Genomic DNA, 114,567 nt, shown 5'->3' on the forward strand with positions numbered 1-114,567 from the left:
GCGCGTGGCGGAATGCTCGGACTTCATCGACCAGCGCGGAAACGACGTCAGCCATGATTCATCCTTTCGTTCGAGTGTGACGATGCCGCGTCGCGGCGAACCGGGGCCGAACGGCCGGTGCAGCACCGCACGCCCCCATCGATCAGTACGTCAAACCATGTGCTTCGAACGCGGCATCCCGCCGCGACGACGCGTCAGGTGAACACCCAGATGACCCGCGTGGGCTGGTCAGTCAGGTTCGCGTAGCGGAACCGCTTGTGCGCGGGCAGCTGGAACGCATCGTTCGGGCCGAGCGTGACGGGCGTGTCGTCGCCGTCGAGCCAGATCGTCAGTTCGCCTTCGAGCACGAAGCCGCCCTGCTCGTCGCTGTCGTCGACGGGCCGGTCGCCGCTGCTCGCGCCCGGCGCGAGATGGCTCTCGAGGACCGAGAAGCGCGCGCGCATGCTCGGCGACACGAGGATGTCCGTGATGCCCGCCGCGTAATACACGGTGCGGCGCTCGCCGGGCCGCGTGACCCACGGCACGGAGCGCGGCTTGTCCAGGCTGTAGAAGTACGTGGTCGGCACGCCGAGCGCCTCGCCGATCGCCGTCAGGTCCGCGACGGTCGGACGCGACAGCCCCCGCTCGACCTGCGACAGAAAGCCGACCGAGCGGCCGATCCGGTCGGCCAGCTCGTTCAGCGTGACCTTGCGGTGCTTGCGCAGATCGCGGATCAGGATCGCCAGGCTTTCGATTTCTTCCTGTTCGTTCATCGTGTGTTCCGGAGAAAGTCAGACGGTGTCGCGCAGCCGGTACCAGGCCTTGCCGATCGCCTCCAGCGGCGCGGCGAACCGGCCGCCGCCGGGAAAGCGCGGGTTGCGGACGCGCTGGTACAGCGCGAGGAGCCGGTCGTCGCCGAGCACCGCGTCGGCGACGGCGCGCGCGCCCGCGAGCGTCGGCAGCACGCCGTGGCCGGAAAAGCCCTGCAGCCAGTAGCGCTGCCCGCAACGGCCGAGGTCCGGCGTGCGCCGCATGCTGATGTCGATGTGGCCGCCCCATGCGAAGTCGAGCGGCACGCCGCGCAGCTGCGGAAACACGCGTTCGAGGTGCGGCCGCGTCGCCGCCGCGATGTCCGCGGGGATGCCGCCGAGATACGTGCAGCCGCCGCCGAACAGCAGGCGCCCGTCGGGGCTCAGGCGGAAGTAGTCGGGCACGAACTGGTTGTCGATCACGCAGTTGTCGCGCGGCAGCAGCGAGCGCGCGAGCTCGGGATCGAGCGGCGCGGTCGCGACCTGGTAGGTGCCGACCGGCAGCAGCCGGCGCGACAGTCCGGGATCGAGCCGGTCGACGTACGCGTTGCACGCGAGCACCAGCACGTCCGCGCGCGCTTCGCCGGCGGCGGTGCGCGCGACGTAGCCGCCGCCCGTCTCGCTCAGGTCGAGCACGCGGCTCTGCTCGAAGATGCGGCCGCCCGCGCGCTCGATCGTCTGCGCGAGACCGAGCGCGAGTTTCAGCGGATTCAGGTGCCCGGCCTCGGGATCGTAGAGCGCCGCGAGATAGCGCGCGCTGCCGATCCATTCGGGCATCTCGGCGTGCGGAATCACGCGCAGCCGATCGTAGCCCCAGCGCTCGGCCGCTTCGTCGCGCGCCTGCGCGAGCATCGCGACGCGGCGCGGCCGCACCGCCGCCCACAGGCTGCCCGGCCGGTAGTCGATGTCGAAGCCGTGGCGCGCCGGCAGGTCGCGCACCTCGGCCGCGGCCCAGCGCATGCTGTCCCACAGCGCGCGTGCGCCGTCGCGGCCGAGCGCCGCCTCGAGCGGCGGCATGTCGCACGACCAGCCGAGCAGCGCCTGCCCGCCGTTGCGCCCCGACGCCGCCCACGCGACCCGGCTCGCTTCGAGCATCACGACGCGCTTGCCCGCGAGTGCGAGGCGCAGCGCCGTGTGCAGCCCGCTGAAGCCGGCGCCGACGACCAGCACGTCGGCGTCGACACGCGACTCCAGCGCCGGGCGAACCGGGATCGGCGCCGGGTGCGTGCCGGCGTAGTAGCTTGCGACGTGGCGGTCCGACTGCAGGAACATGCGCGCTCCCATGAAATTTCTGACGGGAAATTTCATGAAAAACTAGCATGACAATTTCACGTGGGCAAGCGTGCGTTTGTTGTACCCCCTTGCACCGTGGCGGCCGTACACATATTCATGCGTGACGGCGCACCCTCGCTAGCTCACGCATTCAGGCACCACCGGGCCGTTGCTGCCCGTGTAGACAAATCCGTCCGATATCCATTGATTCGAGTCGAGTCGATACCAAAGCCGTGTGACGCCCCAGTTGCCATCCACCGGATCACCGTACTTGTAGCAAGCGAGCTGCACGGTGCGACCGTTCTCGACCGAACCGACGATCGCCGCCGACAAAGAAGGCGCGCTGCGCAGGTTCGCCTGACTCGGCGCCTGAACACGCGCACTGACGGGCGGTGACGGGTCGACCGGACCGCCGGAATCTTCGCCCCCGTAGTTGACCAGCCATGCCTGCGGAGAGACGCGCCGCTGATTGCGAACCGCGTATCCGGCGTACGGTTCGGCGCCCGCGAAAAATTGCCAGCCGCCGATCGTCATCCCGTTGATCGGAATGTCGTTGCCGTCCTTGCTCAGCGAGAAGTGAACATGCGGCCCCGTCGTTTGTCCGCCGCACGGCAGCCCGTTTCCGACGCTGCCGAGATAATCGCCCTGACGGACCCGCGTGCCGCTATTGAGCGACGTCAACTGGACCATGTGGTAATAGGTCGTCGCATAGCCGTTGTCGTGAACCAGCTTGACGATCGCACTGCCGTTTCGCTCGCAGCTCTTGTAAAGATAGCCGTCCCGAGCCGCCAGCACGCGACCGTTGCCGCCCGAGAAATCCAGGGAGTTATACGGCCTGCTTTGTCCGGACCAGCCGTGGGCTCCGCCCGTCCAATACCATCCGGCATTCAGTTGCCACGGCAGCGCAAGGCCCGGTTGCGGCAATGCCGCCGACCGTGGTGCAAACGAGCGTCTTACCGCCAGGTTTTTCCGTTCCTCGGCGGCGAGCAGCGTTGACGGCGCCGAGTTGAGTAATTCTCCAAACTGGCTGCCGCCCTCGACGCCTGCGATCCATCGGCCATTCACGTTGCGCGCAAGGAACAGCTTCGTGACGGGATCGACGGATTCGTCTTCGCGCAGGATTTGGGTAGCAGCGCCCAATACCCACCCGGAAGTTTCATCCGTTTTCAATGCCTCGACCAGGTTGCCGCCCGACTGGGCCGGCAGCGCCGACTTTCCGCTCGATCGAGATTCGAGCGCCTGCTCGATCGAGCGTTGCAACGACGCCTCGATGGGCGCCGCATGGACGATGTTGACGAGGCTGGCTGCGACGAGCGGAATTCCGATGAGGCATTTGATCGATTTCGATGCATGACGGCCGGCGAAATTACGCATATGCAAATTCCCCATATCGATGAGCTTCAGATAATCAACAAATTGAAATAAATTTCAGATCGATTCTCTATTGGCAATTCTCTTTTTTGCCACGCACAGCACCACCAGCCCGACTCTAACAAAATTCATACAAAAGATCATTTTGGAATTTTCCGGAAAACTACCTCATTGCAATTCCATATTTACGGAACAATTCACAAATGCTTTTTCCATTCATCTTTCTTGAATCGGATCGCACCGGGGATCATGGACGCCGGCTGGTTCAACGCAACCATCCGACGCAGGCCCCCTTGTTGCAGAGACGAAACGTCTTTCCTGCAGATCGCCGCGCAATCGATCACGGATGAAACATTTTCTGCCGGCCAGCTTTCATTACGTAACGTTACGTCAACGGAATAAAGGGTCTCCGGCCATTGGCACATAGTTCGCTTTCCAGATCAAACGGATGCGGGCGCAAGCATGGCGGCCATCCTCGCCTGCATGCGCAATCGGTCCGTAGTCGTCCGCTCCCGTCCATGTCCGTCAGGCCCGATGGCAAGACCTGACCTGCACGGAAGCGCTCGGGTTCGAACGCCCAGGCGTTCGCGGCAACGGCCCGGCTCGACAGCCGGCCCGTCCGCGCCGCCCATCTGATCATTTCTGAAACGCGCCGCATGACACCGGCAGCGTTGGGAGGACACCATGCAAACCCTTGGACCGAAACGGCCGTCACGCTGGCCGGGCGTCGTGCTCTGCGGCGTTTTCTCGGGGCTGGTCGCGGCAGCCGCGCTCGCGCCGCCGAACGCCTGCGCGGACGGCAAGCCTCCACCGCACGGTCACGGCCAGCTTCCTTCGGCCAAGGAAGGCTGGGGCAAGCCGACCTATCCGCCTTCGGGCCCGCATCCGGACGACACGGTCAACAAGTCGACCGCGAAGAATCGGACTTCGAATCAATAACGACAGACGCCACACCTTTCTCGATTGTCGGGGGACTCGTCCGAACCTTCGGACACGACGCGTGAGGTTTGACATGAGCGTTTTGCGAACCCTAACCAGCCGGTTCGGGATGCTGTCGCGCTGTGCGGCCGCGGCAGGACTTCTTGCGGCAGCCGGCGTCTGCCATGCAGTGCCGAGCGATGCCCAGATCGACCTGAAGATCCTGATCGTCGCGAGCCAGCAGGCCGGCAGCTCCCCCGAACTGGCCGCTGCCCAGTCGATCCTCGATCGCGTGGGCATCCCGTACACGGTCTACTCGTACGACACCAACAACCCGACCCTGCCGTCGCTGGAAAACGGCGACCACGCGCTGTACCAGGGCATCATCATGCCGATCAGCGACTACCGCTACATGAACCCGTTCGCCGGCGGCGCGCTCGCGCAGACGCTCGCGCGCTACCAGTTCAAGTACAACGTGCGGCTCGCGAGCTTCTACACGTGGCCGGGCGACAGCGGCTGCCTGCAGTACGTCAACTACCAGGACACGACCGCGACGCCGCTGGCGTCGACGCTCACATCGACGGGGCAGAGCCTGTTCCCGTACATGAACGCGGGCACGTCCTCGAGCAACCCGCTGACGATCGCGAACGCATGGACGTATTTCGCGTCGCCGGCCAGCCCGCTGCCGACCGGCACGACCGTCACGCCGATCGTGCAGGCCACCGCCCCGGGCAGCACGACCTACCCGATCGGCGCGACCTGCCTGTTCGCGAACACGACGCCGTTGACCGGCGACAGCGCGTCGCGCGAGACGATGTCGCTGATGTTCGACAACAGCCAGTACCTGACGCACTCGATCACACTGTCCTACGGGATCGCGAACTGGCTCACGCGCGGCCTGTTCCTCGGCAGCCGTCACGCGTACATCGATCCGCAGGTCGACGACAACGGCATTCCCGATGAAATCTTCCCGTACGCGCAGTCCGATTACACCGGCCTGTGGTACGACGTGAGGACCGGCGCCACGACCAGCACGACCCCGCCCGGCCAGTGCCCGCTCGGCTCGACGAACCCGTTGACCGGCCTCACCGCATGCGAATACCGGACCACCGGCGCGGACTTCGGCAACGCCGTGACCTGGCAGTCGCTCGTGAACCTGACGACGCCGAACGCGTCCGCGGTCAAGCTCACGCTTGCGTTCAACGGCGAAGGCTACAGCACGGCGTATGGCGGCCAGGGCCCCTACCCGCCGAGCGGCATCGATTCGCTGTCGCTGCAGACGGCCTTGCAGCAGGGCAGTTTCAAGTGGATCAGTCACACCTACGACCATGAACTGCTGGATCCGCCGTTTACGACGACCGCTGCGCAAGTGCAGTCCGAGATGCAGAGCAACGTGAAGGTCGCGAACAAGTTCAGGTTCACGAACTTCAGCAAATGGACGCTCGTCACGCCGGAAATCTCGGGGCTGTACAACCCGACGACGCTCGGCGCGCTCGTCGCGTTCGGCACGCAGGTGCTCGTGTCCGACAGCTCGAAGCCGACGCCGCCCGTCGGCACGGCCGGCTGCCCGACCAACAACAACGGCGTGGCGTGGTCGCTGCCCGCGTTCAACGCGGGCAAGTACAACTGCGTGAACCAGGGCATCTTCGAAGTGCCGCGCTACGCGACCGCACTGTTCTACAACGTGTCGCAGCCGGCGGAATGGGTCGCCGAATACAACTACTTCTATGGCGCGAACGGGATCGACCCGACCCGCTGGGGCTATGACCTGACCTACGCACAGGTGCTCGACAAGGTGTCCGACCAGCTCGTCGTCTACCTGCTCACGTTCGACAACCGGCCGATGATGTTCCACCAGTCGAACCTGCGTGCGTACAGCGGCACGAGCACGCTGCTGGGCGACCTGCTGAGCGCGACGCTCAAGAAGTACAACACGTACTACAAGAACCTGCCGATTCAGAGTCCTTACCTGTTGACAATCGGCACGCTCGCAAATCAGCGGATGGTGTACAACTCGTCGAACGTCGCGGCGACGCTCACGCCCGGCAAGTCGATCGTCGTCAGCGCGTCGCGCTCCGACGGGCGGTCGGTTGCCGTGCCGGTGACGGGCGTCACGTTCGGCACGTCGACCGAAACCTACGGCGGGCAGAGGATTTCCAACCTCACGCTGCTGCCGGCAACCGCCTATACGACGCAGATCACGCCCGCGCCGGCGTGGCAGTAATCCGCCGTCCCTGCGAACGCGCTGCGCAGGATGAACGCCCGCCGCAAGGCGGGCGTTTTGCTTGTGCTTGCTATCGGCTCGATCGCGCGACGTGAAGCGTGCCCGCCGCCTCCGTCAGATGATCGATGAACGCCCGCACCGTTGCCGGCAGGTGCCTGCGCTGCGGATAGGCCGCGTAGAGCTCCAGCGGCGCGGCCGGCTTGTCGAGCGCGATCGGCACCAGTTCGCCGCGCTCGATCAGGCCGCGACACGCGGCCTCGACGACGATCGCAAAGCCGACGCCGCGCAGCGCGGCCGCCACCGCAAGCGTGCCGCTGTCGACACGCAGCCGCTCCTGCACACGCACGGTGATCACGCGCCCGCCCGCGCCGAGGAAACGCCATGGCCTGCCGTCCAGCGCACCGACCGTCGTGATGCACGGCAACGCCTCGAGCGACTCGATGCGTTCCGGACGGCCATGCGCATCGATCACCGACGGCGCCGCGACGACCACGCTCGGCCAGCTCAGCATCGGCTTCACGACGCACGAACTGTCCGGCAGCGCCCCGCGCCCGATGATGACCGCCAGATCGAGATCCTCGAGCCCCGTCTCGAGCCCGGCGAGGCTCGTCGAGCAGCGCAGGTCCACGGCCGGATGGCGGCACGCGAAATCGGCCACGGCCGCGCCGAATAGCTGCGGGCCGACCTCGCTCGGCAGGCTCACGCGCAGCCGGCCCTGCAGGCGCGTCTGCCCGGACGCAAGTTCGTCGAGGGTGTCGTCGAGCGCATCGAACATCGGCCTGCATCGCTCGAACAGCAGCCGGCCCGCGTCGGTCAACGTCAGGCGGCGCGCATGCCGCTCGATCAGGCGCGTCTGCAGGCTCGCCTCCAGTTGCGCGACATGCCGGCTCACGTTGGACGTCGGGATCTGCAATTCCCGCCCGGCCGCGGTGAAGCTACCTTTCGCGGCCACCGTCGCAAAGACCCGAACCGCATTGAGATTCAACCGCGCCATTCCAGCGTTCTCCTTTTGATCATCGCGTGTTTCATTTCAGCGACTAGGCGGCGCGCCCCGCGTGAGGCGACCATCGCGGCTTTGCGTACGAGAAAGCACGAGAGAAGCCCATGGCCGCACCGAATCCGTCAACCGGACAGCACCGTCCGCCCCCTTCCGCACGCGGCATCGCCGTCGTCGTCGCGGCGATCCAGTTCACCAACGCGCTCGAATACATGGCCGTCAGCCCGCTGTTCCGGCGGATGGCGCCCGACTTCGGCGTACCCGACTCATACGCAGGCTATGTCACGGGCGTCTATACGCTGACGGCGATCCTGTCGGGGCTCGCCGCGTATTTCCGGATGAACCGCCATGATCCGCGACGCACGCTGCTCGTCACGCTGGCGACGCTCGCCGTGACGACGCTCGCCATCGCCGAAACGCACAGCTTCGCATGGCTGCTCGTGCTGCGCGCGCTGGCCGGCATCGCCGGCGGCATCACGATGGGCTGCGCGTTCGGCGTGCTGCTGGCCTGCGCGTCCGCCGCCGAGCGGCCGCGCCTGCTCGCGACGGTCGTCGCGTCGTTTTCGCTCGTCAGCATCATCGGCATCCCGATGGTGCTGCAGGCGGCCGAACGGGCCGGCTGGCCGGCGGCGTTCCGGCTGATCGCCGCCTGCTGCGCCGGCTGTGCGCTCGTCGCGGCGACGAGGATACCCGCGATCGCGCCGCCGGCCGGCCGGCCGCGCACGCTCGACCTCGACGCCGGGACGATCCTGCATGCCGCCGCGAACGCCGTCTCGCAATTGCCGTCGCTGCTGATCGTGCCCGTGCTGGCGCCGCTGCTCGCGCTGCTGTCCGCCGATCCGGGCAGCCTGCCGCGGCTCTTCTTCGCGGGCGGCGTCGCCGGCTTCGTCGCATCGCATGCGGCCGGGCGCCTCGCGCGCCGGCTCGGCGAACGGCGGCTCGCGTGGCTCGCAACGGCCGCTATCGCGATCGACATCGTGCTGCTGATGTGTCACGCGGTCGGCGCAGAGGGCTTCATGATCGCGTTCATGGCATCGACCTACGTGCGCCTCGTCGCGACGTCGAGCGTGAGCGCGGCCTTTCCCGCGCCGGAGCGCCGCGCCGGGTTCAGCGCGCTGCAAACGGCGGCGACCCATCTCGGCACGACCGTTGCGTTCGCGCTGAGTGCGTGGCTGCTCGGCGGCCAGACGGTCACGCTCGCCGGCATCGCGCCGCTGCTGTGGGCGAGCCTGATCGGCGCGCTGGCATTGCCGGTCTATCTCCGGCTGCTGCGTGGCGGACGCGCATGAGAGCGCACGGCAACGGCACTCGCGGTGATGCACTGCGGCATCGCCGATGCGGAAACCGGCTTCCCATGCCTGGGGCTCGAACACCCCGCCCCGCTTCGTGACTGTGTCTTTCCCGCCGCCGAATCGAGGTCGATAATGGGGAAGTTCCCGACCCGAGAGGAGCGCAGCCATGACCGAACATGCTTCGTCACCCGGCGATCCCGATCTCGCTCAAGGCGTGCCGCTGGCCGATATTCCGGACGGCGGCATGGTGGCAGGCCACGTCGGCGATGAGCCGGTCCTGCTCGTGCACCGCGCAGGCACGTGCCTTGCAGTCGGCGCGACCTGCACGCATTACGGCGCACCGCTCGCCGACGGCCTGCTGGTCGGCGACACGCTCCGCTGCCCGTGGCATCACGCGTGCTTCAGCGTCCGCACCGGCGAGGTGCTCGGCGCGCCGGCGCTGACCGACCTGACGTGCTGGCGCGTCGAGCAGCAGGACGGCAAGGTCTTCGTGCGCGACGCGCTGCCGGCCGCGCAGGCGCCGATTCCATCCGCGGCGTCGGCCGCGGCGCACCCCGAATCGGTGGTGATCGTCGGCGGCGGCGCGGCCGGCAACGCGGCGGCCAGCACGTTGCGGCGGCAAGGGTATCAGGGCCCCATTACGCTGCTGAGCGCCGATCGCGCGTTGCCGTACGACCGCCCGAACCTGTCGAAAGACTATCTCGCCGGCACCGCGCAGCCCGACTGGCTGCCGCTGCATCCTCCGACGTTCTACGCGGATCACGACATCTCGATGCACTGCGGCATGCGCGCGGTCAGTCTCGAGCCCGCCCGAAAAACCCTCTCCTTGTCGGACGGCAGTCAGATCGAGTACGGCGCGTTGCTGCTCGCCACCGGCGCCGAACCGGTGCACCTCACGGTCCCCGGCGCCACGCTGGCGCACGTCGCGGTGCTCCGCACGCTGGCCGACTGCAATGCGCTGATCGCGCAGGCTGGCGCTGCACGCCGATGCGTGGTGGTGGGCGCGAGCTTCATCGGGCTCGAAGTCGCGGCCGCGCTGCGCACGCGCGGGCTCGACGTGCACGTGGTCGCCCCCGAAGCGCGCCCGATGGAGCGAGTGCTCGGCGCGGCGCTCGGCGACATGGTCAAGGCGCTGCATGAAGCGCACGGCGTCGTGTTTCATCTGGGGGCCACGGTCGCCGCGATCGAAGTGGATCGCGTGACCTTGTCGACCGGCGTCACGCTGCCCGCCGACCTGGTCGTGACGGGAATCGGCGTGCGCCCCGACCTCACGCTCGCGCAGGAGGCGGGCCTCGCGACGGATCGCGGCGTGACGGTCGACGAATTCCTCCAGACGAGCGCGCCGGGCATCTACGCGGCGGGCGACATCGCCCGCTGGCCGGACCCGCGCACCGGCGAGCGCATCCGCGTCGAACACTGGGTGGTCGCCGAGCGCCAGGGCGCGGCGGCCGCGCGCAACATCCTCGGCGAGCGGCAGCGCTTCGCGGCGGTGCCGTTCTTCTGGAGCCAGCACTACGACGTCGCGATCAACTACGTCGGCCACGCGGCGCAATGGGATCGCGTCGACGTCGACGGCGATCCGGCCGCGCACGACTGCACGGTCACCTACTGGCGCGGCGGCAAGCAGCTTGCGGTTGCCACCGTCGGGCGCGACGGTGCAAGCCTCGAAGCGGAATCCGCGTTCGAGCAGGCGACGCCGGCATGATCGCGATACGAACCACAGGAGGACGCTCACGATGGCGACGACGTTCAAGCTGGGGGACCGGGTCCGCTGGAATTCCGAGGCCGGTCACGTGACGGGCAGGATCATCGCGATCCATACGCAGGATTTCGATTACAAGGGGCATCGGCATCATGCGTCGCCGGACGATCCGCAATACGAAATAAAGAGCGACCGGACCGATCACGTCGCCGCGCATCGGGGCCGCGCGCTCACGCTCGTCGCCGGCGAGGACGACGCATGAAGCTCCCGTTCTTCACGGTCGGCCATTCCGACCGCTCGCTCGAAGCCTTCATCGGCCTGCTGAACGACGCCGACGTCGCGCTGCTCGCGGACGTCAGGAAGATGCCGAGGTCGCGCACCAATCCGCAGTTCAACGAAGCGACGCTGCCGGTCGCGCTGGCGCCGTTCGACATCGCCTATGAGCACGTCGCCGCGCTCGGCGGCCTGCGCGGCCCGTCGCGGGCCGTGCCGGACGACGTCAACGGCTTCTGGACCAACGACAGCTTCCATCGCTACGCCGATTACGCGCTGTCCGCGGCATTTCGCGTGGGCCTCGATCACCTGGTCGAACAGGGGCGTCGGCGGCGCTGCGCCGTCATGTGCGCGGAAGCCGTGTGGTGGCGCTGTCATCGGCGCATCGTCGCCGACTACCTGATCGCGCGCGGCGAGACGGTCTTCCACATCATCGGGCCGAACCGCATCGAGCCCGCGCGCCTCACGCCGGGCGCCGCCGTTCAACCGGACGGAACGATCGTCTATCCGCGCACCGAGGCCAACGCCGATGCCGACATCGAAGCGCCGGACGCGGGTTCGCGCCGAACCGAGTGAACCCGGCGCGCGTCCGGCCGCCACGGCCGGGCCTTCCGGCGTCCGCGATCCTGCATTACCATCTCGCGTCCGCCTCGCCCGGCCCCGCATCTCGCGTCCGACACCCAGGCCAACCTTCCGCTCCCGCACCGATGCTCACGCTCGTCATCCTCGCCGGCCTCTGGGCCGGCCTGCAGAACTCCCTCGCCGGCGGCGGCTCGTTCGTCACGCTGCCCGCGCTGATCGTGTCGGGCCTGTCGCCGCTGTCCGCGAACATCACGTCGACGGTCGCGCTCTTTCCCGCGCAGGTGACGACCGGCTGGGCCAGCCGCCATCATGTGCGCGGCGCGGGCCAGTTGCCGTTTCGCGCGCTATTTCTGATCAGCATCGTCGGCGGCGCGCTCGGCGGCCTGCTGCTGCTGAAGACGCCGTCGTCGATCTTCTCGCGGCTCGTGCCGTGGCTCGTGCTGTTCGCGACGGCCGTGTTCACCTGGGGCAGCTTCCTGCGCAAGCCGAGCGAGGAGACGGTCCATCTCGGCCCCGTCACGACCGCCGTCGCGCAGTTCGCGATCGCGATCTACGGCGGCTACTTCGGCGGGGGTATCGGCTTCCTGATGATGGCGGCGCTGACGATGGCGGGCCTGTCGCCGCGTCACGCGGCCTCGACGAAGAACGCGCTCGCGGGCGTGATGAACGCGTCGGCGGTCGTGCTGTTCCTGACCTCGCCGCACCTGCACTGGCCTGCCGCGCTCGCGCTCGGCGGCGGCGCCGTCGTCGGCGGGCTGTGCGGGTCGTGGGCGCTGCACCGCGTCAACGAGCGGGTGCTGCGGATCGGCATCGTGTGCATCGGCATCGCGCTGACCATCGGGCTGTTCGTCAGGCCGCTGTGACGGCCGCCGGCGCGTATGCCGACACCCCGCCCGTTCAGCCGAACGGCCGCACGCCGATCAGCCAGCCGTGCAGGAACAGCGCGAACACGGCCCAGGCCACGAGCCCGACGGCAATGGTGACCACGTTGCGCGACGTGTTGCCCGCCGGATAGCGCACGCCGTCGCGGCGATCGCGCGCACGCGATGCGAGGAAGTCGACCAGCGACCACGCGAAGAACGCGCCGAACAGCACGACCGCGTGCAGCGTGCCGTTCGCGAGCAGGTGCGCGACGGCCCACACCATCACGCCGGCCAGCATCGGGTGCCCGACGAGCCCCTTGATGCGGTTGCCCGGCACGTACGCCGCCGCGATCAGCACGAACGCGAGTGCGGTCAGCACGCCGGTCAGGTGCCGCACGCCGACCGGCGGCGCCCACAGGAAGCTGGCGTCGGCGCGCGCGAGCCCGTAGCCCCAGACGATCAGCACGAAGCCGACGATCGACGCGATCGCATAGCCTCCTTTCCAGCCTCTTTCGCCGAGCCGCGCGATCGTCGCGGACCGCCAGCCGTCCGCGACGATGCGGATCGAATGCACACCAAGAAAGATCACCAAACCAAGAATCAGGACGAGCATCGGCTGTCTCCGTCTGGACGTGAGTGGGGAAGCGTGCGCCAGGACAAACGCGCCGATCATAAACGCCGGGCCGGCCGTTGTGAAGCGTGCGCGCTGCGGCAAGCGAACGCACTAAACAAAGCGCAGTAAAACTACCGCGCGCGCGACGCCGCCGCGCCCCGCTTCGTCTTGCGCTTCGACGGCCCCGCCAGCAACGCGGCCCGATACGCACCGCGGCACCAGTCGAACAGCGCACCCGCATCCTCGAGCACGTCGGCCGGAGTCTCGTAATAACCCTCGAGATTGACGGTGCGCGTGCGTCCCGAATAGGAAAACGGCCCCATCCCGGCCGCGACGAAGGCGGGCCGGCTCACGTCGTCGACGCGCAGGAACAGCGACCCGCGCGACATGAACCCGAACATCACGCCGTCGATCCGCAACGCCGCGCCGCTGAAGAATCGCGCGACCTCGACCGTGCCGAGCGCCCCGAGCTGATAGGCGATCTCCTCGCCGTGCGCCTTTTCCGCCTGCCAGCTCACGCGCGCTCCGTGCAGCGCCGCGTCCACGCGTCGAGGTCCGCGTCGGCGAACCCGACCGCCGCCGCGCCGTCGCGAATCTGCCGCCACGTCGCGCGATCGACCGGAATGCCGTCGGCGCCGCGCGCGGCGCGGCTCGCCTCTTCCGGTTCGCCGGGCATCCGCACCGGCTCTCCGCCCGCCTGCGGCGACGCCTTCGCCCACGCGACGAACGCGTCGGCCTCGCGCTCGGCGTCGGCCGCATCGAACGCGTTCGGATCGATCAGCACCGACAGCATGCCGTTGACGATCGCGCTCGTCTTCTGCAGCGTGCCGTCGTGCGTCGTATGCCCGCCGACGAGCGCGCCGCCGAAGATCTCGCACATCGCCGCGAGCGCATAGCCCTTGTGCAGGCCGAACGGCAGCAGCGCGCCGAACGGCTGCTCGTGCATCACGGCCGGATCGTCGGTCGGCCGGCCGCGATGGTCGATCAGCGACCCGGCGGGCACGCGCTTGCGCTGGTTGTAGGCAACGCGCGTCTTGCCGTACGCAATCGCGCTCGTCGCGAAATCGAGCACGAGCGGCGGCTTGCCGGTGCGCGGATACGCCGCGCAGAACGGATTCGTGCCGAAGCGCGGATCGGCGCCATGCAGCGGCGCGACCAGCAGGTCGCCCGGCACGTTGACGAAGTGGAACGACACGAGGCCCGAGCGCGCGCACTGCTCGGCCCAGTGGCCGATGCGGCCGAGATGATGGACGTCGCGCAGGCCGACCGCGCAGATGCCCATCCGCCGCGCGCGCTCGATCCCTTCGACCATCGCTTCGAACGCGATCACCTGGCCGAAGCCGCGTCCGCCGTCGATCGTCAGCACCGCGCCCGCGTCGCGGACGATCGCCGCATGGCGATTCAACTGCAGTTGCCCTTCGCGCCACGACGCGACGTAGTTCGGGATCATGCCGACCCCGTGCGAATCGTGGCCCGCGAGGTTCGCGCCGACCAGATGATCGGCAACGAGACGCGCCTCGCGCTCGCTGCTGCCCGCCCGTTCCCAGATCGCGGCAACGAACGCGTGCAGTGGTTCGGCGCGCACGCGCAGCAGGTCGGTTGCGGACGGCAGCGGCTCGGTCATCGGTGCGTCTCCTCGTGGTGGGTGCAAGCGGCCGGCGCTCAGCGCGCGGTGGCGATCACGTCGGCCACCGCCGCGGTCAGCTTCTTCGCGTACGGCACGTGCAGGAACTCGTTCGGGCCGTGCGCGTTCGACTTCGGCCCGAGCACGCCGCACACCATGAACTGCGCGGCCGGGAAACCTTCCTGCAGCACGTTCATCAGCGGGATCGTGCCGCCGAGGCCCATGTACGCGCAGTCCGCGCCGAAGTGGCGACGCGACGCGGCGTCGAGCGACGCCGCCAGCCACGGCGCGACGTCGGGCGCCGCCCAGCCGGTCGCCGCGCCCGCGTCGGGCTTGAACGTGACCTTCGCGTTGTACGGCGGGTCGACTTCGAGCAGCTCCTTCAGCTGCTGCACGGCCTGCGCGGCATCGACGAGCGGCGGCAGGCGCAGCGACAGCTTGAACGCGGTGCGCGGGCGCAGCACGTTGCCCGCGTCGGCGAGCGGCGGCATGCCCGCCGCGCCCGTCACCGACAGCGACGGCCGCCACGTCGAGTTGAGCAGCGCCTCGCGCGGATCGGTCGTGGTCGGCAGCACCGGCTTGCCGTCCGCGCCGCACGCCCACGGCAGCCCCTTCCACACCGTGTCGCCGAGAATCGCGGCGGTTGCCTCCGCTTCGCGCAGGCGGCTCGCCGGAATCTCGCAATGGAACGCGCCCGGCAGCAGGTTGCCGTTCTTCGCGTCCTCGAGCCGTTCGAACAGCTGGCGCATCACGCGGAAGCTCGACGGCGCGATGCCGCCGAACACGCCCGAATGCACGCCCTCTTCGAGCACCTCGACCTGCAGGTCGCCGGACACGAGCCCGCGCAGCGACGTCGTGAGCCACATCTGGTCGTAGTTGCCGGCGCCGGAATCGAGGCACACGACGAGCGACACCTGGCCGAGCCGGTCGCGCAGCGCGTCGACGTACGGCAGCAGGTCGTAGCTGCCCGACTCCTCGCAGGTCTCGATCAGGCCGACGCAGCGCGGCCGCTCGACGCCCTGCTCGTCGAGCGCGCCGAGCGCCGCGAGGCTCGCGTAGATCGCATAGCCGTCGTCCGCGCCGCCGCGGCCGTACAGCTTGCCGTTCTCGAACTTCGGCGTCCACGGGCCGAGATCCGCGCGCCAGCCGTCGAATTCGGGCTGCTTGTCGAGGTGGCCGTACAGCAGGATCGTGTCGGTGCTGCCCGAGCGCGTCGCGGGCGTCTCGAAGAAAATTACCGGCGTGCGGCCGGGCAGGCGCACGATCTCGAGCTTCAGGCCCTTGACCGGCTGGCGCTCGGCCCATTGCGCGGCATCGGTGACGACGCGCTCGAGATAGCCGCGCTTCTCCCAGTCGGGATCGAACGCGGGACTCTTCGCGGGAATCGCGATGTAGTCGGTCAGCGCATGGAGAATTTCATCGTTCCACTTGCGCTCGATGAAGGTGACGAGCTTGTCATGGTCGAGGACGGGGGTAGTGTCGACGGAGGTCATGGCGGGTGCCTGGATCGGGCTGACGAAAACCCAGATGATACGCCGATGACCTCCCGCCCGCGCCCCTTTCAGCCCCCTTTCCGCGCCACTCAGCCGGCCTGCGGAAACGTTGCCCGAAGCCCCGCCGCGCAGGCCAGCGCATCGTCCCACAGGCGGCGCGTCAGCACGCCCGCGTCCTCGTCGCGGGCGAGCACCGCGGCCTCGCCCGCCCACAGCACCGAGAAATCGTCGCGGCCCTGCCGCTCGAACGCCTGGCGCAGCGGATCGACGGCGGCCGTCGCGAGCGGAAACGCAGGCGCGAGCGCGCTCATCGGCCCCTGCTCGCGCATGAAGCGGGTCAGCAGGCCGCGCGCGGGGCGGCCCGTATACAGGTTGGTCAAGCGCGTGCCGTCGTCGCGTGCTGCGCGCACCGCCGCGCGATGCTGCACCGAGCGGCCGGCCTGCGCCGTCAGCAGGTAGCCGGTGCCGATCTGCACCGCGCGCGCGCCGAGCGCGAACGCGGCCGCGATGCCGCGGCCGTCGGCGACCGCGCCCGCCGCGATCACCGGCGCGCGCACCGCATCGACGATCTGCGGCAGCAACGCGAACAGGCCCGGCTGCGCGTGGATGTCATCGGTCAGGAACATCCCGCGATGGCCGCCCGCCTCGGCGCCTTGCGCGATGATCGCGTCGACGCCGCGCGCGTCGAGCCAGCGCGCTTCCTCGACGGTGGTTGCGGACGAAACGACCCGCGCGCCCGTGCGCCGCACCCGCTCGAGCAGTGCCGCCTCCGGCAGGCCGAAATGGAAGCTCACGACGGCCGGCCGCAAGTCCTCGACGACCGCGCACATCGCATCGTCGAACGGCGCGCGCCCCGGCCCGCCCTTCCCGGTCGGCGGATCGACTCCGGCCTCGGCGTAGTAGCCCGCGAGCGCCGCGCGCCAGCGCGCATCCACCGCGTCATCCGGCGCGGGCGGCGTATGGCAGAAGAAATTGACGTTGAACGGCGCCGGCGTACGCGCGCGGATCGCCGCGATCTCGTCGCGCAGCTGCTGCGGGCCGAGCGCCGCGCAGGCCAGCGAGCCGAGCCCGCCCGCTTCGCAGACGGCGATCGCGAGCGGGCTGAAGGAACCGACCATCGGCGCCTGAACCAGCGGCAAGCGCGAAGGCAGCGGGGAAGGCAGCGCGGCGCCGAGCGCCGTGCGCGTGTCGTGGCCGGGAGCAGCGGAATCGACGATGTTCATGGGTGAAATCGGAATCGCGGTCAAGGAGCGCACGATGATACGCCGGGGGCCAAATCGGCGCTGGCGGGTTTGCGCAGCCCGCAAAGCCGGCGCGGCACCCCGGGAAATTCAGATTTCGTTGAGATTTCTTGCGGCTCGTTTATCCGGCGACTGCTCCCGTTGCACCGCATGTTTCGGAACGAACCCGCTCATGGCGATTGAAAAGACTCTCGGAAAACTGGCACCGCTCGTGCTGGGTCAGCCGGCTTCGGACCGGCGACTTCATCGGCATCTACGCGAAGGCGGACGGCCTCGACGTCACGCACGTCGGCTTCTTCGTCGAAACGCGCGACGGGCCGATGCTGCGCAATGCGTCGTCGAAGAAAGCCAACATGAAAGTCGTCGATTCGCCGTTTCTCGAATACGTGAAGAACACGCCGGGCATCGTGGTGCTGCGACCGCGCGCGTGAGCGACGGCGTCAGCGCGCCGTCACGCCACGATCCATGCTGCGCCGGTACGCGGCGGGACTCGTCGCCGCGATGCGCCGGAAATGCCGGCGCAGCGACTCCTCCGACCCGAAGCCCGCGCGCGCCGCGACCTGCGCGAGCGGCAGCGCCGGATTGGCTTCGAGCAGATCCTTCGCGACGTTCACGCGCTCGCGGACCAGCCACGCGACCGGCGACATTCCGGTCGCGTCGGCGAACTGCCGCTGCAGCGTGCGCGGGCTCATCGCGGCCTGCGCGGCGAGCGACGCGAGCGTATGCGGCTCGGCCGCGTGCGCGCGCATCCAGTCGATCAGCCTGGCGAGCCGGTCGCTGCCGCCCGGCGCCACCGGACGCGGCACGAACTGCGCCTGCCCGCCGTCGCGATGCGGCGGCAGCACGAGGCGCTGCGCGACGCGATTGGCGATCGCGCCGCCGTGATCGCGGCGCACGAGATGCAGCAGCATGTCGAGCCCCGCCGCCGAGCCAGCCGACGTGATGACCTGCCCTTCGTCGACGTACAGCGCGTCCGGATTCACGCGCAACGCCGGATAGCGCGCCTGCAGGCGCTCCGCGTAGCGCCAGTGAGTCGTTGCGGTCAGGCCGTCGAGCACGCCCGCCGCGGCCAGCACGAACACGCCGGAACAGATCGAGCAGAGGCGCGCGCCGCGCCGGTGCGCGGCGCGCAGTTTCTTCAGCAGCGGTTCGGGCGGCAGTTCGTCCGGATCGCGCCAGCCGGGAATCACGATCGTGTCCGCGCGGTCGAGCATCGCGAGCCGGTACGGCGCGGCGACCGTGATGCCGCCGGCCGCGCGCACGGGGCCCGGCTCGCTCGCGCACACCGCGAAGCGATACCAGTCGACGCCCAGCTCCGGGCGTTCGAGCGCGAACAGTTCGACCACGCAGCCGAATTCGAAGGTGCAGAGGCGATCGTAGGCGAGCGCGACGACGAGATGGTTTTGCATGGCGCGATGTTACTGGAACTTGTCGATCGCGCCACTGCCGCGCGATGCGCCGAACCGCGATACTGGCCTCATGTTCATCGCGCATCGCCACCCGGAGAAACCTCGCATGTCCTACGTCACCGACATCCCCGCCGCCGACAGTCCCGCCGCCCTCGCGCATTTCGAAGCGTCGCTGCGCTTCGAGACCGATTGCTGGGACGTTCACGACGCGCTCGCGTCCGGCGCGCCCGATTTCGTGCTGCTCGACGTCCGCGGCCCGGACCTGTTCGCCGCCGGCCACGTGCCCGGCGCCCGCAACCTGCCGCATCGCAAGATCGTCGCGGGCAAGCTCGCCGACTACCCGGCCAATACGCTGTTCGTCGTCTACTGCGCCGGGCCGCACTGCAACGGCGCCGCCCGCGCCGCGATCCGCCTCGCGCGGCTCGGCCGGCCGGTCAAGCTGATGATCGGCGGCGTCACCGGCTGGCGCGACGAAGGTTTCGCGTTGCGTAACGAAGCCGCCCCGGCGGACCGGCCGGCCGCCTGATCGAATCCAAAAACGCAACAATCAATTGTCTGCACGTCAACGGGAAAAGCGCGACAATCGGTCCCATTGCAATCCGGATGGAGCAGCAACATGCAGACCGAAGTCCTGATTCAAGCCGCCGGCTCAGTCGCCGCGATCGCGCTCTACTTCCTGCCGGCGATCATCGCCGACCGGCGCCGCCGCCACGACAAGCTGACGGTCGCGCTGTTCAACGCGCTGTTCGCGTGGACCGGCATCGGCTGGCTGATGACCCTGTACTGGGCCTGCCAGCCGAATCCGCGAGCCGACGTCGCGCAGACGATCCTCGCCCGGCGCCGCGGCATCAGCATGCGCACCTTCTCGACCGGCCTCGTCGAGCGCGTGCAGCGCCGCGTCGCCGCCCAGGAGGAATGGGCGCAGAAGCAGGGCTGCCGCTGAACCCTGTCCCCCTTCGCTTCCTCATCGCGCCGGCTCGAACATCGGCATCCTGACGTTGGTCGAGTCCCGGTAGCGCCAGCCCGGCGCGTCACCCGGCGGCAACCCGCCGCCGCGCAACAGCGCCCCGACCGCCCCCACCGTCACCGCCCGCGCGATCCGCTCGCCGGGACAGCCGTGCGGCCCCGCGCCGAAGCCGAACGCGGGCCCCGGCGGCCGGCCCGGCACGAAACGGTGCGGATCGCGCTGCGCGGCCGGATCGCGGTTCGCCGCCGCGAGCACGACCAGGATCGCGTCGCCCGCGTCGACGGTCACGCCGTCCAGCGTCGTGCGCGCCGCAACGAAGCGGCGCGTGTTCTGCACCGGCGCGTCGAAGCGCGCGACTTCCGCGACGAACGTGTCGAGCGTCGCGTCGTCCGCCGCGCGAGGTTCGCCGGCGGGACGCCTGGCCGGATCGAGCCACGCGACCACCGTATTGCCGAGCCACGCGGCCGTCGCCTCGCACGTCTGCGACAGCAGCCCGACCAGATTCGCAATCAGCGCGCCGCTCGCGTGCCAGCCGGCCTCGTGTGCCGCGCATTGCACCGCCGCGACCAAGCTGCCGTCGTCCGCGCGCGTCGCGGCGACGATTTCCGTCATCCGGTCGAGCAGCCGCCCGGCCGCGGCGCTGGCACCGGCCAGTTGCGCCGCCGTCGACAGCGGCGACAGCGCGGCGACGAAGTCGGTCACCCACGCGGCAACGTCGTCGAGCCGCGCGTCGTCGAAACCGAGCAGCCCGGCCACCGCGCAGACCGGCACCGTCATGCACCACGCATTCAGCGCATCGGGCGCCGCGTGCGCCGGCAAGCGCTGCGCGGCGAGCGCGGCCGTGCGGCGGCGCAACGCGAGCGCGTCGACCGACGCGAGCGCCGCCTGCATCGCCCGTTTCGGTGCGTCGTGCCGCAGCGCGCCGTCGTTCATGCGGATCAGCTGGCCGAACAGCTCGCCCGCCGTCGTGCCGCGCAACGCGGGCGGCACCGGCGCGGCGAGCGGCCGGACCCGGCACGCGGGATGGCCGAGCACGGCGCTCACGGTCGCGGCGCGGCTCGCCACCCACAGGCCGAGCGTGGCGTCGAACGCGAGCGGCGGCCCGTCGACGAGCGCCGCATAGTACGGGTAAGGATCGCGGTGCGTGACCGCGGCAATCGGATCGGTCGGGTTCATGCACGCAGTATCGGCCCGGCCGCGCACCGCATGTTTCCGGCCGGCGTGAAACGTCGATGCAGCCGGCGACGCCCCCTCGCCGGCCCGCCGACGGTGCGCGTTACGCGGCGGACCGGTAGCGCTGCGCCTGCATCCGCACGCGCACCCGGCCGGCCGAAATCGCGCGCGGCTCCGGCACGACCGTCTCGTGATGGAACATCTCCTGCCGGAAGTGCCCGCTGTCGTCGAACCACTGGCAAATCAGCCAGTCGGCGTCGTCAAACACGACCGGGCCCGCATAGATCACCGTCATGCGCGGCCCGCCGGTTTTCAACGTCACGACATCGCCGACGCGAAACCGGGTACGGTGCATATCTCGGATCGTCATGGCTCTCTCAGAAAATTTATATATTCATTATCCGGCACACTTCCGCCGGTATTTTTACGTCGCCATGAAGACTATCAATCACAATAAAAACCGGCAACTGCCGCGTGCGAAAAAAACACAAAATGCATCCCGCAAACGCCCGCCGGACGGTCGATTTCCCGGAATGATCGGCGAGAATTTACAGCATCTTCTTATAAAAAGTGAGCAAAAAGACAGGGGGCCAGAATTTCGGCGCCCCCGGTTCGCGAGCGGTTATTTAATCGAAAGCCGAAGCGATTGATTAGCGTCAATCTGAATTTCGGATGGAAACGATCCCATGCTTTATTTCGACGTCAGTTTTCGAACGAAAGCGGCAGATTATTCTCCGCGGCGAACCAGCGATCGAGCTGGCGCGACGGAATCGCCGCATTCGCGAACGAAAACGTGCCGTCCCGCATCATTTCCGTCGCGCCGCGCAGGAAGGCGCCGAGCGCGGCCCGCGCCAGCGCGCTGCCCACGCTCACGCGCTTCACGCCGAGCGCCGCGAGCGCATCGACGCTGAGCGACACGCCCTGCAGCCCCATCACGACGTTGACCGGCGCGTTGACCGCGCGCGTGAGCTCGGCAATCTCGTCGGGATCGGTCAGGCCCGGCGCGTACAGCACGTCGGCGCCCGCGTCGCGATAGGCGACGAGGCGCGCGATCGTGTCGGCGAGGTCGCGCCGGCCGTGCAGGTAGTTTTCGCAACGCGCGGTCAGCGTGAACGGGAACGGCAGCGCGCGCGCCGCGGCGACCGCCGCCGCGATGCGCTCGACCGCCGCGTCATGCGGATAGATCGGCGCGTCGGGACGGCCCGTCGCGTCCTCGATCGAGCCGCCGACCGCACCTGCCCCGGCGGCGAGCCGGATCGTCTCGGCGACCGTGTCCGGCGCGTCGCCGAAGCCGTTTTCGAGGTCGGCGCTCACCGGCAAGCCGCCTGCCGCGACGATCTCGGCGATGTGCGCCAGCATCGCGTCGCGGCCGACCGCGTTGTCCGGCAGGCCGCGCGCATAGGCATAACCGGCGCTCGTCGTGGCCAGCGCGTGGAAGCCGGCCATCGCGAGCAGGCGCGCGGTGCCGGCATCCCACGGATTCGGCAGGATGAACGCGCCGGGTTGCGCATGCAGCGCGCGGAATGCGTGCGCGTGGCGGGACTGAAGGTCGGGATGGGTCATCGCGGGCTCCGTCGGAATGGGGAAGCCCCAGCATACGCGCGCGGCGTGCGGCGACGATACGGCGTGCGCTGAAATGTGGGTGCGCGAAGCGGACGGGACGGCCGCGCTTCGCGATCCATCGGAATCAGACCACGTAGGCGCCCTTCGCGTGCAGTTCGGCTTCGGCGCGCTCGAGCGCGGCGATCGCGTCGCCGCCTTCGAGCGCCAGCAGCTGCGCGACGAGCGCTTCGGCGAGCGCATGCGCGGCGACGAGCGACGGGAAGAACGACGGGCTGTCGTGCGTGAAGATCAGCTGCGCATCGGCATGCAGCGCGATCGGCGACACCGCGCTGTCGGTGATCGCGACGATCCGGCTGCCCTGTGCCCTCGCGGCCTGCGCGACGCGCGTCGCCTCCGCCGAGTACGGCGCGAAGCTGACGATCACGGTCGCGCTGTGCTTCGCGATCGAGCGCAGTTCCATTTCGAGCGAGCCGGCGACGCCGGCGAGCAGCGACACGGTCGGCCGGAACAGCCGGTAGCCGTATACGAGCCCGAACGCGACCGGATAGCACGAGCGGAATCCCGCGACGTGCACGTGCGACGCCTTGCGGATCAGCTTCGCGGCCTCGGCGAGCGCCTGCGCGTTCTGCGCGGCGGTCGCGGCGAGGTTGTGCTGCTGCGCGGCGAGCAGGTCGTGTGCGAGCGACGCCTTCGCGTCGGGCCGCACGAGCGAGCGCGCGCGCTGCGTCAGCGGCTCGGGGCGCGTGCGCACGCGCGCGACGCACAGGTCGCGCAACTCGTTCCAGCCGGGAAAACCGAATTGCTGCGCGAGCCGCACGAGCGACGCGGGCTGCACCTGCGCGCGCTGCGCGACCTTGCGCATCGACGACACGGCGACTTCGTCGGGATGATCGAGCAGAAATGCCGCGCCCGCCTGGAATTGCGGGCTCAGCTCGGAAAATTGCGCCCGGATCCGGGACGCGAGTTCGTCGAAATTGGCGGCCATCTTGGTGAGAACGGGAACCGGTCGCTCATGGTATCACCGGCCCCGCACGCGCCCGTCAGCGCACCACGTCGATCTTGTCGGCGTCGACCTTCACGCGGCCCGACCACTTGCGCTCGAATTCGCCGGTCAGCTTCACTTCGCTCTTGTCGCTGACGGGCTGGCCGCCGGCCCACAGCTTGTCGTCGATCTCGACGCGGATCGTGCCGGTCGCATCGGCGAACTCGTAGTCCTCGCCGCCGACGTGCTTGACGATGCGGCCCTGCAGCTGCACGTGCTGATCGTCCTTGCCGTTCGCGAGCAGCTCCTTCACGGTAGTGGTCGTCAGTGTCGACGGCCCCGTGTATTGCGCGTACACGGCGGCCGGCAGCGCGGCGAGCGCGATCGTCAGGATTCTGGCCAGTTGCTTCATGATGTCGTTCCTTTTGTTGGCGTGACGCCGCGCTCCCGATGAACGCGACGCCCGCAGATTACGGAACGTAAGATTAAGCAAAGCTGAAGGCCACGAACGCGTGGCGCAGCGTCGCATTGGACGAGTACGAATCTCTGTGGCCGCGCGCGTCGGCATGGAGACCGATCGCTGACGGCACGTTGCCCGAAGATGTTCGCCCCGGGATAATGTCCCGACCTGATTGAAGCGCGCCGCCGCATTGCGTGACATGACCGACACCCTATCCGCCGGCCCTTGGGGCGACGATTATCGAAGCTGGCTGACCGACCTCAAGCAGCGCGTGGAGCACGCACGGCAACGCGCTGCCGCCAGCGCGAACCGCGAGCTCGTCACGCTGTACTGGCAGATCGGTCGCGACATCCTGGAACGGCAGCAGCTGCAGGGATGGGGCGCGAAAGTGATCGACCAGCTCGCGCGCGACTTGAAGGACGCCTTTCCCGACATGCGCGGATTTTCGCCGCGCAACCTTAAATACATGCGGGCGCTCGCGCAGGCGTGGCCGGCGCCGGAATTTGTGCAACAGGCCGTTGCACAATTGCCCTGGTCCCATGTCGTGACCTTGCTCGACAAGCTCAAGGACCCGACCACGCGCGATTGGTACGCCGGCAAATCCCTCGAACACGGCTGGTCGCGCAACGTGCTGGCGATGCAGATCGACACGCAGGCGCATACCCGCGCCGGCAGCGCGGTGACCAACTTCGACGCACGCCTGCCGCCGCCGCAATCCGATCTGGCGCGCGAAGCCCTGAAAGACCCGTACGTCTTCGACTTTCTCGGCCTCACCGAGGACGCGCAGGAACGCGACATCGAACAGGCGCTCACCCGGCATATCACGCGATTCCTGCTCGAGCTCGGCGCCGGGTTTGCGTTCGTCGGCCGCCAGTACCGGCTCGAGGTCGGCGGCGATGAATTCTTCATCCGATTTGCTCCGAGAAACCCCGTCGTTTGGGACGGGGAGCGAAAGGAGCGCGGCCGAGTGGCCGCTTTTCCCAGGCTTGATGCACACGCGAGCCTATGACATGGTGTGAGGCATGGACATCAAGCGTGCCTACCGATTCCGGTTCTACCCGACGCCCGAGCAAGCAGTGATGCTTGCCCGGACGTTCGGGTGCGCGCGCTTTGTGTATAACCACATGCTGCGGATGCGCACCGATGCGTGGCACCAACGTCAGGAACGTGTTGGCTATCACGAAACCTCCGCCTCGCTCACCGCGCTGAAGCAAACGCCCGAACATGGCTGGCTGAACGAAGTCAGCTCAGTGCCGCTCCAGCAGGCGTTGCGCCATTTGCAGACGGCGTTCGCGAACTTCTTCGCCAAGCGCGCCAAGCTTTCGACGCGTTTGATCAACGAAAACCAAGTGATCGCGATCGAAAGCCTTGCCGTCAGCCACATGCTGAAGAATCGAAAGCTCGCGAAATCGATCAGCGATGCCGGCTGGTCGGAATTCGTGCGGCAGCTGACGTACAAGGCCAAGTGGTACGGCCGCACGTTGATCGGCATCGATCGCTGGTATCCATCGAGCAAGCGATGCGCCGATTGCGGGCATACCGTCGCCAGCCTGCCGTTGAAGGTGCGCGCATGGGCCTGTCCAGGATGCGGAATGACCCACGACCGCGACATCAACGCCGCGCGTAACGTTTTGGCCGCCGGACTGGCGGTGTCAGCCCATGGAGAAAGCGTAATACCCATGTCTCTTTGAGGCGATGTCGGGTTGCATTCGGAGAAGTGGGAATCGCCTTCCTTTAGGGAGGAGAGCAGTCAACGACCTGCTGTTCTATCACCTGAAGCTGCGCTGCTACGTCGTGGTCGAACACAAGGCGACGCCCTTTCGGCCCGACTATGCCGGCCAGCTCAACTTCTATCTGTCCGCGGTCGATGCCCAGTTGAGGGCGCCGCAAGATCAGCCGACGATCGGCCTGCTGCTTTGCCGGGAAAAGAATCGCCTCGTCGCCGAATATGCGCTGCGCGGCATGGCCAATCCGATGGGCGTCGCCGAATATCAACTCCTCCGACAAATCCCGGCATCGCTCGAATCGGGCTTGCCGTCGATCGACCGAATCGAGGCCGAACTGGGCCCGGATCTGCCGGCCGCCGAATGACGTTGCACCCCGCTTAAGCTCCCCCTAAGCCGCGCGCGCTTATCATGGGCGCATCGGGCGCGGCCTTGCGCCCTCACGGAGAGACACGAACCCATGCGCGTACTGCTCGTCGAAGACGATCCGCTGATCGGCAGCGGGCTCGAACACGGTCTGAAGCAGGAAGGCTTCGCGGTCGACTGGGTGAAGGACGGCGACGCCGCGTCGCTCGCGCTGCGCACCACCGGCTACGGCCTGCTGCTGCTCGACCTCGGCCTGCCCAACCGCGACGGCCTGTCGGTGCTCGCCGCGCTGCGCCGCCGCGACGAGAACCTGCCGGCGATCGTCATCACCGCGCGCGACGGCCTGTCCGACCGCATCGCCGGACTCGACTGCGGCGCCGACGATTACCTCGTGAAGCCGTTCGCGCTCGAGGAACTGCTCGCGCGCATCCGCGCGGTCAACCGGCGTCACGCCGGGCGCGCGCAGACCACGCTCGCGGTCGGCCCGCTGCGGCTCGATCCCGTCAAGCACCTCGTCTGGCTCGACGACGCCGAAGTGACGCTGTCGCCGAAGGAATTCGTGCTGCTGCACGAGCTGATGCGCGAGCCGGGCGCGGTGATTTCCCGCGAGCAGTTCGAGGAGCGCCTGTACAGCTGGGGCGAGGAAATCGAAAGCAACGCGGTGCAGGTGCATATCCACAACCTGCGCAAGAAGCTCGGTCACGACATGATCCGCACGGTGCGCGGCGTCGGCTACCGGATCGGTGACGCGGCATGACGAGCCTGCGGCGCGCGCTCATGCGCTGGCGCGGCGCATCGCTGCGGCGGCGACTGCTGTTCTGGCTGCTGCCCGCCGCGTGCGTGATCGGCCTGCTCGCGAGCGCGGGCACCTACTGGGGCGCGCTGCGCGAACTCGACGACCTGCTCGACGACCAGATGCGCAGCATGACGAAACAAATCGTCGTCGGTCCGAACGGCGAGCTGTCGTTCAGCAGCGACGCCCGCGGCAAGCACCGCTTCAAGGTCGACGATCCCGACGCGGTGCTGCTGCAGGTGTGGCGCAACGGCACGCTCGTCTATTCGACCGACCGCGATCTGACGCTGCCGCCGCCGGCGCAGGCCGGCATCGCCAGCGTCGACGTCGGCGGCCAGTCGTGGCGCACCTACGTGACCGAACGCGGCGGCACGACGATTCGCGTCGCGCAGGCGCGCCATGCGCGCTGGGAAGCGATCGCCGGCATCGCCGTGCATCTGCTGTGGCCGGTGCTGTCGATGCTGCCCGTGCTGGCGATCGGGCTGTGGTTCGGCATCGGGGCGGGGCTGCGACCGCTGCGCCTGATCGCCGCCGGCCTCAAGCGCCGCAATGCCAACAATCTCGAACCGGTGGACGTCGCGTCGATGCCGAACGAGGTGCGTCCGCTCGCCGAAGCGATCAACGACCTGCTCGCCCGCCTCGACCGCTCGTTCACGCTGCAGCGGCATTTCATCGCCGACGCCGCGCACGAGCTGCGCACGCCGATCATGGGCCTGTCGATCCAGTCGCAGCTGCTGCGGCGCGCGGCGACGCCCGATGAACGCGAGCGCATCCTCGCGCAGATCCATGCCGGGACGACGCGGCTCGGCCATCTCGCCGAACAGCTGCTCACGCTCGCGCGCATCGAGCCGGACGCGCAGACGGCCGCGTTCGCGCCGGTCGATCTCGCCGCGCTGTGCCGCGCGGTGGTCGCGGATCGCGCGCGCGTCGCCGACGCGCATCGCGTCGACCTCGGCGCGATCGGCGCGTCGCCCGTCACGGTCGCCGGCAACGCCGATACCTTGCGCGTGCTGCTGAACAATCTCGTCGACAACGCGATCCGCTATGCGGGCGACGGCGCCTGCATCGACGTGAGCGCGCGCGTCGACGGCGCGACGCCCGTGCTCGAAGTGTCGGACGACGGCCCCGGCATTCCGGAAGCGGAGCGCGCGGAAGTGTGGGAGCGGTTCTATCGCGGCGCCGGCGCGCAGGCGGCGACGTCGTCGGGCAGCGGGCTCGGCCTGTCGATCGTCAAGCGGATCGCCGAGCAGCATCGCGCGACGGTCACGCTCGGCACGAGCGCGGGCGGACGCGGGCTCACCGTTACGGTGCGCTTCAATGCACCAGCCTGAAGCCGTCGCGATGCCCGGCTTGTCCACAGATTTTGTTGGCAAGCTTGTGGATATCCTGCGCATCACCGCGCTAAGCCCTTGATCCGACGGGCTTTGGCATGCGTGATGCAGGGCGGGCGCGCGGCAGCGGCGCACCGCGTGCGATTGTTTCGCGACGTGAACCACGGCGCGTCGGCGATGTACCAGTGGATGCCGCGTCGGGTAATTTGCCTTGACCTCGTATCAGTGATATCCGGGTTGGCTCAACCAGCTGACGAACCAGTAGATCAGCGTTGCATCGAGTGCGAGCACGCTCGCGGTTACGATGAAGACGAGATCCAGCGATACGTTCAATGACTGGGCCGGCTTGAACGCATATTTGTCGTCCGGCGAGATCGGGCAGGCATCCACGACGTGCTGCGGCCAGCGCGGCAAGCGGCGCGTCACGTGCATGATGAACCAGCGCAACAGGCTGCCGGGAACCGTCAGCGGTGCGAGGAAAATTGCCGGACCAAGCATCGGGCCGGCCCAGAACCAGCACAGCTGCGCCCCCATACGGAACGATTCCCGCTTGCGCTCGATCGGCAGCAGGATTTCCGGTTCCGGCAGCGCATCCGGGCCTTCTTCCATATAGCGGCGGTAGTACTCCCACTGTCCACGCATGCCCTCGTCGGTTGGCCATATCACACCCAAACGGAAGTAGTCGTAGCTGCCATCGGGACATCGCACATAGCCGTGCATCGCACCCGCAGCGAAACTGCGTTGCAAGGCACCTCCACCTCTCATGCCGAAGGTGATATCGCGCCAGCGATAGCTGCTTACCCCTCCTGCACCGTTACGGCGAAACACATGAACCATCTTGTTCTTGCGATCCAGACGAACAGGGTAATGAGTGAAACCGGTAAAGACATTAAATGCCACACACCCAAACCAAATTACATGCAGCATACCCAACGCAATTACGAAGATCGTGGCAAGAAGCCCCCCAACGTACACATCATCTGGCCATGGATCCGAAAAAAATATCCATGCAATTCTAGCCACACCATATGGAAAAGCTAACAATAAAAAAGTCAAAATTACCTCAAAAGGCCCGACTTTTTGATACGACCAGTCAACAACATCCATATAGGCTTCGTTGAACTCGATGACGCCACCGAGGGTGCAAGGCTCGTTAGATGAGCATTGCCTCTGATCAAGCCGAGTTTTCTTGAACTGCTCGCTTGGCGTCCACGCCGGCTCGCGCATATAACGCCCTGACATCACCAAGTCGGAATTGCGCGTCAGCAACCATGTCATCCACGAGTTCATCCAATCAATGCCTTATCAAAGTTATCGAGTTCCTCAGCCTCGTTTTTATAATTATTCTCCTTACCCCACAGACATTGCCTCACCCAATCCATTGTCGGCGGATCCTTTTCCACTTCGATGATAATGCTTGCAACAAAAATGACCGCAGTAAGCCAAAAGATGATAGGACTGAATCCGGTAACAACCCGCCAAATAATGAGACGGACACCGATAGCAGCGGTGTAGCCACCTACAGCAAATTCTGAACCGGAATTAATCGCATAAAGAACCAACATGCCCGGCTGTTTCCGCTTTTCAGATTCAATTGCATTTTGCAAATCGATCAGCCCGAGAATGATCGTTCCCACACCCACCGCCACCCCTCCCAACCCCTCCCAAATCATGAATCCCCGCTCACCCAACCTCGCACTCAGCCACGGGCTCAACAATGGAATCCGTCTCTCCTTGGCCTCCTTGACCGCCTTGGCCCCCACTCGCACCAATTCGAGCAAACTCCCCGCCCCTGCGCTATACAACGCGGCGATCTTCATGACGGCACGAGTCTGAAGATGTTTCATCGATGCGTCGGCGCTGCCAGCCTGCTGCAGCCCCAAACAGGACAACAACAAACCGACTCCGGCGAGACTTCCCGGACGGGTCGCAAACTCAACGGTCCTGGCCAGCGTGCTTTTCCTGAACTCCTCGACCGTGACGACCTTCAACGTCTTCCCCAGCGCATCGCCGCGCTGCGCAGGCGGCACGCGTTGGTTTGCCAGATCACGCTGCGCCTGTTCATCGAACACGACAGTCCAGAACTGGATCTTCTCGTCCAGCGCAACCCCTTCAATCCCGAACGTCCGCAATTGATCCTTGAGCGAATACTGAAGATTCCCCAGCGAAATGCCGCGTTTCTTTTGCGATGCCTGGATCACCTCCATCACGCTCATGAAGAAATCACGCCGCGTGCCGACCACCTGCACCCAGCGCACCGGATGACCCGCACGCATGCCGAGCGTGGCCAGCAAGGCCGTGCCCGCTTTGCCGCCTTTCGTCAGGCGCGTCATCGGAAGCACACCCAGCTCCTGGAGCAGCGCGGGCAACACATCGACGCTCTCGATTGCATTCGCCCTCGTGCCGGGTGCGCTCAGCGCCGCGCCCCGCGCCTTGATCTTCTCGACGGCGGTGCTGTAGACGACGGAGAGATTGATCCAGTTGTCGACGTTCGTGAAAGGCGAGTCGGCGCTACCGGACACGCTGTCCACAGCCTGCAACAACGGCTGATGATTCAGAAGCTTGGCACGCCAGATCGGACTCCTGTCGATCGGCTGTTCGTACCAGTCGCTATAAACCTGCATGCAGGCGCCAAGCCCGCCGGTTCCCCTCATGCAGGACAGCGCCACGCCCGAAAACGCGACACCGCTGTTGATGTCATGCATGTCAAAATGATGATCGAACACCGCATGCAGCTTCGCGCTGCGCAGCCACGCTGCATGCGCGTTGGCGAGCGGCGCGGTGTACTCGGCGTCGTACAATGCCGAAGCGGCTTCATAGCGCTTTTCGAAGGCTTCCCGCTGCGCGGGATCGAACAGCTTCGCATAAGCGCCCCATCGCTTCTTGCGCGCCATGTCGAGATCGGCCTGACTGACCTTTTCATCGAGAATCGGCTGCGCGAGCTTGCGATAGTCGGGCGAGCTCAAAGCCACGTTATAGACGCGCCGCCCATCGCCGCCGTCGAGCCATTCGATGTTCTCGTGCGCCGCCCTGGCATCGCCATAGACGCTGGCTTCCGCTTCGCGTTCGACACGCTGCTTGAGCACGTCCAAGGCCGAACTCAACGCGGATTTGCGACGCCACGTCTCGCCGGGATGCAAAGGGTCCTTCGCATCGTTCTGCGACATGAAGCTGTACCAGCGTTTGTCGATATAAGCCGAAATTTCCTGCAGGATCGCAACAGGATCGTCCAGCACTACGACGAGCCCCTTGTCTTTCAGGAGCCGCTGCGATTCGGCTTTCAGGGCATGCGCCCGGGGTATCTGAAGCCCGTCATGACGCAAGCCCGGAAAAGGACTCCAGAAGAACAGGCGCCGGCAATCGTCGCCGGACATCGCGTAGTCGGCGACGACAGCATCGACGTTCGTCATGGCACTGGCATGGGCCGGCACCTTGGCCGGCTGATTGTCGTTGTACCAGCCCCCTACATCGATGCAGCGCATGTGATGCCGGCGAACGCTTTCCGACTCGTTGTCCTTGCGCACGGCAGCCGTCCACCATGCGTCGGAAAAGCCGAACCACACCTTCCCGGCCGTCTTAGGATCAAGAATGGCGAGCAACGACGCATTGGCCACCTTCTGCATGTTTCTCGCGCAGGCCGCATGAAATGGCCACGCCTGCGGCGGCATGTAGCCGTCCAGCGATACCGACGTCAGACGCCCTTCGTTATCGGCCGCGTAGGCTTCCCACGATTTGCTCACCTCGTAATAGACGTACACGTACCCACCCCGCAGACTGCGCACGGTGTAATGAGCTTCGGTGGTCTTGCCCAGCGGAATCGCTGGCGTCGGATCGCCAACGGTCGCAGCAGCCTTCGGAGCGGCCTTTCCAGCCGGCGGCTTGCCCGGCCTCGCCATGAAGGTCTTTTCCGGCGCAATGCCGTACCGCGTCAGCAGTATCGGCAAACCTTGCTTCTCACAATACGGGCACGGAGGAAGGGTCATGGATGTGAACGTGGTCGATTCAGGTTGGGAGTGAGGACATGTCCGCGGCGGCGACATCCGCCAGGGCGGCTTGACTTGCAATCGTCATGAGCACGGCCTTGCCCGTAGACGATGCAGTGATCGCAGGTTCGGGGGAGAAGATAGCCGCAGAAAAGCAGACTTGAGAAGTGACCGCCGCAGCGATTGAAGTGAATTGTTGCGTTCAGGTGAAAACGTAACAATCGTTCACGATCGTTCTTTTTTTGAGATGTTCGGCGTGCTACATGAGGCGATCTGCTGATTCCCAGGTTAACCACAGCTTTTGTTGGCAGCTTTGTGGATATCCTGCGCAAATATGCGCTAAGCCATTGATCGCACGGCGAATTGCGACGCATGCCAACGATGCGGCACGAGCACGCGCCGACGCGGCTTGACGCCCATGTACACGGCGCGTCGACATCACGCATGCCATGCACGCCCTGCCAATCTGCCGGTGGCGCACTGCACATGCAACGGTCCGCGATACAACGACGATTGACTCATCCGAGGAGGAAAGCCATGCATCATTTCAGCGCGCTGAAGTTGCTCGTCGCACTCGTCGTCTTCATCGTCTGTATCTATCCGTATGTCCGCATCGTCCGGCGCACCGGCCACTCGGGCTGGTGAGTGCTGACGATGATCGTGCCGATCCTGAACTTCGTCATGCTTTGGGTGTTCGCGTTCGCGCGCTCGCCGGCCGTCGACGATCAGCGGAGCAGCTGACCGTCGACGTATCGCGAAGCGGCCGGTCGCTTCACACGATCGCGTGCGGCCCGACTTTTCCCCAGATTTTGTTGGCAACGATGTGGATAGCCTGCGCATACCGCGATCAAGCGCTTGATCCGAAAGGCTTTCGTTGCATCGCTACGAAAGAGGCACGGGACGCGATGCGCAGGCGCGTGTATTTATCCACAGATTGTGTTGGCAAGCATGTGGATAGCCTGCGCATACTCCGATCAAGCATTTGATCCGAAAGGCTTTCCTTGCGTTGTCGCGAATGAGGCATTCGGCACACCGATGCGACGCGATACGCTGCCGATCCACGCGACGCCCCCCCGTCGCCGGCACGCGCACGCCGGACGTATTTGTCCACAGATTGTGTTGGCAAGCTTGTGGACAGCCTGCGCATACCCCGATCAAGCGCTTGATCCGAAAGACTTTCCTCGCGCGGTCGCGAATGAGGCACGTGGCGCATCGACGCGATGCGCTCGCCGCCCGTTCACACGACATGCCACGCACGCGGGCCTGAGCCGGCCGCTTGTCCACAGATTTTGTTGGCAAGCGTGTGGATATCCTGAGCATGCGTGACGCAAGTGGTTGATCTCACAACACTTCGGCACGCGCGCCACGCATGCGGCACGGCCTCGCCCCGCGTCGCGCTTCGCTCAACCGAGCGCCGCGATCGCAATGCGCGTCGCCGCCGCGATCACGTCGTCCTTCCTCTTCGCATCGGCGCGCGCCTGCGTGTAGTACACGGTCAGCACGATCGGCCCGCGTGCGGGCGGCCAGAGCACGCCGATGTCGTTGATCGTCCCGTAGTCGCCGGTGCCGGTCTTGTCGCCGACCTGCCATCCCGTCGGCACGCCCGCGCGAATCCGCTTGTCGCCCGTCTTGTTGCCGCGCAGCCATTGCGCGTACTGCGCACGGTGCGGTGCGGGCAACGCATCGCCGAGCGCCAGTGCGCGCAGGCTCGCCGCCATCGCGGCGGGCGTCGTCGTATCGCGCGTATCGCCCGGCAGCGCGGTATTCAGTTCGGGTTCCCAACGGTCGAGCCGGAACGTATCGTCGCCGATCGAGCGTGCGAACGCGGTCACCGCCGCCGGCCCGCCGAGCAGCTTCATCAGCAGGTTCGCGGCCGCATTGTCGCTGTACTGGGCCGTCGCCTCGCACAGCTCGCCGACCGTCATGCCCGTGTCCACGTGCTTCTCCGTCACCGGCGACCACTCCAGGAGATCAGCCTGCCGGTACGTCACGCGCTGCGTGAACAACGCCGGACGCGCGACGGACTCCGCCAGCACCGCCGCAATCAGGATGGCCTTGAACGTGCTGCAGAACGGAAACCTCTCGTCGGCGCGATGCTGCACGCGCCGGCCGGTCGCGGTATCGAGCGCGTGCACGCCGAGGCGGCCGCCCGCGGCGCGTTCGAGTTCCGCGAGCGAGGTCGCCGACCCCACGGAGGAAGCATTGGCCCGCGGCGACGCGCACGCGCTCAGGGTCAGCGCGAGCGGCGCCGTCGCGGCGGCCAGCAGCAGGGTTCGACGTTGCGATGAGTAGGTCATGTCGTTTGTCTCGTGGTGGATGGGATCAGGATGCCGGCCCGGCGAGACGAAATATCCCGGCTTTACGTTTGCCTGACAAGCAACGATAATTGAGCACTGACAAAAGAATTTCTTATGACCAAGCTCCGCCCTCACCTTCCATTGAATGCGTTGCGCGCATTCGAATCGTCGGCGCGCCACCTGAACTTCACGCGCGCCGGCCTCGAGCTGAGCGTGACCCAGGCCGCGGTCAGCCAGCAGGTTCGCGCGCTCGAGGAGCGGCTCGGCTGCACGCTGTTCACGCGCCTGCCGCGCGGGCTCGGGCTCACCGACGAGGGGCGCGCGCTGCTGCCCGTGCTGAGCGACGCGTTCAGCCGCATCGAGACGGTGCTCAAGCAGTTCGACGGCGGGCGCTTCCACGAGGTGCTGTCGATCGGGGTCGTCGGCACGTTTGCCCTAGGCTGGCTAATGCCGCGACTGAAGCGATTCGGCGACGTCCACCCGTTCGTCCAACTGCGGCTGCGGACCAACAACAATGTCGTCGACTTGGCGGCCGAGGGGCTCGATTTCGCGATCCGCTTCGGCGTCGGCAACTGGCCGGCAACGCGCAATGAACGACTGCTCGATGCGCCGCTCACCGCGCTGTGCACGCCGGAGATCGCCGCGCGCGTCGCGCAGCCCGACGATCTCGCGAACGAAACGCAGCTGCGCTCGTACCGCACCGACGAATGGCTCGGCTGGTTCGAGGCCGCGCAGCTCGAACCGTGGCCGGTCAACGGCCCCGTGTTCGACTCGTCGCGGCTGATGGTCGAGGCGGCGATGCAGGGCGCGGGCGTCGCGCTCGCGCCGGCCTGCATGTTCACGCGCGAACTGCAGCTCGGCCTGCTCGCGCGGCCGTTCGACATCGACGTGCAGGCGGGCGGCTACTGGCTCACGTCGCTGAAATCGAAGCCGCTCACGCCGGCGATGACGCTGTTTCGCGACTGGATCGCGAGCGAAGCGGCCGGCGCGGTGCCGGTCGAGTGATCGCGCGGCGGCGCCCGCTTGTCCACAGTTTGTGTTGGCAAGGATGTGGATATCCTGGGCACCCGACCCCTAACCCATTGATCCCGCACGATTTCCGGCCGCGATGCACGGATCGGGCAGCTCGCCCCGCGCGGCGCCGCGACGAATGCGCAGCGACCCCGCATTGCCAACCTCGGCGATGCAATTACCCGCAACTTGTCCACAGATTTTGTTGGCAAGCCTGTGGATATCCTGCTGACGCGGCGCGTAAGCATTTGACGCAACAGGGAATTCGATCCGACACCACCCGTGCGGCAAGCACGAGGCACGCATGACCGGATCGCCGCGCGCCGCGCCGGCGGCACGTGCGTTCTCCACAGATTTTGTTGGCAAGCTTGTGGATATCCTGCGCATGCGCCCCCTAACTCATTGAGCGCACGGCATTTTGTGTCGCGCGTGCACGATTGTGCAGCGCGGCGGGCAGCCGCATGGAAGCGCGGCGGCGCGAGCGCGCCGCCGCGGATGGGCTCAGTGCTTGTCGAGCGAGCCGCGCAGGTCGCGCGCCTTGTCGCGCAGCGCCTCATAGCCGGAGCGCGCATGCTCGGGCAGGTCCGGGTCGCCGATCAGCGCGCCCAGGGTTTCGATCAAGCTGAAGAGAATGCCTTTTGCCGCGCCGACGGCAATGCTCTGCGATTCGATCGACTCGTGCAGGTGGTTGACCGCCGCTTCGAGATGCTCGAGCTTCTGCTCGCTGTCGTCGGGCCGCTTGTCGGTCGTCATCGTGTGCCTCCGGGAATGTTCGAGGGTCATGTCGCGATTCTATGCCGCTGCGCGCGAACGTGCCGCGACATCGCGCAACGTTCGCGCGCAGCGGCCGGCCTTTCCCTTACAACACCGCGACGACCTTCACGCGCCCCGGCTCCGCCGCCGCGACCACCTGGCCGTCGACGCGCCGGAACGTCAGCGACACGCTGTCGTCGCCGACCCGCAGATCGTCGATCCGCAGCCAGTCGACACCTTCCGGCAGCGCCGGCCGCTCGACCCGCACTTCGTGCCGCGCGGCGTCGACGCTGACGCCGAGGCACGCCTGCAGCATCATGAACGGCGCGCCGGCGGCCCACGCCTGCGGCAGGCACGCGACCGGATACGCGGTCGGCGGCTCGCCGCGCCGGCGCGGGAACCCGCAGAACAGTTCCGGCAGCCGCATCTCGAAGCTGACCGCCGCCTCGAACAGCGAGCGCAGCAGGTTCAGCACGGCGGCCTTGTCGCCGTAGCGCGCGAGCCCGCGCGCGGCGAGCGCATTGTCGTGCGGCCACACCGAGCCGTTGTGATACGCCATCGGATTGAAGCGCGGCTGGCCGGCCGCCAGCGTACGCACGCCCCAGCCGGTCTGGAACAGCGTCGAGCCGAGCGCGTCCGCGACCGCCGCGCCGCGCGCCGGGTCCGGCAGGCCGAACGCGAGCAGATGCCCGGCGTTCGACGCGAGCACGCGGCACAGCTCGCCGTGACCGTCGAGCGCGATCCCGTAGAAATTCGCGTCGGGCATCCAGAACAGCGCCTCGACCTGCTCGCGCAGCGTCCTCGCGCGCAGCGCATAGCGCGTCGCGTCGGCCGCATGGCCGCGCCGCTGCGAGCACGCCGACATCGCGTCGAACGCCGCGCACGCATACGCCTGCACTTCGACGAGCGCGATCGGCCCGTCGGGAAAGCGCCCGTCCGCATGGAACACCGAATCGTGGCTGTCCTTCCAGCCCTGGTTCGCGAGCCCGCGCTCCGACGTGCGCTGGTAATCGAGGAGTCCATAAGGATTGCGGTCGCACTTGTCGCTCACCCACTGGATCGCGCGTTCGAGCGCGGGCCACAGTTCGTCGATCAGCGCGTCGTCGCCGGTGTGCTCGACATATGCGCCCGCCAGCACGACGAACAGCGGCGTCGTGTCGACGCCGCCGTAGTACAGCGCGAACGGCACCTCGCCCGTCGCCGCCATCTCGCTCTTGCGGAACTCGTGCATGATCTTGCCCGGCTCGGCGTCGCGGAACGCCGACGTCTCGCGCGCCTGATGCGCGGCAAGAAAACGCAGCACGCCGCGCGCGAGCGACGGCTGCAGCCACAGCATCTGCAGCGACGTGATCACAGCGTCGCGGCCGAACGGCGTCGAGAACCACGGAATGCCGGCATACGGATACGGGCCGGTGTCGAGCTGCGTCGTCAGCAGCCCGAGATCCGCGAGCGAGCGGTCGAGCCACGCGTTGAACAGCGGGTTGCCGGTGCGCACGCGGGCCATCGTCGCGCGCCGCGCGCGCATCGCGCGGTGCACCGCGACGAGCGCGGTGCGCAACGCCGCGCGGCCGCACCCGGGCGTCTCGCCGCGCGCCGCGCCGACCGTCGCCTCGACGGTCAGGTAGATCGACACGCACGCCTGCGCGGCAATCGTCAGCCGGTAATCGGCGCGGTCGACCGACAGCGCGTCGGGTGCCGGCGAGAAGTTGACCGTCACCGCGCGCTCGACGCGATCGAGCCCGTCGTAGCGCAGCCGCACCGCGCCCGCGTCGATGCGCGGCTGCGCGATCGTGCCGCGGCGCGCGCGGTGCGTGCCGCGCACCTCGAACATGTCCTTGAAGTCGGCGGCGAACGACAGCGACAGCGGCACCTCGGCCTCGCTCGCGCCGTAATTCGTCAGCGTCAGCGCTTCGTACAGCACGTTGTTCGCGAGCACGCGCATCCGCTCGATGTGGATCACCCCTTCGGGCGTCTCGCGGCCGCCGAGCGGCGGCAGCGGCCGGTTCGTCAGGTGCGCGGTGAACGATGCGTTGTCGGCGCTGGTCGCGCCCGACAGCAGCGACGGCGCGCGCCCGCCGAAGGTCAGCCGCCATTTCGACAGCACGCGCATGTCGTCGACGAACAGGCCGTCGTCGTGCCCGCTGACGTCGCCGAGCGCGTCGCTGACCACGAACGCGTCGCCGGCCTTCAGCACGTACTGGTTGTTGCGCGCGTCCGCCTGCGGGTCAGCCTCGGGCGCGATGAATGCGGGCCCCGACGCCTGGGTCGGGGGCACAGGCGCGACTTGCGGCGCGCGCGTCGTTGTCTCGTCGGCGTGATTCGGCATCGATGCTCCTGTGTTGGGCGGCACGCGCAGCGCGCGTCGCTCGTTCCGCACAGGATAGGCCAGATTGCGCCGCGTTCGCAGCGACGCACGAACCGCGGCCCCGCACGGCGTCGATGCCGCGCGGGGCCGCTCGCCTGCGATGCCGCGCCGGGCGCGGGTCAGCGCAGGGTCAGAACTTCCACAGGATATTGCCGAGCACCGCGTTGTCGCGCACGCCGCTGCCGAACTGGCCGCTGTACGACACGCCGAGCGTCAGGTTCTTCGTGACGCTCGCATCGACCCCGAGCTCAAGCACCGCGCTGTCGCGCGCGATCGGCACGCCCGCGACCTGGAACGACGTGCTGCCGGCCGCGAAAGCGAACGTCGACGTCGGCCGCACGTTGCCGAACGCGTGCCGCCAGCCGGCCGTCGTGTGCGCGGTCAGCGTGCCCTTCGCGAGCACGCCGAGCTCCGTCGCTGCGCGCACGCCGAGCGTCGAGAAGCCGACGTGGCTCGTGTCCGCGTCGGTGCGCAGCGCGGCCGCGCCGCCGCTTTCCGTGTAGGCGTTGGTATGCAGGCGCACGTAAGCGAGCCCCGCGAACGGCTCGAGCGCGAAGCGCCCGACCGGGATCGCGTAGCCGACCTCGCCGAACACCTGCGCGGTGTTCGCGTCGTACTTGGCCGAGTTGCTGTCGCTGAAGCCCGTGTACGACGGATGACGGTCGGCGTTGATCCGGTGCCACGTATAGGCCGCGCCGCCGCGCACGCCGAGCGCGTCGAATTGCGCGCCGCCGTACAGCACGACCGAGTAGCTGTTCAGCGACGCCGACGCAGCCTGGTCGTTGTCGAGCGAGCCGTGCGTGACGCTGGCCGCGAGGCCGACGCGCGTGCGGTCGTCGAGCGCCATGTCCGCGCCGGCGATGAAGCCCGTCATGCTGCGGTTGATCGTCGCCGCGTTGCCGTCGCCGGCGAGCCGGCTGCGGCCGCCGAAGCCCTGCCCCCACACGACCGGCCGATACGGCACGTTGCTGACGCAGCCGGCATGCGAGCCGAGCCGCCGCTCGGGCGGCAGCGCGTTGTCGCGCGCCGCGGCGGCGCCCGTGTCGTCGCACAGCGCCGAGCCGCCCGACGACAGCGCCGCGAGCGGTCCCGAGCCCGCCGCGAGCCCCTGGCGCACGCGGTCCGACACCGCATCGCGCACATAGCGGCTGTCGGTCATCAGCATGCTCTTCGCGCTCGCGTAGAACTCGCCGTCGAGTTGCCGGAACGCAGTGCGCGCGGTGGGCGCGTCCGCGACGAGCACCGAGTCGTACACCGGATTGCCGTCCTTCAGCGAGCCGATCGCCTGGGCGACCGCCACCTCGTTCGGCGTGGTCGCGACCGACGTGAACGACGTGCCGTTCGTCGACAGCTGCAGGTACACGTGACTCGCGTCATAGCTGAGCGTCGGCGTCACGAACGCATAGGTCGAGCTCACGCCCGCGAACTGCCCCTGGACGCCGCCGCCCGCGCTCATGATCGTGTACTGCTGGTTCGCCTGGTACGACGCCTGGCTCGCGATCACCTGCACGTTGCCGCCGTTCAGCGTCGCGCTGCCCGTCGCCGCGATGCTGCCGCTCTGCTGCGGCGTCGTGGCGACCTGCATCGTCGAGCCCGGCTGGAATGTCACGTTGCCCGCGACGTTCAGCGCCTGCCCCGGCTGCAACAGCGACGCGGTGCCGCCGCTCACGACGACGAGGCCGCCGATCGTGCCGGTGCCCGTCACCGTCCCGCCGCCCTGCACGGTCACGGTCGAGGCGGCCAGCGAGCCGTTGACGGCCAGCGTGCCGGCTCCGACCGTCGTGGGCCCGGACAGCGTGCTCGTGCCGGTGAGCGTCAGTTGGCCGCTGCCCGCCTGCGTGAGCGAGCCGGTGCCGGAAAGGATGCTGGCGACCGTCACGTTGCCGGACTGGTTGAAGACGAGCGCGCCGTTGTTGGCGATGTCGCCGGCGACGCTGCCCGACGTGCCGCCGTTGCCGAGCTGCAGCGTGCCGCCGGCCGCGATCGTGGTGCCGCCCGTATACGTGTTGCTGCCGGTCAGCACCTGCGTGCCGCTCGCCACCGTGACGCCGCCCGCGCCGGCGATCGTGCCGCCGAACGCGGCGCCGTTGCCGTTCAGCGCCAGCGCGTTGGCGCCCAGATTCACGTTGGCGCCGGCCACGCCGGACAGCGCGCCGATCGTCTGCGCACCCGTCGCGCCGCTCACGTCGAAGGTCGCGCCCGTGCCGGCGAGGTTCACCGCGCCCGTCGATGCCAGGCTGCCGCCCTCGCCGAGCGCGAGCGTGCCGGCGTTGATCGTCGTGCCGCCCGTGTAGTTGTTCGCGCCCGTCAGCGTCGTCGTCGCCGCACCGTTCTTGACGAGACCGCCTCCGCCGGAAATCGTGCCGCTCAGCGCGAGGGCGTTGCTGCCGCCGAGCGCCAGCGACGCACCGGTGCCGAGGTTGACCGCATTGCCGAGCGTCATGCTCGTGGTCGTATCGAGCGCCGCCGCCCCGCCGACGTTCACCGCGCCGTTGCTGAGCGCCGCGGCGTTGCCGAGCACCACGGTGCCGCTGTTCAGGTTCGTGCCGCCCGTGTACACGTTCGCGCCGGTCAGCGTCTGCGTGCCGGTGCCGGCCAGCGTCAGGCTGCCGGCGCCGCTGATCGTGCCGCCGAAGGTGCCGCTGGCAGTCCCGCCCAGCGTCAGCGCGTTGCCGCCCAGATTGACGGTCGTCCCCGCGACGCCCGACAGCGCGCCGAGCGACTGCGCGCCCGTCGCGCCGCTCAGGTTGAGCGCCGCGCCCGCGCTGGCAAGGTTCACCGCGCTGGTCGACGCGAAACTGCCGCCGTCGCCGAGCGCCAGCGTGCCGGCGTTGATCGTCGTGGTGCCCGTGTAGGTGTTCGCACCATTCAGCGTCGTCGTCGCCGGGCCGTTCTTCACGAGACCGCCCCCGCCGGAAATCGGGCCGCTCAGCCCGAGGGCATTGCTGCCGCCGAGCGTCAGCGCCGCGCCGGTGCCGAGGTTGACCGCGTTGGTGAGCGACAGGCTCGCGTTCGTGTCGAGCGTCGCGGCGCCGCCGACGTTCAGCGCGCCGGAGCCGAGCGCCGCGTTGTTGCCGAGTATCAGGGTGCCGCTGTTCAGGTTCGTGCCGCCCGTGTAGTTGCTCGCGCCGTTCAGCGTCTGCGTGCCGGCGCCGGTCAGCGCCAGCGTCAGGCCGCCGGTGCCGCCGATCGCGCCGTTGTACGTCGCGCTGCCGTTGCCGCCCAGCGTCAGCGTGCTGCCGCCGAGGTTGACGTTCGTGCCGGCCGCGCCCGTCAACGCGCCGATCGTCTGCGCGCCGCCTGCGGCGATGTCGAAGACGGCGCCCGCGTTCGCCAGGTTCACCGTGCCGGCCGCCGACAGGCTGCCGCCCGCGCCGATCGCCAGCGTGCCGGCGTTGATCGTCGTGCCGCCCGTGTAGCTGTTCGTGCCGGTCAGCGTCACCGTCTCCGCGCCGTTCTTCACGAGCGCGCCCCCGCCGGTGATGTCCCCGCTCAGCCCGAGGGCGTTGCTGCCGCCGAGCGTCAGCGTCTTGCCCGTCAAGAGGTTGACGGCGTTGGCGACCGTCAGGTTCGAGGTCGTATCGAGCGTCGCCGTGCCGCCGACGGTCAGCGTGCCGGTGCCGAGCGCCTGGCCGTTGCCGAGCACCAGGCTGCCGGCGTTCAGCGTCGTGCCGCCCGCGAAGTTGTTCGCGCCGGACAGCGTCACCGCCGCCGTGCCGTTCTTCACGAGACCGCCCCCGCCGGAGATCGTGCCGCTCAGGCCGAGATCGGTGCTGCCGGCGAGCGTCAGCGTCGTGCTCGTGGCGATGTTGATGTCGTTCGAGAGCGACACGTTGGTGGTCGCGTCGAGCGACGACGAGCCGCTGACGTTCACCGCGCCGGTGCCGAGCGACCCGCTGCTGCCGACGACGAGGTTGCCGCCGCTCAGGTTCGTGCCGCCCGAGTACACGTTCGTGCCGGTCAGCGTCTGCGTGCCGGGGCCCGAGAGCGTGATGCCGCCCGTGCCGCTGATCGTGCCGGCGTACGTCGCGTTGACAGCGCCGCCGAGCGTCAGCGTATTGCCGCCGAGGACCACGTTCGTGCCGGCCGCGCCCGCCAGCGCGCCGATCGTCCGCGCGCCCGATGCGGCGCTCACGTCGAACGTCGCGCCCGCGCCGGTCAGGTTGACCGTGCCCGTCTCCGCCAGGGTGCCGGCGCCGCTCAGCGCGAGCGTGCCGGCGTTGATCGTCGTGTCGCCCGTGTACGTGTTCACGCCGCTCAGCGTCGTCCTCCCCGCGCCGTTCTTCACGAGGCCGCCGTTGCCGTTGATCGCGCCGGCCAGCCCGAGATCGTTGCTGCCGCCGATCGTCAGCGTCGAGCTGTTGGCGAGATTGATTACGTTGCCGAGCGTCACGTTCGTGCTCGAGTCGAGTGACGCCGGCGCATTCACGTTCACCGCGCCGGCGCCGAGCGCCGTATTGTTGCCGACCACCAGTCCGCCGCCGTTCAGGTTCGTGCCGCCGGTGTAGTTGTTCGCGCCCGTCAGCGTCAGTATGCCGCCGTCGTTCTTCGTCAGCGCGCCGCCGCCCGACACCGTGCCCGACAGCGTGAGCCCGGTCGAGCCCTGCACCGTCAGCCCGCCCCCGCTGAGCGTCATGTTATTGGCGACGTTGAGCCCCGCCGTGCCGGCCTGCAGCGCGCCGCCGGTAGCCGTGATGGTGCCGGTGCCGAGCGACGCGTTGTCGTTGATGATCGCGACGCCGCCCCCCAGCGTCGCGTCCTGCGCGGTGGACGGGCCGTTGATCGTCCAGTTGCCCGACTGGACGTCCAGGTGATTGAAGTTGATGTAGTTGTTGACCGCGATCGTGCCGTTCGCCGACGTCCCCTGCTGCAGGTTGAGCGTGTTGTTGCCGCCCGCGCCGCCGTCGACGATGCCCGTCTGCGCGACGTTGAGCGTGTTCGGGCCGACCGTGATGTTGAACGCGCCGCCGGTGCCGCCCGCCGTGTTGACCGACGAGCCCGTCACCGCGTTGAACGTGTTGTTGCTGTTCGCGCCCATCGACACGCCGCCGTTGATCGTGCCCGAGTTGGTAAACGTATTGCCCTGCCCGGGCGTGCCGTTCGAGCCGAACGACACGCGGCCGTTGATCGTGCCGCTGTTCGTCATCTGGACCTGGCCGCCGCCGTACGCGGCAACCACGGGCGCATCCGCGCCGGACAGTGTCGCGCCGACCAACGGGTTCGAGCCGATCGTGCCGGTGTTCGTGATGTGCGACGTGCCGCCGGTGCCGTTCTGGACCGACAGCGCCATGCCCGTCACGCCGCTGATCGCCACCCCGGTCGAGCCGTTCATCGTGCCGTTGTTGGTCACGTAGGTCGTGCTCGCCGACGCGTTGCCGACCACCGCGCCGCTCGACAGCACGCCGAGCCCCGAGCCGAGCGCCGACGGGTCGATCGTGCCGTTGTTGGTCAGCGTGGTGTTGTTGCCGGTCAGCGACATCGCGGTGCCGCCGACGCCGAGCAGCACGCCGACGCTCGCGCCGGGGTTGACGGTCGCGTTGATGTTGTTCGCGCTGTTCGCATAGCTCGGTGCGAGCGGGTTGGCGACGCCCGAGCAGGTCACGGTCGTGCCTGCCGTGGAACAGGTCGCATACGCCGGAATGATGCCCGCGCCCATGAGCGCGAGGCCGACGCCCGTCGGCAGCAGGAATCGCGGAAACGGCTCTCTGGTTTTTCTCGAACGCACGCTGCTCATGCTTTCTCTCCCTCAGTCGGAAACGGACGGCAAGAAACGATCGACGGCGCGAAACGAAAACTGCGGGCCACTGCGGTAACCGAAAAACACGGACGAACGAGGCCCTTCCGATGCTCCGGAGCGGAGTCGGATTCATTCAGGTTGCAGTGCGGAAAATCAGCCCGTAAACGCGAGAAGCGGTGTTAGCCGAATGACATGATGGTGGCCCTCTGGCAGCGACGTTCTGGTTGATTTGATGACTGCCTGCTAATTGTCAGACAAGGTATATCAAAGAGGCCAGATTTGCCAAACGATATGTCGTTATCGGTGTGGAAATTAGAATACGTCGGTATTTTCCCGCACGGGACTTCCCCGTACCGAAAGGCCTGGCGTGGCGCAGCACTCCGGCTTGAACGAAAAACGGAAGAATTTAAAAACTCAATTGATTGAACGATTTTCTGAATTCTTGCAGCGCAAGAAATCAATGCCCGTCCAATTATTAAATACCTCCATAATAAACATCCGGATGCACCGCATCAAAATCGATTACATCCATTCAATTTGATCCGGATCATTTCTGCTTTCGATTCGCTTGAATCGGATGGCATGGAATCTGCTGTCGCGACGGCCGACACGGATTCGGGAAGCGGCGGGAAGCCGAAGGATGAGAGATGGAGATCGCCGGCCGACGCCGGCGGCGCGAGCACCGGAAGCCGGGCCGCGCGGAAAGAAAGAAAGGAAGGAAGCGGAACGCGCCGCGCGTCAGGCGGCGGCGCGCATCGGCACGCGGCCCATCGCCGCCGCCGCGCCGCGGACCGCGCAGGTCAGCGGATCGTCGGCGACCCGCACCGCGAGCCCGGTCTCGTCGCGCAGCCGCTTGCCGAGGTTCGCGAGCAGCGAGCCGCCGCCCGTCAGCACGATGCCGCAGTCCGCGATGTCGGTGACGAGCTCGGGCGGCGCGTTCTCGAGCGTGCGCTTGACCGCGCTCACCACCGCGTTCAGCGGCGCGGCGAGCGCATCGGCGACGTCGTGGTTGCTGAGCTCGATCGTGCGCGGCAGGCCGTCGACGGCGCTGCGCCCCACCACCCGCATCGTTTCGCGCGGCACGCCGGCGCTCGCGGTGCCGATCGTCTTCTTCACGTGCTCGGCGGTCTGCTCGCCGAGCTGCACGCCGTACAGCGCGCGGACATGACTGATGATCGCCGCGTCGAACTGCTCGCCCCCGATGCGGATCGCCTCGCGATAGACGACGCCGCCCAGCGCCACCACCGCGACCTCCGTCGTGCCGCCGCCGATGTCGACGACGAGCGAGCCGATCGCGTCGGTCACCGGCAGGCCCGCGCCGAACGCGGCGGCGAGCGCCTCGTCGACCAGCGTGACGCTCGCGGCGCCCGCCGCGAGCGCCGCCTCGGACAACGCATGCCGCTCGACGGCCGTCGCGCTCGACGGCACGCACAGCGCGACCTCGACGCGCCGGCCGAACCGCGAGCGCGTGCGCGACATGTCGATGAAGTGGCGGATCATCTGCTCGGCTGCGTGCGCGTCGGCGATCACGCCGTGCTGCAGCGGCCGCACCGCCTCGAGATGGATGGGCTCGCGGCCGAGCAGCGCCTTCGCGCGTTCACCGACCGCCTCGAGCATCGGCCGCGCGACCATGCCGCCCGGCTTGCGGAAACAGATGACCGACGGCTGGTTCAGCACCACGCCCCGGTCGTGTGTGTAGATCCGCGTGGTCGCGGTACCCGGATCGATCGCGACGGGATGCGCGAACAGCTTTCCGAACAGCGGTGTCGACATGAGCAAACCTTTACGAGCGGGGAAAAAAACGTTTCCGACGACGCACGGCGCGTGCCGGCCCATCCCCGACTTAGCGGCAAATTATGCCGGCACTTTAGACAATTCTCGTGATTTTTTCGAGACGATATCGTTTGCGTCGCGCCGACGGCGTCCGTCAACGGGTTCGGACCCTCGCTCCGACCCCGCAAAACACGTTAATCTCTCGGTTTTGCCTGCTTCCGGCAGGCTTCCGACGCCCATCACGCCTGCTTATCACGATGACAGCGCCCGATTCTTACCGCTGGCGGGGGGTGCACCGCCTCAGCCCGATGCTCGCCGCCCTGTGGTGCTGCGCCGCCATCGCGCAACCCGTGCCGGCCGCCGGCGCGTCCGCTGCGCCCGACGCCGCCGCGCTCCCTAACACTGCGCACGCCTGCCGTCCCGACGGCGGCCCAGCCGGCCGGCCGGCGGTCGGCCTCGTGCTGTCCGGCGGCGGTGCTCGCGGCTACGCACATCTCGGCGTACTGAAGGTGCTCGAGGAAAACCGCATCCCCATCGACTGCATCGCGGCCACCAGCATGGGCGCCGTGGTCGGCGGCCTGTATGCGAGCGGGATGGCCGCCGCCGAGATGCAGAAGCGCCTGTCGGAAACGAATCTCGCCGACATCGCGTTCGACGCGACCGAGCGCGCGGACCTGCCGCAGAGCCGCCGCGAGGACGAGCGGCTGTACGCGAACGGCGCGACGCTCGGCTTCAGCGGCAAGGGTGTGAAGGCGCCGGCGGGGATCGTGCAGGGCAACCGGCTGCAGGCGCTGCTCGCCGACTGGACCGCCGCCGTGCCGATCAACCAGCCGTTCGACCAGCTGCCGATTCCGTATCGCGCGATCGCGACCGACCTGCAGACCGGGCAGATGGTGGTGCTCGATCACGGCTCGCTGCCGCTCGCGATCCGCGCGAGCATGGCGATGCCGGGCCTGTTCGCGCCCGCCGAGATCAACGACCGGGCGCTGGTGGACGGCGGCCTCGTCAGGAACCTGCCCGTCGATAGCGCGCGGCAGATGGGCGCCGACGTCGTGATCGCGGTCGACATCGGCTCACCGCTGCGGCCGCTCGACGCGCTCGCGTCGCCCGCTGACGTGGCGCAGCAGATGGTCGGCATCCTGATCCGCCAGAACGTGGCGGCGCAACGCAAGGAGATGACGTCGCGGGACGTGCTGCTCACGCCCGAGCTCGGCTCGCTCGCGTTCACCGATTTCCAGAAGGCGAACGAGGCGATCGCCGCCGGCGCGGCCGCCGCGACCGCGGCGCTGCCGCACCTGAAGCGCTACGCGCTCACGCCGGAGCAATATGCCGCCTACCGTGCGGCGCACACGCAGCCGCAGCCGCCGGCGATCCGGATCACCGACATCGAGATCCGGACCAGCGGCGGCGTGCCGAAGCGGGTCGTCCGGGACGCGCTGCACGTGAAGCCCGGCGACACCTATGACCCGAAGGCGGTCAGCAGCGACCTGCTGACGCTCACGACGGGCGGCAGTTTCGAGAGCGTCACGCAGCAGGTCGTCAGCCACGGCGACGAGAACCGGCTCGTGATCGATGCGCGCGAAAAATATTGGGGTCCGAATTTCCTGCTGTTCGGCCTCGGCATGTCGAGCAGTTCGACCGACCAGGGCGGGTTCCGGCTGCACGTCGGCTACCGGCGCCCGTGGCTCACCGAGTCCGGTCTCGAGTTCCGCACGGACGCGACGGTCGGCAGCGACCTGGATGCGATACACGTCGAGCTGCGCCAGCCGCTGTCGGTGAAGTACGGTGATTACATTGCGCCGTACGCCGAATACCAGCGCCGCTACGCGAATCTGTACGACGATACCGGCGACGTGAAGGTCACGCAGTACATGGTCCAGACGGCGCGCGCCGGCATCGACTTCGGCGTGCCGATCGGGCGGCTCGGCGATTTCCGGATCGGCCTCGCCTACACGCACAGCCACGGCTCGCCGACCTACAACCTGCCCGACTTCTTCTCGGACACCCCGGGGGGACTGCTGTTCTCGAGCTACTCCGCGGACGCGCTGTCGGCCCGTGCGCGGCTCGTGATCGACCAGCTCGACGATCCGATGTTCCCGCGCAAGGGCTACTTCGCCGAATTCCGTGTCGAGCGCTCGCTGATGTCGCGCAACGGCGCGTCGGCGGCCAGCCTCGACGATCGAATCACCGATGCGCCGTACACCGAGCTGTACGGCAAGCTGATGGTCGCGCAGCAGTACGGCCGGCACAGCATCAGCGCGGGCGTCGAGGGCGGCAAGAGCATCGGCGGCACGAACCTGATCAATGCGTTCAACTTCACGCTCGGCGGGTTCCAGCACCTGGCGGCCTACGCGGCCGACCAGCTGAACGGCGATTCGCTCGTCTACGGGCAGATGACCTACATGAACCAGCTGGCGACGTTCAGTTCGTCGCCCGTCAAGGCGCTCTTCATCGGTGCGAGCGCGGAGGTCGGCAACGTGTGGTCGGGCGGCGCGGGGATCGGCGGCGGCGCGCTGAAGCAGAGCTACACGTTCTTCACCAGCCTGACGACCGCGTTCGGCCCGCTTTACATGGGTGTCGCGCTCGCGCCGGGCGGCCGGCGCAATATCTACCTGCAGCTCGGCCGCACGTACTGACGGGCGGCCCGCCGCTGCCCGCGGGCAGCGCCGCTCAGATCGGCCAGCTGATTTCGAAGCGCGCGCCGCCGAGTTCGGCCGGATCGACCACCGCGATCCGGCCGTTGTGCGCCTGCAGCACCTGCCGCGTGATCGCGAGGCCGAGGCCGTAGCCGCCGGTGCGCCGGTCGAGCCGCACGAACGCTTCGAAGATCCGCTCGCGCTCGGATTCGGGCACGCCGGGGCCGTCGTCCTCGACGTAGACGCCGATGTTGCCGTGGTCGATCGCGATGCCGACCACGATGCGCGAGCGCGCGTACTTGCTCGCGTTGCGCAGCAGGTTGCGCATCGCGTACGACATCAGCCGCCGGTCCATCTCCACGCGCACGTCGGTTGCGATCGCGATGCGCGTCTCGATCGTCTTCTCCGGATACAGCAGCGCGGCGTCTTTGACCTGATGCTCGAGCCATGCGGCCGGCGCCGTCGGCTCGAGGTTCGACTGCAGCGAACTGTATTCGAGCCGCGCGTAGGTCAGGCTCATGTCGATCAGCTCGTCGAGCTCGGTGACGTCCTGCGCGATGCTGTCGAGCGCGCTCTCGTATTCGGCCGCCGAGCCGGGCTCCCGCAGGATCTCCAGCGCGAAGCGCACGCGTGCGAGCGGCGTGCGCAGCTCGTGCGAGATCCCGTTCGTGAGATCGCGCTGCGCGGCGATCAGGCGCTCCATCCGCATCGCGAGCGCGTTCAGCGTGCGCGCGAGCGGGCCGATGATCACGCTGTGCGATTCGCGCGCGCGCGTGTTGAAGCGCCCGCCCGTGAAGTCGATCGCACGCTCGCGCACCATCACGAGGTCCGACCACACCGGCCGCATCCAGCGGTACGCGGCAAGCGCGGGCGCGGCGAACACGAACGCCAGCACGAGCCACACGTCGCCCGGCAGCGCGTCGAACGCATGCCATACGAGGCGCGGCGACAGCACGACGCACAGCGCGAGCGCCGGCACGAGCGCCGTCAGCAGCACGAGGCCGAGCAGATGCAGGTAGGTGCGCACGTACAGGCGCGACCAGCTCGGGATGCGGTCGGCGCGCGTGTCGGTCCACGCGCGGCGGAAATGCATCCAGCGCCATCTGACGTAGCGCAGCGGCGACAGGTGGGGCGCATCGGGATGCGCGGCGGGTCGTTTGATCATCACGGGTCTCGGCTATCGGATGGGGCGGACACGGCCGGCCCGCGCCGGATGGGTAGCCGCGCCGGCCCGCGCGGCGTCAGTCCCACGCGTGCTTGCTGAACTGGTAGCCCTTGCTGCGGATCGTCTTGATCCGCTGCGGGTTGCTCGCGTCGTCGCGCAGCTTGCGGCGCAGCTTCGAGATGCGCCCGTCGATCGTGCGGTCGAGGCCGTCGAATTCGACGCCGCGCAGCTGCAGCATCAGGTCGTCGCGACTGACGACCTCGCCCGCGTGGCAGACGAGCGCCCACAGCAGGTCGAACTCGGCCGACGTCAGGTCCGGCGCGCTGCCGTCCGGCAGCATGACGGTGCGGTCGGTGCGGTCGATCGAGAACTTGCCGAACGTATGGCGCTCCGGCTGCGGAGCCGAGCCGTCGGGGACGCGCGCCGGCGCGCGGCGCAGCTGCGCCTTGATCCGCGCGAGCAGGATGCGCGGCTCGACCGGCTTGTGCACGTAGTCGTCCGCACCGAATTCGAGGCCGAGCAGCTCGTCGAACGGCTCGTCGCGCGCGGTCACCATGATGATGACGCCGTCGTACTGCTTGCGCGCCTCGCGGCAGATTTCGAAGCCGTCCTTGCCCGGCAGGTTCACGTCGAGGATGACGAGATCCGGGCGGATGGACAGGATCGCCGGCACTGCGGCATCACCGTGCAGCACGGTGTCGACTTCATAGTCGTTCTTGCGCAGATAGCCGGCGATCAGCGTGGATAGGCGAGTGTCGTCTTCGACGAGCAGGATCCGGAAAGGCATGGGCAAACGATCGGTTCAACAGGGAAGCGGCGCAGAGACGGACAAGGTTCGGCGGCCGAAACGTACCGCATGATACTGCGCCTGCCGGGTGCGCATCTGCTTATCTCGAAAAATGAGGGCGCAAAGGCCGGCCGGCCGCGCATGGCGCTTGACGAATCCGCGCCAAGACGGTTCCATACGGGCTCGCCGCAATCCGGGCGCCGCGCCGCCCTCGCCTGACGTCATGAATTACCAATCGATTCTCGAACGCATCCACACCGAACTCGCCCCCTGGATCGGCCAGGGCCGCGTCGCCGACTACATCCCCGAGCTGGCGAAGGTGCCCGCCGACAAGTTCGGGATGGCGGTCGTGACGCTCGACGGAAACGTTTACACGGTCGGCGACGCGCGCGAGCGCTTCTCGATCCAGAGCATCTCGAAGCTGTTCGCGTGCACGCTCGCGTTCCAGTTGCTCGGCGACGCGCTGTGGGACCGGGTCGGGCGCGAACCGTCGGGCAACGCGTTCAACTCGCTCGTCCAGCTCGAGACCGAGCGCGGCAAGCCGCGCAATCCGTTCATCAACGCGGGGGCGCTCGTCGTCACCGACGTGCTGTGCCGCCGCTTCGTGAAGGCCGAAACCGCGCTCGTCGAGTTCGTGCGGCGGCTGATCGGCGCGGCCGACATCGACTACGATTCGCGCGTCGCGCTGTCGGAACTGCAGCACGCCGAGCGCAACCGCGCGATGGCGCACTTCATGGCGAGCTTCGGCAACATGCAGATGCCGCCCGAGACGGTCGTCGACGCGTACTGCCGCCAATGCGCGATCGAGATGAACTGCGTCGAGCTCGCGCGCGCGGCGCTGTTCCTCGCGAACGGCGGCGTCGCGCCGGTCACGGGCGAACGGATCGTCGATTCGAGTTCAGCGAAACGGCTGTCCGCGCTGATGCTGACCTGCGGCACCTACGACGCGGCCGGAGATTTCGTGTACCGGGTCGGCCTGCCCGCGAAGAGCGGCGTCGGCGGCGGGATCGTCGCGGTGCTGCCCGGCGAGATGGCCGTGTGCGTGTGGGCGCCGGGGCTGGACGCGAATGGGAACTCGCTCGCGGGGACGAGGGCTTTGGAATGGTTGACGACTTATTCGGGGCGGTCGATTTTTTGAAGGGTGGAAGTTAGGCGCGACTTATTCTTTGCGATGGCGATAGATCAATTCGGCACGCGCCGGCACACTGAGCGGGGAATTCGTCCTCTGGCAGTGATCGACCCACTCCGGCCGTTGGGTTAGCGATCATTTGCGTGACAACAGCGGTCGGCAATTGTTTGACCAATCCGAACGTTGACGGTGGAGCGCATATCGCCGCTTTCCCAAAGCCCATTCCGCATACCTTTGACCTGCCCCCGGTTTTTTGCAGGAGCAAATTGGCGATGTTTCAAGACAGCGACAAGCGTCATCAGCAAAATAGGTGCCCAAAATACCTAGCACCCCGGCTGGGGAAAATGCTGACTGCTTTGATAAAAAGCAAATACTATTGTTAGTAGAGCGATCAGAGAAGACGCATTGAGACAAGCCGAACAAGACAATCTCAAAGACTTCGGAATTTGAATCGCCGGCATAGACCCTGATAAGGCATTCGTGCTTCAAGCCTCTTGCGCGGCTCGCTCTGAAGCGAGGCTTTTGACGCCATTTCGCGACGAGGCAAAATGACATTGATCGAGATGGCGCCGCGCGGGCACACGTTAATTCAACTCGAGGAGCCGACTTTAGCTCTACCAGCAGTTCCCGCTAGAAGTAGCTCAACTTGCCTAGGCCTTAAATGCGACCAAGATCAAGAGGAGTGAATGTGCTCTCAACACATCAATTTTTCATACGTGGCCGTCTAACTCGTCGTCGATTCGCACGGCATTGTGGCGCTCCGTCGGCGTGAGCCTCGTGCGCAAATCAATGCCCCAAACTATTCCGGAGAGACATTATGCAGCGCCGATTTGCCGCATTCTACACCCCAGATGATGACCTCGAACATGCCTTGAGGGTGTTCGACCCAATCCAGTACATGAACTCAGGCATCTCACTCTATGACATCGGTTTCAACCCATCTACTCAAGGCACGATTGCACCGGGATTAGTTTTTACGCCAACCAATTCCGTTCCAATTGTGGGGGCTGCGTATTCGCCCGTTGATGACTATCGGTACCTGTTCTTCCCGACGACCGACAATATTGTTTTTTACAGCAGATTTCCTCGCGACTTACGAAATCCGGCGCCTGATCCAATCTTTGGAGGAGGTGTTGGATCCTTGCCGATGATGGATCCGCTGCAAGGGTACGGCTCCGGAGGAATTGTGGATCTCACTGCTTTCTATTCCTCAATAGAATCCAAGCTCTACGTTGTTGTCCTGATGAACAATGGCGACCTCTGGACGTTGTCCGGTACTCCGTGGACGAGCAACAATCCCATCTGGGACGAGATTCCTTTCTTGCTTCAGCGTGTCACTGGGGGCAAGGCGATCACCGGGTTCGATGGTGCGGGGTGGAATCATGCCTTTATTTCCACGGACCGGACAATTACCGAGGTTTATTTCAATTTCAGCTCCGGCGAATCAGGGAGTGATAAAATCTGGACATTCGATTCCGAGATAGTGGATATCTCTGGCTTCTTCTCTTCGGAAGACGGCGTCGCACATGTGATCTCCGCAACGACTACCGAAAATGGAGTGCAGTCCGAGATCAATGAGGTTACGTTTGTTCCGGCTCAAATTGCGCCATCAACCCGGCTATTGAAAACCGTACCATTTTCAATCCGCAATATTGGTGCATACGAAAAGCCAGATACCGGCCGACACGTGATTATGATGAGCCAAGGCGAGACTTCAGTACAGGACCAGCTTTTTTTAAGTTGGTACTACCCGGGTTGGAATCACCTCGCGTACGCGGCATGGCCTCCATTGCATACACGATTCTAAGAGAAATTTCGCATCAACGACTCATTAGCGATGCAGCGCCCTCAATCGCTAGAACCTGAATTGCATACAAGGATTGGATAGAATTCAAGCGTGCCTCGCTAACGCACGCTCGAGCTTCATTGAGGCGAGGCTCAAACTGCAATTTAGTGAGATTCACATACATACCACATTGCCGATCCTCCGCTTACTGATTGAAGACGGCCATTGAATCTCGATTTCTGGGCAGAAGATGGCCGACCCCGACCGTCAAATGCTGCGTGGCGCTCACCCGCCCGCTCGGTGTCGAAGGAATCACATGCGAGTTTATACTTACTGAGTGCGGAGATGCTGACGCTGGAATGGTTGACGACTTATTCTAGGTGGTCGATTTTTTGAAGTTCCGAATTCAAGCGCAACTCATTCCTTGCAATGGTGACAGATCAATTCGGTACACAGCAGCACACTGAAATGGGAATTCGTCACTTTTGATCTGCTTTATGAAATCCGGGCCGAAATTGATGTTAGTGTTTCGACGCGTGACTCCTTGGAAGGAGGTTGGCGGTGAAACGCAAACGGTTTTCGGTGGAGCAAATTGTGGCGGTGCTCAAGCAGGCGGAGCTGGGGATGCCGGTGGCCGATCTGATTCGACAGGTGGGCATTTCGGAGCAAACGTTCTATCGCTGGAAGAAGCAGTTCGCGGGCCTGCAATCGGATCAGGTCCGCGAATTGAAGCAACTTCAGGACGAGAATGCGCGGCTGAAGAAGCTGGTTGCTGAACTGAGTCTGGACAAGGCGATTTTGCAGGATGTCGCCGCAAAAAAGTGGAACGGCCCGGGCTGAAGAGACAGGCAGTGGACTACATCGTGAGCTACTACGGCCTCAAATGCGGCGGGCCTGTCGACTGATCCGCCAGGCGCGTAGCGTCAAGTACTATCGCAACGTCAAGGATCCGCAGATGGCGCTGCGCCAACGCATGCGGGAGATCGCACACAGTCGGGTTCGCTACGGGTATCGAGGCATTCACGTGTTGCTCAAGCGTGAAGGCTGGCACATAGGTAAAAACCGTTTTTACCGCCTGTACGTCGAAGAGCAACTGCAACTGCGCTCAAAGCTGCCCAAGCGACGCAAGATGGTGGTGTCTCGTCGACAACGGTACGTGCCGAGACAGCCTGACCAGGTCTGGAGTCTTGACTTCGTGGCAGACCAACTGGCCAACGGCACTCGCTTGCGTGCCCTGACCGTGGTCGACATCTATAGCCGCGAGGCGCTGGCCATCGAAATTGGCCGGCGTCTGCGCGGCGAAGATGTCGTGGCCGTATTGAACCGACTGGTTGCCCAGCGTCGTGCACCGAAATTTCTGTTCGCTGATAACGGCAGCGAATTCTCCGGGCGCCTGATGGACATGTGGGCTTATCACCAGAAGGTGCATCTCGACTTCAGCCGCACTGGTAAACCGAAGGACAACAACTTCATCGAGACCTTCAACGGATCGTTCCGCGACGAATGCCTGAATCTCCACTGGTTCGAATCCCTTGAGGAGGCCCGACGGGTTATCGAGGCGTGGCGGCAGGACTACAATGAGAGCCGACCTCACATGGCTCTCGACGACTTGGCACCGGGTGAATTCGCCCGGCAATTCGGCCTTCGGCGCCCGTCCGAAGGTCACAACAGCGTCGAAAACTAACCTTCTGCCTGGTCCGGAAAACCCAAGCGCTTCACAGGAAGCCGAGGACTAACATTGCACCTGGCTCTGAAAACCGGTACCACTCAATCGACGCGAGACTCACTGCCTGACTGGCTACAAAATTCCGCCGCAGGTCAACACGAGAAATTCTCGTTGTCAGTTCAAGGCAGTCTGTGTTAGAAAGCAACGGAATATAAGATTATCAACCGGGGGAAATGTGGCGCAAGTTGAGATTGTTGTGCGATACGACGGATTGGCTGCGGACAACGGTCAACTCAGTCTTTACGACGCCGGCGAATCATTGAGCGGGCTTGCAACTGTTATAAATTTAGCGGCGCATTCATTTGCGAACGATAACGAAGTCCGTGACCGGATGGCAAATCCTACGGATGTCACAACAACGATGCTCGGTGCAAAGCGGGGCTGCTTCGAAAACATTATCGGGATCGACTTCGCAGACGCAGTCAATGAAAAAATCGGAAAATCCGTCATTGTCAAACACTTCTGGGAGTATTTGAGAGTCGCTCTAGAGACTGCGATCGGAAACGAGCCGCCGTCTGACAATCCGTATGTAACTCGAATCATCAATAGTGAAAGTGCGCCGTTTGAGGAGCTCGCGGTCCGTTTCGAGACACCGCTTCAGCATGTGATGCGCCCTCTAAAGACAAAGGGAGCAAACATCATCACTTTTTCGAGACCATATGTTGGCGATCAAGTTTCACTTGATTTAGATTGCTACGACTACGTGAGCACTTCGACTAAGGATGACGTTTTGCGACATTGGCCAGGCAATGTCACGAAATATAATATCCTAAGCGGCTATGGACGCGCCTATCTGGATAGCGTAAAGCGCACAGTTCCGTTCAACATTGTAGATTTCGAGAACAATCAGATCGCACACATGGCCGCAACCGCTTCGATGAATGAACGTGCCCAAGATCGAGATGCTGGGAAGAGAGTCATCGTGGCGCACAAGGTCGTCAGCTCGTCGGGGCGAATAAAGCGACTTCTTGTTACCGAGATTAATAAACCCCATGCCCGCTGAACGACTTTTCTGCAGCATCTTTAAAATTCCGCTTATCGATCATTGCATGTTGATGTCCGAATGGGGCGCCCATTGGCAGGCATTTGGCGTAACTGTTTCATTGTTTTTGGCGATCATCGGTGGCTGGAAATTTTTGCACGATCTCAATCAAATTAGGAAGCACCAAGATGATCAGGAGGCGCTGCGTCGGACAGAGTTTTTCCTAGCTCAGCATCGGCGGCTTTTCGATGACGAAGACCTTTTCTCTGTTCTTAAAAATCTTGATGGAGATTATCCTGCTCTGGCAGACGAGTCCTTTTGGGATAAGAACAGAAAATTTCTGACTTTTATTGAAGAAATCGAACTCCTAATACGATCGGGGAAGCTTCAATCTGATGCCGCCTGTTATATGTTTGGCCACTACGCACATTGCGCTCGAGATGGCAAGAACTTCAACATAGGGATAGATACGGCGCGTGAGCATTGGGCCATTTTTCAAGATTTTTGCGAGAGACATGAAAAGTTCAGGCAGGCGTATCCTCACGGTCCAGGGAAGACTTTGATGCTGTAGATCGGTAGGCCAGTATTTGGCGAAGACAATAAAGCCCCGGAAGATCGGGGCAATTCGCAAAAGCAACTGGCGTTACGCAGCGAGCATAACGCATCGCCTTGCCCGCGGCGGCTAACTCGTGGTGGCAGCTTGAGAACGCTCACTGCATGCCCACGTATCCATGCGAAACGTCTGAGCTTGCCATGCACCCAAGTAAAGAGGGGCGATATATAAGCAGCCGATTCGCCGCAATGATAACTGGGAAACTTGATGATGCGTGGCTGCCCTAGCACTCCAGGAAATCGTTACACGAAATGCTACAAATCGACATGCGTGGATAGGATGACGAAGAGGATGCTCGAAAAAATGGGGCAAATGACCAAAACGCGCCGAGGTTCAGCCATATATCGACGTCGAGCGAGCGTCGCTTTGTGATCGATCCCGGACGTCAAAGGCGGCGTGGCGCTCGCCCGTCCGGTCGGTGCCAAAGGAAATATATCCAGAGAGCCAGCACGCGAGCTTTGGAATGGTTGACGACCTATTCAGGGCGGTCGATTTTTTTGGAAGTGCGGAAGCAAGCGCGGCTCGTCCGGCGCAACGGCGGCGGGTCGATAGCAGCGCGCGTCGGCATGCTCAACGGAGAATTCGCCCTTCTGCAGCGTTCAACGTGCATCGGTCAACGCTGATCACCTCAATGCCGGTCAAGATACAGCTTCGCCTGACGGACCTCCGGCCGAGCGGTGTCCGCGTCTCGCGTGAGCACAACGAGCTTTCCGTAGTAAAGCTTCGCCTTCTGTCGCTCCTGCGCCAGCTCTGCCGCCGTCGCCGCACCATACAGTCCGCGCAAGCGATTGGGAGTCGCTTGCATCGATGCTTCATATTCCTTCAGCGCATCGGCAGGCCGCTTCAGATCGAGCAACATCTCGCCCAGCTGTTCGCGCATCGGGTAAAGCCGGTTCTCCATCGCAACGTTCTTTTCGCTCCCGTCCTCCAGGTCGGCCGCGGCGCGCATCTGCTTCAGCGCGTCGTCGTCCTTGCCCTGGGCATGAGCCAGCCACGCCGAAGCGGCCAGGATCTGAACCTGGACCTGCTCGGCCCAGTAAGGCTGGCCTGACTGTTCGAGTTTCGCGCGCAACTGCGTGAGCATGTCGATGTTCGTCTGCGCCATGTCCGCCTTGCCGCCGCGAGCGCAGCCCAGCGCGCGGGCAAAGTACGTGATCGCCTCGGCCTGCGGCCAGCGACTGCCACGCGGCTCCAGCGCAGCCGCTTCTTGCCAGGCGCCGCGCTCGAGCGCATAGCGCGCCGGGACGGCTTCCAGTCCGGTATAGGTCACCAGTCGGTCGAACGGAAATTTCGTGGCGGCATCGGCGTCGTCGCGGATCTGTCTTGCGCGCGCTTCCTGGCCCAACTGCAGATACGCGTACTCCATGAAGTCCCATGAATGGGGCGCCGACGGGTGGGTGGCGCCCGGCCAGCTCCTGGCGGCTTCGTCGCGCATCACCTTCAGCGCCGCTTCGTTCGATTTGACGGACGCGGCCCACATGCCGAGCATCGAGTAGATGTGCGAAGGCATATGCACGGCGTGCGGCGCGGCCGGAGCGATCTGCGCGTATTTGTCGGCGAACGGCAATCCACGCTGCGCGAGCGGTGAATAGTCGTAGCTGTGGATCAGGTAGTGCGCAATACCGGGATGGTCGGGCTGCTCACGGTAGATCTTCTCCAGGATCGCCGCCGCCTTGAGTTGATTGGCGTACGTTTTGTCACTGGGCGGCGCGGCCTCGTTGAGTGCGAGCGCATAGAAGATCGCGGCCTCCGAATCGTCGGGATATTTCTGCGTCAAGCGTGCCATGGCGTGCTCGTATGCCGACGTGCGCTGACTTTGGGAAACCTTGTCGTAATCTTTGTAAAACGTCTCGGCCGCGAGCAGCCAGTCACGCTCCCGTTCGGTCTTGGGACCCAGCGCGAGGCCTTTCTCCACCGCATCCGATCCGCGCTTGAGCGCCGCCTCGTCGAAAGGCGGAACCAGCGGATTGGGAGGCTGAGCCATCGCAAGGCCCCAATACGCAATCGCACATTGCGGATCGGTCTTGATCACGGCGTCGAACGCCTTGAGCGTCGCGGGGTAAAAGAACGAATGCAGCATCGCCAATGCATGCTCGAACTGGACTTGTGCCGCCGCACTGCATGAAGTCGGGAACTTCACCGTGCCGAACTTCCCGCTTTGCGGCTGCGCAGCGACGTGGTCTTCGTGCTGGGCGAGCACGGGAGCGGCTGCGAGGATCGCGAGCACGCATGCGCTGATTCTCTGCTTGTGATTCGTCATAACCTCCTCCGCAGGGCGAAGGGCTTACTTCACGCACGCTCGTCGAAAGTGACGCCGGTGGAATGAATCGAGTGACGAGACTCTTTTGTTTCTAGTCAAGGCAGGTGCCGGCCAACACGCTCGGAAACCCTGAGATCGTTCACATTCTCGCGCACGAATCAAACGTGCAGGCAGCCGTTCGTCACCGAGCACCGGCTACACCATGATGAGACCGTGCCGCATCCCCTGCATGACGGCCTCGGTGCGGCTGCTCGCGCCGAGCTTGCCGAAAATGGACGACAGGTGAAACTTCACCGTGTTGTCCGATATGTCGAGCTGGCGCGCGATCTCCTTGTTGCCGAGCCCTTCGGCAAGCATCGTCAGCACTTCGATCTCGCGTGGCGTGAGCGTTTCGACCAGCATCGCGGATGCCGTCTGGCGAGGCGCCTTGCGCTCCGCCAGCAGCCGGGCGAGGGTCTCCGGGGACAGCACGCAAAGGCCTGCGGCCACGGCCTCGATCGCGGCGGTGATTTCGCCGGGCGTCGCGCCGCGCGGCAGCAGCGCCGTGGCGCCGCCCGCCAGCGCGTCATGGATCCAGTCGCTGTCCGCCTCGTCCGTGAGCAGGACGAGCGCCGGCATCGCGGGATGCCGGTCCGCTCCCGGCATCGGCCAGTCACCCGCCTGCGGCTCCAGTTCGACCAGGACCACATCCGGCCATTCGCCGGCAAAGCGATCGGCGAGCGCCGCGGCGTCGGCCGCGCTTCCCGCGAAATCCAGCGTCGGCGTGGCATCGACGAGCGCCTGCAGGCTTGCGCGCGCTTGCGGCGAGGCGGCGACGACGGCAACCCTGAGCGGACTCATCGGTGTGATCCCGGCATTCGGCATGCGACGCCTTGCACGATTCTCAGCAGCATGAATTCCGTTGCGGGCGTTCGCCCACCGTGACCGGGCACTCGCTGCGCTCGCCGCCGCGGATCAGCCCGATCTTCAACGACTGTCCGATGCGGTCGCCGCCAAGTGCGGCATGCACGTCGTCCATGTCGTGGCACGGCTGGCCGTCCAGTTCGATCAGCACATCTCCGATCAGCACCCCGGCCTGCTCGGCGGGCCCGCCCGCCGCAAGCGACACCACCAGCAGCCCGCGCCCGGAAGCCAGATTCAGTTTCGTCACCCATGCCTGCGGCAGGTTCACCGTCTGGGTGCCCACGCCAAGGTAGCCGCGCGAGACACGCCCTTTGCTCGACAACTCGTCGCACACGCGCGCCACGGTCGAGGCCGGAATCAACATGCCCGCGCCAGGCGCGAGCGCCGACGTGCACAGCCCCATCACGCGGCCCTGCATATCCGCCAGGGCCGCCCCGGAGAAACCGGGGCGCAGTCCGCCATCCAGTCGCACGAACGCATCGAACTGGCCGCCTCGCCAGGTCCGCCATGGACCGCCGGCCGTGCCCACGACGCCGAAATCCGTGCTGGCGCCGAACCGGTCCACACGCGCCACCGCGAGCACCAGATGGCCGGCCTTGAGCGAGCGCGCGTCGCCGGTCTCGACCGGGCTCGACGCCACGTCGCCAATCCTCAGTACGGCCAGGTCGGTGCCGGGATCACGTCCCGCGACAACGGCTGCCACGGTGCGGCCGTCGGCCAGGCTGACTTCAATGCCTTCTTCGTACCTGAGCGTATGCGCGGCCGTGACCACCACGCCCGGTTGCCAGATTACTCCACTGGACGGAAAGCGGTGCCGCCCGTGCACCGCGACGACACTCTGGCCAACGCGCTCGGCGATGGCCGCCAGGTTGGCGGAAAGATCCTGCAACGGATTTCCGCTGGGGGTTGGGGTTTCCATGTGATGACTCCTGCCATGTGCTGCGTGAATCGATGTCTCGCTCGGCCGCCCCGCCCGAGACGACGGGCAGGCAAGCGCAGACGAGTGGATTCACGATGACAGGCGCGCGACGCACGCGCACCACCCTAATGGGTAGCCTGCGCGTCGAGCCGCTCGTTCATGGCCTTCGCGCCACGCGAGCGGCGGTAGCCGCCCCGGATGCGGCGCGGCTTCCCGTCCCGCCTCGCCGGTTGAATATAATTCATGACGCTTCAATATTTGATGCACGACATACATGCATCGGCACAAGGAGTCCAGATGACGCTTGCCCAGTTGCAGGCACTCGCCGCCGTGGTCGAACTCGGTTCGCTTACGGCTGCCGCCGACCGTCTCAGCCGCAGTCAATCTGCGATCAGTCACGCGTTGACCGAACTGGAAGACATCACGCAGGTGAAGCTGCTCATGCGTGACCGGCAGCCGGTCGTATTGACTGCTGCCGGCGAACGTCTGTGGCCGTACATCCGGAACGTGGTGCGGGAAGCGCAGACGCTGCGCCAGCAGTTCGGCCTGTCGCGCGGCAAGCTCGAAGGGCGGCTGGTGGTCGCTTCGCTGCCGAGCGTGTCGCTTGCGTTCGTCGTGCCCGCCCTCGAAGCGCTGAAATCGATGCATCCAGGGGTATCGGCGGTACTGCTCGAAGGCACGGACATGGAAGTCGAAGGGTGGATCGAGGACGGTACCGCCGACGTCGGCGTGGTGGCGGGCGCGAAGACGTTCGCGAACAATTTGCCGCTGCTCGACGAGGATTTCGTCGCGGTAGCGGCGGCCGGTACGTTCGACGGCCGCAAGAGCGTGTCGACCAAACAGTTGTCCGCGCTGCCGTTCATTTTCTCGAAGGCAGGTTGCGGGCCGGTGATCGCGGATTACTTCGCGCGTGGTGGCGCGCAACTTCGGGCCGCGTTCAATGTGGTCGAGATGCGCACCATTCTTTCCATGGCGGAGGCGGGCATGGGCGTGTCGATCGTCCCGCGCGTCACGCTGACTTACACGCCGTTCGGAGGCACGGTGCTGGAGTTGTCTCCGAGGCTGCATCGCTCGGTTCGGCTGTCGTGGAACACGACCGGCAACGCGGTGACCGATGAGTTTGTCAGGCTCGCCGCCGCACAACGTGCCAGGGCAGCACAAGCGACCAAAACACGCGCGAAGAAGGGAAAGCAATAGGTCGCCGGCGTGATGAAAAACGCTCATGGTCGGCTTGCAGTTTATTCACGTTGAAGGCGCTCGATATGCAATATCTTGTACGGCACGCGTCAACCTGACTTCCCTGCCTCGAAGGAGACCGCCGTGCCCGCCTTGCCTACCCTGCTTGCTTTCGGACTCCTGTCGCTCGGCATGGTCCTGACGCCTGGCCCGAACATGATCTACCTGATTTCGCGTTCGATCTGCCAGGGCCGTCGTGCGGGTCTGCTGTCGCTCGGCGGCGTTGCACTGGGGTTCGTGTTCTATATGTTTTGCGCGGCGTTCGGCATCACCGCGCTTGTGCTGACCGTGCCGTATGCGTACGACGCGTTGCGCATTTCGGGCGCGCTGTATCTGCTGTACCTAGCCTGGCAGGCGCTCAAGCCGGGCGGCCGCTCGGCGTTTCAGGTCCGTCAGCTACCGCACGACAGCCGCCGAAAACTCTTTACGATGGGCTTCGTCACGAACCTCGCGAATCCGAAGATCGCGGTGATGTATCTGTCGTTGCTGCCGCAGTTCATTTCGCCGGGGCACGGTAGCGTGCTCGCGCAATCGCTGGCGCTCGGCTGCGTGCAGATCGCGGTCAGCGTCAGCGTCAACGCGCTGATCGCGAGCATGGCGGGTTCAATCGCGGGCTTTCTCGCCGGCCGCCCGGTTTGGGCATTGGTTCAGCGCTGGTTGATGGGCACCGTGCTGGCCGGATTGGCGGTGCGTATCGCACTGGAATCGCGAAGCTAAGGCTTGTTTGCATGGAGCCGGCCACGAGAACGGCCGCTCGCGAGGCGCGCGACGCTGCGAATACCGGACTATCGCCAAGGGGCGCGACGAACCGGTCGGCCGGTCCGCCGCGCAACGTCGGCATGCTGCTCATGAAGCCGTGCGACCGATTCGCCGCAGGGTTCCACGCAGGCCGACGCTTACTCGAAGAACGTCGTGACGGCGAACTCGCAGAAGACGTCCGGACGCTCCTTGGCCGCTTCGATCGGATTGATGCTGCCGCGATTGATCCGGCTCAGGTACAGCCCGTTGTCGGCGCGCAGCGTGATCTTGTTCGGCCCCACGTTCGACACGGTAAACAGGCAGAACACGTCGACGTTCTGCTTGGCGGCCTCGATCGGATTGGTTGCGCCGCGATTGATCCGGCTCAGGTACAGGCCGTTATCGGCGAGCAGCGCGATCTGCTGCGGACCGACGGCCACCACCCGAAATTTCGAAAAAACATCGATTTCCTTCTTTGCCGCCTCGATCGGATTCTCACTGCCCCGATTGATGCGGCTCAGATACAGCCCATCGTCTGCCTGCAATGCAATTGCGATATATCCCGAAGAAGACATGATCCACTCCCGTCAAAGTTAGCTTCAACACGTCGGATTTTCCTGCATCGGATTGAACCGCCCTGCCTGGCTCGAACCAGCCTGATTCGAGCCATTGCAGAATAGATTACAAAACCTAATTTTTAAATATAAACCCGTAAAATCAAACAAATCGAATCGACAGGGCCGATATTTTTCCATTACTGAATAATGGCGCCATTTTATTAATTTGAATAATTCAGCCATTTATCCAGCGGAATTTCGTCGCTCGGCTTGACCGAGCGATCCGGCCGTTCGCATCCGCCGGCCGACGGGGCGCGGCGCCGGCCACCGGACCGCGCCGCCCACCTCGCCTACTTCGCGATGTACACGCCCGTCGTCGGGCACGTGCCCTGCGTGCTGCCGTCGGTCACGAGCGACGCGGCGCTCGGGAACTGGTCGGTCGCGTTCGTCTTCACCGAGATCCACGCCTCGGTGAAATAGCTGACGCCGTTCGCCTTCGTGCATTTCAGCGACACCGCGCTGCGCGTGTTGCTGCCGAACGCGCCTTCGAACGCGGACAGCAGCTGGTTGCGGGTCACGGTCCGGCCCGCGTTCGCCTGCAGGAACGCGTTGAACGACGTGTTGCCGAGGCGGCTGATCATGCCGGCCGCCTGGTTCCAGTACGCATCGGGCGACGCCGCGTTCGCGCAGGTGCCGTGCTTGAACCACTCGTGCTTGTCGAGGCACGACGCGACGCCGGGCATGTAGGTCGACAGCGTATTGCGGGTCGCGGCGCTGATCGGGTACGCGTCCATGCTGCACCACTGGTGGCTGCTGTCGAGATCGATGTCGCTCTGCGGCACGCCGCAGAAGAACGGCTGGTTGCCGTCATAGCTGTTCGGCCACAGCCCGTGCAGCGACAGGCTGGTCGCCGCATACGAGCCGGCGAGGTTCGAGCACTCCGGCGTGGAATGCGTCGCGCAGAAGCCCGGCTCCCACGAGGAGGCAAGCAGCAGGTAGTCGTAGCTGGTCTGCGCGCCGGCGTGCATCGAGGCGGCAGTAACGGCGAGCGCGGTCGCGGCGCGGATGAGCGTCTTGAGCATGGGGATTCCCTCGGATAAGACTCGCGGTCACGGGATGCGCCGCGAGATTGTCGTACGTCTAACCGCGATTGTTGCCGGAGCAACATGGCACGAATGTGAATGCCGCGCCGCGGTTCGACAAGGCCCGGCACTTGCGCCAGAATCGTCAGCTCCGAGGGCGTAAGCCGCTGAAAGCCGCTTTTGACCGCGCAAGGCGGACTCCCCCTCCCCTGATCGTTCGCGACGGCCGCAACCGGAGCCTCCACATGACCGACTCGCCACTTCAAACGCCGCCGCTCGGCCCGCTGCTGAGGCGCTGGCGGCTGCTGCGCCGCGTGAAGCAGAGCCACGCGGCCGAGCTGTTCGGCGTCGCGCAGTCGACGATTTCCCGCTGGGAAGCCGGCGTCCAGCAGATGTCGCCCGACGAGCGCGCGATCGCCGAGCGCCTGCTCGCGGCGCGGCTCGATTCCGCCGGCGACCGCGCGCTCGCGCGGCTCGTCGGCGACCATCCCGGCCGCGTGCACCTCGTGTGCGACCTCACACATCGGCTGCTGGCGTGCTCGTCGTTGCGCGCCGCCGAGTTCGCGAAACCGCTGCCGACGATGCTCGGCGCGTCGCTGTGGCGCTATGCGACGCCGGAAATCGCCGCGCTGGAAGCGTCGCTCGATACGCTCGGCTGGCGCGACAGCGCCGGCCCGCCGAGCGTCGAGTTCGACAGCGGCGCAAATGCATCGCGGATCGTGCCGATCCGTCGCAGCACCTGCCGCTGGACGCGAATGATCCTGTCGGACGGCTCCGCCGCGCGGCTCGTCGAAACGCTGTAGCGCGCCGCGCATATTTCATGCGTGGACGGCGCGCCGATGTCCGGCCTAAGCTTGACGGCTCCAAACCCGAACCTTGCGGACCCGCCGATGAACCCCGACACGATCCACGCGCGGCTCGCGTTCCTGCGCGAAGCGGAACGCCTGAAGGACGTGCTGCGCAGCGGCCACACGTCGGCCGGCCGCGCGGAAAGCACGGCCGAGCACAGCTGGCGGCTGTGCCTGATGGCGCTGGTGTTCGCCGACGCGCTCGACGGCGTCGACCCGCTGAAGCTGCTGAAGCTGTGCGTCGTCCACGACCTCGGCGAGGCGCTGCACGGCGACATCCCGGCGGTCGAGCAGGCCGCGCATCCGGACAAGAGCGCGCACGAGCGGCGCGACCTGCTGACGCTGACCGCCGGCCTCGACGCCGCGCTGCGCGACGAGATCGTCGCGCTGTGGGACGAATACGAGCAGGCCGCGTCGCCGGAAGCGAAGGCCGTCAAGGCGCTCGACAAGCTGGAAACGATCCTGCAGCACAACCAGGGCGACAATCCGCCGGACTTCGACTACGCGTTCAATCTCGGCTACGGCCGGCGCCATACGGACGCGAGCCCGCTGTTCCGCGCGATCCGGGCGATCGTCGACGCCGACACGCAAAGCCGGATCGACGCCGGCGCGCGGCGCGCGTGATCGTGCAGCGGAGGGCGCGAGCGCCGCAGGCGCAGGCCGCCGCCGCGCGGTAACGATTGCCCACAATCTTGCACAGTTCGGCAAGATTTCCTCAGATGAATTCGCTTATCATGGGCGCCCGATTCGCTTCATCCTGGCCGCATCGCGACGCATGCCGGCTCCGATCCGGCCTGCCGTTCCGGTCTCCGACCACCTGAATGCCGGATCGGCCGCACGCGTCGCCGACGCCCGATTCATCTTCGCCGTCCCTCATGAAACAGAACCGTCGCCGCTGGCGCATCGCGCTGGCCAGTGTTGTCGTCGTCGCGATCGCCGGCGGCCTGTCGCTCCACCACCTCTCGCCCGACCGGCATCCGCGCTACCTGAGCGCGCCGGTCGCGCGCGGCGATCTCGAGAACGCGGTGCTGGCCACGGGCGCGCTGCAGGCGTTCCGGCAGGTCGACGTCGGCGCCCAGGTGTCAGGACAACTGAAGACGCTGAAGGTCCGCCTCGGCGACAAGGTCGAGAAGGGGCAATGGCTCGCGGAAATCGATCCGGTCATCTCGCAGAACGCGCTGCGGCAGGCGCGCACCAGCGAGGAAAGCCTGCTCGCGCAGCAGCGCGCGACCGCCGCGCAGCTCAAGCAGACCGACCTCGCATTCCGCCGCCAGCAGACGATGCTGCCCGACGACGCGACCTCCCGCGAAGCGTTCGAATCCGCGCGCGCGGCGCTCGACGTGCAGCGCGCGAACCTCGCGTCGCTCGACGCGCAGATCCGCGCGGCCCGCATTCAGATCGACACCGCGCAGGCCAATCTCGGCTACACGCGCATCGTCGCGCCGATGGACGGCGAAGTCGTCGCGATCGTCACGCAGGAAGGCCAGACCGTGATCGCGCAGCAGCAGGCGCCCGTGATCCTCAAGCTCGCCGATCTCGACACGATGACGGTGAAGGCGCAGGTGTCCGAAGCCGACGTGATCCGCATCCAGCCCGGCCAGACCGCGTATTTCACGATCCTCGGCGAACCGGACCGGCGCTATTACGGCAAGCTGCGCGCGATCGAGCCGGCGCCGCAGAACTTCCTCGAATCGCAGGCCGGGCTCGGCGGCGGCGCCGGCGGCGGCACGAAAACGAACGCCGCCGTGTTCTACAACGCGCTGTTCGAGGTGCCCAACCCCGGCCATCGGCTGCGCATCTCGATGACCGCGCAGGTCAACATCGTCCTCGGCGGCGCGCGCAACGCGCTCAGCATTCCGGCCGCCGCGCTCGGCGCGAAGGACAAGCACGGCGCGTACGCGGTGCGCGTGCTGCACGCCGACGGCAAGACCGAGACGCGCACGATCCGCACCGGCATCAACAACAACGTGAAGGTCGAGGTGCTGGCGGGCCTGAAGGAAGGCGAGCAGGTCGTGATCGGCGACGCCGACGCCGACCCGCTCGCCGCAGCCGCGCCGGGAGCGTGACGATGACGCGGCCGCTGCTGCAGCTGACCGGCGTCACGCGGCGCTTCCCCGCCGGCGACCGGGACGTCGTGGTGCTGAGGAACGTCAGCCTGTCGATCGACGCCGGCGAGATCGTCGCGATCGTCGGCGCGTCGGGCTCCGGCAAATCGACGCTGATGAACATCCTCGGCTGCCTCGACCATCCGAGCGCCGGCAGCTACACGGTCGGCGGACGCGAGACCCGGACGCTCGACGGCGACGAACTCGCGCAGCTGCGCCGCGAGCGCTTCGGCTTCATCTTCCAGCGCTATCACCTGCTACCGCACCTGAGCGCGGTCGCGAACCTGGAGATGCCGGCGATCTACGCCGGCAGCGCGCCGGCCGAGCGCCGCGTACGCGCGCAGCGCCTGCTCGCGCGCCTCGGGCTCGCGGACCGCGAAGACCACCGGCCGAGCCAGCTGTCGGGCGGCCAGCAGCAACGCGTGAGCATCGCGCGGGCGCTGATGAACGGCGGCGAAGTGATCCTGGCCGACGAGCCGACCGGCGCGCTCGACTCGAAAAGCGGCGACGAAGTCATCCGCATCCTGCGCGAGCTGAACGCGCTCGGCCACACGGTGATCATCGTCACGCACGACGAGCACGTCGCCCGGCACGCGCGCCGCATCGTCGAGATCCACGACGGCGAGATCGTCGCGGACCGGTCGAACCCGCACTACGCTGCGGCCACCGAAACGGCGGCTCAGCCGGATACCGCGTGGCACGCGACGCCCGTGCTGCTCGCGCACGCCGGTGCCGATCCGGCGCTCACCATCGACGCCGCACAACCAGTGCAACCCGAGCGACCCGCGCGCCGCCTGTCGGCCGGCGCGGGCCGTTTCGCGGAGGCGTTCCGGATGGCGTGGCGCGCGCTCGTGTCGCACCGGCTGCGCACGGTGCTGACGATGCTCGGCATCATCATCGGCATCACGTCGGTCGTGTCGATCGTCGCGATCGGCGAAGGCGCGAAGCGCTACATGCTCGACGAGATCGGCAGCATCGGCACGAACACCATCAACCTCTATCCGGGCCTCGACTGGGGCGACAGCCGCGCGGACGCGATCCAGACGCTCGTGCCCGCCGACGTCGCCGCGCTGGCCGAACAGCCGTACATCGACAGCGCGACGCCCGAAACGTCGCGCACGCTGCTGCTGCGATATCGCAACGTCGACGTCAACGCGCTCGTCAGCGGCGTCGGCGAGCGGTTCTTCCAGGTGCGCGGGATGAAGCTGGCGCTGGGCGTCGCGTTCGGCGCGGACGAGGTGCGCCGCCAGGCGCAGGTCGTGGTGATCGACCAGAACACGCGGCGCAAGCTGTTCGGCGCGCGCCCGAATCCGCTCGGCGAAGTGATCCTGATCGGCAACCTGCCGTGCGTCGTGATCGGCGTGGTGGCCGACAAGAAAAGCGCGTTCGGCGACGTGAAGAGCCTGAACGCATGGGTGCCGTACACGACCGCGAGCGGGCGCCTGTTCGGCCAGCAGCATCTCGACAGCATCACCGTGCGCGTGCGCGCCGGCCAGCCGAGCCAGGCCGCCGAGCAGAGCCTGACGAAGCTGATCACCCAGCGGCACGGGCGCAAGGACTTCTTCACGTACAACATGGACAGCGTCGTGAAGACGGTCGAGAGCACCGGCCGGTCGCTGACGCTGCTGCTGTCGCTGATCGCGGTCATTTCGCTGGTGGTCGGCGGGATCGGCGTGATGAACATCATGCTCGTGTCGGTCACCGAACGCACCCGCGAGATCGGCATCCGGATGGCGGTCGGCGCGCGCCAGACCGACATCCTGCAGCAATTCCTCGTCGAGGCCGTGCTGGTCTGCCTGCTGGGCGGCGCGGTCGGGATCGCGCTGTCGTTCGGCGTCGGCGTCCTGTTCTCGATGTTCGTCGACCAATGGAAGATGGTGTTCTCCGCCGGCGCGATCGTCACCGCGTTCCTGTGCTCGACGCTGACCGGCGTCGTGTTCGGCTTCATGCCGGCGCGCAACGCGTCGCGGCTCGACCCGATCGATGCGCTCGCGCGGGACTGACAAAACTTGACCATGACCCTGCCCTACCCGATCCGCCGCCTGGGCGCGCTCGCCTGCGCCGCCGCGCTCATCGCCGGCTGCGCGGCCACGCGCGAGCGGCCGCTGCCCCCGGTCACGATGCCGGCCCACTGGGAATCGCCCGTGCCGCCGAGCACGCCCGCCGCGCCGGCGGACTGGTGGCGCAGCTTCGGCGACCCGGTGCTCGACCGCCTGATCGACGACGCGCTGCGCACCAACAACGATCTCGCGATCGCGGCGATCCGCGTGTACCGCGCGCGGCTGCAGGCCGGGCTCGCCGACACGAACCTGACGCCCGCCGTCACGCTCGGCGCGAACGGCAGCGTGTCGCGCACGCTCGATACGCACCAGATGGGCCGCGCGAGCGGCGTCACCGGCGCGCTGAGCTACGAGCTCGACCTGTGGGGCCGGCTCGCCGCGCTGCGCGACGCCGCGCGCTGGGAGGCCGATGCGACCGAGGCCGACCGCGAAGCCGCGCGGCTGTCGCTGATCGGCACGACGGCCGCGCTGTACTGGCAGATCGGCTACCTGAACCGGCAGATCGCGCTCGGCGACGCGAACATCGCGTATGCGGCGCGCACGGTCGCGCTGGTGCGCTCGCGCCACGCGGCCGGCGCGACCTCCGGGCTCGACCTCGCGCAGGCCGAGCAGAGCCTCGCCGCGCAGCGAGCCGCACAGACGCAACTGCTGCAGCAGCGCACCGAAAACCGCCACGCGCTCGCGATCCTGTTCGACCGGCCGCCGCAGCAGAGCGCCGCCGAACCGCCGACGCTGCCCGACGGGCCGCTGCCCGCGGTCGCGGCCGGCCTGCCCGCGAACCTGCTCGGCCGGCGTCCGGACCTGCGCGCGGCGGAATTCCGGCTGCGCGAATCGCTGGCGAACGTCGACGCGACCCGCACGAGCTTCTATCCGACCTTCACGCTGACGGGCAACGTCGGCACGTCGAGCACGAGCCTCGAGCGCGTGCTGTCGAATCCGGTCGCGACGCTCGGGCTCGGGCTCGCGCTGCCGTTCATCCAGTGGAACGCGATGCAGCTGCAGATCAAGGTATCGCAGACGCAGTACCAGGAGGCGGTCGTCGGGTTCCGCCAGCGGCTTTACTCGGCGCTGGCCGAGGTCGAGAACGCGCTGTCGGCGCGCGTGCAGCTCGAACGCGAGGCGGAGCAGCGCACGCTGTCGCTCGCCCAGGCGCAGCGCGCGGAAACGCTGGCCGCCGCGCGGTTCGCCGCCGGCGCGACGGACGTGCAGCCGTGGCTCGACCAGCAGCAGCGGCTGCGCGACGCGCAGAGCGCCGAATCGCAAAACCGGCTGAACCTGCTCAACAACCAGATGACGCTGTATCGGGCGCTCGGCGGCGGCGCGTAGCTAGGGTCTGTTTACATACGGAACGCGCATGCGAATGCCCGAAATCGCTCGTAGGGCAAGGAGCAAGGAGCGCCGTTTGGCCGAGCCAAACAAGCGACGCGCGACGCCGCCATACGGGCGATTTCGGGCATTCCCCTAGAATGGTTTTTCAATTTGGGGTTGCCACGAGAACGGCCGCTCGCCACGTTGTGCTCCTTGCGAATACGTCCAGTATTCGCGGCGTCGCACGCCTCGCGAGCGGCCGTTCTCGTGGCAACGCATGCGCGTTCCGTATGTAAACAGACCCTAGTGCAAGCAACGGTTGCGGTGCGACGTTCGCGCCGCGCCATACACCATCACCCACCCGAACCCGTGCACGAGCGCCGCGTGCAGCGCCGCGCCGGTCGGATCGGCTTGGGCCAGCGCCGGCGCCAGCGCGCGCCATCCGTCGACGCGGCCGGCCGCGATCTCCTGCGCGAGCGCGCGCAGCGACGCACACCGCCGCGTGCACGCCGCTCACGCGCCGCCCAGCTCGACGAGCGGATGCGCGGGCAGCTTCCACGGCGACGTGAGGAAATGCCGCACGCGTTCGGCGCGCAGCTCGACGAGCGACGCCGGCGCCCAGCGCGGCTTGCGGTCCTTGTCGACGAGATGCGCGCGCACGCCTTCGCGGAAATCGCCCTCCTCGATCGCCCGCGCGACGATGCCGAGCTCCATCCGGAACGATTCGGCCAGCGTCATCTGGCGGCCGCGCAGCAGCGCCTCGCGCGTCACGGCGAGCATCGTCGGCGAATGGCCGAGCAGCGCGTCGAGCGTCGCCTGCAGCCACTGGCGATGTTCGCGCGACAGCTCGTCGCGCGCGAGCTCCTGCGCGAGCGTCGCGACGGTCCGCTCGACCGTCGAGCGCTTGTCGAAATGGCGCACGATCCACGGCAGCTGGCTGTCGAGCGCCGCGTGCGGCACGACGTTGCACGGCGGCTCGAACACCCGGCGCAGCGCGGCGAGCACGTCGCCGTCCCATTTCAGGTTCTCGATGCGCGTCTCGAACGTGTCGAGCCACGACGACGGCACGCACAGGTCCGCGAGCTTCGCGACGAGCGCATCCGCGCCGGACAGCGTCGCGCCCGTGAGCCCCACGTAAAGCTCCAGCTCGACCGGCATGCGCGCGAGGAAGTGCGTCGCGCCGACGTCCGGCACGAGGCCGATACGCGTCTCCGGCATCGCGATCTTGCTGCGCTCGGTCGCGACCCGCAGCGCCGCACCCTGCGCGAGCCCCATGCCGCCGCCCATCGTGATGCCGTCCATCAGCGCGACGACCGGCTTCGGGAACGTGTGGATCGCGTAGTCGAGCCGGTATTCGTCGACGAAGAACGGCAGCCATGCGTCGCGCTGCGCGGCGTTCCGGTACAGCGCGCGCACGTCGCCGCCCGCGCAGAAGCCCTTCTCGCCCGCGCCGCGCAGCACGACGGCGACGATCTGGTCGTCGGTGCGGCAACGCTCCAGCAGCGCCGCCAGCTCGCGCACCATTTCGTGCGACAGCGCGTTGAGCGCGGCCGGCCGGTTCAGCGTGATCAGCGCCACGCGGTTCAGCACGCGGCACAGCACCTCGGGCGCGGCGTCGGCAAACGCGTCATGCGTCGTGATCGGCGTGCTCATCGGTCCTGCTCCCCGTCGGTGTGCCACTGCGGCGCGCGCTTGCCGAGAAATGCGGCCACGCCTTCGCGCGGATCGTTCGTATCGAACAGGTCGACGAAGCGCTCGCGCTCGACCGCGAGCGCCGCGCTGCGGGGCACGCCGCGGCGCGCGAGGCCGATCAGCTCCTTGCTGTACGCGACCGCGTGCGGGCTCTGCCGCGCGACGTTGCGCGCGAGCGCGAGCGCCGCGTCGCGCGCGGCGCCCGTGTCGACCACGTCCTCGACGAGGCCGATCCGCAGCGCGGTCGCCGCGTCGACGCGCACGCCGGCCAGGATGATCTTCTTCGCCCAGCCTTCGCCGACGAGCCAGGGCAGCGTCTGCGTGCCGAGCCCGCACGGCAGCAGCCCGACCGACGGCTCGGGCAGCGCCATCTGCGCGTGCGTCTCGGCGATGCGCAGGTCGCACGCGAGCGCGCATTCGAGCCCGCCGCCCATCGCATAGCCGTTGATCGCCGCGATCGTCACGAAGCGCGCCTCCGACAGCGTCTCGAACGCGGTGCCGAAGCGGATCGCCATCGCGCGCGCGACCGCCGGGTCGCCGTCGGCGAACGTGTTGAGGTCCGCGCCCGCGCTGAAGAATTTCGGGCCGTCGCCGGTGATCACGAGCGCGCGCACGCGCGGGTTCGCGTCGAGTTCGCCGACGGTCTCCTGCAATTGCCGCAGGCCGTCGGCGGTAAAGGCGTTCGCGGGCGGCCGCTTGAGCGTCGCGCACGCGATCGCGCCGTCGTCGACGAAGTCCAGTTCGATCATTGCGCGTCCTTCTTCGTTGCCGGTTGGTAGAGGCGGATCACCGCCGAGAAATCGAGCTGGCCGTCGCCGCGGCTGCTCATCGCCTGGTACAGCTGCTGCGCGAGCGCGCCGAGATAGACGGGCTGGCGCACCTGCTTCGCCGCGTCGTTCGCGAGGCCGAGATCCTTCAGCATCAGGTCGGTGCCGAAGCCGCCCGTGTAGCCGCGCGACGACGGCGCGGTGCCGATCACGCCCGGATACGGGTTGTACGTGTCCGAGCTCCAGCAGCGGCCGGTCGACGTGTTGACGATGCCCGCGAGCACCTTCGGATCGATGCCGAGCGCGACGCCGAGCGACATCGCCTCCGACACGGCCGCCATCGAGATGCCGAGCACGAGGTTGTTGCAGACCTTCGCGACCTGCCCCATCCCGGTCGCGCCGCAATGGACGATGTTCTTGCCCATCCCGGCGAGCACGGGCTGCACGCGTTCGAAGTCCGCGTCGCTGCCGCCGACCATGAAGGTCAGCGTGCCCGCCGCCGCGCCGCCCGTGCCGCCCGACACCGGCGCATCGACGAACGCGCCGCCGTGCTCGCGCACGAGCGCGCCGAACGCCTGCGCGCTGGCCGGGTCGATCGTGCTCGAATCGATCACGGTCGCGCCCGCGCCGAGCCCGGCCAGCACGCCGTGCTCGCCGGTCAGCACCGAGCGCACGTGCGGCGCTGCCGGCAGCATCGTGATCACGAACTCCGCGCCGGCCGCCGCGTCGCGCGGCGAGCCGGCCGCCTGCGCGCCCGCGTCCTGCAACGCGCGCAGCGCGTCGGCGCTGAGGTCGAATACATGCACTTCATGGCCGGCCTTCAGCAGGTTCAGCGCCATCGGCGCACCCATGTGGCCGAGGCCGATAAAACCGATCTTCATTTTTGCCCCCTGATCAGTGCAAACGGATCGTCGTATTCACCGGGCCGGCCGTCGTGTCGTCGTCGAACCAGCGCGCGGTGACCGTCTTGGTCTGCGTGTAGAACTGCACGACCTGCTTGCCGTACGGGCCGAGGTCGCCGAGCTTCGAGCCGCGCGAACCGGTGAAGCTGAAGAACGGCACCGGCACCGGGATCGGGATGTTGATGCCGACCTGGCCGACGTCGATCTCGCTCTGGAACTTGCGCGCCGCCGCGCCGCTCTGCGTGAAGAGGCCGACGCCGTTGCCGAACGGGTTCGCATTGACGAGCGCGATCGCGTCGTCGAGCGAGTCGGCTTCGAGCACGACGAGCACCGGACCGAAGATCTCGTGCGTGTAGATCGACATGTCGGTCTTCACGCCGGAGAAGATCGTCGGGCCGACGAAATTGCCCTGCTCGTAGCCGGCCACCGTCACGCCGCGGCCGTCGAGCTCGAGCTTCGCGCCTTCCTTCACGCCCGCTTCGATCAGCGACAGGATGCGTTCCTTCGCGGCCTTCGACACGACCGGGCCGACGTCGGTGCCGGCTTCCGCGCCCGCGTTCACCTTCAGCAGCTTCGCCTTCGCGACGAGATCGGGCAGCCAGTCGCGCGCGGCGCCGACCAGCACCGCGACCGACGTCGCCATGCAGCGCTGGCCCGCCGCGCCGAACCCGGCGCCGACGAGCGCGTTGAGCGTCTGCTCGCGGTTCGCGTCGGGCAGCACGACCGCGTGGTTCTTCGCGCCCATCATCGACTGCACGCGCTTGCCGTTCGCGCTGCCGAGCTGGTACACGTGCGTGCCGACCGCGGTCGAGCCGACGAACGAGATCGCCTTCACGAGCGGATGCGTGCAGATCGCGTCGACGACTTCCTTGCCGCCGTGCACGACGTTCAGCACGCCCTTCGGCACACCGGCCTCGATCGCGAGCTCGACGAGCTGCATCGTCGACAGCGGGTCCTGCTCCGACGGCTTCAGCACGAACGTGTTGCCGCACACGATCGCCATCGGGAACATCCACAGCGGAATCATCGCGGGGAAGTTGAACGGCGTGATGCCCGCGCACACGCCGATCGGCTGGCGCAGCGTGTAGGTGTCGACGCCGCCCGCGACGTTCTCCGCGAACTCGCCGAGCTGCAGCGTGCCGACCGAGCATGCGTGCTCGACCACCTCGAGGCCGCGGAAGATGTCGCCTTCCGCGTCCGGCAGCGTCTTGCCCTGCTCGGCGGTCAGCGTCTTCGCGATCCGCTGCTGGTTGGCGCGCACGAGATCCTGGAACTTCAGCATGATGCGCATGCGCGCGGCGATCGGCGTGTTCTTCCACGACGCGAACGCCGCCTGCGCGGCCTGCACGGCCGCGTCGACTTCGGCGACGGTCGCGAACGGCACGCGCGCGAGCACCTCCTGCGTGGCCGGATTGATGATGGCGCGCCACTCGTGCGTCTTCGATTCGACGAATTCGCCGTCGATCAGCAGCTTGACCGTCGGCACGTCTTGCCCCGCCTGGGGCGTCGGATTCGCGTTCATCGCTTGATTCTCCTTGGGAGTGCCGCCGCGCGACGCAGCGCGCGGGCGGCCGGTTCGATGCATCGGCAGGCCGCGCGACTCGCGCGGCCCGCGCTCGGGTCATTTCAGTTCTGCAGAGAAATCCTCTTCCCAGTATTCGCCGGGCATCCGCGCGCTCGTGTCGTCGCCGCGCTCGATCTCGCGGCGGCGCAATTCGACGCGGCGGATCTTGCCGGAGATCGTCTTCGGCAATTCCGCGAACTGCAGCCGGCGGATGCGCTTGTACGGCGCGAGCTTCTCCCGCGAGAAACGGAAGATCTCGAGCGCCAGCGCCGGGCTTGCGTCGTAGCCCTGGCGCAGCGTGATGAAGGTCTTCGGCACCGCGAGCCGCACGGGGTCCGGGCTCGGCACGACGGCCGCCTCGGCGATCGCCGGATGCTCGATCAGCACGCTTTCGAGTTCGAACGGGCTCAGCCGGTAGTCGGACGACTTGAACACGTCGTCCGCGCGGCCGATGTAGACGTAGTAGCCGTCGTCGCGGCGCATCGCGATGTCGGACGTGCGGTAGTGGCCGTCGCGCATCGCATGCGCGGTCGCGTCGGGGTTGTTCGCGTAGCCCGCCATCAGGCCGACCGGGCGCTCGACGCCCGCGCCGACCGGCAGCGCGACCTCGCCTTCGCTGACCGGCGCGCCGTCCGGGTCGAGCAACTCGATCCGGTAGCCGGGCATCGGGCGGCCCATCGAGCCGGCGACGACCGGCTGGCCCGGCGAGTTGCCGATCAGGCAGGTGGTCTCGGTCTGGCCGTAGCCGTCGCGGATCGTGATGCCCCACGCCTTCTTCACGCGCTCGATGACTTCCGGGTTCAGCGGCTCGCCCGCGCCGACGATCTCGCGCAGCTTCACGTCGAACGACGCGAGCGGCTGCTGCACGAGCATCCGCCAGACGGTCGGCGGCGCGCACAGCGTCGTCACCTGGTACTTGACCAGCGCGTCGAGCACGACCTTCGGCTCGAAGCGCGCATAGTTGAACGCGAACACGCACGCCTGCGCGTTCCACGGCGCGTAGAAGCAGCTCCACGCGTGCTTCGCCCAGCCGGGCGAGCTGATGTTCCAGTGGATGTCGCCCGGCTGCAGGCCGACCCAGTACATCGTCGACAGGCTGCCGACCGGGTAGGTGCGGTGCGTGTGCTCGACGAGCTTCGGCTTCGACGTCGTGCCCGACGTGAAATACAGCAGCATCGGGTCGCTCGAATGCGTGACGCCGTCCGGCTCGAACGCGGCCGGCGCCGTGTAGCCGTCGTTCATCGCGAGCCAGCCGGCGCGCGGCGCGCCGGCGACGATCCGCTGCGCGAGGCCGAGGTCGGGCTGGTCGAACTTCGCGGTTTCGTTCTCGTCGACGATCGCGTATTTCGCGCCGCCGATCTGCACGCGGTCGCGCACGTCGTCGGCGGAGAGTTGCGTGGTCGCGGGCAGCACCACCGCGCCGAGCTTCATCGCGGCGAGCATCGCGTCCCACAGTTCGACGCGGTTCGGCAGCATCAGCAGGATCCGGTCGCCGCGCGCGACGCCGATGCCGCGCAGCCAATTCGCGATCCGCGACGAGCGCTCGGACATCTGCGCGAACGAATACGGATCGCCCGTGCCGGTCGCCGCGTCGACGATCCACAGCGCGGGCTTGTCGTTGCCGCGCGCCATCACGTCGAAATAATCGAGCGCCCAGTTGAACTGGGCGGGCGCCGGCCACTGGAAATCGCGGTATGCGGTTTCGTAGTCGGTGCGATGGCGCAGCAGAAAGTCGCGTGCGGCCAGGAAAGCCTGTGCGGTCATCGAGTCGTCTCCTGTCTCCATGTTGCGCGGCGCGACGGACTCACAAGCCCCCGCGCCTCGCGATGCCCCGGCCATTTGTTGGTCTCTGGGGCTGGCTGCTGTCACCGGGCAACCGGCGCGACGCTCAAAGCTGCCGCGCGATCACCATCCGTTGCACTTCGCTGGTTCCCTCGTAAATCTGCGTGATGCGCGCGTCGCGGTAATGACGCTCGACTTCGTAATCGGCGAGATAGCCGTAGCCGCCGTGGATCTGGATCGCATCCGAGCACACGCGCTCGGCCATCTCCGACGCGAACAGCTTCGCCTGCGACGCCTCCGACAGGCACGGCAGCCCGGCCGTGCGCAGCTTCGCCGCGTGATGCACGAGCAGGCGCGCGGCGTTGATCTGCGTCGCCATGTCGGCGAGCTTCTGCTGGATCGCCTGATGCTCGGCGAGCGGCTTGCCGAACTGCACGCGCTCGCCCGCATAGCGGCGCGCCTTGTCGAACGCGGCGCGCGCGATGCCGAGCGCCTGCGCGGCGATGCCGATGCGGCCGCCTTCGAGGTTCGACAGCGCGATCTTCAGCCCTTCGCCGCGCGCGCCGAGCAGGTTTTCCTCGGGAATCGCGCAGTTCTCGAACGTGATCGGGCAGGTATCCGACGCGCGGATGCCCATCTTCTTCTCCGGCTTGCCGACGACGAAGCCCGGCGTGTCGGTCGGCACCAGGAACGCGGAGATGCCGCGCTTGCCGGCGTCCGGATCGGTCACGGCAAACACGATCGCGATGCCCGCGCGCTGGCCGTTGGTCACGAACTGCTTCGCGCCGTTCAGCACCCACTTGCCGTCGCGCAGCTCCGCGCGGGTGCGCAGGTTGTGCGCCTCGGAGCCGGCCTGCGGCTCCGTCAGGCAGAATGCGCCGATCGTGCGGCCGGCCGCCATGTCGGCGAGCCAGCGCTCCTTCTGCGCGGGCGTGCCGAAGCCGAGGATCGGCCCGCAGCCGACCGAGTTGTGCACGCTCATCATCGTCGCGCACGCGGCGTCGCCCGCGGCGATCTCCTCCATCGCGAGCGCATACGCGACGTAGTCCGTATACGCGCCGCCCAGCTCCTGCGGCACGATCATCCCGAGCAGGCCCAGCTCGCCGAGCTGCGCGACGACCGCATCCGGCAGGTGCGCGTCGCGGTCCCACTGCGCGGCGTTCGGCGCCAGCACCTCGGTGGCAAAAGCGCGCGCCGCATCGCGGATCATCCGCTGGTCTTCGGTGTAAAGCTCGTCCATGGCGCTGCCGTCTCCCGGCGGCCGGCGTGGCGCGGCCGCGATGTGTTTTCGATGAATCAAGTGTAGGCAACCGTGCACGACTGTTCGATGCTCGCACCGCTCATTTACACTGAGCGTTTTTGCCATAGCGGCGCCGTCGATGAAGCAAGAAGAAAAGGGAACCATCGCGATCAGTCTCGTCGCGTACAGCGTCGCGCTCGCGACGCGGCGCGGCGTCGCGGCCGAGCCGCTGCTCGCGCAGGCCGGCATTCCGCCCGCGCTGCTCGAGCAGCCGCGCGCGCGGGTGTCCGCGCAGCAGTACGGCGCGTTGTGGAACGCGATCGCGCGCGCGCTCGACGACGAGTTCTTCGGCCAGGACCGCCACCCGATGAGGAGCGGCAGCTTCATCGCGATGAGCCAGGCGGCGCTCACGGCGCGCGACGGCCTGCATGCGATGGCGCGCGCGGTGAACTTCATGCACTGCGTGCTCGACGACCTGCACGCGGAGCTCGACGCGAACCCGCAGCGCGTGCGGCTGCGCTTCGTGCACCGCAACAACGGCGCGACGCCCGCGATGTTCACGTACGCGACCTATTTCATCATCGTCTACGGGCTCACCTGCTGGCTGATCGGCCGGCGCATCCCGCTGCTCGCCGCGTGCTTCCGCTGCGACACGCCGCCCGCCGAGCACGAATACCCGTCGATGTTCTGCGACGACATGCGCTTCAACCAGCCCGATTCGTATGTCGATTTCGATCCCGAATTCGCGGCGCTGCCGGTCGTGCAGACCGCGAAGACGCTGAAGACCTTCCTGCGCAACGCGCCGGCCAGCTTCATCGTCAAGTACCGCAACCCGAACGCGCTCGCGCAGCGCGTGCGCGCGGTGCTGCGCGGGATGCCGCCCGCCGCGTGGCCCGGCGCGGCGGGGATGGCCGCGCGGCTGCACGTGGCCGAGGCGACGCTGCGCCGCAAGCTGCACCAGGAAGGCCACGCGTACCAGTCGATCAAGGACGCGCTGCGGCGCGATCTCGCGTTCGAGGCGCTTGCCGATCCGGCGCGCACGATCGCCGACGTCGCCGCGGCGGCCGGCTTCGCCGAGCCGAGCGCGTTCTACCGCGCGTTCCGCAAGTGGAGCGGGCGCAGCCCGGCCGAGTTTCGCGACGAGGCGCTGGCGCGAGGGGCCGACGCGCGCTGAGTTCCTGGCGCGCGGCGAGTGTCGTGCGGCGCACGGCGCACGCCACTCCGGCCCCGCCATCGCGCTTTCCGCAGAAACCGCCTACTCTTTAAACATCGGGCCAGCGCCCTTCCTGCGGGCCGGACGGCGCGCAGCCGCGCGCCGCCCGGACGGTCGATGCGCTTCCAACGCCATTGGCATCTGCCGACGCCCGACGCGTCGGGCCGACATTCCCACCACCCGCTGTCGGCGCGGGTCGCGCGCGCCGCGCTGTTCGCGGCGCTGCTCGTCGTCTGCGCGGTCGCCGCGGCGCCGCGCGCCGCGAACGCGCCCGCGGCCGCGGCCCATCCACCCATCATCGTGATCCCGGTCAGCGGCGCGATCGGGCCGGCCAGCGCCGATTTCATCGTCCGCTCGCTCGGCCGCGCGGCGAAAGAGCGTGCGCCGCTCGCGATCCTGCAGCTCGACACGCCGGGCGGCCTCGATTCGTCGATGCGGGTGATCATCAAGGCGATCCTCGGCTCGCCGGTGCCGGTCGCCGCATTCGTCGGGCCGAGCGGCGCGCGGGCGGCAAGCGCGGGCACCTACATCGTGTACGCGAGCCACGTCGCGGCGATGGCGCCGGGCACTAACCTCGGCGCGGCGTCGCCGGTCCAGTTCGGCATCGGCGGCGCGCCGGGGGGCGCCCCGCCGTCGCCGACCGGCGGGCCCGCATCGCCCGCGTCGGGTGCATCAGGCACATCGGGCACGCTGCCCAGCGACACGCAATCGACCGAGGCCCGCAAGGTGATGCACGATTCGGCCGCCTACATCCGCGGCCTCGCGCAGTTGCGCGGCCGTAATGCCGAATGGGCGGAGCGCGCGGTGCGCGAAGCGGTCAGCCTGTCGGCGAGCGAGGCGCACATGCAGCACGTCGTCGACGTGGTCGCGCAGGACCCGGCCGACCTCGCGCGCCAGCTCGACGGCCGCACCGTGACGACGTCCGCGGGCGCGCAGCATCTCGCGACCGCGCACGCGCCGCTCGTCGTCGTCGAGCCCGACTGGCGCAGCCGCTTCCTGTCGATCATCACCGATCCGAACGTCGCGCTGATCCTGCTGACGTTCGGCATCTACGGGCTGTTCTTCGAATTCGCGAACCCGGGGTTCGTGCTGCCGGGCCTCGTGGGCACGATCTGCCTGCTGATCGGCCTGTTCGCGATGCAATTGCTGCCGGTCAACTACGCGGGCCTCGGCCTCGTGCTGCTGGGCCTCGCGTGCCTCGTCGCCGAGGCGTTCCTGCCGACCTTCGGCGTGCTCGGCTTCGGCGGCATCGCGTCGTTCACGATCGGCGCGCTGATGCTGATCGACACCGACGTGCCCGGCTACGGGATTCCGTGGCCGCTGATCGCGAGCCTCGGGCTCACCGGCGGGCTGCTGGTGGTCGGCGTGTCGAGCCTCGCGCTGCGCGCGCGGCGCCGGCCGGTCGTCACCGGCGCCGAGGCGATGGTCGGCAGCATCGGCGAAGTGCTCGACGACGGCCTCGTGCCCGACCAGCCGCAAACGGCCGGCGGCCCCGAGCCTTCCGCCGCCGGCTGGGCGCTGGTGCGCGGCGAGCGCTGGCGGGTCGCGTGCAGCGCGCCGCTCGCCGCGGGCTGCCGGGTGCGGGTCACGGGCCGTCAGGGGCTGATGCTGACGGTCGCCCCGCTTTACGACAAGCCGCCGCCCGCGCTCAAAGGAGAACAACTCACAGGAGAAAAACAATGATTGGCTATACGTTCGGCTTCAGCAGCCTGCTGATCGTTTTCGCCGTGCTGCTCGTCGCGTCGTCGATCCGCATCTTCCGCGAATACGAGCGCGGCGTCGTGTTCATGCTCGGCCGCTTCTGGAAAGTGAAGGGGCCGGGGCTCGTGCTGATCATCCCGATCGTCCAGCAGGTGGTGCGCATCGACCTGCGCACCGTCGTGTTCGACGTGCCCGCGCAGGACGTGATCACGCGCGACAACGTGTCGGTGAAGGTGAACGCGGTCGTGTATTTCCGCGTCGTCGATCCGGAGAAGGCCGTGATCCAGGTCGCGCGCTTCTTCGACGCGACGAGCCAGCTCGCGCAGACGACGCTGCGTTCGGTGCTCGGCAAGCACGAGCTGGACGCGCTGCTCGCCGAGCGCGAGCAGTTGAACGCCGACATCCAGAAGACGCTCGACTCGCAGACCGACGCATGGGGCATCAAGGTGTCGACGGTCGAGATCAAGCACGTCGACCTCAACGAGACGATGGTGCGCGCGATCGCGCGGCAGGCGGAGGCCGAGCGCGAACGGCGCGCGAAGGTGATCCACGCGGAAGGCGAGCTGCAGGCTTCCGAAAAGCTGCTGCAGGCCGCGCAGCGGCTCGCGCTGCAGCCGCAGGCGATGCAGCTGCGCTACCTGCAGACGCTGACGACGATCGCGGCCGACAAGAATTCGACGATCGTGTTTCCGCTGCCGGTCGAACTGCTGAGCTCCTTGCTCGAACGCTTCGGGCCTCCGCGCGAGCGCTGAGCGCAAGGCGTCCCGCTTGCCCCGCGCGCGCCGCGCGTCAAGCCAGCAGCTTGCGCTCCGTCTTGCCGTACTTGATCGACTTCTCGTCCGGGATCATCAGGCCCGTGTGCTCGTCGCGGCCCTGCAGCAGGAAGCGCGCGTCCGGCTTGCCGATCTGCTCGGCCGCGAGCTTGCTGTCCGCGCCGATCTCGCCCTTCTTCATCCGGTTGACGATCACGCCGGCCGCGGTGTCCTTGAAGTCGCGCAGCATCCACGCGTCGCCGTCACTGTCGCCGAACACCAGCAGCGGACCGTAGCCCTTCTTCGATTCGAGCACGTTGCGGATGCCGACGGTCTTGCCCGGGCCATAGTTGAAGTGCCAGCCGTCCGGGTAGTGGCTGACGTACTTGCCGTCGCGCATGTCCAGACGCAGGCCGATCACGTTCTCCGGCGGCACGCCGTAGCCGTAGTTCGGGTGGCCGGCGAACACGCGCACGACGTCGTCGAGCGATGCGGTGCTCACGTACACGTCGATGCCGTTCGCGCGCAGCGTATGCATCACCGCGCGGATCTCCTCGTGAATGCGGATGCCGTGGAAGTGCGTGTCGGCGACGACGCCCGCCTTGCCCGGCAGCGTCTTCGGGCTTTCATACTTCACCTTGCGCAGCGCGTCGCCGATGCCGTAGTTGTTCGACGCTTGCGCCATCGCCTGCAGCTCGGCGGTCGTCATGTTCCGGTAGAAATAGATGATCCACTTGTAGCCGATTTCGAGCGGATGCGTGTCGCAGATCGCGTCGTACATGAAATACAGCTTCGCGCGGAAATCCTTGAACTGATCGGTCTCGCGAATCTCGTCGAGGCTCTTGCCGCCGCCGAAACCCTGGTAGTTCGCATAGAGCCAGCGATAGTCGGCCTCGACGTCGGCGGCGAGGTCCTCCATCGTCACCGGCTTGCCGTCCACCGTCGTGTAGTCCTTCGCGAACGCGCCCTTCGGCACGTCCTTCCACATCACGTCGACGAATTCGTCCGGCGTCAGCTTGTACTGCAGATGGTTGATCTGGTACATCAGCAACGCCTCTTCGCAGTCGTTCATGATGCATGTGTTGTCCCAGTCGAACACCGCGTACGGGCGACGCTTCGTGTCGTAGCGCTTGCTCCCGACGCCATGCTGGTCGAGCACCGCCTGCAGGCGCGCGGCATTGAACGGCGACCAGCGGCCCGGGTCCAGCGCGTCCGGTGAAGCGGCGTTCTTTGCGTCGGCCGTGCCGGCCTTGAGCATGAGCGACGTCGCGGCGGTGGCCGCGGCAAGGGTGTTGATGAACTTGCGGCGTTGCATGGTCTCTCTCCGTGGAAGTGACGATTCGGATACGGTCGCGGCCCTGCTCGACGCGCGGCGCGCATTGCGGCGCACCGGCGGCTCATCGGCCCGGCGAAGCCGGGGCGGCTCCGAAATGGGGGCGAATGATCTGCCGAAAATATTGCGGCAATATGACAGCGTCTCGTCACGACGCGACGTCGAGTTGATCCGAAACGACACGTGCGCGCCACGATCCGGCGGCGCACATGAGTCAACACTCCGGCGCATTGAACATGGAAGCCGAAATTTCGACAGCCGGCGCCAATCAGGAAGCGCACAAGCCGAAGCGCGGCAGCAGGTCGTGCAACACGAACAGCCGCTGGTATTGCACCGCGTCGTGGAAGCGTTTCCAGTCGGAAGTGAGGAAGTCCGGCGTGAATGCGAAAGTCTCTTTTTTATCGGCGTCGGGGTCCTGCGGGTCCTTGCCGAGGGCGAGCATCTTCCACGACGTCGGGCCCTGGCTGGCGTAGGAGATCTGCGCTGCGCCAAACGAGAACGTTCCTTTCGCGATCGCGGCAATCCAGGTTTGGTGCCGCGCTTCGCCGTCGATCTCCTGAGTGCCGCGCAGCAAACTGTCGATCGCGGCGGCGTCAGCGGGTGGCAGCGCCACGTCCGCCAACTTCTCGTCGCCGGCGACGTAGCGCCGCACCATATTGAAGGCGCCGCCCGCGGCGGCAAGGAAGTCGGTCGGGTTGTCGCGCTGCACCCTTTCGCCGTTCTTGCGCGTGAAGTGCCATTGAATGAACGGGATGTCGGGAAACGTGGTGGCCGCCGCGTGCCCCACGGGCAGGAAGTCGGCGAGGAATTCCGCCAGCTTCTGCTTGAGGCCCGTCATCTCGGCATAGGCAGATGAACCGTTGTAGGCAGGATCGTTGTCGACACCGACATCCGCGAGGTCATTGAGATCACACAAGCCGCCGACGAATTGCTGGTGCGCCCAGGTATCGACGTAGGTATGCAGCGCCACGCCGAGCCGGTGCAGCGCAAACGGCAGGTCGCGGTGATGGACGCAGTCCGCAACCATCGCGCGCGCGATTTCGCTATCCGGCTTGCATATCAGCCGACGCTGAAAAGCCTCTTCGGGCGTGCAATCCAGCGGCGGCGCGGCATTGCCGGGCAGGAAGTGGAACGGCAGCCAGACCAGCCGGTTGTCCGCCGCTTCGGCGTTCTTCGTGATGTCCTGCATCTTGTGCGAGGACGTCACCCGCACGTAGCGCTCGCCGCTGTCGAACTGCAACGGGCCGTCACAGGTTGCGTCGTCGACATACTGGGCGGCCTGGGCCACCGTGCTCGCCTGATCGTGCGGCATTCCGCCGAGCCGGGCGGCCACGTAGGTGACGGCGTGATGGAAGTCGATTTGCATGCAGTCCTCCGGGAAGGAGACGACAAGCACGAACGGATACGCCGGCACGGCCGCATGCGTGAATCGAGGCCTTACACGGCGCGTTTGACATTGTCAAATATATGGACAATGCTGTCCACATAAGAAGTAAGAAGGGGGCTCCCATGCCGAGAGAAGAGGTTGTTGCGTTTCGCGCTGACGACGGCCATGGGTGCAACCTCGTTCACGTCCTCGGCGCCGGCCGGCCGACGAAGCCCCCCGTCCTCCTGGTTCACGGCGCCGGCGTTCGCGCCAACATCTTTCGCCCACCTAACAACACGACTTTCGTCGATGCGCTGATCGACGAGGGCTACGACGTCTGGCTGGAAAACTGGCGGGCCAGCATCGATCTTCCGCCATGCGAGTGGACGCTGGACGACGCGGCCCTGTACGACCACCCGGCCGCGGTGCGCAAGGTCGTCGAGCTGACGGGCGCGCCCTCGATCAAGGCCGTGGTGCACTGCCAGGGCTCGACCAGTTTCATGTTGTCGGCGGTGGGCGGCCTCGTTCCGCAAGTCGACACCATCGTGTCCAACGCCGTGTCGCTGCATCCGCAGGTCTCGACGATCTCGCATCTCAAGGGGCGCTACGCGCTGCCCGTCGTCGGCGCGATGACCGACTACCTCGACCCTCGATGGGGCGAGCACGCCACGGGCGTCGTGCCGAACCTGCTCAAGGGCCTCGTGCTGCTCACGCACCACGAATGCGCAAACGGCGTCTGCCGCTTTACCAGCTTCACCTACGGCACCGGCTTCCCCGTGCTGTGGCGCCACGAAAACCTCAGCGACGCGGTGCACGACTGGATCCGGCAGGAATTCGCGCAGGTCCCGATCTCGTTCTTCCGGCAAATGACCCGATGCCTGGACGCCGGCCACCTGGTGTCGAAGCTGCCCGGGCTGCAGGCCGACCCGACCGCGCAGCCGCCGAAGACGCAGGCGCGCTTCGCGTTCATCGCCGGCGAGCTCAACGACTGCTTCAAGTGGCAAAGCCAGCAGGCCACGTTCGACTGGTTCGAGCGGCACCGGCCGAACTATCACGAGCTTCACGTGCTGGGCGGCTACGGCCACCTCGACGTCTTCATTGGCAAGCACGCCGCGCGAGACGTATTTCCCGTCATGCTGGCGGCGCTGGCTGCGCGTCACTGACTCCCGGCAAACCAAGGAGGCCGGAGATGGCTATCCCGATGCGACAGACGCGGCTCGCGGGCCGCCATGCGCTGGTCGACGACATCCCGTTCCGGATGCCGGTCGCCTCCGACACGTCGCCGGCGCTGATGGCGGTGTTCTCGATCGACCTCGACGCGGCGCGCCGCGTGATTCCGGGCAACGAGGTGCATCCGTTTCAGCTCTGGCGCCGCGGCTTGCTCGTCGTGACGGTGATCGACTATGTCGTCACCAACATCGGCCGCTACGTCGAGTATTCGATCGCCATCGCGTGCACGCACGGCCGGCGCCCTCCCCCGCGCCTGTTGCCGGGCCTGCTGATGAAGCCCTTCGGCACCGGCCAATACGTCGTGGACCTGCCCGTGTCGACCGATATTTCGGTGAAGGGCGGCCGCGGCATCTGGGGCATGCCCAAGCACCAGGCCAATCTCGACTTCGTGATCGGCGAGCGCTGGGTGAGCAGCCAGTACGACCTCGACGGCCAGATGATGATGCGCGTCGACGTGTCGAAACCGAAATCGGCATGGCTGCCGGTCAGCACGGGCGCAGTCAATTACTGCTGCTTTCGCGGCATGCTCATGAAGTCCTACATCTATTTCAAGGGCAAGCTCGGCTTCTCGCTGTTCGCCCCCGGCTCGGCGCGCCTGTTCATCGGCGACCACCCGCGGATGGCCTGGCTGAAGACGCTGGATATCGATCCGACGCCGGTCGCCGCCGGGTTTTTCCCGTCCACGGCGGGCGTGCTCGACGACTATTTCGAATGCTGGTTCGTGACCGAGGCCGAGCCGCCCGCGCAGCCGATGCCGGGCCTCGAGACCACCTACCCGCTCGACCAGTCGCAGCAATGGCTCGCGCCGCCGGCCCGCCCGGCCGACTGGGAGTCCGCGCCATGAGCGGCCGCCTGCTGATCGCCAACCACGCGTTCCTGCTGCTGTGCGCGTCGATGTACCTGGGCACGGGCGCCTCGCTCGTGCTGTTCTCGTTTCCCGTCGCGCCGCAACTCACGACCGACAACTACTACCTGCAGTTCGTTCCCCAGGTCACGGCGGCCACCGCGTTCTTCACGGTCATGACGAAGCTGATGCTCGCCAGCGGCAGCGTGATGCTGCTGGCCGAATGGCGCCAGCCCACGCGCTGGGTGCCGATCGTGGTGCTGCTCGGCGTGCTCGTCGCCACGTTCGTCACGCTCACGTGGATTTTCCCGCTCAACGCCGAGCTGGCCGGCCACATCAAGGATGCGGCGCGACTGCGGCAGGTGCTGGACGACTGGATGCGGCTCAATCGGCTGCGCGTCGCGCTGTGGTGCATTCAGTGGTTGGCGCTGGCCTGGTATTTCGCCCGCTGGGCCAATCGCTCCCGCTATTCCGCGCTGAGGTGACGATGGACGTCCTGAGCGTCGAGCGCCGAATGACGACCACGATCGCCGCCATCACCGTGCTGACCGGCGCGACCCAGGTGCTCGTACCCGGCTTGCTGGCGGCGCTCATCGCGGCCGCGCCGCTCGATGGGCTCGGAGCCCAGCTGTTTGCGACGGTGGGAATGTTCATGGTGCTGTTCGGGGGCAGCCTGCTGCATGCGCAGCGCGCCACGGGTGCGCTTTCCGTGGTGCTGCTGTGGGGCGCATGCCAGAAGCTGCTTGCGTCGGCGTTCGTGGCCTGGGGCGTGATGCACGGCGTATTCGTTTACGCGGCGCTGCTGGTGGCGGCCTTCGACGGCGCCAGCGGCCTGCTCTATCTCGACTTGCGACGCAGAGGAGGTTGACCGATGAAGCGCTCGCGCACGTTCGTTCGCGGAAGGGCGTCATGAGCCCCGCGCATCGTCCCCCGATCGCCGCCGACGACCCGATGGCCCGGCGCGCGCTGGTGCTGGCGGGCGGCGGCATGCGCGTGGCCTATCAGGCCGGCGCGATCAAGGCATTGTTCGACGAAGGCTTGCGCTTCAGTCACGCCGACGGCGCGTCGGGCGGCACGATCAATCTGTCCGCACTGCTGTCCGGCGTGCTGCCGGACGAACTCTGCGCGCGCTGGCGCGCGCTGCCCGTCAAGGCGTTCGCCGCGCTGAGGCCCGTGACCGAATATCTGCACGTGGCCGACATGAGCGCGCTGGGCAGTGCGTCGGGTCTGACGGAGCACGTGTATCCGGCGCTCGGGATCGCCGTCGATCGCATCCGCGCGGCCATCGGCATCGACGGCTCGTTCAGCGTCTGCTGCTTCGACGACAAGACCGTGGTGCCGATCCCCCACCCGAACCTCGATCTGCAGCGTCTGGTCGCGGCCGCGTCGCTGCCCATCTTCATGCCGGCCGTGATGGCCGACGGCAAGACCTGGACCGACGCGGTGTGGATCAAGGACGCCAACCTGATGAGCTGCGTCGAGCGCGGCGCGCGCGAACTGTGGCTCGTCTGGTGCATCGGCGACACGCCCGCCTACCACAACGGCGCGTTCAACCAGTACGTGCACATGATCGAAATGAGCGCGGTGGGCGCGCTGAACGGGGAGCTGGCCATGATTGCCGACATCAATCGACGCATCGCGCGTGGCGAGACCGTGTTCGGTCACGACCAGCCGATCGTCCTTCACGTGATCAAGCCGGAGGTGCCGCTGCCGCTCGATCCGGATTTCTACCGCGGCCGGATCGATGCCGCGACGCTGATCGACATGGGCTACCGCGACGCGCGGCGCACGCTGCGCACGGGTACGTCGGCGCCGCTGGACTCGACGGCATCCGCGATGCGCGAGCCGGGCGTGGGCCTCGGCTTCCGCGAGACGATGGCGGGCGGCTTTTGCCTCGGCGCGACGGACCCGCAAGCCGGCGAACGCGACGGCAGTGCGTTCGTGTTGACCCTGCACGCGACGATCCACATCGAGGATGTCGCGGCCTTCATCGACGATCCCCGGCACGTGGGCGGCCTGACGGGCCACATCGACTTCGCGCCGCTGGGCGCCGCGATGCCTTCGGAGTCCGGTGTTTTCGGCCTGTTTACACCGAGCGGCGATCCGCGGCTGACCTATATGGTCTACGAGATCGGCTTTCGCCATGAAGGCCGCTCATACTACCTCGCGGGCAAGAAGCATGTGCGCATCGGCAGCCCGTTCAGGATGTGGAGCGAGACGACGACGCTCTATACGACGCTGCACGAGGGCTGCGACGCGAGCGGCAAGGTGGTCGGCGCCGGCGTGCTGCATCTCGGCGTGCCCGAGCTCGTGCGGCTGATGGGCACGGTGCATGCGACGAACGCCCGGACGTCGGGGCGGGCGGCGAACGCCGTCTGGCGGTTCTTCAGGTTTTTCGCATCGGAACTGTGGCGCACCTATGTCAGGAGATCGCCGTCATGAGCGCGATGGAATACGACGTCATCGTCATCGGGAGCGGCTTCGGCGCGGCGGTGGCGGCTTGCCGTCTCGCGGAGGCGGGACGCAGCGTGCTGGTGCTGGAGCGCGGTCACCGCTGGACGCCCGCTACGTATCCGCGAGACGAGTCCGACCCGTGGCTCTGGAACCAGTTGCACCCGCAACGATTCAACGGCTGGGCCGACCTGCGCGTTTTTGCCAATATGTCAGTGGTCGCGGCCGCGGGCGTGGGCGGCGGCTCGCTGATTTACGCGAACGTCTCGGTCGAGGCCAAACCCGACGCGTTCGACCGCGGCTGGCCGCCGGAGATCACCTACGACGCGCTCAAGCCTTACTACGAGCGCGTGGGCTGGATGCTGTCGGTCCAGGAGGTGCCCGACAACCAGATCAGCGAACGCACCCGCCTGCTGCGCGATGCCGCCGACGCCTGCGGCTGGGGCGATCGCTTTCGCAAGCTGCCGCTCGCGGTGTCCTTCTGCCCGACTTACGATCCGTCCTTGCCCGATGCGCGCGACGACCGGCATTCGGTCAGGTACGTCAACGTCCACGGCGTCACGCAAGGCACGTGCGTGCACTGCGGCAATTGCGACATCGGATGCCAGGTGTCCGCGAAGAATACGCTCGACCTCAACTACCTGGCCGTGGCCGAGCGCCACGGCGCAAGAATCCTGCCGCTGCACGTGGTGCAAAAACTCGAGCCGCTCGACCAGGGATGGCGCGTGCATTTCAACGTCATCGATCCCGCCGCCGGCAGTTGCGCCCCCGGAACCGCCACGGCGGCCAAGGTGATCGTCGGCGCCGGCTCGATCGGCAGCACCGAATTGCTGCTCCGCTGCCGCGACGAACATCGCACGCTGCCGAATCTGTCGCCTCGGCTTGGCTGGGGCTGGGCCTTCAACGGCGACTTCGTCACCCCCACCTTCTACGGCCGCCGCAAGATCTCGCCGTCGCACGGCGTCACCATTTCCGCCGCGATCGACCTGCTCGACCGGAGCGCCGCCAATGGTCAGGCGCTGTTCGTGGAGGACGGCGGCGTGCCCGATCTCGCGCACGATTTCGTGCGCAGTCGCCTGCGGCGTTCGCATGGCCGGGTCATGCGAACGTTCTGGCGGGCCTTTGCGCGCCATTTCGATTGCGACGACCCGGTCGACAACATGATGCCGTGGTTCGGCCAGGCGGTCGATCCGGGGGACGGACGCATGCGTCTCGGTCGCAGCTGGCTTGCCCCATGGCGCCGCGAGCTGCGGCTCGACTGGTCGTATGCGCGATCAAAGCCCGTCGTGGACGCGATGGTCGACGTGCACCGGCGCCTGTCGGCCGCCACCGGCGGCGAACCGTTCGTCCCGCCGACGTGGAGCGCTTTCCACAAGCTGATCACGCCGCATCCGCTCGGTGGCTGCAACATGGGGCTGACGCACGCGGACGGCGTGGTGAACGCGGACGGAAAAGTATTCGGTTACGACGGGCTGTACGTGATGGACGGTGCAACGATCCCGCGTGCGCTGGGACTGAATCCTTCGCGCACGATCGCCGCGCTGGCCGAGCGCAATGTCGCCCGGTTGCTCGCCGCGGGCAAAGCTTGATTTGACGAACACATCCGGCGACGACATTTTTAGTATGCTCAATCAGGTGAGCAACTCGTCGGATCAAACATGTCGAAACCTGCACGAATCATCACATTCGCCACGGCATTGGTTCTGGCCGCGCCACTGGTTGCCTGGTCAACATCGGCGCGTTGCGAAACGGCCGACGTTCATATCGACGATCAGTCCGCCGCACAGTCCCTGATCCAGACCGCCACCCGCGAGATCCAGGTAGAAATGCGCACCCGCGCGATCGCGCCGAGCGACACCGCGCGAATCATCGAGATCGTCAATCGCAACATCCTTCCGTACACGGATCTGCGCCGCACGACCCGACTGGCGATGGGCCCGTCCTGGAAAAAGACGACGCCCGAGCAACAGGACGCAATCACGAAACAGTTCGAGCAATTGCTGATCCACACGTATTCGGGCGCGCTCGGGCTCGTGACGCCCAATCTGGAGTTCCGCTATCCGCCGTCCCACGGGCCGGCCGACGCGACCGACACCGTCGTCAAGACGGTGGCCGTCTACAACGGCGAACCCGTCGAAATCAACTACCGCCTCTACCGCTCGCCGACGGGCTGGCGCGTGTACGACCTGAACGTGATGGGTGTGTGGCTCGTGCAGATCTACCGGCACCAGTTCAACGAAATCATCCAGCAGAAGGGCGTCGACGGGCTGATCCAGGCGCTTGCCGAGCAGAACAAGCGGCTCGCCATCTCGCCGCGATCGTGGCAGTGACCTAGAGCATCCCCTCCAATTCCCTGCTCCATTGGGAGAAATCCTCATCTCCCGGGGCTGGCGCGTCCGGCGAAACCGTCTATCATCGTTACATTATTCAATGGCACATTAAAAGCTGACTGAATAACCCGGCGGCGACGACGCCCGGCGGTCGTATTCCGGATCAGCGACGACACGCTTGCACGAAACCGGAGACGCCACGATGACCGACCATCCCCTGCCGGAAGTCCACCTGGACGAACTGCCGCAGTTCCGTGCCGTCCAGCAGCTCGCGTACCGCTGCGTGGAAACCGTCGGCGGCCTGCTCTACCCCGGGATCACCGAGAAGGAAGCCGCGCGCCTGCTCGCCGAATGGCTGCAGGACCACGGCGTGCGCGACTGGCTGCACAAGCCGTTCGCGTGGTTCGGCGAGCGCACCGCGTTCGAGGGCTTCTCGGGCCTCAGGCACATGGGCGGCTTCAATCTCGCGTTCTTCCCGAGCCATCGCCAGCTCGAAACCGACATGCCGGTGATCCTCGACGTCGCGCCGGTGCTCGACGGCATCGTCGCCGACGTCGGCTATGCGCACTGTCTCGGCGAGAACCCGATCCTCGACCAGCTGCAGGACGACCTGATGGATCACCGCGAGTTGATCGTGCGGCTCGTCAAGGCGCGCCGGCCGATGGCCGAAGTCGCGCAGGAAGTCGACGCGCTGTGCCGCCGCCAGGGCGTCGAGCCGCGCCACAAGGCGTATCCGTTCAAGGTGCTCGCGCATCGCGTCGCGAAGATCCACAAGCTGTCGAAGCCGCGCTTCGTCGCGCGCTTCGGGCTGAACGCGACCCGCAACCTGCTGCTCGACCAGGGCCGCGCCGCGAAGCGGCAGGGCTGGTCGCCGCTGTGGTCGATCGACCGCCGCTCGGAGCATGCGCCGGTGCCGGGCCTGTGGGCGGTCGAGCCGCACCTCGGCTTCGCGGGCGTCGGCGCGAAATTCGAGGAGCTGCTCGTGATCACCGACGACGACGCGTACTGGCTCGACGACGACCTGCCGCACGTGCGCCGCTGGCAGCGCCGCCAAGCCGGGCACGCGCACGCGGTCACGGCCTGACGCCCCCTTTCCCGAACCTGAGCGGACCCACGATGCAGCCACTTTCCGACGAAGCGCCGCTGGCCCTGTTCGATTCCGTCTTCACCGAAACCGCCGTCGCGTCCGGCGACCTGACGCTCGCGGTCCGAACCTGGGGCGACCCGGCCCGCACGCCGGTCGTGCTGGTGCACGGCTATCCGGACGACAGCAGCGTCTGGCAGCACGTCGCGCCGCTGCTCGCGCGCCGGCATTACGTGATCGCGTACGACGTGCGCGGCGCGGGCCTGTCGGGCGCGCCCCGGCGCACGGCCGACTACCGGCTCGCGAAGCTGACCGACGATTTCGTGGCGGTGATCGACGCGCTCTGCCCCGGCCGCCCCGTCCACCTGATCGCGCACGACTGGGGCTCGATCCAGGGCTGGGAATTCGTCACCGAGCCGCGGCTCGCGGGCCGCATCGCGTCGTACACGTCGTGCTCGGGCCCGTGCCTCGACCACGTCGGCTTCTGGCTGCGCGAACGCCTGCTGCGTCCGACGCCCGCGTCGCTGGCCAGGCTCGGCGGCCAGCTCGTGCGGTCGTGGTACGTGTACGTGTTCCACCTGCCGTTCATCCCCGAGCTGAGCTGGCGGCTGTGGCTCGGCCGCGCGTGGCCGGGCCTGCTGCGCCGCGTCGAGAAGACGCGCGTCGCGCCGCGCGCGACGCAGGCCGACGACGGCGCGCGCGGCGTGCGGCTCTATCGCGCGAACTTCATCCGCTGCCTGTTCACGCCGCGCGAGCGCTACGCGCATGCGCCGGTGCAGACGATCGTGCCGCTCGGCGACAAGTACGTGAGCCCCGCGCTGTCCGAAAACCTGTCGCGCTGGGTGCCGCAGTACTACCGGCGCGAAGTCGCCGCCGGACACTGGCTGCCGCTCGCCGATCCCGCGCGCTTCGCGGGCCTCGCGCAGCAACTGATCGACGCGGTCGAGCGCGGCGCAGAACCGCCCGCTCTCGCCAATGCGCGGCGCCGCGCGACGAGCGGACGCTTCAGCGGCAAGGTCGCGGTCGTCACCGGCGCGGGCAGCGGGATCGGCCGCTGCGCGGCGCTCGCGTTCGCGCGCGAAGGCGCGACGATCGTTGCGGTCGACATCGACACGGCAAGCGCCGAGCGCACCGCGCTGCTGGTCCGCCTGATCGGCGCGCAGGCCCATGCGAAACGCGTGGACGTCGGCTCCGCCGACGAGATGGAAGCGCTCGCCGGCTGGGTCGGCAGCGAGCTCGGCGGTGCGGACGTCGTGATCAACAACGCGGGCATCGGCATGGCGGGCGGCATCCTCGACACCAGCGCCGCGCACTGGGCGCGGATCCTGCACGTGAACCTGTGGGGCGTGATCCACGGCTCGCGGCTGTTCGCGCAGCAGATGGCCGCGCGCGGCGCCGGCGGCCACATCGTCAACACCGCGTCGGCGGCCGCGTTCGGGCCGTCGCGCGACCTGCCCGCGTATGCGACGACCAAGGCCGCGGTGCTGATGCTCAGCGAATGCATGCGCGCGGAGCTGGCCGAAAAAGGCATCGGCGTGACCGCCGTGTGCCCGGGCTTCGCGGAAACCGGAATCATGGCGTCGACGCAATACGCGGGCGCCGATGCGCAGGACGAAGCGCGCCTGCGCAAGCGCGCGACGAAGCTCTACCAGATGCGCGGCCTGAAACCCGAGACCGTCGCGCAGGCGATGGTCGACGGCGTGCTGCGCAACCGGCCGGTCGTCGCGGTCGGGGCCGAGGCGCACGCGCTGCGCTTCGTCGGCCGCTTCATGCCGTGGCTCGGCCGGATGATCGCCCGCGTCAGCATGGCATCGCACTGACGGCACAACGACACGGCAACGACGCCGCACCGGGAGACACACATGACCGCTACCGCCGACTACCACCAGATCAAGGCCCGCCACGTGAAGTTCGACTTCAGCGACACGCCGGTCACGTGGGTGCCGGACGATCCGGGCAGCACGCACATCATCAACACGCTGAACCTGCTGTTTCCGGAGGGCGAGCTGTGGTTCTGCCGCGTGTACAACAAGGCGTTGCCGCTCATCACCGACGCGCGGCTGCGCGACGAGGCCGAAGGCTTCCTGCGGCAGGAAGCCGTGCATTCGCGCTCGCACGGCGGCGTGCTCAAGCACTACTACGACCGCCACGGGATCGACACGAAGCCGTTCACGCAGAAGCTCAACTGGCTGTTCACGCGCGTGCTCGGCGAAGCGCCGCTCGGGCTGAAGATCGGCCATACGCGGTTCTGGCTGCGCCAGCAGCTCGCGGTGATCGCATCGCTCGAGCACTTCTTCGGCTATCTCGGCAACTGGGTGCTCAACGCGCACGGGCTCGACGAAGGCCGCGCCGATCCCACGATGGTCGACCTGCTGCGCTGGCACGGCGCCGAGGAAGTCGAGCACCGCACCGTCGCGTTCGACATCTACCGCCACCTGGGCGGCACGTATCCGGAGCGCTGCATGCACATGACGTTCGTGATCGTGCTGCTGCTCTACTACATCACGAAGGGCGCGAAGTTCATGTACCGGCGCGACCCGGGCGCGGGCCGCTATCCGGGTTTCGTGCGGTCGTGGCGGCAGGGCTCGCGGCGCGGGCACCTGCCGTCGTTCTGGAAGGTGATCGGCGCGGCGCTGCGCTATTTCAAGCCGGGCTACACGCCGCACCACGAAGGGTCGACCGAGCAGGCGCTCGCCTATCTGGCGCGCTCGCCGGCCGCGCAGGCAGCCGCGCACGGCGGCAACTGGGGGGCGACGAAGGGCGCGTGACGCGCGACGGCGCGCGCGGCCCGCGCCGAAATGCGTACAATCGCGGCTTCATTTCCCCGGAGGTGCCGCGATGGCCATGAAAAAAACCGATCTCGAAAAGAACAAGGCGCTCAAGCTGACGCACGCGATGAAGCAGTCCAGCTCCGCGCGTTTCGGCAAGGGCAGCGAAACGGCGGCGCCGCTCGACCGCCGCGCGCAGCGCAAGCTCGACCAGGAGCAAGGCCTCGTGCCGTTCGCATGCAAGCTCAACGCGGAGCTCGTCGAGCAGCTGAAGGCGCGCGCGGCGACGCATCCGGACGGCATGACCGGCCTGCTGTCCGAACTGCTCGTCAACGGGCTCGCGCAGCGCGACGCGTAACCCGCGCTTGTCTCGAAATTTCCGTTGACAACGCCGCGCCTGCACGACAAACTCGTTCGCATGCCTACGTTCAAGCTCATCGCCATCGCGATCAATCACCGAGTGAACGCCCATACGGGCGAATCACCGGGGGCGCTTGTGCGTTAGCATCCAGAGCAGCACTGCATGTCACAAGGCCTCGCCGGAAACGGATGAGGCCTTTTTGTTTTGGTGCGCGTCATCCGCCCGGCTCAACGGATGGAGATGACGATGGACCAAGCAAGCCAGCTGTTTGTTCGTCCCGATCTGCGCTGCCCCGGCGCGATCGCATTGCCGAGAGTCGTGATTCATTTCGCCGTCGCGCCGCGCAAGACGCTGACGTGGCGCGCGCCGAACGACGCCGAACTCCGGGCGCACGACGCGACGCTGTGGGTCACGCGGCTCGCGAGCGTCGACGATTACTGGATGCGCCCCGGCGACGTGCTGCGCATCCCGCGCGGCGAACGCATCTGGCTGAGCACGGACGGCGACCAGCCGGCCGAGGCGTCGATCACGACCGCGTACGTGAAGCGCGGCGAGCGGCTGCAACGCGCGCTCGCGCAGATGCGGCGCATGCTGCGCGGGCCCGGGCGAAGCCGGGAATGATGCGGCCGTCGTCACGCGCGCGGCGCGCGGGGCCGATGGATGCGGCATGAGGAAACGCAAGCACCTGCGACGCAGCGCATCGCAGGTGTGCACCGGGTGACGCGGCAGCGCCGCTGCGTGCCGCGAACGATCGCGCGCCGCGCGCGATCATCAGGTGCTGGCGGCGAGACGCGGGCCCGTGCCGCGCGGACTGGATTCGATTTCGGGCCGTTGCGTCGGCTGCGCGCTCACCCAAGGTTCGATGCCCTGCCTCTGCACCTCCTCGAGAAACGACACGCGCGTACGCCAGTAATCCGCTTGTAATTTCGCATCGATGACGCGCTGCTCGGCCGTGAACAGTTCCATGCGTGCCGTGACGAGCATCGACGCAGCGGTTTTCTCCGGCGTGGGGGCGTGCCGCAACGCCCAACGGCTGATCCAGTTCAACATGCTGACCTCCGTGATAACGGATGAACCCGCATCGGGCAATCGCAATCGGCCGCCCGGCGCCCGCGTGCGCAACGGCCGCCGTGCTTTACCACCAGGGGCGCTCCACGGGCCGCCGACTCCCCGCGTCAACGGCAATCGGCCCGGTGCGCATGCACGGTTCATCTATCCTAGGAACAGTTGCCGGTTAACGCGATGGGGTCTTGCACTCTTTTACACAGAAACCACAGTCCGCATTGCAATACGCGATGACAGTTGCGCGCGGAACGGCTTCAGCGCAGCATAGCCCGATGCCCGCTCGGCGCTGGACTGACGAATCGGTTCACCCGTGCATTCGCCCTGCCACACGTGCACGCGAGGTGCACACGAGGTGCACGCGAGGCGGCGCATGCACGGTTCGCGTGCAGCATGCGCAGCTCCGTTTCATCCGCATGTCGGCGCCGCTCTCCCGCGTTTTGTCCCGTTTCTCCCCATTTCGCCGCCCTTTCCCGTCCGAACCGGTAAAATGCGCGCCTTCCCGCAGCCGGCCCCGCCGACCGACCGTACTCGGCCAGCCGCTGATCGTGCCCCGCAACTATATCGTCCGACCTATCCCGGCTATTACAATCCGCCGATAGTCACGCAATAGTGGCTGGTTACAGTACGCCGGCCGCACCCGGCTGGCTGCGCAGCTACAAGAAATCAACGTAACAAGTAACAAGCAACACGACAAACCGACCGGAGAAACGCCTACATGGAATCCATCAAGCGGTATTTCGGCTTCGCTGAAGCCGGCACCGACTTCCGCACCGAAATACTCGCGGGCGTCACCACGTTCCTGACGATGGCTTACATCATCTTCGTCAACCCCGCGATTCTCGGTGACGCCGGCATGCCGAAGGAATCCGTGTTCGTCGCGACCTGCCTCGTCGCGGCGCTCGCGTCGATCATCATGGGCCTGTACGCGAACTATCCGATCGCGTGCGCGCCCGGCATGGGCCTCAACGCTTACTTCGCGTACACGGTCGTCAAGGGAATGGGCTTCACGTGGCAGGCCGCGCTCGGCGCGGTGTTCATCTCCGGCTGCCTGTTCCTGCTCGTCACGCTGTTCCGCGTGCGCGAAGCGATCGTCAACGGCATCCCGAAATCGCTGCGCATCTCGATCACCGCCGGCATCGGCCTGTTCCTCGGCATCATCTCGCTGAAGACCTCGGGCGTGATCGTCGGCAGCCCGGCCACGCTCGTCACGCTCGGCGATCTGCACAAGCCGACCACGATCCTGTCGATCATCGGCTTCTTCACGATCGTCACGCTCGACCACCTGCGCGTGCGCGGCGCGATCCTGATCGGCATCATCGGCGTCACGATCCTGTCGTTCTTCTTCGGCGGCAACGAATTCCACGGCGTGTTCTCCGCGCCGCCGTCGATCGATGCGACGCTGTTCAAGCTCGACATCGGCGCGGCGCTGTCGACCGGCGTGATCAACGTGATCCTGGTGTTCTTCCTCGTCGAGCTGTTCGATGCGACCGGCACGCTGATGGGCGTCGCGAACCGCGCGGGCCTGCTGGTCCAGGGCAAGATGGACCGGCTCAACAAGGCGCTGCTCGCGGACAGCACCGCGATCGTCGCGGGCTCGGTGCTCGGCACGTCGTCGACCACCGCGTACATCGAGAGCGCATCCGGCGTGCAGGCCGGCGGGCGCACCGGCGTAACCGCGATCACCGTCGCGGTGCTGTTCCTCGCGTGCCTGTTCATCGCGCCGCTCGCGGGCGTCGTGCCGGGCTATGCGACCGCGCCGGCGCTGCTGTACGTGTCGTGCCTGATGCTGCGCGACATGGTCGACGTGCCGTGGGACGACGCGACCGAAGCCGTGCCGGCCGCGCTGACCGCGCTGCTGATGCCGTTCACGTACTCGATCGCGAACGGCGTCGCGTTCGGCTTCATCGCGTACGGCGGCCTCAAGCTGCTGACGGGCCAGGTGCGGCAGGTCAAGCCGATCGTGTGGATCATCGCCGCCGTGTTCCTGTTCCGCTTCTTCTATCTCGGCAGCGAATGAGCGTCGCGCGACGCGCCGCATAACGAAAAACGCCACTTTCGAGTGGCGTTTTCATTGGTGCGCGGGCATCGGGTGGACGCGAAACGGCGACGACAAACCCCCGGCGCGCCTGGGCGGCGCGCGCGGACTCGACGACCGGACCCCGCTGCGCTCAGCGGCGCCCGCTCGACACGCGCTCGGCGTTCAGCGCCAGTTCGCCTCGTAGAAGCGCACGTAGCCGCTGCGCAGCGTCACGCACTGCGCGCGCGTTTCCGACAGCAGGCGCCGGGCCGCAGCCTCGATGCGGTCGCGGTGCATGTCGAACGCGCCGACCATGTCCTCGAAACGCGGGGATGCCGCGCCGAAGTGGTCTTCCATCGCCTCTGCGGTGATGTGGCACTGGACGCGCTCGCCATTGACCAACGCCGGAAACGCAAGCATCAGTTCGCGTCCCGAATATTCGGGCGCCTCGTTCGGGAAATGGATCTGCATGGGAGCCGCCTCGACCGTCCGGTAGAAAGTGAATGACCGCGTACGTCGTCCGCTACCGGCCGGACGAAATGTTCGCGGGCTGGCCGGCAACCGCACGGCCCGCGGAGTCAGGGGCGGACAATGCATGCCGGTTGCATTCACTTTAGACGGTTTGGCGCAGGAGGCAAATTTTGCGCGCGCGGCGTTCCGCCGCGGTTTTCGTCTGGCCAATCCCGCGCCGGGCGAGCCGAAACCGGTCGAGCGTCAGTGGGGATCTTTCGGCCACACGTTGAGCGCGACCGCGGTCGTCGCGACGCCCAGCCCGATCGCCGCCGCGCCGTAGAGCAGCGCGTCCTGGATATCGAAGAGCAGGCCGTGGATCGCCACGCCGATTCCGCCCAGCATCACGAAGGTGGCGATGGCCGCCAGGATGACCCTCAGTTCCGTCCGAACCATGATGCTTCTCCCGAACGGATGCATGTCGCGACGCATGCATGCTGCAATGCGGAACAAAGCGCGGCGTGATCCAATTTCATCATTGCATGCGCCCGCTTAAAAACAAGCAGAATTTGCCCGCAGTCGCGCATCTCGCGCGGCGCTTGTATGATGGAGCGTTCCAGCGCGGACGGTCTTGCGCGGGACGTCGCGCGAGCGGGGAACGCACCCCGCCGGCGGCTGCAGATCAGCGTGAGATCGGAGCAAGTGCTGAAGCGCCAATTTGGATCGACCGCGAAGCATGGGACCCGAGCGAGCGCTGAAGCGCTAACTCGGATCGACCGCGAAGCATGGGACCCGAGTAAGCGCTAAAGCGCTAACTCGGGTCGACAGGAGACACGTCATGCCTCAATCTTCCGTGCTGCCCGCCACCACGGGCCGCATCGACCTGCTTTCGCAAGCGCACGTCCGCTCGACCGCGGTCGGCCTGCGCACGAGCGAGCTGCCCGATTTCTCACCGCTGTCGCACGTCGCGCTGCGCGAACTGATCTCGACCCACCACTCGCTCTACACGCACGCGCGCCCGGTGATGGAAAACCTGCACGCGCAGATCGCCGACACGCAAAGCCTCGTGCTGCTGACCGACCCGGACGGCGTGATCCTGCACAGCATCGGCGACGCGGACTTCATCGAGAAAGCCAACCGCGTCGCACTGTGCCCGGGCGTTTCGTGGGCCGAAGGAGCGCGCGGCACCAATGCGATCGGCACCGCGCTTGCGTCGGGCCAGGCGCTCGCGGTGCACGGCGCCGAGCATTTCCTGCATGCGAACCGCATCCTCACCTGCTCGTGCGCGCCGATCGTCGATCCGTTCGGGCGCACGCTCGGCGCGCTCGACGTGAGCGGCGACCCGCGCGGCTTCAGCTCGCACACGCTGGCGCTCGTGCGGATGTCCGCGCAACTGATCGAGAACCAGCTGTTCGCGAACCAGTGCGCGGAAGCGCTGCGCGTGCGCTTTCACGCGCACGAGGAATGCGTCGACTCGCTGTTCGCCGGGCTGGTCGCGCTCGGCCCCGACGGCGGGCTGATCGCCGCGAACCGCAGCGCGCAATTCCAGCTCGGCGCACCGCTCGACGCACTGCAGCATCAGGGTTGCGATGCGCTGTTCGGCATGTCGTTCGGCATGCTCGCGCAGCAGGCCGCCCGCGCGCCGGGCGCGACGTTCCGGCTGACGCTGGCGAGCGGCGTGCGCGTGCTCGCGCGCTGCGAATTCGCCGACGCGCAGAAAACCACCATCGCCGTCACGCCAGTCGCGCCGGCCGTCGCACGCGCTGCCGCGGCCGATCCCGACGCGATCACGTTCGCGACGCTCGACACCGGCGACGCGCGCATGGCCGCGGTGCTCGAACGGGTCGCGAAGATCCGCGGGCGCGACCTGCCGCTCCTGATCCTCGGCCAGACGGGCACCGGCAAGGAATGGCTCGCCCGCGCGCTGCACCATGCGTCGCCGCGCGCGGACGGCCCGTTCGTCGCGGTGAACTGCGCGGCGCTGCCCGATTCGCTGATCGAGGCCGAGCTGTTCGGCTACGAGGACGGCGCGTTCACCGGCGCGCGCAAGCGCGGCAGCCCCGGCAAGATCGCCCAGGCCGACGGCGGCACGCTGTTCCTCGACGAAATCGGCGACATGCCGCTCGCGCAGCAGGTGCGGCTGATGCGCGTGCTGCAGGAACGCGCGGTCATGCCGCTCGGCAGCGTGCGCGCGGTGCCGGTCGACGTGCGCGTGGTGTGCGCGACGCACCGCGACCTGCGCGCGATGATCGCGGACGGCACGTTCCGCGAGGACCTGTTCTACCGGATCAACGGGCTCGCGGTGACGCTGCCGCCGCTCGCGACGCGCACCGACCTGCCTGCGCTCGTCGAGCGGATTCTCGCGCGGCTCGCGCGCAGCGAGCCGATGCCGCGCCGGATCGCGCCCGACGTGCTCGACGCGTTCTCACGCCACCGCTGGCCCGGCAACCTGCGGCAGATGACCAACGTGCTGCGCACCGCGGGCATGCTCGCCGACGACGAAGCGGAAATCGCGCTCGCGCATTTGCCGGACGACTTCTGGCTCGATTGCGACGCGGCCCGGGAAGCACCCGAAGCACCGGAAACGCCGGCGAAACCGCAGCGTCACGCGGCGACGCTGCAGGACCACCAGACAGCCGTGATCGACGCGGCGCTCGCGCGCCACCGCGGCAACGTGTCGGCGGCCGCGCGCGAGCTCGGACTCGCGCGCAATACCGTATACCGGCATCTGCGCCGGCACTGACGGCGAACGCGGCGGACGCGCGGACGGCATCGGGTATGCTTGACGGCTTGCCGTTGCGATCCGCCGTTTTCTTCCGACATGACCGATTCCGAACGTCCTCCCCTCGTCCGCGTCGAACCGCTTGGCGTGAGCTTCGACGCGCCAGACTCGCTGACGCTGCTCGAAGCGGCCGCGTTCGCCAACGTGTCGCTGCCCCGCTCGTGCCGCAACGGGACATGCCGGACGTGTCTGTGCAGGATCGTCAGCGGCAGCGTGCGCTATACGATCGAGTGGCCCGGGCTGAGCCGCGAGGAGAAGGCCGACGGCTACACGCTGCCGTGCGTCGCGGTCGCGACGTCGGACATCGTGATCGACGTGCCGGACGCGGTCATGGTCTGACGCGCGCGGCGCGCGGTCCGTGAGCAACGGCAACGCTTCACACACCCTGGAGAGCGTCATGACCCAGCAAACCGATCGCATCGAAAAGCAGACCGTGTTGTCCGCGCCGCTGGAACGCGTATGGGAAGCCGTCAGCAACGCCGGCGAGTTCGGCAGCTGGTTCGGCGTGAGCTTCGACGGGCCGTTCGTCGCCGGCCAGCGGCTGTTTGGACGAATCACGCCGACGACCGCCGACGCGGACGTCGCGAAGGCGCAGGAGCCGTATGCCGGCACGGTATTCGAGATCGTCGTCGACCGCGTCGAGCCCCAGCGCCTGTTCTCGTTCCGCTGGCATCCGTTCGCGATCAATCCGGGCATCGATTACTCGAGCGAGCCGATGACGCTGATCACGTTCACGCTCGACGCCAGGCCGGACGGCACGCTGCTGACGATTACGGAAGCCGGGTTCGATCAGTTGTTCGCCGAGCGACGCGCGAAGGCGTACGAGATGAACGACCAGGGGTGGACTGCGCAGATGATGCTGATCGGGAAGTATCTGGCGAAGCACGCGTGAGCTTCAGCCGACATTCCTCCATTCCACATATGAAAATTTCGCGACGTGCATTGTTGCGTGCGACCCCTTCAGCATTTTCCGTGGAAATGTAAAAGGAGCGATCCGTCGATCGGCGCCCCGATCGAAATGGCGACACTACGCCGCACTCCTGATCGTGGGAACCGCGCCCGGGTCGGTCCCTTCGCCACCCCGATTTCTCGCGCGTACCCGTTATTGCATTTCGTAACAACTCGGGTTGCTTCGTCGAAGCCGCCTGCCGTAAATTTTGCGGGTCGTCCGGCGGCATCCGGCAGTTGGGCGATGTTTCATTCTGCATATCACGCATGCCGGATACCTGGATGGCCAGCCATCCGACACTGCAAGCCTGCACGTCGTGCGGACTTGATCAAGCGGTCGAGCTCGTACTGAGTATCGATTCGACTACATGCAGCCCAACAGGATTCGACGCGCCGTAGCGAGCTCGCCGAGTGCTCCTGTCATGCCGGACCGAAGCCGGCGTGACGGGGCGGGACATGGTCGAATCACGATATTTGCATCGCACTCCTACTAATATATTGAGGAGCCTCAACCCGACTTCAGATCGGTATAAATCAACTTTGCGCAACGCGCGAAAGGAAAGAGGACAGAAAATGGAATTCGTACGGATGGGAATCGTCTTTGTTCATCTCATCGCCTGCTGTGTCTCGATTGGTCTCGTGCTGACCAGTGACATTGCGATGGTCAGACGGCTTTTGGATTCTGACGCGCCTGCCGATCTTGCCCAGGTCCACCTGCCCAGTCTGCAGCGCACCATCACGTTGGCGCTGATGGTGCTTTGGGTCACCGGCATTGCGATCATCGCGTTCGATATGCGGACCCAGGGGCTCACGTATCTCCACAATCCCAAACTGCAGGCCAAGATCGGCATCGTCGCGTTGCTGACTTTCAACGGCATCGCTTTGCACTCCACGGTCCTCCCGGCACTGGAGAAAGCGGGCTCCCTGCTGAAGCTTTCCTTTGAACGACGCATGGTTGCCATTTTCCTGGGCGTGGTTTCCGCAGTCTCGTGGTTCTACGCGGCCATGCTGGGCGTCGGGCGCCCGTTGAGCTGGAAGTATTCGTTGTTCCAGATCCTCGCGGCCTACCCGGCACTGATTGCCGGCGGAATCGCCGCCATGTTGTTCATCACGGCGCTGGCGAAATCCAGGAAGGCCGTTGAACAGCCGAATACCGAAAAAGTTGCGGCCTATTGATCGCCGACACCGGCGGGATGCGTACTGCCCGCAGCAGTATGCATCCCGTGTTCGCACAAGCCGCGCTTCGCACTTGTTCGATTGTTTCCCCGCCGTCAACGCAGCGATGAATATTCACCCAAGATAAGAATCGAGACAGTGAATACGCTGTGAGGCCCTCCCGCCTCACGAGCCCGTATCCCATGTCCGACCTCGATGCCGCACCCCGCACCCTGTCCATCGCGCTGCTTGCGATTTCCGCATTCGTCATCGTCACCACCGAATTCCTGATCGTCGGCTTGCTTCCCGCGCTCGCGCGCGACCTCCGCATTTCGATCTCCACCGCCGGGCAACTCGTCACGCTGTTCGCGTTCACGGTGATGCTGTTCGGCCCGTTCCTGACCGCAGCCTTGTCGCACGTCGAGCGCAAGCGCCTGTTCATCGCGATCATGTTCGTCTTCGCTGCCGCCAACACGCTCGCGGCGCTGGCGCCGAATCCGTGGGTGCTCGCGATCGCCCGCTTCATCCCGGCGTTGCTGCTGCCCGTGTTCTGGGGCACCGCGAGCGAAACGGCGAGCCGGCTGGCCGCCCCCGGGCAGGCCGGCCGCGCGGTCTCGCAGGTCTATCTCGGGATCGCCGCGGCCACGCTGTTCGGCATCCCGCTCGGCACCGTCGCGGCCAATGCGATCGGCTGGCGCGGCGCGTTCGCCGGACTCGCGATGCTGTCGCTCCTGATGACCGCGCTCCTCGCCGCCTTCATGCCCGCCCGCCCGCGCCCGGAAAGCCTGCGCATCGCGGCGCAGCTGAGCATCCTCGGCGACCGGCATGTGATCGCGAACGTCGCGTTGTCGGTCGTCGTGTTCACCGCGATGTTCACGGCCTACACCTATCTCGCCGATCTGCTGGAACGCGTCGCGCACGTGCCGCCCGCGCAGGTCGGCTGGTGGCTGATGGGCTTCGGCGCGGTCGGACTCGCGGGCAACTGGCTCGGCGGACGCTACGTCGATCGCCATCCGGCCGGCGCAACCGCCGCGTTCGTGCTGCTGCTCGGCATCGGCATGGCGGCAAGCGTGCCGCTCGCGTCTTCGACGCGCGGGCTGGTCGCGGCGCTGGCCGTCTGGGGCATCGCCTATACGGCGCTCTACCCGGTGTGCCAGGTGCGCGTGATGAAAGCCGCGTCGCATGCGCAGGCGCTGGCCGGCACGCTGAACGTGTCCGCGGCCAATGCGGGCATCGGCCTCGGCGCGATCGTCGGCGGCTACACGATCGAGCGCAGCGCGCTCGCCAACATCGGCTACGTCGCCGCGGCGGTCGCGCTGCTCGCCGCGTTGATCGCGCTCGCGATCGGCCGCCGCCGGCCGGCACGCTTCGACGCCGGCCTCGGCGCGCCGGGCGCCGCCGGGCATTAGCGAGAACGCCGCGCCCCACCCGGCCGTGACCACGGACAAACGGCATGCTCGCCAGGCGACGGGATTTGCATGGAGAATTGAGCCCTCGCCCACCCTATCGCCCGTGCTGATGTCGACAGAACGTCTCAAAGGTATCGAAGTCTTCGTCGCCCTTGCCGAAGCCGGCAGCTTCACGGCCGCGGCGGAACGGCTCCATCTCACGACCTCGGCCGTCAGCAAGACCATCGCACGGCTGGAAGCGCGGCTCGGCGCCCGGCTCTTCGAGCGCACGACGCGCCGCCTTGCGCTCACCAGCGCGGGCGAGGCGTTCCATCGCACCTGCACCCGCGTCCTGACGGACCTCGAAGCGGCCGAAATCGACCTCGCCGCCGAGCATGTCGAACCGGCCGGCCGCCTGCGTGTCGACGTGCCGGTGACGTTCGGCCACCTGCACGTGCTGCCGCTGCTGCTCGATTTCGCCGAGCGTCATCCGCGCCTGAAGCTGCACGCGTCGTTCACCGACCGCTTCGTCGATCCGGTCGAGGAAGGCATCGACGTCGCGGTGCGGATCGGCAGCGTCGAGTTCCTTTCCGGCCTGCTCGCGCATCGGACCATCGGCCGGGAGCACGTGATCTTCTGTGCGGCGCCGCGCTATCTGCAGCAGCGTCCGGCGATTCGCGAGGTGGCGGATCTCGAACGCCACGATTGCGTGACCTACGGCCGCGCGGACGGCAGCGTGAGTCCGTGGGTGGTGGCCCGGCCGAACGGGCAGATCGAACGCCGAACGATGAACGGCCGGATCGTCGTCGGCAGCGGCGAAGCGCAGGTCCAGGCGGTGAAGGCCGGTTACGGGGTCGCGCAGCTCGCGACCTGGATGATCCGCGACGCGCTGCGCAGCGGCGAGCTGGTCGACGTGCTGCCTGCATGCGCGACGGCGGGATTGCCCGTCAACCTGATCTGGGCGCGTCACCGCGAACGCTTGCCGAAGGTGGGCGCGACGCTGGAGTTCCTGGATCACGCGTTGCGCGCCGTCTGCGCGGAAGGCTGAAGCGCGCGAACGGCCTGCTGTTCGTCGGGCCGGGAATCCGGCTGCTCGCAGCCCGGCAGGCCTGAGCACTCACGCGACGCAGATTCCCTCCACCGCCACCTTCCGGAACAGGTGCGGCGACGCGACCGCCGACGCCGGATACGCGGACAGCTTCGCCCGGAACGCCGGATCCGTGAACGCCGCGCGAAAGTGCGCGGTGGACTCCCACACCGCGTAGTTCAGATACGTCGGACGCTCGCCGACCGCGCGATGCAGCTGCGTCGAGATGAAACCCGGCTGCCGCTTCATGAACGCGGCATCGTCCTGCCAGACCCGCAGGAACGCCTGTTCATCCTCCGGTTCCAGCGTGAAGACGTTCACGAGGACGACCGGCGCGACCTCCTCGGCGAGCTGGCGGTCGATCGGAAACGCGGGATCGAGCGGGCGAAACTGTGGCATGATCGGCTCCATCAATTTGGTTGCATGATGTCAATTCGATATGGCACAGGTATAGATTATTGACACCATGATGTCAATTTGGATTGATGGTGACAGATGAAGAAGACGAAACGAACGCCGGCGGGCGAGATCCTGACCGGTTTCATTCTCGATTTCTTCCGGCTCAACAGCCGGATGCTGGCTTCCGGCGACCGGCTGGTCGCCGGGCTCGGGCTGACGAGCGCGCGCTGGCAGATTCTCGGCGCGATCGCCGGCGCCGGGCAGCCGCAGCCGGTTGCGTGGATCGCGCGCGATCTCGGCGCGAACCGTCAGAACGTGCAGCGCATCGTCAACGATCTCGAAGCGGAAGGACTGGTGCGCTTCGAAGTGAACCCGTATCATCGGCGTGCGCAACTCGTCGTGCTGACCGACAGCGGCAAGCAGGCGTTCGACGCGGCGATGGGCCTGCAGGCCGCGTGGGTGAACCGCCTGTCGGACGGGTTGTCGACGGACGATCTCGAGGCAACGCGGCGCGTCATCGCCGGACTGCGCAGGAATCTTGACGAGGCCGACGGCGGCGAATCCGCCTAGCACCCTGGCGACGCAACGCATGTCGGCGGCGCTGCACGGCGCGCCCCCCTTCCATGACGGCATATCGATACTCGACATGTACCGCATTCTTTCCACGCTTTCCGACCCATGCGCGTGCATCGCGTCCGAAGATGTCCTCGGTCACGTACAGCGCGGCGACCGCTTCAATGCATGGGCGATCGACGGCGCTTCGTTCCTGACGGACCATCCGTTCACCACGTTCGACGATCGCTCCGATGCGCATTGGTTCGCGGCGGAACTCTCCGCGTTCCTCGCCCGCGAGCTGAGCGAACGGGAATTCGACGCCGCCCGTCTTCGCCCGGTGCTGGAGGATTTGCGGCAACGCTATCTGGCGTTGTCCCCGGATACGCCGCTGTGGGCGTATCCGGCCGCGGCATGCACGATCGTCGAGCTGCAACGCTCCGGCGACCAGGTCGTCGCGGACATTCACCAGTACGCGGACTGCTTCGCATTGTTCGGCGCGGGCCGCACTGACGAGCCGGCGCCCGCGGTCGACGACTTCCGGTCGACCGCGTCGCGGATTCAATGGCGGCCGCGTTCGGGATTCTCCGGTGAACAACTGGCGCGTCAGCACGAGCGCCGCATCGAGCAACAGCACAACCGGAACACGACCGCGCTGACGCTCAATCCCGACAGCGCAGCGAACGGCATTCACGTGCGGCAGACCTTCGCCGCGCCATGCCAGCTGCTGCTGGGGACCGACGGCGTATCGCGTGCTTGGGAATACTACGGTCTGGTCGATCAGGGCGACGTCATCGACTTCGTGTCGCGCAACGGCCTTCCGGCGTTGTTTGCGCGGCTGCGACACCACGAGGAAAACTACGTCAATCCCGAGATGAAATCGCGGGACGATGCGGCGGCGTTGCACGTTCTCTGCGTTTGACGCGCATCCGGCTTACGACAGCGGAACGAATTCGCGGACCGTGCCGTCCTCGAGGCGATAGGCCCGGTCGGCGACCTTCAGCAGCGAGTGATGGTGCGTAATGACGACCAGCGTCGGCACGCGTTGTCGGAGGCGGGCGAAAATCCGCGCTTCGCGGGCGCCGTCGAGCGATGACGTCGGCTCGTCGAGAATCACGACGGACGGGCGCCTTGCGAGCGCGCCCCCCAATGCGATGCGCTGGCGCTCGCCCCCCCCGGCTGCGCCTGCCCTGGATGCCGAGCGGTTTGCGCCGTACAGCGTCACCGTGCCGTGCGCCGGCTTCGCGAGACCGGAAGATCCAGCAGGCCGAAGCCGTCGCGCCATGCGATGTGCTTGCGGCGCAAGTCGACGAGCCACTCGAATGCAGCCGATTTGACTACGATCGAAGCCAAATCAGCTACAAATTTCCTGCAAACCGCCGGCCCGTTGCAAGCCGGCGGCCTCCTTCATCACCCGCCCAGATAAGCCTGCTTGATCCGGTCGTTCGCGAGCAGGTTCGCCCCGGTATCCGCGAGCACGACCCGCCCCGTCTCCAGCACGTACCCGCGATCGGCAACGTGCAGCGCCTTGTTCGCGTTCTGCTCGACGAGGAACACCGTCACGCCCTCGTCGCGGATCATCCGGATGATGTCGAAGATCTGCGCGATCACGAGCGGCGCGAGGCCGAGCGTCGGCTCGTCGAGCAGCAGCAGGCGCGGCTTGCTCATCAGCGCGCGGCCGATCGCGAGCATCTGCTGCTCGCCGCCCGACATCGTGCCCGCGCGCTGCGACGAACGCTCCTTCAGCCGCGGAAACAGCCGATACACGTGCTCGACGCCCGCGTCGATCTCGTCGCGGCTCGCGAAGAAGCCACCCATCTTCAGGTTCTCGAGCACCGTGAGGCTCGGGAACACGCGCCGCCCTTCCGGCGAGATCGCCATCCCCTGCCGCATGATCTGGTGCGTCGACATCCCGGTGATGTCCTTGCCCTCGAACAGCACGCGGCCCGACGACGCGCGCGGCGTGCCGCACACCGTCATCATCAGCGTCGTCTTGCCGGCGCCGTTGCTGCCGATCAGCGTAACGATCTCGCCCTTGTTCACTTCGATCGACACGCCCGCGAGCGCCTCGACCGCGCCGTAGTGCGTATGGACCTGTTCCAGCTTCAGCATCACTCTTCCCCCAGATACGCCTTGATCACGCGCGGATCGTTGCGGACCGCCTCCGGCGTGCCGATCACGATCGGCCGGCCGTGCTCCATCACGAGGATGCGGTCCGACACGCCCATCACGAGGCTCATGTCGTGCTCGATCAGCAGCACCGCGACGCCGAACTCGCGGCGCAGCCGGTCGATCAGGTGCTGCAGCTCGATCTTCTCCTGCGGATTGAGGCCGGCCGCGGGCTCGTCGAGCATCAGCAGGCGCGGCTCGGTGATCATGCAGCGCGCGATCTCGAGGCGGCGCTGGTGGCCGTACGACAGCGTGCCCGCCGGCCGGTTGGCGACCGACGTCAGGTTCATCCGCTCGAGCCACACGGCCGCGCGTTCGAGCGCTTCCTTCTCCGCGCGCCGGTAGGCCGGCGTCGCGAACAGGCCATGCAGCAGCCCCGACTTCACCTTGCGGTGCTGCGCGACGAGCAGGTTCTCGACGACCGTCAGCGACTTGAACAGGCGGATGTTCTGGAACGTCCGCACGAGGCCCTTCAGTGCGATCTGGTGGCTCGCGAGCCCGGCGATCCGGTGCCCGTCGAGCACGACCTCGCCCCCGGTCGGCTTGTAGAACCCGCCGACGCAGTTGAACACGGTGGTCTTGCCCGCGCCGTTCGGCCCGATGATCGCGAACACCTCGTCGCGGCGCACGTCGAAATCGATGCCGTCGACGGCGAGCAGCCCGCCGAAGCGCATCTGCAGCCCGGCGACCTTCAACAGTTCTGCATTCGCGCTCATTGCGGCAGCTCCACGTGGGGACGGCTCGCGGGCAACAGGCCCTGCGGACGCCACATCATCATCAACACCATCACCAGGCCGAAGATCAGCATCCGGTACTCGGCAAAGCCGCGCGCGACTTCCGGCAGCACGGTCAGCAGGATCGCCGCGAGGATCACGCCGAGCTGCGAGCCCATCCCGCCGAGCACGACGATCGCGAGAATCAGCGCCGACTCGATGAAGGTGAACGATTCCGGGTTCACGAGACCCTGGCGCGCCGCGAAGAACGCGCCGCCGATGCCCGCGAACGCCGCGCCGAGCGTGAACGCCGACAGCTTGATGCGCGTCGGGTTCAGGCCCAGCGAACGGCATGCGATCTCGTCGTCGCGCAGCGCTTCCCACGCACGGCCCATCGGCATGCGGATCAGGCGGCTCGTCACGAACAGCGTGAAGCCGACCAGCAGCAGCGCGAGCAGGTACAGGAAGATCACCATGTGCTCGCCGCTGTACTCGAGGCCGATCAGCTCGTGGAAGGTCTTCGCGCCTTCGACGCTCGCCGAGCGGGCCATCTCGATGCCGAACACGGTCGGCTTCGGAATGCCCGAGATGCCGTCCGGGCCGCCGGTGAGGCTCGTCAGGTTGTTCGCGAGCAGGCGGATGATCTCGCCGAAGCCGAGCGTGACGATCGCGAGATAGTCGCCGCGCAGCCGCAGCACCGGGAAGCCGAGCAGGAAGCCGAAGGTCGCCGACGCGATCGCGGCGAGCGGCAGGCACTCCCAGAACGTGAGCCCGAAGTACTGGTTGAGCATCGCGTAGGTATAGCCGCCGACCGCGTAGAAGCCGACGTAGCCGAGGTCGAGCAGGCCCGCGAAGCCGACCACGATGTTCAGCCCCAGGCCGAGGATCACGTAGATCAGCGCGAGCGTCGCAACGTCGACCGCGCCGCGCGACCCGAAGAACGGCCACACGAGGCCGACTGCGAGCAGCGCCCAGACGATCGCCCGCTGCTGCTGCGCGCCCATCGCGGGCAGTGCCGGCAGCGTCACCGCGGCTTTCGCGCGTGTGAGCCACGGCTTGAACAGCTGGAACAGGAACACGGCTGCGACCGCGATCCACACAGGGCGCCAGTGCGGCTCGAGCACGACCTGGTAGCCGTCGAGCTTCAGTTGCAGGCCGAGCACGGGCACCGTGAGAATCGCCGTCAGCAGCGCGGCGGCCACGGCGTTCTTCAGCGTGTCGCCGAACGATGCGCCGGCAGCCGGCCGGCGGACGGAAATGACTTGACTCATCTGCGCCTCCCTCAAACCTTTTCGATGTCCGACTTGCCGAGCAGGCCGGTCGGGCGGAAGAGCAGGATCAGCACGAGCAGGCCGAACGCGACGACGTCCTTGTACTCGGCCGGCATGTAGCCCGCCGCGAAGGTTTCGGCGAGGCCGAGCAGCACGCCGCCGAGCATCGCGCCCGGAATGCTGCCGATGCCGCCGAGCACCGCGGCGGTGAACGCCTTGATGCCCGCGACGAAGCCGATGTACGGGTTCAGCTTGCCGATCGTCAGGCCGATCAGCACGCCGCCGACGGCCGCGAGCATCGCGCCGAGCACGAACGTGAACGAGATCACGCGGTTCGTGTCGATGCCGAGCAGGTTCGCCATCTTCATGTCCTCGGCGCACGCGCGGCACGCACGGCCCATCCGCGAGTGCGAGATGAACAGCGTGAGCGCGATCATCAGCGCGATCGTCACGCAGACGATCAGGAGGCGTGCATACGGCACCGTGACGTCGAAGTCGCCGCCGAGGTGGATCTCGAACGCGCCGGAGATCAGCACGGGCACGGACACGTCGCGCGCGCCCTGGCCGATCTGCACGTAGTTCTGCAGGAAGATCGACATGCCGATCGCGGAGATCAGCGGCACGAGGCGCGGGCCGCCGCGCAGCGGCCGGTACGCGACGCGCTCGACCGCGAAGCCGTACAGCCCGGTGACGAGCACCGACACGATCAGCGCCGCGCCGAGCACGAGCGGCAGCGGATAGCCGGCGGACACGCCGATCGCCGTGAGGGTCACGAGGCCCACGTATGCGCCGATCATGTAGATCTCGCCGTGGGCGAAGTTGATCATGCCGATGATGCCGTAGACCATCGAGTAGCCGATGGCGATCAACGCATAGATCGCGCCCAGCGTCAGGCCGTTGACCAGCTGCTGGGCGAATTGCGGAAAGAAATCAGTCATGTGCGGGAAGCTCCCGGTAGCGCCGCGCCGGGCGCCGCCGCCGGATCGCGGCGGGGCTGCGGGCAACGCACGGTGTCGTCACGAGCCGCCCGATGGCCGCTCGCGCGGCCGAATACGCACCCGCCCCGCTCGGGTTTCGAGCAGGGCGGGTGCGCGGGCGGGTACTCCGTTTAGTTGGCGGCGACCGTCTTGGTCGCGTCCTTGTGCCACGTGTAGACGACGAACTTGAACGCCTTCAGGTCACCCTGCGCGTCGTACGCGACCTTGCCGATCGGCGTGTCGAACGTCGTCTTGTGCAGGTATGCGGCAACCTTCGTCGGGTCGGTCGACTTCGCGCCGGCGATCCCGTCGGCGATGATCTTCACCGCCGCGTATGCCGGCATCTGGAACGGACCGTTCGCATCGCGCTTCTTGTCGGCGAACGCCTTCACGAGCGATGCGTTGGCCGGGTCGGCCGTGAAATCGGCCGGCAGCGTGACGAGCATGCCTTCCGACGACGGGCCGGCGATCGCCGTCACGTCCTTGTTGCCGACGCCCTCAGGCCCCATGAAGGTGGCCTTCACGCCCTGCTCGCGCGCCTGGCGCATCAGCAGGCCCATTTCCGGGTGGTAGCCGCCGAAGTAGACGAAGTCGACGCCTTGCGACTTCAGCTTCGTGATGATCGCCGAGTAGTCCGAATCGCCGGCGTTGACGCCTTCGAACAGCACGACCGGAATCTTCGCGGCTTCGAGGTCCTTCTTCACCGACGACGCGATGCCCTGGCCGTACGACTGCTTGTCGTGCAGCACCGCGACCTTCTTCGGCTTCACGTGCGTGATGATGTACTTCGCCGCCGCCGGGCCTTGCTGGTCGTCGCGGCCGATCGTGCGGAAGATGAAGTGGCGCTTCTTGCCTTCGGTCAGCTGCGGCGCGGTGGCCGACGGCGTGACCATCACGATGCCTTCGTTCTCGTAGATGTCGGACGCGGGAATCGTCGAACCCGAGCACACGTGGCCGATCACGTACTTGATCTTCTGGCTGACGATCTTGTTCGCGACCGCGACGGCCTGCTTCGGCTCGCACGCGTCGTCCATCATTACCACTTCGAACTTGTTGCCGCCCGCGCCGCCCGCCGCGTTGATCTGCTCGATCGCGGTCAGTGCGCCGGCCTTCACCATGTCGCCGTATTGGGCGACCGAGCCGCTCATCGGCCCGGCGATGGCGATCTTCACGGTTTCCGCTTGCGCGGCGGCGGCACCGGCGGCGAACAGCACGGCGGCGACGGAGATGGACGTAAGACGGGACAGCGTCATTAGGAGCTCCTCGATGTTGTTAGTCATACGGGCAAAGGCGGCATGACTTGCGCAATCGAACAGCACCCGGGGCGAGGACATGGGACACGCCCGAGACACATGAAGACGGACCTGCGGTGGAATGATGCGTAGCGGGGCCCGGCTCTTGCAGTCCCCGAGGGGACGTCTGGTTCGGAAAGAC

General features: G+C 67.0%; 99 protein-coding genes and 3 pseudogenes (1 of these 102 running past the window's edge). 54 read left to right on the forward strand and 48 right to left on the reverse strand.

The features are described 5' to 3' along the window. The 4 genes from HWX31_RS28760 to HWX31_RS28775 all read right to left on the reverse strand — a co-directional run. On the reverse strand, window positions 1-55 hold the 5' end (the start) of the coding sequence (locus tag HWX31_RS28760; RefSeq protein ID WP_174960950.1) for a glutamine synthetase family protein. 1,292 nt of this gene lie to the left of the window's left edge; the window shows 55 of its 1,347 coding nt (coding positions 1-55); it begins with the start codon at window positions 53-55; the stop codon falls past the left edge of the window. 139 nt (window positions 56-194) lie between these two features. Then, a complete protein-coding gene (locus HWX31_RS28765; RefSeq protein ID WP_042588360.1) occupies window positions 195-752 on the reverse strand; it encodes a helix-turn-helix domain-containing protein in 558 nt (185 codons plus the stop codon). A gap of 18 nt (window positions 753-770) precedes the next feature. Further along, window positions 771-2,060, reverse strand: coding sequence for an NAD(P)/FAD-dependent oxidoreductase (locus tag HWX31_RS28770; RefSeq protein WP_174960952.1), 1,290 nt, complete (start codon window positions 2,058-2,060; stop codon window positions 771-773). Between the two features lie 138 nt (window positions 2,061-2,198). Next, window positions 2,199-3,434: a peptidoglycan DD-metalloendopeptidase family protein gene (locus tag HWX31_RS28775; protein ID WP_174960954.1), complete on the reverse strand. Its 1,236-nt coding sequence runs from the start codon at window positions 3,432-3,434 to the stop codon at window positions 2,199-2,201. A gap of 681 nt (window positions 3,435-4,115) precedes the next feature. Between HWX31_RS28775 and HWX31_RS28780 the strand changes: the two genes are divergently transcribed. After that, entirely contained in the window at window positions 4,116-4,370 is a 255-nt protein-coding gene (locus HWX31_RS28780) for a hypothetical protein (RefSeq protein WP_230459433.1), read from the forward strand. Window positions 4,371-4,443: 73 nt separating this feature from the next. Beyond that, window positions 4,444-6,573: an Agd3-related carbohydrate deacetylase gene (locus HWX31_RS28785; protein ID WP_244143868.1), complete on the forward strand. Its 2,130-nt coding sequence runs from the start codon at window positions 4,444-4,446 to the stop codon at window positions 6,571-6,573. 70 nt (window positions 6,574-6,643) lie between these two features. On the opposite strand, the gene HWX31_RS28790 is transcribed toward HWX31_RS28785, so the two are convergent. Further along, window positions 6,644-7,567, reverse strand: a complete 924-nt coding sequence (locus tag HWX31_RS28790; RefSeq protein WP_059611328.1) for a LysR family transcriptional regulator — start codon at window positions 7,565-7,567, stop codon at window positions 6,644-6,646. Between the two features lie 110 nt (window positions 7,568-7,677). Here HWX31_RS28790 and HWX31_RS28795 point away from each other — a divergent pair, with 110 nt between their 5' ends. The 5 genes from HWX31_RS28795 to HWX31_RS28815 all read left to right on the forward strand — a co-directional run bounded on the left by HWX31_RS28795 (window position 7,678) and on the right by HWX31_RS28815 (window position 12,282). After that, window positions 7,678-8,859 (forward strand): MFS transporter, encoded by a 1,182-nt coding sequence (locus HWX31_RS28795; protein WP_174960956.1) that lies wholly within the window; start codon window positions 7,678-7,680, stop codon window positions 8,857-8,859. Window positions 8,860-9,028: 169 nt separating this feature from the next. Then, entirely contained in the window at window positions 9,029-10,567 is a 1,539-nt protein-coding gene (locus tag HWX31_RS28800) for an FAD-dependent oxidoreductase (protein WP_174960959.1), read from the forward strand. Window positions 10,568-10,598: 31 nt separating this feature from the next. After that, window positions 10,599-10,826: a hypervirulence associated TUDOR domain-containing protein gene (locus tag HWX31_RS28805; protein WP_174960961.1), complete on the forward strand. Its 228-nt coding sequence runs from the start codon at window positions 10,599-10,601 to the stop codon at window positions 10,824-10,826. Further along, complete coding sequence (locus HWX31_RS28810) at window positions 10,823-11,413, forward strand: DUF488 domain-containing protein (protein ID WP_174960963.1); 591 nt, start codon at window positions 10,823-10,825, stop codon at window positions 11,411-11,413. Before HWX31_RS28805 ends, HWX31_RS28810 begins: the two co-directional genes overlap by 4 nt. A gap of 131 nt (window positions 11,414-11,544) precedes the next feature. Then, window positions 11,545-12,282, forward strand: coding sequence for a sulfite exporter TauE/SafE family protein (locus tag HWX31_RS28815; protein WP_174960965.1), 738 nt, complete (start codon window positions 11,545-11,547; stop codon window positions 12,280-12,282). 34 nt (window positions 12,283-12,316) lie between these two features. On the opposite strand, the gene HWX31_RS28820 is transcribed toward HWX31_RS28815, so the two are convergent. The 5 genes from HWX31_RS28820 to HWX31_RS28840 form a co-directional block, all read right to left on the reverse strand. Then, entirely contained in the window at window positions 12,317-12,895 is a 579-nt protein-coding gene (locus tag HWX31_RS28820; RefSeq protein WP_059748945.1) for an NnrU family protein, read from the reverse strand. 131 nt (window positions 12,896-13,026) lie between these two features. Next, window positions 13,027-13,413 carry a TfoX/Sxy family protein gene (locus tag HWX31_RS28825; RefSeq protein ID WP_174960967.1) on the reverse strand — a complete coding sequence of 129 codons (387 nt, stop codon included), beginning with the start codon at window positions 13,411-13,413 and terminating at the stop codon, window positions 13,027-13,029. Further along, window positions 13,410-14,519, reverse strand: a complete 1,110-nt coding sequence (locus tag HWX31_RS28830; protein WP_174960969.1) for a malate/lactate/ureidoglycolate dehydrogenase — start codon at window positions 14,517-14,519, stop codon at window positions 13,410-13,412. The genes HWX31_RS28825 and HWX31_RS28830 overlap by 4 nt, the downstream gene beginning before the upstream one ends. Before the next feature lie 38 nt (window positions 14,520-14,557). After that, complete coding sequence (locus tag HWX31_RS28835) at window positions 14,558-16,012, reverse strand: M20 family metallopeptidase (protein WP_059656474.1); 1,455 nt, start codon at window positions 16,010-16,012, stop codon at window positions 14,558-14,560. 89 nt (window positions 16,013-16,101) lie between these two features. Continuing rightward, window positions 16,102-17,235, reverse strand: a complete 1,134-nt coding sequence (locus HWX31_RS28840; protein ID WP_174960971.1) for an NAD(P)H-dependent flavin oxidoreductase — start codon at window positions 17,233-17,235, stop codon at window positions 16,102-16,104. Between the two features lie 197 nt (window positions 17,236-17,432). Between HWX31_RS28840 and HWX31_RS28845 the strand changes: the two genes are divergently transcribed. Next, a complete protein-coding gene (locus HWX31_RS28845) occupies window positions 17,433-17,684 on the forward strand; it encodes an N-acetylmuramoyl-L-alanine amidase-like domain-containing protein (protein WP_244143869.1) in 252 nt (83 codons plus the stop codon). Between the two features lie 9 nt (window positions 17,685-17,693). On the opposite strand, the gene ftrA is transcribed toward HWX31_RS28845, so the two are convergent. Continuing rightward, window positions 17,694-18,662 (reverse strand): transcriptional regulator FtrA, encoded by a 969-nt coding sequence (gene ftrA / locus HWX31_RS28850; RefSeq protein ID WP_010099328.1) that lies wholly within the window; start codon window positions 18,660-18,662, stop codon window positions 17,694-17,696. A 106-nt stretch (window positions 18,663-18,768) separates the two neighbouring features. Between ftrA and HWX31_RS28855 the strand changes: the two genes are divergently transcribed. Together HWX31_RS28855 and HWX31_RS28860 are read left to right on the forward strand one after the other, a co-directional pair. Then, complete coding sequence (locus HWX31_RS28855; protein WP_174960973.1) at window positions 18,769-19,188, forward strand: rhodanese-like domain-containing protein; 420 nt, start codon at window positions 18,769-18,771, stop codon at window positions 19,186-19,188. Between the two features lie 90 nt (window positions 19,189-19,278). Continuing rightward, entirely contained in the window at window positions 19,279-19,605 is a 327-nt protein-coding gene (locus HWX31_RS28860) for a superinfection immunity protein (RefSeq protein WP_174960975.1), read from the forward strand. Window positions 19,606-19,626: 21 nt separating this feature from the next. On the opposite strand, the gene HWX31_RS28865 is transcribed toward HWX31_RS28860, so the two are convergent. Together HWX31_RS28865 and HWX31_RS28870 are read right to left on the reverse strand one after the other, a co-directional pair. Beyond that, a complete protein-coding gene (locus tag HWX31_RS28865) occupies window positions 19,627-20,805 on the reverse strand; it encodes a cytochrome P450 (RefSeq protein ID WP_174960977.1) in 1,179 nt (392 codons plus the stop codon). Between the two features lie 100 nt (window positions 20,806-20,905). Beyond that, entirely contained in the window at window positions 20,906-21,172 is a 267-nt protein-coding gene (locus HWX31_RS28870; RefSeq protein ID WP_029226212.1) for a YodC family protein, read from the reverse strand. Between HWX31_RS28870 and HWX31_RS28875 the strand changes: the two genes are divergently transcribed. Beyond that, a complete protein-coding gene (locus tag HWX31_RS28875) occupies window positions 21,171-21,452 on the forward strand; it encodes a hypothetical protein (RefSeq protein ID WP_174960979.1) in 282 nt (93 codons plus the stop codon). The genes HWX31_RS28870 and HWX31_RS28875 overlap by 2 nt on opposite strands. Before the next feature lie 52 nt (window positions 21,453-21,504). Here the strand turns inward: HWX31_RS28875 and HWX31_RS28880 are convergent, their stop codons facing one another. The 3 genes from HWX31_RS28880 to HWX31_RS28890 form a co-directional block, all read right to left on the reverse strand. Further along, window positions 21,505-22,365: an isocitrate lyase/PEP mutase family protein gene (locus tag HWX31_RS28880; protein WP_174960981.1), complete on the reverse strand. Its 861-nt coding sequence runs from the start codon at window positions 22,363-22,365 to the stop codon at window positions 21,505-21,507. 124 nt (window positions 22,366-22,489) lie between these two features. Then, window positions 22,490-23,350, reverse strand: coding sequence for a MurR/RpiR family transcriptional regulator (locus HWX31_RS28885; RefSeq protein WP_059637166.1), 861 nt, complete (start codon window positions 23,348-23,350; stop codon window positions 22,490-22,492). Between the two features lie 55 nt (window positions 23,351-23,405). After that, window positions 23,406-23,759 carry a YgiW/YdeI family stress tolerance OB fold protein gene (locus tag HWX31_RS28890; protein WP_174960983.1) on the reverse strand — a complete coding sequence of 118 codons (354 nt, stop codon included), beginning with the start codon at window positions 23,757-23,759 and terminating at the stop codon, window positions 23,406-23,408. A 247-nt stretch (window positions 23,760-24,006) separates the two neighbouring features. Between HWX31_RS28890 and HWX31_RS28895 the strand changes: the two are divergent. The 5 genes and pseudogenes from HWX31_RS28895 to HWX31_RS28915 all read left to right on the forward strand — a co-directional run. Continuing rightward, window positions 24,007-24,717 (forward strand): annotated as a pseudogene (locus tag HWX31_RS28895) (PDDEXK nuclease domain-containing protein); the annotation flags it as partial. 112 nt (window positions 24,718-24,829) lie between these two features. Continuing rightward, window positions 24,830-25,498, forward strand: a complete 669-nt coding sequence (locus HWX31_RS28900; protein WP_174960985.1) for an RNA-guided endonuclease TnpB family protein — start codon at window positions 24,830-24,832, stop codon at window positions 25,496-25,498. A gap of 64 nt (window positions 25,499-25,562) precedes the next feature. Next, window positions 25,563-25,898 (forward strand): annotated as a pseudogene (locus HWX31_RS28905) (PDDEXK nuclease domain-containing protein); the annotation flags it as partial. Between the two features lie 93 nt (window positions 25,899-25,991). After that, complete coding sequence (locus HWX31_RS28910) at window positions 25,992-26,654, forward strand: response regulator (RefSeq protein WP_174960989.1); 663 nt, start codon at window positions 25,992-25,994, stop codon at window positions 26,652-26,654. After that, complete coding sequence (locus HWX31_RS28915) at window positions 26,651-28,021, forward strand: ATP-binding protein (protein ID WP_174960991.1); 1,371 nt, start codon at window positions 26,651-26,653, stop codon at window positions 28,019-28,021. The genes HWX31_RS28910 and HWX31_RS28915 overlap by 4 nt, the downstream gene beginning before the upstream one ends. A 222-nt stretch (window positions 28,022-28,243) precedes the next feature. Here the strand turns inward: HWX31_RS28915 and HWX31_RS35065 are convergent, their stop codons facing one another. From HWX31_RS35065 to blaPEN-bcc, 3 genes are all read right to left on the reverse strand, one after another. Next, window positions 28,244-29,299 (reverse strand): DUF6708 domain-containing protein, encoded by a 1,056-nt coding sequence (locus tag HWX31_RS35065; protein WP_244143871.1) that lies wholly within the window; start codon window positions 29,297-29,299, stop codon window positions 28,244-28,246. Between the two features lie 8 nt (window positions 29,300-29,307). After that, on the reverse strand, window positions 29,308-32,061 hold the full coding sequence (locus HWX31_RS28925; protein ID WP_341829996.1) for a T6SS effector BTH_I2691 family protein: 2,754 nt from the start codon (window positions 32,059-32,061) through the stop codon (window positions 29,308-29,310). Between the two features lie 1,346 nt (window positions 32,062-33,407). Then, the gene (blaPEN-bcc, locus tag HWX31_RS28935; RefSeq protein ID WP_174960995.1) at window positions 33,408-34,301 is read right to left on the reverse strand and encodes a PEN family class A beta-lactamase, Bcc-type; all 894 of its coding nucleotides are present in this window, start codon (window positions 34,299-34,301) and stop codon (window positions 33,408-33,410) included. 114 nt (window positions 34,302-34,415) lie between these two features. Between blaPEN-bcc and penR the strand changes: the two genes are divergently transcribed. Then, entirely contained in the window at window positions 34,416-35,306 is an 891-nt protein-coding gene (gene penR, locus HWX31_RS28940; RefSeq protein ID WP_174960997.1) for a beta-lactamase transcriptional regulator PenR, read from the forward strand. Window positions 35,307-35,813: 507 nt separating this feature from the next. Here the strand turns inward: penR and HWX31_RS28945 are convergent. The 4 genes from HWX31_RS28945 to mreB all read right to left on the reverse strand — a co-directional run bounded on the left by HWX31_RS28945 (window position 35,814) and on the right by mreB (window position 45,940). Beyond that, window positions 35,814-36,065, reverse strand: a complete 252-nt coding sequence (locus HWX31_RS28945) for a hypothetical protein (protein WP_059609591.1) — start codon at window positions 36,063-36,065, stop codon at window positions 35,814-35,816. Window positions 36,066-36,171: 106 nt separating this feature from the next. Continuing rightward, window positions 36,172-38,391, reverse strand: a complete 2,220-nt coding sequence (locus HWX31_RS28950) for an amylo-alpha-1,6-glucosidase (RefSeq protein ID WP_174960999.1) — start codon at window positions 38,389-38,391, stop codon at window positions 36,172-36,174. A gap of 169 nt (window positions 38,392-38,560) precedes the next feature. Further along, window positions 38,561-44,164, reverse strand: coding sequence for an autotransporter domain-containing protein (locus HWX31_RS28955; RefSeq protein WP_174961001.1), 5,604 nt, complete (start codon window positions 44,162-44,164; stop codon window positions 38,561-38,563). Window positions 44,165-44,905: 741 nt separating this feature from the next. Beyond that, entirely contained in the window at window positions 44,906-45,940 is a 1,035-nt protein-coding gene (mreB, locus tag HWX31_RS28960) for a rod shape-determining protein (RefSeq protein WP_174961003.1), read from the reverse strand. A gap of 257 nt (window positions 45,941-46,197) precedes the next feature. Here mreB and HWX31_RS28965 point away from each other — a divergent pair, with 257 nt between their 5' ends. Next, window positions 46,198-48,576 (forward strand): patatin-like phospholipase family protein, encoded by a 2,379-nt coding sequence (locus HWX31_RS28965; protein ID WP_174961005.1) that lies wholly within the window; start codon window positions 46,198-46,200, stop codon window positions 48,574-48,576. A gap of 34 nt (window positions 48,577-48,610) precedes the next feature. Here HWX31_RS28965 and HWX31_RS28970 read toward each other — a convergent pair whose 3' ends face one another. Both HWX31_RS28970 and HWX31_RS28975 read right to left on the reverse strand, forming a co-directional pair. Next, the gene (locus HWX31_RS28970; protein ID WP_059609596.1) at window positions 48,611-49,741 is read right to left on the reverse strand and encodes an ATP-binding protein; all 1,131 of its coding nucleotides are present in this window, start codon (window positions 49,739-49,741) and stop codon (window positions 48,611-48,613) included. A 76-nt stretch (window positions 49,742-49,817) separates the two neighbouring features. Continuing rightward, entirely contained in the window at window positions 49,818-50,528 is a 711-nt protein-coding gene (locus HWX31_RS28975; RefSeq protein ID WP_174961007.1) for a response regulator, read from the reverse strand. Window positions 50,529-50,751: 223 nt separating this feature from the next. Here HWX31_RS28975 and HWX31_RS28980 point away from each other — a divergent pair, with 223 nt between their 5' ends. The 5 genes and pseudogenes from HWX31_RS28980 (at window position 50,752) to HWX31_RS29000 (ending at window position 56,722) form a co-directional block, all read left to right on the forward strand. After that, window positions 50,752-51,666, forward strand: coding sequence for a glutaminase (locus HWX31_RS28980; RefSeq protein WP_059609599.1), 915 nt, complete (start codon window positions 50,752-50,754; stop codon window positions 51,664-51,666). Window positions 51,667-52,474: 808 nt separating this feature from the next. Next, window positions 52,475-53,464 (forward strand): cytochrome c biogenesis protein ResB, encoded by a 990-nt coding sequence (locus HWX31_RS28985; protein ID WP_174961009.1) that lies wholly within the window; start codon window positions 52,475-52,477, stop codon window positions 53,462-53,464. A 540-nt stretch (window positions 53,465-54,004) separates the two neighbouring features. Beyond that, window positions 54,005-55,127, forward strand: a pseudogene (locus HWX31_RS28990) (IS3 family transposase). 238 nt (window positions 55,128-55,365) lie between these two features. Further along, the gene (locus HWX31_RS28995; protein ID WP_462898209.1) at window positions 55,366-56,172 is read left to right on the forward strand and encodes a DUF7946 domain-containing protein; all 807 of its coding nucleotides are present in this window, start codon (window positions 55,366-55,368) and stop codon (window positions 56,170-56,172) included. Window positions 56,173-56,218: 46 nt separating this feature from the next. Next, window positions 56,219-56,722: a hypothetical protein gene (locus tag HWX31_RS29000; RefSeq protein WP_174961014.1), complete on the forward strand. Its 504-nt coding sequence runs from the start codon at window positions 56,219-56,221 to the stop codon at window positions 56,720-56,722. A gap of 670 nt (window positions 56,723-57,392) precedes the next feature. Here the strand turns inward: HWX31_RS29000 and HWX31_RS29005 are convergent. The 3 genes from HWX31_RS29005 to HWX31_RS29015 all read right to left on the reverse strand — a co-directional run bounded on the left by HWX31_RS29005 (window position 57,393) and on the right by HWX31_RS29015 (window position 60,846). Then, on the reverse strand, window positions 57,393-59,024 hold the full coding sequence (locus HWX31_RS29005) for a tetratricopeptide repeat protein (RefSeq protein WP_174961016.1): 1,632 nt from the start codon (window positions 59,022-59,024) through the stop codon (window positions 57,393-57,395). A 195-nt stretch (window positions 59,025-59,219) separates the two neighbouring features. Continuing rightward, window positions 59,220-59,888, reverse strand: coding sequence for a response regulator transcription factor (locus tag HWX31_RS29010; protein ID WP_244143872.1), 669 nt, complete (start codon window positions 59,886-59,888; stop codon window positions 59,220-59,222). Window positions 59,889-59,907: 19 nt separating this feature from the next. Further along, on the reverse strand, window positions 59,908-60,846 hold the full coding sequence (locus HWX31_RS29015) for a S1C family serine protease (RefSeq protein WP_174961018.1): 939 nt from the start codon (window positions 60,844-60,846) through the stop codon (window positions 59,908-59,910). A 297-nt stretch (window positions 60,847-61,143) separates the two neighbouring features. Here HWX31_RS29015 and HWX31_RS29020 point away from each other — a divergent pair, with 297 nt between their 5' ends. Together HWX31_RS29020 and HWX31_RS29025 are read left to right on the forward strand one after the other, a co-directional pair. Next, window positions 61,144-62,043, forward strand: coding sequence for a LysR family transcriptional regulator (locus tag HWX31_RS29020; protein ID WP_174961020.1), 900 nt, complete (start codon window positions 61,144-61,146; stop codon window positions 62,041-62,043). Between the two features lie 123 nt (window positions 62,044-62,166). Then, entirely contained in the window at window positions 62,167-62,799 is a 633-nt protein-coding gene (locus HWX31_RS29025) for a LysE family translocator (protein WP_174961139.1), read from the forward strand. A gap of 179 nt (window positions 62,800-62,978) precedes the next feature. Here the strand turns inward: HWX31_RS29025 and HWX31_RS29030 are convergent, their stop codons facing one another. Both HWX31_RS29030 and HWX31_RS29035 read right to left on the reverse strand, forming a co-directional pair. Continuing rightward, entirely contained in the window at window positions 62,979-63,395 is a 417-nt protein-coding gene (locus HWX31_RS29030) for a fascin domain-containing protein (RefSeq protein WP_174961023.1), read from the reverse strand. Between the two features lie 332 nt (window positions 63,396-63,727). Further along, on the reverse strand, window positions 63,728-64,459 hold the full coding sequence (locus HWX31_RS29035) for a ribonuclease T2 (protein WP_174961025.1): 732 nt from the start codon (window positions 64,457-64,459) through the stop codon (window positions 63,728-63,730). Window positions 64,460-64,704: 245 nt separating this feature from the next. Here HWX31_RS29035 and HWX31_RS29040 point away from each other — a divergent pair, with 245 nt between their 5' ends. The 5 genes from HWX31_RS29040 (at window position 64,705) to HWX31_RS29060 (ending at window position 70,798) form a co-directional block, all read left to right on the forward strand. Further along, window positions 64,705-65,262 carry a helix-turn-helix domain-containing protein gene (locus HWX31_RS29040; RefSeq protein WP_174961027.1) on the forward strand — a complete coding sequence of 186 codons (558 nt, stop codon included), beginning with the start codon at window positions 64,705-64,707 and terminating at the stop codon, window positions 65,260-65,262. 87 nt (window positions 65,263-65,349) lie between these two features. Beyond that, window positions 65,350-65,931 (forward strand): HD domain-containing protein, encoded by a 582-nt coding sequence (locus tag HWX31_RS29045; RefSeq protein WP_174961029.1) that lies wholly within the window; start codon window positions 65,350-65,352, stop codon window positions 65,929-65,931. A 251-nt stretch (window positions 65,932-66,182) separates the two neighbouring features. Next, window positions 66,183-67,373: a macrolide transporter subunit MacA gene (gene macA / locus HWX31_RS29050; RefSeq protein ID WP_174961031.1), complete on the forward strand. Its 1,191-nt coding sequence runs from the start codon at window positions 66,183-66,185 to the stop codon at window positions 67,371-67,373. 2 nt (window positions 67,374-67,375) lie between these two features. Next, complete coding sequence (locus tag HWX31_RS29055; RefSeq protein ID WP_174961033.1) at window positions 67,376-69,415, forward strand: MacB family efflux pump subunit; 2,040 nt, start codon at window positions 67,376-67,378, stop codon at window positions 69,413-69,415. 12 nt (window positions 69,416-69,427) lie between these two features. After that, the gene (locus tag HWX31_RS29060; RefSeq protein WP_174961035.1) at window positions 69,428-70,798 is read left to right on the forward strand and encodes an efflux transporter outer membrane subunit; all 1,371 of its coding nucleotides are present in this window, start codon (window positions 69,428-69,430) and stop codon (window positions 70,796-70,798) included. 495 nt (window positions 70,799-71,293) lie between these two features. Here HWX31_RS29060 and HWX31_RS29065 read toward each other — a convergent pair whose 3' ends face one another. From HWX31_RS29065 to HWX31_RS29090, 6 genes are all read right to left on the reverse strand, one after another. Beyond that, on the reverse strand, window positions 71,294-72,433 hold the full coding sequence (locus tag HWX31_RS29065; RefSeq protein WP_174961037.1) for an enoyl-CoA hydratase/isomerase family protein: 1,140 nt from the start codon (window positions 72,431-72,433) through the stop codon (window positions 71,294-71,296). Further along, complete coding sequence (locus tag HWX31_RS29070) at window positions 72,430-73,221, reverse strand: enoyl-CoA hydratase (protein WP_174961039.1); 792 nt, start codon at window positions 73,219-73,221, stop codon at window positions 72,430-72,432. Before HWX31_RS29070 ends, HWX31_RS29065 begins: the two co-directional genes overlap by 4 nt. Then, the gene (mmsB, locus tag HWX31_RS29075; RefSeq protein ID WP_059609617.1) at window positions 73,218-74,120 is read right to left on the reverse strand and encodes a 3-hydroxyisobutyrate dehydrogenase; all 903 of its coding nucleotides are present in this window, start codon (window positions 74,118-74,120) and stop codon (window positions 73,218-73,220) included. Before mmsB ends, HWX31_RS29070 begins: the two co-directional genes overlap by 4 nt. Window positions 74,121-74,133: 13 nt before the next feature. Continuing rightward, the gene (locus HWX31_RS29080; protein WP_174961041.1) at window positions 74,134-75,663 is read right to left on the reverse strand and encodes a CoA-acylating methylmalonate-semialdehyde dehydrogenase; all 1,530 of its coding nucleotides are present in this window, start codon (window positions 75,661-75,663) and stop codon (window positions 74,134-74,136) included. Between the two features lie 99 nt (window positions 75,664-75,762). Next, window positions 75,763-77,469: an AMP-binding protein gene (locus HWX31_RS29085; protein WP_174961043.1), complete on the reverse strand. Its 1,707-nt coding sequence runs from the start codon at window positions 77,467-77,469 to the stop codon at window positions 75,763-75,765. A 124-nt stretch (window positions 77,470-77,593) separates the two neighbouring features. Further along, window positions 77,594-78,727 carry an acyl-CoA dehydrogenase family protein gene (locus tag HWX31_RS29090; RefSeq protein WP_042588411.1) on the reverse strand — a complete coding sequence of 378 codons (1,134 nt, stop codon included), beginning with the start codon at window positions 78,725-78,727 and terminating at the stop codon, window positions 77,594-77,596. A 139-nt stretch (window positions 78,728-78,866) separates the two neighbouring features. Here HWX31_RS29090 and HWX31_RS29095 point away from each other — a divergent pair, with 139 nt between their 5' ends. From HWX31_RS29095 to HWX31_RS29105, 3 genes are all read left to right on the forward strand, one after another. Further along, a complete protein-coding gene (locus tag HWX31_RS29095) occupies window positions 78,867-79,901 on the forward strand; it encodes an AraC family transcriptional regulator (RefSeq protein ID WP_174961045.1) in 1,035 nt (344 codons plus the stop codon). Window positions 79,902-80,057: 156 nt separating this feature from the next. Further along, window positions 80,058-81,623, forward strand: coding sequence for an NfeD family protein (locus HWX31_RS29100; RefSeq protein WP_174961047.1), 1,566 nt, complete (start codon window positions 80,058-80,060; stop codon window positions 81,621-81,623). Further along, window positions 81,620-82,393, forward strand: a complete 774-nt coding sequence (locus HWX31_RS29105) for a slipin family protein (RefSeq protein ID WP_059964205.1) — start codon at window positions 81,620-81,622, stop codon at window positions 82,391-82,393. The genes HWX31_RS29100 and HWX31_RS29105 overlap by 4 nt, the downstream gene beginning before the upstream one ends. 37 nt (window positions 82,394-82,430) lie before the next feature. Here HWX31_RS29105 and HWX31_RS29110 read toward each other — a convergent pair whose 3' ends face one another. Together HWX31_RS29110 and HWX31_RS29115 are read right to left on the reverse strand one after the other, a co-directional pair. Beyond that, window positions 82,431-83,708, reverse strand: coding sequence for an HAD family hydrolase (locus HWX31_RS29110; protein WP_174961049.1), 1,278 nt, complete (start codon window positions 83,706-83,708; stop codon window positions 82,431-82,433). Window positions 83,709-83,994: 286 nt separating this feature from the next. Beyond that, window positions 83,995-85,092, reverse strand: a complete 1,098-nt coding sequence (locus HWX31_RS29115; protein WP_174961051.1) for a DUF6765 family protein — start codon at window positions 85,090-85,092, stop codon at window positions 83,995-83,997. 101 nt (window positions 85,093-85,193) lie between these two features. On the opposite strand from HWX31_RS29115, the gene HWX31_RS29120 reads away from it, so the two are divergent. The 12 genes from HWX31_RS29120 to HWX31_RS29175 all read left to right on the forward strand — a co-directional run bounded on the left by HWX31_RS29120 (window position 85,194) and on the right by HWX31_RS29175 (window position 96,781). Further along, complete coding sequence (locus HWX31_RS29120; protein ID WP_244143873.1) at window positions 85,194-86,255, forward strand: esterase/lipase family protein; 1,062 nt, start codon at window positions 85,194-85,196, stop codon at window positions 86,253-86,255. Window positions 86,256-86,281: 26 nt separating this feature from the next. Continuing rightward, window positions 86,282-87,166, forward strand: coding sequence for an acetoacetate decarboxylase family protein (locus tag HWX31_RS29125; protein WP_244143874.1), 885 nt, complete (start codon window positions 86,282-86,284; stop codon window positions 87,164-87,166). Further along, window positions 87,163-87,651 (forward strand): anthrone oxygenase family protein, encoded by a 489-nt coding sequence (locus tag HWX31_RS29130; RefSeq protein WP_059637080.1) that lies wholly within the window; start codon window positions 87,163-87,165, stop codon window positions 87,649-87,651. Before HWX31_RS29125 ends, HWX31_RS29130 begins: the two co-directional genes overlap by 4 nt. Window positions 87,652-87,653: 2 nt before the next feature. Continuing rightward, window positions 87,654-88,034, forward strand: coding sequence for a hypothetical protein (locus HWX31_RS29135; protein ID WP_174961053.1), 381 nt, complete (start codon window positions 87,654-87,656; stop codon window positions 88,032-88,034). 41 nt (window positions 88,035-88,075) lie between these two features. Next, window positions 88,076-89,608 carry a patatin-like phospholipase family protein gene (locus tag HWX31_RS29140; RefSeq protein ID WP_244143875.1) on the forward strand — a complete coding sequence of 511 codons (1,533 nt, stop codon included), beginning with the start codon at window positions 88,076-88,078 and terminating at the stop codon, window positions 89,606-89,608. Then, entirely contained in the window at window positions 89,605-91,206 is a 1,602-nt protein-coding gene (locus HWX31_RS29145) for a GMC oxidoreductase (protein WP_174961057.1), read from the forward strand. Before HWX31_RS29140 ends, HWX31_RS29145 begins: the two co-directional genes overlap by 4 nt. Window positions 91,207-91,275: 69 nt before the next feature. Beyond that, window positions 91,276-91,947 carry an MlaC/ttg2D family ABC transporter substrate-binding protein gene (locus HWX31_RS29150; protein WP_174961059.1) on the forward strand — a complete coding sequence of 224 codons (672 nt, stop codon included), beginning with the start codon at window positions 91,276-91,278 and terminating at the stop codon, window positions 91,945-91,947. A gap of 202 nt (window positions 91,948-92,149) precedes the next feature. Beyond that, window positions 92,150-93,031, forward strand: a complete 882-nt coding sequence (locus tag HWX31_RS29155; protein ID WP_174961061.1) for a M24 family metallopeptidase — start codon at window positions 92,150-92,152, stop codon at window positions 93,029-93,031. Window positions 93,032-93,063: 32 nt separating this feature from the next. Continuing rightward, window positions 93,064-94,851 (forward strand): SDR family oxidoreductase, encoded by a 1,788-nt coding sequence (locus HWX31_RS29160; RefSeq protein ID WP_174961063.1) that lies wholly within the window; start codon window positions 93,064-93,066, stop codon window positions 94,849-94,851. A 42-nt stretch (window positions 94,852-94,893) separates the two neighbouring features. Continuing rightward, window positions 94,894-95,799, forward strand: coding sequence for a metal-dependent hydrolase (locus tag HWX31_RS29165; protein ID WP_174961065.1), 906 nt, complete (start codon window positions 94,894-94,896; stop codon window positions 95,797-95,799). Between the two features lie 70 nt (window positions 95,800-95,869). After that, a complete protein-coding gene (locus tag HWX31_RS29170) occupies window positions 95,870-96,157 on the forward strand; it encodes a hypothetical protein (protein ID WP_174961067.1) in 288 nt (95 codons plus the stop codon). Window positions 96,158-96,406: 249 nt separating this feature from the next. Beyond that, window positions 96,407-96,781: a DUF2917 domain-containing protein gene (locus HWX31_RS29175; RefSeq protein WP_059658992.1), complete on the forward strand. Its 375-nt coding sequence runs from the start codon at window positions 96,407-96,409 to the stop codon at window positions 96,779-96,781. Between the two features lie 150 nt (window positions 96,782-96,931). Here HWX31_RS29175 and HWX31_RS29180 read toward each other — a convergent pair whose 3' ends face one another. Continuing rightward, a complete protein-coding gene (locus HWX31_RS29180; RefSeq protein WP_174961071.1) occupies window positions 96,932-97,210 on the reverse strand; it encodes a hypothetical protein in 279 nt (92 codons plus the stop codon). Between the two features lie 730 nt (window positions 97,211-97,940). Between HWX31_RS29180 and HWX31_RS29185 the strand changes: the two genes are divergently transcribed. Further along, entirely contained in the window at window positions 97,941-99,242 is a 1,302-nt protein-coding gene (locus tag HWX31_RS29185) for an NCS2 family permease (protein ID WP_059609636.1), read from the forward strand. A 183-nt stretch (window positions 99,243-99,425) separates the two neighbouring features. Here HWX31_RS29185 and HWX31_RS29190 read toward each other — a convergent pair whose 3' ends face one another. Both HWX31_RS29190 and HWX31_RS29195 read right to left on the reverse strand, forming a co-directional pair. Continuing rightward, window positions 99,426-99,713, reverse strand: a complete 288-nt coding sequence (locus HWX31_RS29190; RefSeq protein ID WP_059609637.1) for a DUF1488 family protein — start codon at window positions 99,711-99,713, stop codon at window positions 99,426-99,428. Window positions 99,714-99,956: 243 nt separating this feature from the next. Beyond that, the gene (locus tag HWX31_RS29195; protein ID WP_042588930.1) at window positions 99,957-100,148 is read right to left on the reverse strand and encodes a DUF2964 family protein; all 192 of its coding nucleotides are present in this window, start codon (window positions 100,146-100,148) and stop codon (window positions 99,957-99,959) included. 382 nt (window positions 100,149-100,530) lie between these two features. Here HWX31_RS29195 and HWX31_RS29200 point away from each other — a divergent pair, with 382 nt between their 5' ends. The 6 genes from HWX31_RS29200 (at window position 100,531) to HWX31_RS29225 (ending at window position 107,013) form a co-directional block, all read left to right on the forward strand. Continuing rightward, window positions 100,531-102,435 carry a sigma-54-dependent Fis family transcriptional regulator gene (locus tag HWX31_RS29200; protein WP_174961075.1) on the forward strand — a complete coding sequence of 635 codons (1,905 nt, stop codon included), beginning with the start codon at window positions 100,531-100,533 and terminating at the stop codon, window positions 102,433-102,435. A 78-nt stretch (window positions 102,436-102,513) separates the two neighbouring features. Next, the gene (locus HWX31_RS29205; protein WP_059637071.1) at window positions 102,514-102,813 is read left to right on the forward strand and encodes a 2Fe-2S iron-sulfur cluster-binding protein; all 300 of its coding nucleotides are present in this window, start codon (window positions 102,514-102,516) and stop codon (window positions 102,811-102,813) included. Between the two features lie 58 nt (window positions 102,814-102,871). Beyond that, window positions 102,872-103,366, forward strand: a complete 495-nt coding sequence (locus HWX31_RS29210) for an SRPBCC family protein (RefSeq protein WP_174961078.1) — start codon at window positions 102,872-102,874, stop codon at window positions 103,364-103,366. A gap of 629 nt (window positions 103,367-103,995) precedes the next feature. After that, window positions 103,996-104,598, forward strand: a complete 603-nt coding sequence (locus HWX31_RS29215) for a hypothetical protein (RefSeq protein WP_059730921.1) — start codon at window positions 103,996-103,998, stop codon at window positions 104,596-104,598. Window positions 104,599-104,780: 182 nt separating this feature from the next. Further along, the gene (locus tag HWX31_RS29220; protein ID WP_174961080.1) at window positions 104,781-105,986 is read left to right on the forward strand and encodes an MFS transporter; all 1,206 of its coding nucleotides are present in this window, start codon (window positions 104,781-104,783) and stop codon (window positions 105,984-105,986) included. 109 nt (window positions 105,987-106,095) lie between these two features. Beyond that, window positions 106,096-107,013: a LysR family transcriptional regulator gene (locus tag HWX31_RS29225; RefSeq protein WP_208456093.1), complete on the forward strand. Its 918-nt coding sequence runs from the start codon at window positions 106,096-106,098 to the stop codon at window positions 107,011-107,013. Window positions 107,014-107,082: 69 nt separating this feature from the next. On the opposite strand, the gene HWX31_RS29230 is transcribed toward HWX31_RS29225, so the two are convergent. After that, the gene (locus HWX31_RS29230) at window positions 107,083-107,451 is read right to left on the reverse strand and encodes an antibiotic biosynthesis monooxygenase family protein (RefSeq protein ID WP_174961082.1); all 369 of its coding nucleotides are present in this window, start codon (window positions 107,449-107,451) and stop codon (window positions 107,083-107,085) included. Between the two features lie 96 nt (window positions 107,452-107,547). Here HWX31_RS29230 and HWX31_RS29235 point away from each other — a divergent pair, with 96 nt between their 5' ends. Then, window positions 107,548-108,021: a MarR family winged helix-turn-helix transcriptional regulator gene (locus HWX31_RS29235; protein WP_174961084.1), complete on the forward strand. Its 474-nt coding sequence runs from the start codon at window positions 107,548-107,550 to the stop codon at window positions 108,019-108,021. Between the two features lie 19 nt (window positions 108,022-108,040). Then, window positions 108,041-108,925 carry a hypothetical protein gene (locus HWX31_RS29240; protein ID WP_174961086.1) on the forward strand — a complete coding sequence of 295 codons (885 nt, stop codon included), beginning with the start codon at window positions 108,041-108,043 and terminating at the stop codon, window positions 108,923-108,925. A 12-nt stretch (window positions 108,926-108,937) separates the two neighbouring features. Here the strand turns inward: HWX31_RS29240 and HWX31_RS29245 are convergent, their stop codons facing one another. The 6 genes from HWX31_RS29245 to HWX31_RS29270 form a co-directional block, all read right to left on the reverse strand. Then, window positions 108,938-109,228 carry an ATP-binding cassette domain-containing protein gene (locus tag HWX31_RS29245; protein ID WP_244143877.1) on the reverse strand — a complete coding sequence of 97 codons (291 nt, stop codon included), beginning with the start codon at window positions 109,226-109,228 and terminating at the stop codon, window positions 108,938-108,940. A 185-nt stretch (window positions 109,229-109,413) separates the two neighbouring features. Beyond that, complete coding sequence (locus HWX31_RS29250; RefSeq protein ID WP_010089867.1) at window positions 109,414-110,115, reverse strand: ABC transporter ATP-binding protein; 702 nt, start codon at window positions 110,113-110,115, stop codon at window positions 109,414-109,416. Beyond that, entirely contained in the window at window positions 110,115-110,888 is a 774-nt protein-coding gene (gene livG, locus HWX31_RS29255; protein ID WP_059609647.1) for a high-affinity branched-chain amino acid ABC transporter ATP-binding protein LivG, read from the reverse strand. Before livG ends, HWX31_RS29250 begins: the two co-directional genes overlap by 1 nt. Further along, complete coding sequence (locus HWX31_RS29260; RefSeq protein WP_174961088.1) at window positions 110,885-112,156, reverse strand: high-affinity branched-chain amino acid ABC transporter permease LivM; 1,272 nt, start codon at window positions 112,154-112,156, stop codon at window positions 110,885-110,887. The genes livG and HWX31_RS29260 overlap by 4 nt, the downstream gene beginning before the upstream one ends. Window positions 112,157-112,167: 11 nt before the next feature. After that, complete coding sequence (gene livH / locus HWX31_RS29265) at window positions 112,168-113,094, reverse strand: high-affinity branched-chain amino acid ABC transporter permease LivH (RefSeq protein ID WP_059609649.1); 927 nt, start codon at window positions 113,092-113,094, stop codon at window positions 112,168-112,170. 170 nt (window positions 113,095-113,264) lie between these two features. After that, a complete protein-coding gene (locus HWX31_RS29270; RefSeq protein ID WP_059609868.1) occupies window positions 113,265-114,386 on the reverse strand; it encodes a branched-chain amino acid ABC transporter substrate-binding protein in 1,122 nt (373 codons plus the stop codon). Window positions 114,387-114,567 lie beyond the last annotated feature (181 nt).

Origin of the sequence: Burkholderia ubonensis (assembly GCF_902833085.1) — a bacterium.
Lineage (GTDB): Bacteria > Pseudomonadota > Gammaproteobacteria > Burkholderiales > Burkholderiaceae > Burkholderia > Burkholderia ubonensis.

Bases quoted from the DNA above. Each gene is read 5' to 3' on its own strand.
- HWX31_RS29070 (WP_174961039.1), bottom strand. From the start codon at position 73,221: ATGATCGAACTGGACTTCGTCGACGACGGCGCGATCGCGTGCGCGACG.
- penR (WP_174960997.1), top strand. From the start codon at position 34,416: ATGACCAAGCTCCGCCCTCACCTTCCATTGAATGCGTTGCGCGCATTC.
- HWX31_RS29085 (WP_174961043.1), bottom strand. From the start codon at position 77,469: ATGACCGCACAGGCTTTCCTGGCCGCACGCGACTTTCTGCTGCGCCAT.
- HWX31_RS28790 (WP_059611328.1), bottom strand. From the start codon at position 7,567: ATGGCGCGGTTGAATCTCAATGCGGTTCGGGTCTTTGCGACGGTGGCC.
- HWX31_RS29195 (WP_042588930.1), bottom strand. From the start codon at position 100,148: ATGGTTCGGACGGAACTGAGGGTCATCCTGGCGGCCATCGCCACCTTC.
- HWX31_RS29005 (WP_174961016.1), bottom strand. From the start codon at position 59,024: ATGACGAATCACAAGCAGAGAATCAGCGCATGCGTGCTCGCGATCCTC.
- HWX31_RS29165 (WP_174961065.1), top strand. From the start codon at position 94,894: ATGACCGCTACCGCCGACTACCACCAGATCAAGGCCCGCCACGTGAAG.
- HWX31_RS28810 (WP_174960963.1), top strand. From the start codon at position 10,823: ATGAAGCTCCCGTTCTTCACGGTCGGCCATTCCGACCGCTCGCTCGAA.
- HWX31_RS29175 (WP_059658992.1), top strand. From the start codon at position 96,407: ATGGACCAAGCAAGCCAGCTGTTTGTTCGTCCCGATCTGCGCTGCCCC.
- HWX31_RS29015 (WP_174961018.1), bottom strand. From the start codon at position 60,846: ATGGAAACCCCAACCCCCAGCGGAAATCCGTTGCAGGATCTTTCCGCC.
- HWX31_RS28910 (WP_174960989.1), top strand. From the start codon at position 25,992: ATGCGCGTACTGCTCGTCGAAGACGATCCGCTGATCGGCAGCGGGCTC.
- HWX31_RS29030 (WP_174961023.1), bottom strand. From the start codon at position 63,395: ATGTCTTCTTCGGGATATATCGCAATTGCATTGCAGGCAGACGATGGG.
- HWX31_RS29130 (WP_059637080.1), top strand. From the start codon at position 87,163: ATGAGCGGCCGCCTGCTGATCGCCAACCACGCGTTCCTGCTGCTGTGC.
- mreB (WP_174961003.1), bottom strand. From the start codon at position 45,940: ATGTCGACACCGCTGTTCGGAAAGCTGTTCGCGCATCCCGTCGCGATC.
- HWX31_RS28780 (WP_230459433.1), top strand. From the start codon at position 4,116: ATGCAAACCCTTGGACCGAAACGGCCGTCACGCTGGCCGGGCGTCGTG.
- HWX31_RS29180 (WP_174961071.1), bottom strand. From the start codon at position 97,210: ATGTTGAACTGGATCAGCCGTTGGGCGTTGCGGCACGCCCCCACGCCG.
- HWX31_RS29250 (WP_010089867.1), bottom strand. From the start codon at position 110,115: ATGCTGAAGCTGGAACAGGTCCATACGCACTACGGCGCGGTCGAGGCG.
- HWX31_RS28765 (WP_042588360.1), bottom strand. From the start codon at position 752: ATGAACGAACAGGAAGAAATCGAAAGCCTGGCGATCCTGATCCGCGAT.
- HWX31_RS29270 (WP_059609868.1), bottom strand. From the start codon at position 114,386: ATGACGCTGTCCCGTCTTACGTCCATCTCCGTCGCCGCCGTGCTGTTC.
- HWX31_RS29035 (WP_174961025.1), bottom strand. From the start codon at position 64,459: ATGCTCAAGACGCTCATCCGCGCCGCGACCGCGCTCGCCGTTACTGCC.
- HWX31_RS28945 (WP_059609591.1), bottom strand. From the start codon at position 36,065: ATGACGACCGACAAGCGGCCCGACGACAGCGAGCAGAAGCTCGAGCAT.
- HWX31_RS29185 (WP_059609636.1), top strand. From the start codon at position 97,941: ATGGAATCCATCAAGCGGTATTTCGGCTTCGCTGAAGCCGGCACCGAC.
- HWX31_RS28805 (WP_174960961.1), top strand. From the start codon at position 10,599: ATGGCGACGACGTTCAAGCTGGGGGACCGGGTCCGCTGGAATTCCGAG.
- HWX31_RS29225 (WP_208456093.1), top strand. From the start codon at position 106,096: ATGTCGACAGAACGTCTCAAAGGTATCGAAGTCTTCGTCGCCCTTGCC.
- HWX31_RS29170 (WP_174961067.1), top strand. From the start codon at position 95,870: ATGGCCATGAAAAAAACCGATCTCGAAAAGAACAAGGCGCTCAAGCTG.
- macA (WP_174961031.1), top strand. From the start codon at position 66,183: ATGAAACAGAACCGTCGCCGCTGGCGCATCGCGCTGGCCAGTGTTGTC.
- HWX31_RS28835 (WP_059656474.1), bottom strand. From the start codon at position 16,012: ATGACCTCCGTCGACACTACCCCCGTCCTCGACCATGACAAGCTCGTC.
- HWX31_RS29150 (WP_174961059.1), top strand. From the start codon at position 91,276: ATGTCGAAACCTGCACGAATCATCACATTCGCCACGGCATTGGTTCTG.
- HWX31_RS28975 (WP_174961007.1), bottom strand. From the start codon at position 50,528: ATGCCTTTCCGGATCCTGCTCGTCGAAGACGACACTCGCCTATCCACG.
- HWX31_RS29240 (WP_174961086.1), top strand. From the start codon at position 108,041: ATGTCGGCGGCGCTGCACGGCGCGCCCCCCTTCCATGACGGCATATCG.
- HWX31_RS28890 (WP_174960983.1), bottom strand. From the start codon at position 23,759: ATGAAGCAACTGGCCAGAATCCTGACGATCGCGCTCGCCGCGCTGCCG.
- HWX31_RS29135 (WP_174961053.1), top strand. From the start codon at position 87,654: ATGGACGTCCTGAGCGTCGAGCGCCGAATGACGACCACGATCGCCGCC.
- HWX31_RS29140 (WP_244143875.1), top strand. From the start codon at position 88,076: ATGAGCCCCGCGCATCGTCCCCCGATCGCCGCCGACGACCCGATGGCC.
- HWX31_RS29000 (WP_174961014.1), top strand. From the start codon at position 56,219: ATGTTGATGTCCGAATGGGGCGCCCATTGGCAGGCATTTGGCGTAACT.
- HWX31_RS29190 (WP_059609637.1), bottom strand. From the start codon at position 99,713: ATGCAGATCCATTTCCCGAACGAGGCGCCCGAATATTCGGGACGCGAA.
- HWX31_RS28965 (WP_174961005.1), top strand. From the start codon at position 46,198: ATGACAGCGCCCGATTCTTACCGCTGGCGGGGGGTGCACCGCCTCAGC.
- HWX31_RS29160 (WP_174961063.1), top strand. From the start codon at position 93,064: ATGCAGCCACTTTCCGACGAAGCGCCGCTGGCCCTGTTCGATTCCGTC.
- HWX31_RS29090 (WP_042588411.1), bottom strand. From the start codon at position 78,727: ATGGACGAGCTTTACACCGAAGACCAGCGGATGATCCGCGATGCGGCG.
- HWX31_RS28830 (WP_174960969.1), bottom strand. From the start codon at position 14,519: ATGACCGAGCCGCTGCCGTCCGCAACCGACCTGCTGCGCGTGCGCGCC.
- HWX31_RS29105 (WP_059964205.1), top strand. From the start codon at position 81,620: ATGATTGGCTATACGTTCGGCTTCAGCAGCCTGCTGATCGTTTTCGCC.
- HWX31_RS29060 (WP_174961035.1), top strand. From the start codon at position 69,428: ATGACCCTGCCCTACCCGATCCGCCGCCTGGGCGCGCTCGCCTGCGCC.
- HWX31_RS29100 (WP_174961047.1), top strand. From the start codon at position 80,058: ATGCGCTTCCAACGCCATTGGCATCTGCCGACGCCCGACGCGTCGGGC.
- HWX31_RS28840 (WP_174960971.1), bottom strand. From the start codon at position 17,235: ATGAACATCGTCGATTCCGCTGCTCCCGGCCACGACACGCGCACGGCG.
- HWX31_RS28915 (WP_174960991.1), top strand. From the start codon at position 26,651: ATGACGAGCCTGCGGCGCGCGCTCATGCGCTGGCGCGGCGCATCGCTG.
- HWX31_RS29125 (WP_244143874.1), top strand. From the start codon at position 86,282: ATGGCTATCCCGATGCGACAGACGCGGCTCGCGGGCCGCCATGCGCTG.
- HWX31_RS28815 (WP_174960965.1), top strand. From the start codon at position 11,545: ATGCTCACGCTCGTCATCCTCGCCGGCCTCTGGGCCGGCCTGCAGAAC.
- HWX31_RS28875 (WP_174960979.1), top strand. From the start codon at position 21,171: ATGGCTCTCTCAGAAAATTTATATATTCATTATCCGGCACACTTCCGC.
- HWX31_RS29210 (WP_174961078.1), top strand. From the start codon at position 102,872: ATGACCCAGCAAACCGATCGCATCGAAAAGCAGACCGTGTTGTCCGCG.
- HWX31_RS29220 (WP_174961080.1), top strand. From the start codon at position 104,781: ATGTCCGACCTCGATGCCGCACCCCGCACCCTGTCCATCGCGCTGCTT.
- HWX31_RS29260 (WP_174961088.1), bottom strand. From the start codon at position 112,156: ATGAGTCAAGTCATTTCCGTCCGCCGGCCGGCTGCCGGCGCATCGTTC.
- HWX31_RS29065 (WP_174961037.1), bottom strand. From the start codon at position 72,433: ATGAGCACGCCGATCACGACGCATGACGCGTTTGCCGACGCCGCGCCC.
- HWX31_RS28985 (WP_174961009.1), top strand. From the start codon at position 52,475: ATGCAGCGCCGATTTGCCGCATTCTACACCCCAGATGATGACCTCGAA.
- HWX31_RS28800 (WP_174960959.1), top strand. From the start codon at position 9,029: ATGACCGAACATGCTTCGTCACCCGGCGATCCCGATCTCGCTCAAGGC.
- HWX31_RS29155 (WP_174961061.1), top strand. From the start codon at position 92,150: ATGACCGACCATCCCCTGCCGGAAGTCCACCTGGACGAACTGCCGCAG.
- HWX31_RS28785 (WP_244143868.1), top strand. From the start codon at position 4,444: ATGAGCGTTTTGCGAACCCTAACCAGCCGGTTCGGGATGCTGTCGCGC.
- mmsB (WP_059609617.1), bottom strand. From the start codon at position 74,120: ATGAAGATCGGTTTTATCGGCCTCGGCCACATGGGTGCGCCGATGGCG.
- HWX31_RS29235 (WP_174961084.1), top strand. From the start codon at position 107,548: ATGAAGAAGACGAAACGAACGCCGGCGGGCGAGATCCTGACCGGTTTC.
- HWX31_RS29055 (WP_174961033.1), top strand. From the start codon at position 67,376: ATGACGCGGCCGCTGCTGCAGCTGACCGGCGTCACGCGGCGCTTCCCC.
- HWX31_RS29080 (WP_174961041.1), bottom strand. From the start codon at position 75,663: ATGAACGCGAATCCGACGCCCCAGGCGGGGCAAGACGTGCCGACGGTC.
- HWX31_RS28970 (WP_059609596.1), bottom strand. From the start codon at position 49,741: ATGATCAAACGACCCGCCGCGCATCCCGATGCGCCCCACCTGTCGCCG.
- HWX31_RS28775 (WP_174960954.1), bottom strand. From the start codon at position 3,434: ATGCGTAATTTCGCCGGCCGTCATGCATCGAAATCGATCAAATGCCTC.
- HWX31_RS29010 (WP_244143872.1), bottom strand. From the start codon at position 59,888: ATGCCGAATGCCGGGATCACACCGATGAGTCCGCTCAGGGTTGCCGTC.
- HWX31_RS29045 (WP_174961029.1), top strand. From the start codon at position 65,350: ATGAACCCCGACACGATCCACGCGCGGCTCGCGTTCCTGCGCGAAGCG.
- HWX31_RS28880 (WP_174960981.1), bottom strand. From the start codon at position 22,365: ATGACCCATCCCGACCTTCAGTCCCGCCACGCGCACGCATTCCGCGCG.
- HWX31_RS28980 (WP_059609599.1), top strand. From the start codon at position 50,752: ATGAATTACCAATCGATTCTCGAACGCATCCACACCGAACTCGCCCCC.
- blaPEN-bcc (WP_174960995.1), bottom strand. From the start codon at position 34,301: ATGACCTACTCATCGCAACGTCGAACCCTGCTGCTGGCCGCCGCGACG.
- HWX31_RS29200 (WP_174961075.1), top strand. From the start codon at position 100,531: ATGCCTCAATCTTCCGTGCTGCCCGCCACCACGGGCCGCATCGACCTG.
- HWX31_RS28885 (WP_059637166.1), bottom strand. From the start codon at position 23,350: ATGGCCGCCAATTTCGACGAACTCGCGTCCCGGATCCGGGCGCAATTT.
- HWX31_RS28925 (WP_341829996.1), bottom strand. From the start codon at position 32,061: ATGTCGCCGCCGCGGACATGTCCTCACTCCCAACCTGAATCGACCACG.
- HWX31_RS29230 (WP_174961082.1), bottom strand. From the start codon at position 107,451: ATGCCACAGTTTCGCCCGCTCGATCCCGCGTTTCCGATCGACCGCCAG.
- HWX31_RS28820 (WP_059748945.1), bottom strand. From the start codon at position 12,895: ATGCTCGTCCTGATTCTTGGTTTGGTGATCTTTCTTGGTGTGCATTCG.
- HWX31_RS29215 (WP_059730921.1), top strand. From the start codon at position 103,996: ATGGAATTCGTACGGATGGGAATCGTCTTTGTTCATCTCATCGCCTGC.
- HWX31_RS29020 (WP_174961020.1), top strand. From the start codon at position 61,144: ATGACGCTTGCCCAGTTGCAGGCACTCGCCGCCGTGGTCGAACTCGGT.
- HWX31_RS28795 (WP_174960956.1), top strand. From the start codon at position 7,678: ATGGCCGCACCGAATCCGTCAACCGGACAGCACCGTCCGCCCCCTTCC.
- livH (WP_059609649.1), bottom strand. From the start codon at position 113,094: ATGACTGATTTCTTTCCGCAATTCGCCCAGCAGCTGGTCAACGGCCTG.
- HWX31_RS28770 (WP_174960952.1), bottom strand. From the start codon at position 2,060: ATGTTCCTGCAGTCGGACCGCCACGTCGCAAGCTACTACGCCGGCACG.
- HWX31_RS29095 (WP_174961045.1), top strand. From the start codon at position 78,867: ATGAAGCAAGAAGAAAAGGGAACCATCGCGATCAGTCTCGTCGCGTAC.
- HWX31_RS29120 (WP_244143873.1), top strand. From the start codon at position 85,194: ATGGACAATGCTGTCCACATAAGAAGTAAGAAGGGGGCTCCCATGCCG.
- HWX31_RS28855 (WP_174960973.1), top strand. From the start codon at position 18,769: ATGTCCTACGTCACCGACATCCCCGCCGCCGACAGTCCCGCCGCCCTC.
- HWX31_RS35065 (WP_244143871.1), bottom strand. From the start codon at position 29,299: ATGACATGGTTGCTGACGCGCAATTCCGACTTGGTGATGTCAGGGCGT.
- HWX31_RS29145 (WP_174961057.1), top strand. From the start codon at position 89,605: ATGAGCGCGATGGAATACGACGTCATCGTCATCGGGAGCGGCTTCGGC.
- ftrA (WP_010099328.1), bottom strand. From the start codon at position 18,662: ATGCAAAACCATCTCGTCGTCGCGCTCGCCTACGATCGCCTCTGCACC.
- HWX31_RS29205 (WP_059637071.1), top strand. From the start codon at position 102,514: ATGACCGATTCCGAACGTCCTCCCCTCGTCCGCGTCGAACCGCTTGGC.
- HWX31_RS29040 (WP_174961027.1), top strand. From the start codon at position 64,705: ATGACCGACTCGCCACTTCAAACGCCGCCGCTCGGCCCGCTGCTGAGG.
- HWX31_RS28865 (WP_174960977.1), bottom strand. From the start codon at position 20,805: ATGAACCCGACCGATCCGATTGCCGCGGTCACGCACCGCGATCCTTAC.
- HWX31_RS28955 (WP_174961001.1), bottom strand. From the start codon at position 44,164: ATGAGCAGCGTGCGTTCGAGAAAAACCAGAGAGCCGTTTCCGCGATTC.
- HWX31_RS29110 (WP_174961049.1), bottom strand. From the start codon at position 83,708: ATGCAACGCCGCAAGTTCATCAACACCCTTGCCGCGGCCACCGCCGCG.
- HWX31_RS28870 (WP_029226212.1), bottom strand. From the start codon at position 21,172: ATGACGATCCGAGATATGCACCGTACCCGGTTTCGCGTCGGCGATGTC.
- HWX31_RS28950 (WP_174960999.1), bottom strand. From the start codon at position 38,391: ATGCCGAATCACGCCGACGAGACAACGACGCGCGCGCCGCAAGTCGCG.
- HWX31_RS28900 (WP_174960985.1), top strand. From the start codon at position 24,830: ATGGACATCAAGCGTGCCTACCGATTCCGGTTCTACCCGACGCCCGAG.
- HWX31_RS28860 (WP_174960975.1), top strand. From the start codon at position 19,279: ATGCAGACCGAAGTCCTGATTCAAGCCGCCGGCTCAGTCGCCGCGATC.
- livG (WP_059609647.1), bottom strand. From the start codon at position 110,888: ATGAGCGCGAATGCAGAACTGTTGAAGGTCGCCGGGCTGCAGATGCGC.
- HWX31_RS29115 (WP_174961051.1), bottom strand. From the start codon at position 85,092: ATGCAAATCGACTTCCATCACGCCGTCACCTACGTGGCCGCCCGGCTC.